This is a genomic window from Pseudoxanthomonas sp. LjRoot127, assembly GCF_964253495.1.
Classification (GTDB): domain Bacteria; phylum Pseudomonadota; class Gammaproteobacteria; order Xanthomonadales; family Xanthomonadaceae; genus Pseudoxanthomonas_A.
Genome location: NZ_CAXUQR020000001.1, coordinates 3650445 through 3761634 on the forward strand (window position 1 = coordinate 3650445; position 111190 = coordinate 3761634).

The 111190-nt window shown below is 67.0% G+C and carries 106 protein-coding genes, 3 tRNA genes and 1 pseudogene (2 of these 110 only partly in view); 39 read left to right on the plus strand and 71 right to left on the minus strand.

From position 1 onward, the window contains the following. From ACSQ19_RS17235 to ACSQ19_RS17255, 5 genes are all read left to right on the plus strand, one after another. Positions 1-579, plus strand: partial view of a copper resistance system multicopper oxidase gene (locus ACSQ19_RS17235; protein WP_435998708.1) — the final stretch only. 1218 nt of this gene lie to the left of the window's left edge; only the last 579 of its 1797 coding nucleotides appear in the window; the start codon falls outside the window, past its left edge; it ends in the stop codon at positions 577-579. Further along, positions 576-1475 carry a copper resistance protein B gene (locus tag ACSQ19_RS17240; RefSeq protein WP_435998710.1) on the plus strand — a complete coding sequence of 300 codons (900 nt, stop codon included), beginning with the start codon at positions 576-578 and terminating at the stop codon, positions 1473-1475. Before ACSQ19_RS17235 ends, ACSQ19_RS17240 begins: the two co-directional genes overlap by 4 nt. Before the next feature lie 11 nt (positions 1476-1486). Continuing rightward, positions 1487-1999 carry a DUF411 domain-containing protein gene (locus ACSQ19_RS17245; protein ID WP_435998712.1) on the plus strand — a complete coding sequence of 171 codons (513 nt, stop codon included), beginning with the start codon at positions 1487-1489 and terminating at the stop codon, positions 1997-1999. Positions 2000-2087: 88 nt separating this feature from the next. After that, a complete protein-coding gene (locus tag ACSQ19_RS17250; protein ID WP_296282250.1) occupies positions 2088-2483 on the plus strand; it encodes a heavy metal-responsive transcriptional regulator in 396 nt (131 codons plus the stop codon). Beyond that, a complete protein-coding gene (locus ACSQ19_RS17255) occupies positions 2480-4861 on the plus strand; it encodes a heavy metal translocating P-type ATPase (RefSeq protein ID WP_435998714.1) in 2382 nt (793 codons plus the stop codon). The genes ACSQ19_RS17250 and ACSQ19_RS17255 overlap by 4 nt, the downstream gene beginning before the upstream one ends. A 47-nt stretch (positions 4862-4908) precedes the next feature. Here the strand turns inward: ACSQ19_RS17255 and ACSQ19_RS17260 are convergent, their stop codons facing one another. The 19 genes from ACSQ19_RS17260 to ACSQ19_RS17350 are packed head-to-tail and all read right to left on the minus strand — an operon-like array spanning position 4909 to position 21724. Continuing rightward, positions 4909-5349: an excinuclease ATPase subunit gene (locus tag ACSQ19_RS17260; protein WP_435998716.1), complete on the minus strand. Its 441-nt coding sequence runs from the start codon at positions 5347-5349 to the stop codon at positions 4909-4911. A 52-nt stretch (positions 5350-5401) separates the two neighbouring features. Further along, the gene (locus ACSQ19_RS17265) at positions 5402-6643 is read right to left on the minus strand and encodes a beta-ketoacyl-ACP synthase (protein ID WP_435998718.1); all 1242 of its coding nucleotides are present in this window, start codon (positions 6641-6643) and stop codon (positions 5402-5404) included. After that, the gene (fabG, locus tag ACSQ19_RS17270) at positions 6640-7374 is read right to left on the minus strand and encodes a 3-oxoacyl-ACP reductase FabG (protein WP_296282256.1); all 735 of its coding nucleotides are present in this window, start codon (positions 7372-7374) and stop codon (positions 6640-6642) included. The genes ACSQ19_RS17265 and fabG overlap by 4 nt, the downstream gene beginning before the upstream one ends. Continuing rightward, on the minus strand, positions 7371-7826 hold the full coding sequence (locus ACSQ19_RS17275) for a hotdog family protein (RefSeq protein WP_299347017.1): 456 nt from the start codon (positions 7824-7826) through the stop codon (positions 7371-7373). The genes fabG and ACSQ19_RS17275 overlap by 4 nt, the downstream gene beginning before the upstream one ends. Next, positions 7826-9016, minus strand: coding sequence for a beta-ketoacyl-ACP synthase (locus ACSQ19_RS17280; protein ID WP_435998721.1), 1191 nt, complete (start codon positions 9014-9016; stop codon positions 7826-7828). Before ACSQ19_RS17280 ends, ACSQ19_RS17275 begins: the two co-directional genes overlap by 1 nt. Then, positions 9013-9561 (minus strand): DUF3261 domain-containing protein, encoded by a 549-nt coding sequence (locus ACSQ19_RS17285; protein ID WP_435998723.1) that lies wholly within the window; start codon positions 9559-9561, stop codon positions 9013-9015. The genes ACSQ19_RS17280 and ACSQ19_RS17285 overlap by 4 nt, the downstream gene beginning before the upstream one ends. Beyond that, positions 9549-10781, minus strand: coding sequence for an NAD(P)/FAD-dependent oxidoreductase (locus ACSQ19_RS17290; RefSeq protein ID WP_296282263.1), 1233 nt, complete (start codon positions 10779-10781; stop codon positions 9549-9551). Before ACSQ19_RS17290 ends, ACSQ19_RS17285 begins: the two co-directional genes overlap by 13 nt. Next, entirely contained in the window at positions 10778-13144 is a 2367-nt protein-coding gene (locus tag ACSQ19_RS17295; protein WP_435998725.1) for an MMPL family transporter, read from the minus strand. The genes ACSQ19_RS17290 and ACSQ19_RS17295 overlap by 4 nt, the downstream gene beginning before the upstream one ends. Continuing rightward, positions 13137-13763, minus strand: coding sequence for an outer membrane lipoprotein carrier protein LolA (locus tag ACSQ19_RS17300; RefSeq protein WP_435998727.1), 627 nt, complete (start codon positions 13761-13763; stop codon positions 13137-13139). The genes ACSQ19_RS17295 and ACSQ19_RS17300 overlap by 8 nt, the downstream gene beginning before the upstream one ends. Then, on the minus strand, positions 13760-14191 hold the full coding sequence (locus ACSQ19_RS17305; protein ID WP_299347053.1) for an acyl-CoA thioesterase: 432 nt from the start codon (positions 14189-14191) through the stop codon (positions 13760-13762). The genes ACSQ19_RS17300 and ACSQ19_RS17305 overlap by 4 nt, the downstream gene beginning before the upstream one ends. Next, on the minus strand, positions 14181-15722 hold the full coding sequence (locus ACSQ19_RS17310) for an HAL/PAL/TAL family ammonia-lyase (protein ID WP_299347007.1): 1542 nt from the start codon (positions 15720-15722) through the stop codon (positions 14181-14183). Before ACSQ19_RS17310 ends, ACSQ19_RS17305 begins: the two co-directional genes overlap by 11 nt. After that, positions 15715-16659 carry an LpxL/LpxP family acyltransferase gene (locus ACSQ19_RS17315; RefSeq protein WP_299347005.1) on the minus strand — a complete coding sequence of 315 codons (945 nt, stop codon included), beginning with the start codon at positions 16657-16659 and terminating at the stop codon, positions 15715-15717. The genes ACSQ19_RS17310 and ACSQ19_RS17315 overlap by 8 nt, the downstream gene beginning before the upstream one ends. Beyond that, positions 16656-17435: a glycosyltransferase family 2 protein gene (locus ACSQ19_RS17320; RefSeq protein WP_435998730.1), complete on the minus strand. Its 780-nt coding sequence runs from the start codon at positions 17433-17435 to the stop codon at positions 16656-16658. The genes ACSQ19_RS17315 and ACSQ19_RS17320 overlap by 4 nt, the downstream gene beginning before the upstream one ends. Then, complete coding sequence (locus ACSQ19_RS17325; RefSeq protein ID WP_435998732.1) at positions 17425-19110, minus strand: AMP-binding protein; 1686 nt, start codon at positions 19108-19110, stop codon at positions 17425-17427. The genes ACSQ19_RS17320 and ACSQ19_RS17325 overlap by 11 nt, the downstream gene beginning before the upstream one ends. Then, positions 19103-19654 (minus strand): hypothetical protein, encoded by a 552-nt coding sequence (locus ACSQ19_RS17330; protein ID WP_435998734.1) that lies wholly within the window; start codon positions 19652-19654, stop codon positions 19103-19105. The genes ACSQ19_RS17325 and ACSQ19_RS17330 overlap by 8 nt, the downstream gene beginning before the upstream one ends. A gap of 17 nt (positions 19655-19671) precedes the next feature. Then, complete coding sequence (locus ACSQ19_RS17335) at positions 19672-19926, minus strand: acyl carrier protein (protein ID WP_296282276.1); 255 nt, start codon at positions 19924-19926, stop codon at positions 19672-19674. 23 nt (positions 19927-19949) lie between these two features. Further along, positions 19950-20210 (minus strand): phosphopantetheine-binding protein, encoded by a 261-nt coding sequence (locus ACSQ19_RS17340; RefSeq protein ID WP_162337822.1) that lies wholly within the window; start codon positions 20208-20210, stop codon positions 19950-19952. Further along, complete coding sequence (locus ACSQ19_RS17345) at positions 20197-20994, minus strand: lysophospholipid acyltransferase family protein (protein WP_435998737.1); 798 nt, start codon at positions 20992-20994, stop codon at positions 20197-20199. Before ACSQ19_RS17345 ends, ACSQ19_RS17340 begins: the two co-directional genes overlap by 14 nt. Then, positions 20987-21724 (minus strand): beta-ketoacyl synthase chain length factor, encoded by a 738-nt coding sequence (locus tag ACSQ19_RS17350; RefSeq protein ID WP_435998739.1) that lies wholly within the window; start codon positions 21722-21724, stop codon positions 20987-20989. Before ACSQ19_RS17350 ends, ACSQ19_RS17345 begins: the two co-directional genes overlap by 8 nt. Before the next feature lie 137 nt (positions 21725-21861). Here ACSQ19_RS17350 and ACSQ19_RS17355 point away from each other — a divergent pair. The 3 genes from ACSQ19_RS17355 to ACSQ19_RS17365 all read left to right on the plus strand — a co-directional run bounded on the left by ACSQ19_RS17355 (position 21862) and on the right by ACSQ19_RS17365 (position 22460). Then, positions 21862-21937: transfer RNA gene (locus tag ACSQ19_RS17355), tRNA-Ala, on the plus strand. Positions 21938-21988: 51 nt separating this feature from the next. Then, positions 21989-22064: transfer RNA gene (locus tag ACSQ19_RS17360), tRNA-Glu, on the plus strand. Positions 22065-22232: 168 nt separating this feature from the next. Further along, on the plus strand, positions 22233-22460 hold the full coding sequence (locus tag ACSQ19_RS17365; RefSeq protein WP_435998741.1) for a hypothetical protein: 228 nt from the start codon (positions 22233-22235) through the stop codon (positions 22458-22460). Between the two features lie 23 nt (positions 22461-22483). Here the strand turns inward: ACSQ19_RS17365 and ACSQ19_RS17370 are convergent, their stop codons facing one another. Continuing rightward, positions 22484-22966, minus strand: coding sequence for a DUF1249 domain-containing protein (locus ACSQ19_RS17370; RefSeq protein ID WP_435998743.1), 483 nt, complete (start codon positions 22964-22966; stop codon positions 22484-22486). A 103-nt stretch (positions 22967-23069) separates the two neighbouring features. Further along, complete coding sequence (ppsR, locus tag ACSQ19_RS17375) at positions 23070-23891, minus strand: posphoenolpyruvate synthetase regulatory kinase/phosphorylase PpsR (protein WP_435998745.1); 822 nt, start codon at positions 23889-23891, stop codon at positions 23070-23072. 154 nt (positions 23892-24045) lie between these two features. Here ppsR and ppsA point away from each other — a divergent pair, with 154 nt between their 5' ends. Both ppsA and ACSQ19_RS17385 read left to right on the plus strand, forming a co-directional pair. Further along, the gene (gene ppsA, locus ACSQ19_RS17380; protein WP_435998747.1) at positions 24046-26418 is read left to right on the plus strand and encodes a phosphoenolpyruvate synthase; all 2373 of its coding nucleotides are present in this window, start codon (positions 24046-24048) and stop codon (positions 26416-26418) included. Between the two features lie 65 nt (positions 26419-26483). Beyond that, complete coding sequence (locus tag ACSQ19_RS17385) at positions 26484-27464, plus strand: mechanosensitive ion channel family protein (protein ID WP_435998749.1); 981 nt, start codon at positions 26484-26486, stop codon at positions 27462-27464. A 64-nt stretch (positions 27465-27528) separates the two neighbouring features. Here the strand turns inward: ACSQ19_RS17385 and orn are convergent, their stop codons facing one another. Beyond that, the gene (orn, locus tag ACSQ19_RS17390; protein ID WP_296282290.1) at positions 27529-28092 is read right to left on the minus strand and encodes an oligoribonuclease; all 564 of its coding nucleotides are present in this window, start codon (positions 28090-28092) and stop codon (positions 27529-27531) included. 100 nt (positions 28093-28192) lie between these two features. Here orn and ACSQ19_RS17395 point away from each other — a divergent pair, with 100 nt between their 5' ends. Further along, positions 28193-28657: a DUF2721 domain-containing protein gene (locus ACSQ19_RS17395; protein ID WP_296282292.1), complete on the plus strand. Its 465-nt coding sequence runs from the start codon at positions 28193-28195 to the stop codon at positions 28655-28657. Here ACSQ19_RS17395 and tadA read toward each other — a convergent pair. The 4 genes from tadA to folD all read right to left on the minus strand — a co-directional run bounded on the left by tadA (position 28654) and on the right by folD (position 33266). After that, positions 28654-29130, minus strand: coding sequence for a tRNA adenosine(34) deaminase TadA (gene tadA, locus ACSQ19_RS17400; RefSeq protein ID WP_299346987.1), 477 nt, complete (start codon positions 29128-29130; stop codon positions 28654-28656). The genes ACSQ19_RS17395 and tadA overlap by 4 nt on opposite strands. Then, a complete protein-coding gene (gene guaA / locus ACSQ19_RS17405) occupies positions 29130-30695 on the minus strand; it encodes a glutamine-hydrolyzing GMP synthase (RefSeq protein WP_435998753.1) in 1566 nt (521 codons plus the stop codon). The genes tadA and guaA overlap by 1 nt, the downstream gene beginning before the upstream one ends. 60 nt (positions 30696-30755) lie before the next feature. Continuing rightward, the gene (gene guaB / locus ACSQ19_RS17410; RefSeq protein ID WP_056878680.1) at positions 30756-32213 is read right to left on the minus strand and encodes an IMP dehydrogenase; all 1458 of its coding nucleotides are present in this window, start codon (positions 32211-32213) and stop codon (positions 30756-30758) included. Between the two features lie 195 nt (positions 32214-32408). Next, positions 32409-33266, minus strand: coding sequence for a bifunctional methylenetetrahydrofolate dehydrogenase/methenyltetrahydrofolate cyclohydrolase FolD (gene folD / locus ACSQ19_RS17415; RefSeq protein WP_435998755.1), 858 nt, complete (start codon positions 33264-33266; stop codon positions 32409-32411). Positions 33267-33416: 150 nt separating this feature from the next. On the opposite strand from folD, the gene ACSQ19_RS17420 reads away from it, so the two are divergent. Continuing rightward, positions 33417-33713, plus strand: a complete 297-nt coding sequence (locus tag ACSQ19_RS17420; protein WP_435998757.1) for a DUF1244 domain-containing protein — start codon at positions 33417-33419, stop codon at positions 33711-33713. Further along, positions 33706-34497, plus strand: a complete 792-nt coding sequence (locus ACSQ19_RS17425) for an alpha/beta hydrolase (protein WP_435998759.1) — start codon at positions 33706-33708, stop codon at positions 34495-34497. Before ACSQ19_RS17420 ends, ACSQ19_RS17425 begins: the two co-directional genes overlap by 8 nt. 9 nt (positions 34498-34506) lie before the next feature. Here ACSQ19_RS17425 and ACSQ19_RS17430 read toward each other — a convergent pair whose 3' ends face one another. The 4 genes from ACSQ19_RS17430 to ACSQ19_RS17445 form a co-directional block, all read right to left on the minus strand. Then, the gene (locus ACSQ19_RS17430; protein WP_435998761.1) at positions 34507-36348 is read right to left on the minus strand and encodes a monovalent cation:proton antiporter-2 (CPA2) family protein; all 1842 of its coding nucleotides are present in this window, start codon (positions 36346-36348) and stop codon (positions 34507-34509) included. Between the two features lie 40 nt (positions 36349-36388). Beyond that, positions 36389-37573 (minus strand): low temperature requirement protein A, encoded by a 1185-nt coding sequence (locus tag ACSQ19_RS17435; protein ID WP_435998763.1) that lies wholly within the window; start codon positions 37571-37573, stop codon positions 36389-36391. A 28-nt stretch (positions 37574-37601) separates the two neighbouring features. Beyond that, entirely contained in the window at positions 37602-37853 is a 252-nt protein-coding gene (locus ACSQ19_RS17440) for a hypothetical protein (protein WP_435998765.1), read from the minus strand. Between the two features lie 99 nt (positions 37854-37952). Further along, on the minus strand, positions 37953-38726 hold the full coding sequence (locus ACSQ19_RS17445; protein WP_299346974.1) for an SDR family oxidoreductase: 774 nt from the start codon (positions 38724-38726) through the stop codon (positions 37953-37955). A 220-nt stretch (positions 38727-38946) separates the two neighbouring features. On the opposite strand from ACSQ19_RS17445, the gene ACSQ19_RS17450 reads away from it, so the two are divergent. Continuing rightward, the gene (locus ACSQ19_RS17450; protein WP_435998767.1) at positions 38947-39789 is read left to right on the plus strand and encodes a helix-turn-helix transcriptional regulator; all 843 of its coding nucleotides are present in this window, start codon (positions 38947-38949) and stop codon (positions 39787-39789) included. Here the strand turns inward: ACSQ19_RS17450 and moeB are convergent, their stop codons facing one another. The 9 genes from moeB to ndk all read right to left on the minus strand — a co-directional run bounded on the left by moeB (position 39790) and on the right by ndk (position 48927). Further along, positions 39790-40944, minus strand: a complete 1155-nt coding sequence (gene moeB, locus ACSQ19_RS17455) for a molybdopterin-synthase adenylyltransferase MoeB (protein ID WP_435998769.1) — start codon at positions 40942-40944, stop codon at positions 39790-39792. Positions 40945-40962: 18 nt separating this feature from the next. Then, positions 40963-42180, minus strand: a complete 1218-nt coding sequence (locus tag ACSQ19_RS17460) for a molybdopterin molybdotransferase MoeA (protein WP_435998771.1) — start codon at positions 42178-42180, stop codon at positions 40963-40965. Continuing rightward, positions 42177-43577 carry a ribosome biogenesis GTPase Der gene (gene der / locus ACSQ19_RS17465; RefSeq protein WP_435998773.1) on the minus strand — a complete coding sequence of 467 codons (1401 nt, stop codon included), beginning with the start codon at positions 43575-43577 and terminating at the stop codon, positions 42177-42179. Before der ends, ACSQ19_RS17460 begins: the two co-directional genes overlap by 4 nt. A 183-nt stretch (positions 43578-43760) precedes the next feature. After that, entirely contained in the window at positions 43761-44945 is a 1185-nt protein-coding gene (gene bamB / locus ACSQ19_RS17470) for an outer membrane protein assembly factor BamB (RefSeq protein ID WP_435998775.1), read from the minus strand. Further along, positions 44945-45580 carry a YfgM family protein gene (locus ACSQ19_RS17475; protein WP_299346964.1) on the minus strand — a complete coding sequence of 212 codons (636 nt, stop codon included), beginning with the start codon at positions 45578-45580 and terminating at the stop codon, positions 44945-44947. The genes bamB and ACSQ19_RS17475 overlap by 1 nt, the downstream gene beginning before the upstream one ends. Positions 45581-45641: 61 nt before the next feature. After that, entirely contained in the window at positions 45642-46457 is an 816-nt protein-coding gene (locus tag ACSQ19_RS17480; protein WP_435998778.1) for a helix-turn-helix domain-containing protein, read from the minus strand. Further along, complete coding sequence (gene pilW / locus ACSQ19_RS17485; RefSeq protein ID WP_436001019.1) at positions 46457-47188, minus strand: type IV pilus biogenesis/stability protein PilW; 732 nt, start codon at positions 47186-47188, stop codon at positions 46457-46459. Before pilW ends, ACSQ19_RS17480 begins: the two co-directional genes overlap by 1 nt. 79 nt (positions 47189-47267) lie before the next feature. Next, positions 47268-48491 (minus strand): 23S rRNA (adenine(2503)-C(2))-methyltransferase RlmN, encoded by a 1224-nt coding sequence (gene rlmN / locus ACSQ19_RS17490; protein ID WP_296282322.1) that lies wholly within the window; start codon positions 48489-48491, stop codon positions 47268-47270. Positions 48492-48501: 10 nt separating this feature from the next. After that, positions 48502-48927, minus strand: a complete 426-nt coding sequence (gene ndk, locus ACSQ19_RS17495; protein WP_162337947.1) for a nucleoside-diphosphate kinase — start codon at positions 48925-48927, stop codon at positions 48502-48504. Positions 48928-49146: 219 nt separating this feature from the next. On the opposite strand from ndk, the gene ACSQ19_RS17500 reads away from it, so the two are divergent. The 3 genes from ACSQ19_RS17500 to ACSQ19_RS17510 are packed head-to-tail and all read left to right on the plus strand — an operon-like array spanning position 49147 to position 53406. Then, entirely contained in the window at positions 49147-49776 is a 630-nt protein-coding gene (locus ACSQ19_RS17500; RefSeq protein WP_296282326.1) for a TetR/AcrR family transcriptional regulator, read from the plus strand. Between the two features lie 25 nt (positions 49777-49801). Continuing rightward, on the plus strand, positions 49802-52174 hold the full coding sequence (locus ACSQ19_RS17505) for a 3-hydroxyacyl-CoA dehydrogenase/enoyl-CoA hydratase family protein (RefSeq protein ID WP_435998782.1): 2373 nt from the start codon (positions 49802-49804) through the stop codon (positions 52172-52174). Between the two features lie 26 nt (positions 52175-52200). After that, positions 52201-53406: an acetyl-CoA C-acyltransferase gene (locus tag ACSQ19_RS17510; RefSeq protein ID WP_435998784.1), complete on the plus strand. Its 1206-nt coding sequence runs from the start codon at positions 52201-52203 to the stop codon at positions 53404-53406. Between the two features lie 66 nt (positions 53407-53472). Here ACSQ19_RS17510 and ACSQ19_RS17515 read toward each other — a convergent pair whose 3' ends face one another. The 10 genes from ACSQ19_RS17515 to cmk form a co-directional block, all read right to left on the minus strand. Next, positions 53473-53817 carry a tRNA-binding protein gene (locus ACSQ19_RS17515; protein ID WP_435998786.1) on the minus strand — a complete coding sequence of 115 codons (345 nt, stop codon included), beginning with the start codon at positions 53815-53817 and terminating at the stop codon, positions 53473-53475. Next, on the minus strand, positions 53814-55109 hold the full coding sequence (locus ACSQ19_RS17520; protein WP_435998788.1) for an NAD(P)/FAD-dependent oxidoreductase: 1296 nt from the start codon (positions 55107-55109) through the stop codon (positions 53814-53816). Before ACSQ19_RS17520 ends, ACSQ19_RS17515 begins: the two co-directional genes overlap by 4 nt. A gap of 31 nt (positions 55110-55140) precedes the next feature. Then, positions 55141-56043 carry a UTP--glucose-1-phosphate uridylyltransferase GalU gene (gene galU, locus ACSQ19_RS17525; protein WP_296282334.1) on the minus strand — a complete coding sequence of 301 codons (903 nt, stop codon included), beginning with the start codon at positions 56041-56043 and terminating at the stop codon, positions 55141-55143. Further along, positions 56040-57953, minus strand: coding sequence for a polysaccharide biosynthesis protein (locus tag ACSQ19_RS17530; RefSeq protein ID WP_296282336.1), 1914 nt, complete (start codon positions 57951-57953; stop codon positions 56040-56042). Before ACSQ19_RS17530 ends, galU begins: the two co-directional genes overlap by 4 nt. Positions 57954-57971: 18 nt before the next feature. Further along, positions 57972-58943 (minus strand): lipopolysaccharide biosynthesis protein, encoded by a 972-nt coding sequence (locus ACSQ19_RS17535; protein ID WP_435998791.1) that lies wholly within the window; start codon positions 58941-58943, stop codon positions 57972-57974. Next, the gene (lapB, locus tag ACSQ19_RS17540) at positions 58943-60121 is read right to left on the minus strand and encodes a lipopolysaccharide assembly protein LapB (protein WP_296282339.1); all 1179 of its coding nucleotides are present in this window, start codon (positions 60119-60121) and stop codon (positions 58943-58945) included. Before lapB ends, ACSQ19_RS17535 begins: the two co-directional genes overlap by 1 nt. A 4-nt stretch (positions 60122-60125) precedes the next feature. After that, positions 60126-60413: a lipopolysaccharide assembly protein LapA domain-containing protein gene (locus ACSQ19_RS17545; RefSeq protein WP_435998794.1), complete on the minus strand. Its 288-nt coding sequence runs from the start codon at positions 60411-60413 to the stop codon at positions 60126-60128. Between the two features lie 71 nt (positions 60414-60484). Further along, positions 60485-60790, minus strand: a complete 306-nt coding sequence (locus ACSQ19_RS17550; RefSeq protein ID WP_296282341.1) for an integration host factor subunit beta — start codon at positions 60788-60790, stop codon at positions 60485-60487. A gap of 97 nt (positions 60791-60887) precedes the next feature. Continuing rightward, a complete protein-coding gene (rpsA, locus tag ACSQ19_RS17555; protein WP_192267958.1) occupies positions 60888-62579 on the minus strand; it encodes a 30S ribosomal protein S1 in 1692 nt (563 codons plus the stop codon). A 152-nt stretch (positions 62580-62731) separates the two neighbouring features. After that, positions 62732-63409 (minus strand): (d)CMP kinase, encoded by a 678-nt coding sequence (gene cmk / locus ACSQ19_RS17560; protein ID WP_435998797.1) that lies wholly within the window; start codon positions 63407-63409, stop codon positions 62732-62734. Between the two features lie 162 nt (positions 63410-63571). On the opposite strand from cmk, the gene ykgO reads away from it, so the two are divergent. The 8 genes from ykgO to ACSQ19_RS17600 all read left to right on the plus strand — a co-directional run bounded on the left by ykgO (position 63572) and on the right by ACSQ19_RS17600 (position 70339). After that, positions 63572-63697 (plus strand): type B 50S ribosomal protein L36, encoded by a 126-nt coding sequence (gene ykgO / locus ACSQ19_RS17565; protein ID WP_010342887.1) that lies wholly within the window; start codon positions 63572-63574, stop codon positions 63695-63697. Between the two features lie 108 nt (positions 63698-63805). Continuing rightward, positions 63806-64132: a hypothetical protein gene (locus tag ACSQ19_RS17570; RefSeq protein WP_296282347.1), complete on the plus strand. Its 327-nt coding sequence runs from the start codon at positions 63806-63808 to the stop codon at positions 64130-64132. A 26-nt stretch (positions 64133-64158) separates the two neighbouring features. Then, a complete protein-coding gene (locus ACSQ19_RS17575) occupies positions 64159-65190 on the plus strand; it encodes an agmatine deiminase family protein (protein WP_435998805.1) in 1032 nt (343 codons plus the stop codon). Positions 65191-65315: 125 nt separating this feature from the next. Further along, positions 65316-66281, plus strand: a complete 966-nt coding sequence (locus ACSQ19_RS17580) for an aldo/keto reductase (RefSeq protein WP_435998807.1) — start codon at positions 65316-65318, stop codon at positions 66279-66281. A gap of 4 nt (positions 66282-66285) precedes the next feature. Further along, positions 66286-67593, plus strand: coding sequence for an NTP/NDP exchange transporter (locus ACSQ19_RS17585; RefSeq protein WP_435998809.1), 1308 nt, complete (start codon positions 66286-66288; stop codon positions 67591-67593). A gap of 84 nt (positions 67594-67677) precedes the next feature. Then, positions 67678-68562 (plus strand): carbon-nitrogen hydrolase, encoded by an 885-nt coding sequence (locus ACSQ19_RS17590; RefSeq protein WP_435998811.1) that lies wholly within the window; start codon positions 67678-67680, stop codon positions 68560-68562. Between the two features lie 9 nt (positions 68563-68571). After that, positions 68572-69102, plus strand: coding sequence for an N-acetyltransferase family protein (locus ACSQ19_RS17595; RefSeq protein ID WP_435998813.1), 531 nt, complete (start codon positions 68572-68574; stop codon positions 69100-69102). Positions 69103-69106: 4 nt separating this feature from the next. Further along, the gene (locus ACSQ19_RS17600) at positions 69107-70339 is read left to right on the plus strand and encodes a TraB/GumN family protein (protein WP_435998815.1); all 1233 of its coding nucleotides are present in this window, start codon (positions 69107-69109) and stop codon (positions 70337-70339) included. Between the two features lie 387 nt (positions 70340-70726). On the opposite strand, the gene ACSQ19_RS17605 is transcribed toward ACSQ19_RS17600, so the two are convergent. The 4 genes and pseudogenes from ACSQ19_RS17605 to ACSQ19_RS17620 all read right to left on the minus strand — a co-directional run bounded on the left by ACSQ19_RS17605 (position 70727) and on the right by ACSQ19_RS17620 (position 79421). Continuing rightward, complete coding sequence (locus ACSQ19_RS17605; RefSeq protein WP_299346929.1) at positions 70727-70873, minus strand: hypothetical protein; 147 nt, start codon at positions 70871-70873, stop codon at positions 70727-70729. An 852-nt stretch (positions 70874-71725) separates the two neighbouring features. Then, positions 71726-74812, minus strand: a complete 3087-nt coding sequence (locus ACSQ19_RS17610) for an efflux RND transporter permease subunit (RefSeq protein ID WP_435998817.1) — start codon at positions 74810-74812, stop codon at positions 71726-71728. Between the two features lie 5 nt (positions 74813-74817). Next, a pseudogene (locus ACSQ19_RS17615) lies at positions 74818-78243 on the minus strand (efflux RND transporter permease subunit); the annotation flags it as partial. 35 nt (positions 78244-78278) lie between these two features. Next, positions 78279-79421 (minus strand): efflux RND transporter periplasmic adaptor subunit, encoded by a 1143-nt coding sequence (locus ACSQ19_RS17620; protein WP_435998820.1) that lies wholly within the window; start codon positions 79419-79421, stop codon positions 78279-78281. A 366-nt stretch (positions 79422-79787) separates the two neighbouring features. Between ACSQ19_RS17620 and ACSQ19_RS17625 the strand changes: the two genes are divergently transcribed. Then, the gene (locus ACSQ19_RS17625; protein ID WP_436001021.1) at positions 79788-80174 is read left to right on the plus strand and encodes a c-type cytochrome; all 387 of its coding nucleotides are present in this window, start codon (positions 79788-79790) and stop codon (positions 80172-80174) included. A gap of 7 nt (positions 80175-80181) precedes the next feature. After that, on the plus strand, positions 80182-80637 hold the full coding sequence (locus tag ACSQ19_RS17630) for a c-type cytochrome (protein ID WP_296282367.1): 456 nt from the start codon (positions 80182-80184) through the stop codon (positions 80635-80637). Between the two features lie 160 nt (positions 80638-80797). On the opposite strand, the gene ACSQ19_RS17635 is transcribed toward ACSQ19_RS17630, so the two are convergent. Then, positions 80798-82408 (minus strand): hypothetical protein, encoded by a 1611-nt coding sequence (locus ACSQ19_RS17635; RefSeq protein ID WP_435998822.1) that lies wholly within the window; start codon positions 82406-82408, stop codon positions 80798-80800. 15 nt (positions 82409-82423) lie between these two features. Further along, positions 82424-83020, minus strand: coding sequence for an NfuA family Fe-S biogenesis protein (locus tag ACSQ19_RS17640; protein ID WP_435998824.1), 597 nt, complete (start codon positions 83018-83020; stop codon positions 82424-82426). A gap of 91 nt (positions 83021-83111) precedes the next feature. Here ACSQ19_RS17640 and ACSQ19_RS17645 point away from each other — a divergent pair, with 91 nt between their 5' ends. Together ACSQ19_RS17645 and ACSQ19_RS17650 are read left to right on the plus strand one after the other, a co-directional pair. Then, positions 83112-83459 carry a 4a-hydroxytetrahydrobiopterin dehydratase gene (locus ACSQ19_RS17645; RefSeq protein ID WP_435998826.1) on the plus strand — a complete coding sequence of 116 codons (348 nt, stop codon included), beginning with the start codon at positions 83112-83114 and terminating at the stop codon, positions 83457-83459. After that, positions 83459-83872, plus strand: a complete 414-nt coding sequence (locus tag ACSQ19_RS17650; RefSeq protein WP_435998828.1) for an energy transducer TonB — start codon at positions 83459-83461, stop codon at positions 83870-83872. Before ACSQ19_RS17645 ends, ACSQ19_RS17650 begins: the two co-directional genes overlap by 1 nt. Before the next feature lies 1 nt (position 83873). On the opposite strand, the gene ACSQ19_RS17655 is transcribed toward ACSQ19_RS17650, so the two are convergent. Then, the gene (locus ACSQ19_RS17655; RefSeq protein WP_435998830.1) at positions 83874-84872 is read right to left on the minus strand and encodes an RluA family pseudouridine synthase; all 999 of its coding nucleotides are present in this window, start codon (positions 84870-84872) and stop codon (positions 83874-83876) included. Positions 84873-85257: 385 nt separating this feature from the next. Here ACSQ19_RS17655 and ACSQ19_RS17660 point away from each other — a divergent pair, with 385 nt between their 5' ends. Both ACSQ19_RS17660 and ACSQ19_RS17665 read left to right on the plus strand, forming a co-directional pair. Continuing rightward, positions 85258-88434, plus strand: a complete 3177-nt coding sequence (locus tag ACSQ19_RS17660; protein ID WP_435998832.1) for an Rne/Rng family ribonuclease — start codon at positions 85258-85260, stop codon at positions 88432-88434. Between the two features lie 140 nt (positions 88435-88574). Next, positions 88575-89327 (plus strand): hypothetical protein, encoded by a 753-nt coding sequence (locus tag ACSQ19_RS17665; RefSeq protein WP_435998834.1) that lies wholly within the window; start codon positions 88575-88577, stop codon positions 89325-89327. 217 nt (positions 89328-89544) lie between these two features. Here the strand turns inward: ACSQ19_RS17665 and ACSQ19_RS17670 are convergent, their stop codons facing one another. Continuing rightward, complete coding sequence (locus ACSQ19_RS17670) at positions 89545-90192, minus strand: response regulator (protein ID WP_299346909.1); 648 nt, start codon at positions 90190-90192, stop codon at positions 89545-89547. Between the two features lie 157 nt (positions 90193-90349). Here ACSQ19_RS17670 and ACSQ19_RS17675 point away from each other — a divergent pair, with 157 nt between their 5' ends. From ACSQ19_RS17675 to ACSQ19_RS17685, 3 genes are all read left to right on the plus strand, one after another. Next, on the plus strand, positions 90350-91228 hold the full coding sequence (locus tag ACSQ19_RS17675; protein WP_435998836.1) for a M28 family metallopeptidase: 879 nt from the start codon (positions 90350-90352) through the stop codon (positions 91226-91228). Between the two features lie 428 nt (positions 91229-91656). Beyond that, on the plus strand, positions 91657-91875 hold the full coding sequence (locus ACSQ19_RS17680; RefSeq protein ID WP_299346905.1) for a hypothetical protein: 219 nt from the start codon (positions 91657-91659) through the stop codon (positions 91873-91875). Between the two features lie 96 nt (positions 91876-91971). Further along, positions 91972-92790 carry an isocitrate lyase/PEP mutase family protein gene (locus ACSQ19_RS17685; RefSeq protein WP_435998838.1) on the plus strand — a complete coding sequence of 273 codons (819 nt, stop codon included), beginning with the start codon at positions 91972-91974 and terminating at the stop codon, positions 92788-92790. Positions 92791-93183: 393 nt separating this feature from the next. Here the strand turns inward: ACSQ19_RS17685 and ggpS are convergent, their stop codons facing one another. The 10 genes from ggpS to ACSQ19_RS17735 form a co-directional block, all read right to left on the minus strand. Beyond that, complete coding sequence (gene ggpS, locus ACSQ19_RS17690; protein WP_435998840.1) at positions 93184-95481, minus strand: glucosylglycerol-phosphate synthase; 2298 nt, start codon at positions 95479-95481, stop codon at positions 93184-93186. A gap of 388 nt (positions 95482-95869) precedes the next feature. After that, positions 95870-97039: a serine hydrolase domain-containing protein gene (locus ACSQ19_RS17695; protein WP_435998842.1), complete on the minus strand. Its 1170-nt coding sequence runs from the start codon at positions 97037-97039 to the stop codon at positions 95870-95872. Between the two features lie 605 nt (positions 97040-97644). Further along, on the minus strand, positions 97645-97809 hold the full coding sequence (locus ACSQ19_RS17700; RefSeq protein WP_435998844.1) for a hypothetical protein: 165 nt from the start codon (positions 97807-97809) through the stop codon (positions 97645-97647). A 20-nt stretch (positions 97810-97829) separates the two neighbouring features. Further along, positions 97830-98099 (minus strand): hypothetical protein, encoded by a 270-nt coding sequence (locus ACSQ19_RS17705; protein ID WP_435998846.1) that lies wholly within the window; start codon positions 98097-98099, stop codon positions 97830-97832. A 50-nt stretch (positions 98100-98149) separates the two neighbouring features. Next, a complete protein-coding gene (locus ACSQ19_RS17710; RefSeq protein ID WP_435998848.1) occupies positions 98150-98428 on the minus strand; it encodes a hypothetical protein in 279 nt (92 codons plus the stop codon). Positions 98429-98563: 135 nt separating this feature from the next. Then, a complete protein-coding gene (locus ACSQ19_RS17715) occupies positions 98564-98881 on the minus strand; it encodes a hypothetical protein (protein WP_435998850.1) in 318 nt (105 codons plus the stop codon). A 64-nt stretch (positions 98882-98945) separates the two neighbouring features. Further along, positions 98946-99734, minus strand: a complete 789-nt coding sequence (locus tag ACSQ19_RS17720; protein ID WP_435998852.1) for a DUF5694 domain-containing protein — start codon at positions 99732-99734, stop codon at positions 98946-98948. Positions 99735-99756: 22 nt separating this feature from the next. Continuing rightward, positions 99757-100053: a hypothetical protein gene (locus tag ACSQ19_RS17725; protein ID WP_435998854.1), complete on the minus strand. Its 297-nt coding sequence runs from the start codon at positions 100051-100053 to the stop codon at positions 99757-99759. Positions 100054-100096: 43 nt separating this feature from the next. Then, positions 100097-100186 (minus strand) — tRNA-Ser (locus ACSQ19_RS17730). Positions 100187-100300: 114 nt separating this feature from the next. Beyond that, positions 100301-101308 (minus strand): LysR family transcriptional regulator, encoded by a 1008-nt coding sequence (locus ACSQ19_RS17735; RefSeq protein ID WP_296283004.1) that lies wholly within the window; start codon positions 101306-101308, stop codon positions 100301-100303. A gap of 117 nt (positions 101309-101425) precedes the next feature. Here ACSQ19_RS17735 and ACSQ19_RS17740 point away from each other — a divergent pair, with 117 nt between their 5' ends. Both ACSQ19_RS17740 and ACSQ19_RS17745 read left to right on the plus strand, forming a co-directional pair. After that, positions 101426-102004, plus strand: a complete 579-nt coding sequence (locus ACSQ19_RS17740) for an FMN-dependent NADH-azoreductase (RefSeq protein ID WP_435998856.1) — start codon at positions 101426-101428, stop codon at positions 102002-102004. 61 nt (positions 102005-102065) lie between these two features. After that, positions 102066-102800: a DNA alkylation repair protein gene (locus ACSQ19_RS17745; protein ID WP_435998858.1), complete on the plus strand. Its 735-nt coding sequence runs from the start codon at positions 102066-102068 to the stop codon at positions 102798-102800. Between the two features lie 193 nt (positions 102801-102993). Here the strand turns inward: ACSQ19_RS17745 and serS are convergent, their stop codons facing one another. Beyond that, positions 102994-104274, minus strand: a complete 1281-nt coding sequence (gene serS / locus ACSQ19_RS17750; protein WP_435998860.1) for a serine--tRNA ligase — start codon at positions 104272-104274, stop codon at positions 102994-102996. Between the two features lie 111 nt (positions 104275-104385). On the opposite strand from serS, the gene ACSQ19_RS17755 reads away from it, so the two are divergent. Both ACSQ19_RS17755 and ACSQ19_RS17760 read left to right on the plus strand, forming a co-directional pair. Next, positions 104386-105033, plus strand: a complete 648-nt coding sequence (locus ACSQ19_RS17755) for an energy transducer TonB (RefSeq protein WP_435998863.1) — start codon at positions 104386-104388, stop codon at positions 105031-105033. 561 nt (positions 105034-105594) lie between these two features. Further along, positions 105595-106158, plus strand: a complete 564-nt coding sequence (locus ACSQ19_RS17760) for an energy transducer TonB (RefSeq protein ID WP_435998865.1) — start codon at positions 105595-105597, stop codon at positions 106156-106158. A gap of 203 nt (positions 106159-106361) precedes the next feature. Here the strand turns inward: ACSQ19_RS17760 and aroA are convergent, their stop codons facing one another. The 3 genes from aroA to serC form a co-directional block, all read right to left on the minus strand. Continuing rightward, positions 106362-107672, minus strand: coding sequence for a 3-phosphoshikimate 1-carboxyvinyltransferase (aroA, locus tag ACSQ19_RS17765; RefSeq protein ID WP_435998867.1), 1311 nt, complete (start codon positions 107670-107672; stop codon positions 106362-106364). Between the two features lie 45 nt (positions 107673-107717). Further along, positions 107718-108869 carry a prephenate dehydratase gene (gene pheA, locus ACSQ19_RS17770; protein ID WP_296282991.1) on the minus strand — a complete coding sequence of 384 codons (1152 nt, stop codon included), beginning with the start codon at positions 108867-108869 and terminating at the stop codon, positions 107718-107720. A 113-nt stretch (positions 108870-108982) separates the two neighbouring features. After that, the gene (gene serC / locus ACSQ19_RS17775; protein WP_435998870.1) at positions 108983-110068 is read right to left on the minus strand and encodes a phosphoserine transaminase; all 1086 of its coding nucleotides are present in this window, start codon (positions 110066-110068) and stop codon (positions 108983-108985) included. 199 nt (positions 110069-110267) lie between these two features. Here serC and msrP point away from each other — a divergent pair, with 199 nt between their 5' ends. Then, positions 110268-111190: the 5' portion of a protein-methionine-sulfoxide reductase catalytic subunit MsrP gene (msrP, locus tag ACSQ19_RS17780; RefSeq protein ID WP_296282989.1), read on the plus strand. 46 nt of this gene lie beyond the right edge of the window; 923 of the gene's 969 nt are visible here — the first part of the coding sequence; its start codon is at positions 110268-110270; the stop codon falls past the right edge of the window.

Consider the following 111190-nt stretch of genomic DNA (forward strand, 5'->3'; position numbering starts at 1 on the left):
TGCGGCGCGAACATGGGCGCGATGGATCATGGCGCACACGGCGCGGCGGCAAATGCGCCAAACCATCCGCCCAGCGAATCCGGCAACCCGCTGGTCGACATGCAGTCGTCCGCCAGCGAACCGAAGCTCGACGATCCCGGCATCGGCCTGCGCGACAACGGCCGCCAGGTACTGACCTATGGCGCGATGCGCAGCCTGTTCGACGATCCCGATGGGCGCGAGCCGGGCCGCACCGTCGAACTCCACCTGACCGGACACATGGAGAAATTCGCCTGGTCGTTCGACGGCATTCCGTTCGCCAGCGCCGACCCGCTGCGGCTGAAGTACGGTGAGCGCATGCGCATCGTGCTGGTCAACGACACGATGATGCAGCACCCGATCCACCTGCACGGCGTCTGGAGCGATCTGGAGGACGCAGAGAGCGGCTTCCAGCTGCGCAAGCACACCATTGACATGCCACCGGGCACGCGACGCAGTTACCGCGTCCGCGCCGATGCGCTCGGTCGGTGGGCGTTCCACTGCCACCTGCTGTACCACATGGAAGCCGGCATGATGCGGGAAGTGAGGATCGAAGCATGAAGACCTCCTTCCCCGCCCCACTCCGTCTCGCCTGCGTCGCTGCCCTGTTGGCGGGCACCGGCGTGCCGGCGTTCGCGCAGCACCACGACCATGCGCAGCACGCGCCTCCGGCCAGCGAGCCGGCGGTGGAGCAGGATGAGCATGCGCGACACAGCGCGCATGACCACGCCGCGATGTCGGCACCGCGCGCGCCCGTGCCACCTGTCACCGCCGAGGACCTGAAGGCTGCATTCCCCGACATCGACCACCACGCGATGGGGCATGCGCCGGCCTTCAACAGCAAGGTGACCTTCAACCGGCTGGAGGTATGGGATGCCGACGAAGGCACCGGCCAGGCCTGGGAAGGCAGCGCCTGGTTCGGCACCGATACCGATCGCCTGTGGCTGCGCAGCGAAGGCGAACGTGTCGGCGGCCATACCGAAAGTGCCGACCTGGAAGTGCTGTACGGACGCAGTGTGTCGCCCTGGTGGGACGTGGTGGCCGGCGTGAAGCAGGACTTCAAGCCCGGCGATGCGCGTACGTGGGCGGCCGTCGGCGTGCAGGGCATCGCGCCCTACCGGTTCGAAGTGTCGGCGACGGCGTATGTAGGCGAAGGCGGCCAGGTCGCTGCGAACGTCGAAGCCGAGTACACGCTGCGCATCACCAACAGGCTGATTCTGCAGCCCCTGGTCGAGGTGGACGTCGCCGCGCGCGACGACATCGAATACGGTATCGCCAGCGGCTTCACCGGCATCGAAACGGGCCTGCGCCTGCGCTACGAAGTCACCCGCCGTTTCGCGCCGTACGTCGGTGTGGTGCATGAACGCGCGCTCGGCGACACCGCCGATCTCAAGCGTTCGGCCGGCGAATCCACCCGTGACACGCGCGTCGTGGCGGGCATCCGGGTCTGGTTCTGATGGAGCACACCATGACACAACGCACTCCCCTGCCCCGCGCCATCGCCTTGTGCCTGCTCGCCTTCCTAGCCACCGCCTGTTCGCAGGCGGTGACGACCGGAAGCGCGCATGCCGCGCCGCCCCGAAAGGCCGCAGCGGCGACCACGTCGAAAATCATCGTCCACCGCGACGCGTACTGCGGCTGTTGCCACCTGTGGGTCGAGCACCTGCGCAAGGAAGGCTTCACTGTCGACGATCGCGTCGAAGAAGCCATGAGCCCGGTGAAGGAGCGCCTCGGCATCCTCCCCGAGCATGCGTCTTGCCACACGGCCGAAATCGAAGGCTACGTCGTCGAAGGCCACGTGCCGGCCTCGGACATCCGACGCCTGCTGCGCGTAAGGCCAGCCATCCGTGGCCTGGTCCTGCCGGGCATGCCGCTCGGCTCGCCCGGCATGGAAGTGGACGTTGCCGACGTGTCTCCGTACACCGTGCTCGCGCTGGGCAAGGACGGAAGCACGAAGCCGTACACCGAACACAGGCCCTGATCCTGCCGCCGGCACGGATGCCGGCCCCACGCTTGACTCTGGAGCCTACTCCAGGGTGCAGACTGCAGGCACTTCAAGGAGTTCCCGCATGAACATCGGCCAATTGTCCCGACGCACGGGCGTCCCCATCGACACCGTGCGCTACTACGAGAGGCAGCACTTGCTGCCGCCCCCGACCCGCACCGCCAGCGGTTACCGGCATTACGAAGCCGACGACGTGCTGCGGCTCACCTTCATCCGTCGCGCGAAGACGCTGGGCTTCACGCTCGAAGAGATCCGCGACCTGCTCGCACTCAGTCGTGTCGACGACGGCGACATGGCCGCGATCCGCGCGGCGGCGGCCAGCAAACTCATCGATGTCGAGCAGCGCATCGCCGAGCTGACGCGCGTACGCGATGGCCTGCAGACGCTGGTGCGTGCCTGCCCGGGGCACGGCGCGCTGGACCAGTGCCCGATCCTGTCGGCGCTCGGGGGCGAGGCATGAACCCTTCGCCGCACCACCACGACGCACATCACGCGCCCGCAACCAAGCCTGCCTGCTGTGCAGGCCACCACGCTCATGCGAAGGACGCGTCGGGCACCGTCGATCCGGTCTGCGGCATGCAGGTCGATCCGGCAACCACGCCGCATCAGGCGGAGCACGCGGGCAACGCTTACCACTTCTGTTCCGCCGGTTGCCGTGCGAAGTTCCTCGCCGACCCAATGCGCTATCTCAACCCCGTGGGTCCCGCACCTGCCGCAGTCGCACCACCGGGCACGCAGTACACCTGCCCCATGCATCCGGAGATCGTTCGCGACATCCCCGGCACCTGTCCGCTGTGCGGCATGGCGCTGGAACCGATGCTGCCTTCGCTGGACGACGGAGAGAACCCCGAGCTGACCGATTTCCGCCAACGCTTCTGGTGGACGCTGCCCTTCAGCGCAGCGACCCTGCTGCTCGCGATGGGAGGCATGTACCTCTCCGTGATCCCACCCTCCGTGCGCACATGGCTGGAGTTCGCTTTCAGCACCCCGGTCGTGCTCTGGGCCGCGTGGCCGTTCTTCCAGCGCTGGGCACAGTCGATCCGGCACCGCAGTCCGAACATGTGGACGCTGATTGGCACCGGCGTGGCTGCGGCTTACGGATATAGCGTCGTCGCCGTGTTTGCACCACAAGTGTTTCCGCCCTCGTTCCGCGAGCATGGCCATGTCGGCGTCTACTTCGAAGCCGCGGCGGTGATCGTGTCGCTCACCTTGCTGGGCCAGCTGCTGGAGTTGAAGGCACGTTCGCAAACCTCGGCCGCCATCCGGGCGTTGCTGGGCCTGGCGCCGAAAACCGCGCGGCGACTGCGCGACGACGGCACCGACGAGGACATCGAGCTGACCCATATCCACGTGGGCGATCGCCTGCGTGTACGCCCCGGCGAAAAAGTCCCTGTCGATGGCGTAGTGACCGACGGGCGCAGCCACATCGACGAATCCATGCTCACCGGCGAACCCATGCCGGTGGAACGTAGCCCGGGCGACCGGGTGATCGGCGCCACCCTCAATGGCGCGGGCAGCCTGGTGATCCGCGCGGAGAAGATCGGCAGCGACAGCGTACTGGCGCAGATCGTGCAGCTGGTCGCCCAGGCGCAGCGCAGTCGTGCGCCGCTGCAGAAGCTGGCCGACCGCGTATCGTTCTGGTTCGTGCTGGCGGTGCTCGGCGCGGCGCTCGCGACCCTGATGGGCTGGGGATTCTTCGGCCCGGAACCGTCGTGGACGCATGGCGTGCTCAATGCCGTCTCCGTCCTGATCATCGCGTGCCCCTGCGCGCTGGGCCTGGCGACGCCGATGTCGGTCATGGTCGCCAGCGGCCGCGCGGCGCAGGCCGGCGTGCTGTTCCGCGATGCGGAAGCGATCGAGACGTTGCGCAAGGTCGACACGCTGATCGTGGACAAGACCGGTACGCTGACGGAGGGACGGCCCGCGTTCAAGGCGGTGGACGCGCGGGCCCCGTTCGACGAGGAGACGGTCCTGCGCTTGGCCGCCAGCCTGGATGCGGGCAGTGAGCATCCGCTCGCACAGGCGGTCGTGCAGGAAGCAAGAAAGCGCGGCCTGGTGCTTTCCCCTGCGCAGGACTTCGAATCCAGCAGCGGTATCGGCGTGCGCGGGGTCGTCGAGGGGCATCGCCTCGCCTTCGGCAATGCGGGGTTGATGCAGGAGGAAGGCGTGCCGATCCAGCCATTGCAGGCCGATGCCGAGGGCATGCGCGAGCAAGGGGGCAGCGTGATGTTCCTGTCGGTAGATGGCGCGCCCGCCGGCAGCATTGCTGTCGCGGACCCCATCAAGGACAGCACGCCGGAAGCCTTGCGGGCACTGCGCGAACGTGGGCTGCGCATCGTCATGGCCACCGGCGACAGCGAACGAACGGCACGTGCCGTTGCGGCCAGACTGGGCATCGACGAGGTCCATGGGGATGTGCGCCCCGCCGACAAGGCAGCGTTGGTGGCACGCCTCAAACAGGAAGGCAGACACGTCGCGATGGCCGGCGACGGCATCAACGATGCGCCAGCCCTCGCCGCCGCCGATGTCGGCATCGCGATGGGAACCGGCACCGACGTGGCCATGTCGAGCGCCCAGGTCACGCTGGTGAAGGGCGACCTGCGTGGGATCGGCCGCGCGAAAGCACTCTCCGAAGCGGCCGTGCGCAACATGCGACAGAACCTGGCGTTCGCCTTCGCTTACAACGCCCTGGGCGTGCCAGTGGCGGCGGGCGTGCTGGGGCTGTTCGGCGGACCGATGCTCTCGCCGATGCTCGCCGCACTGGCGATGAGCCTCAGCTCGGCCTCGGTGGTAGGCAATGCACTACGCCTGCGACGCGCGCGCCTGCCCGGCGACTGAAGGACATGCGGCCGCCCCGGGGCGGCCGCCGCGGAGCTCGAGGTCGCTTACTTGACCTTGGCGTAGGTCGCCTTGAACGCGACGCCGCTCATGATGCCGCCCGCATGGCACTCATAGTTCGTGGCGCTGCGGAACTCGTTCTTCTTGAAATAGCTGACGATGTCGATGACCGCGTTGGCGCCACGGTCCTTCGCACCCTCCTGCAGGGCCTTCAGCGCAGACAATGCGACCCAACGACAGGATTCGGCATCGGACTTGCCCACGCCATTGGTCTTCCTGTTGGTCACGTCCTCACCGAAGCGCGATACCACGGTCGGGGTCTTCTGGCCCGCGAGATAGAAACGCACGCTGCCGTCGATGCCGGCGGCCTTGGCTTCGGGCGAGTCCACCAGCTCCTGCAAGGGCAGTTCGAGGCGGGTGTCGGCCGCGCTCGCGTGCGGGGCCAGTACGGCGAGCGTCAGCAGGCTTGTGGTCAGAAGTCGTTTCATGGTGCTACTCCTTTCAGGGATACGAACGGCGATGAAGGGGGTGTGTCGGGCTTCAGCCCTTCCAGCGTTTGAAGATCAGCGACGTGTTGATGCCGCCGAACGCGAAGTTGTTGTTCATCACGTAATCGGTCTGCAGTTCGCGGCCCTCGCCCGTGATGTAGTCCAGCGCGGCGCAGCGCGGGTCGCGTTCCTCCAGGTTGAGCGTGGGGGCGAACCAGCCCTCCCGCATCATCTGGAGCGTGATCCACGATTCGTACGCGCCGCAGGCGCCCAGCGTGTGGCCGACATAGCTCTTCAGCGAACTGATGGGCATGCGGTTGCCGAACACGGCTGCCGTGGCCGCGGTTTCCGCGATGTCGCCGTGGTCGGTGGCGGTGCCGTGCGCATTGACATAGCCGATCGCTTCCGGCGACAGGCCTGCGTCTTCCAGCGCCAGGCGCATCGCCTGCGCCATCGTGTCCGCACTGGGCTGGGTGACGTGCTGGCCATCGCTGTTGGTGCCGTAGCCGACGATCTCCGCCAGGATCTCGGCGCCACGCGCCTGCGCATGCGTCAGGTCCTCCAGCACGAGGGTGCACGCGCCCTCGCCCAGGACCAGGCCATCGCGGTTGGCATCGAAGGGACGCGGCGTCAGCTCGGGCTGGTGGTTGCGCACGCTGGTGGCGAACAGCGTGTCGAACACCGCCGCGGCGGTCGCATCCAGCTGCTCGGCACCGCCGGCGATCATCGCGACCTGCTTGCCGCTGCGGACCGCCTCGTAAGCGCACCCGACGCCCTGACTGCCGGATGTACATGCGCTGGACGTGGTGTACACGCGCCCGGTGAGACCGAAGAACACGCCGATGTTCACCGGCGCGGTATGGCTCATCATCTTCAGGTACGTGGTCGCGTTGATGCCTTCGGTGGTGTACTCGTTGAGCATGCGGCCGAAGTCGCCAACGGCCTCGTGGCTGCCGGCGGACGAGCCATACGACACGCCCATCCGGCCGCTCTTCAGCACGGGATCACCCAGCAGTCCGGCCTGCTCGAGGGCGAGTTCGGTGGCGCGCACGGACATCAGCGCGACCCGCCCCATGCTGCGCGTGGTCTTGCGGTTGTAATGCGCGGGCAGGTCGAAGGCTTCGGCTGGCGCGGCCAACCGGGTGTTCAGGCCCTCGTACTTCGCCCAGTCATCCATGTGGCGCACGGCGTTGCGGCATTCGCGCAGGCGAAGGTGCACGCTGGGCCAGTCGTGTCCCAGGGGACTGATGGTGCCCGCGCCAGTGACCACCACGCGTCGATCATTCCGACTCATCCGACCAGTCCTCCGTTGACCGAAATCACCTGCCGGGTGACGTACGACGCCTCTGGCGACATCAGGAACGCCACGACGGCCGCCACTTCCCCGGGCGTGCCGACACGCTTCATCGGGATCATCTTCAGCGCCTCGTCGACCACCTCGCCACTGACCATCTCCGTGTCGATCAGGCCCGGGGCGACGCAGTTCACGGTGATCGCGCGACTGGCCAGTTCCAGCGCCAGCGCCTTGGTGGCGCCGATGATGCCGGCCTTCGCCGCGCTGTAGTTCACCTGTCCCCGGTTGCCCACCAGGCCGGACACCGACGAGAGCGTGACGATGCGGCCCGGCTTGCGCCGCCGCACCATCGGCATGACCAGCGGGTTGAGCACGTTGTAGAACCCGTCGAGGTTCGTCCGCAGCACCGCGTCCCAGTCATCGGCGCTCATCGCCGGGAACGCGGTGTCGCGGGCGATGCCGGCGTTGCAGACCACGCCGTGGTACGCCCCGTGCGCGGTGACGTCGGCCTCCAGTGCCTGCGCGGCCGCGGTGCGGTCGGCCACATCGAAGGCCAGGACGCGCGACGCACGTCCCAGCGCACGAACCTGGCCGGCGACGCCCTCCGCTTCTTCCACACGGCTGCGGCAATGCACGACGATATCGAAACCGTCCTGCGCAAGCCGCAACGCGATGGCCTTGCCGATCCCCCGGCTCCCCCCGGTGACCAGGATCGTGTTGTCTGCACTCATTCCTGCGTACTCTCCAGATAAGCCATCGCGTCCGGTGGTTCGAACACCGACACGTTGGCGGTCGCCAGTTCCTCGCCGTCCCCCAGGATGCGGCAGCGGAACATGCCCAGCCCATTGTCGCCCAGCAACTCGCGGGTCGCCTCCACCTGCAGCACGCTGCCGGCGCGGAACCACGAGGTCCGGCTCTCGTAACGGCGCGTGCCCAGCAGGAACCCGATCGACGGTTCACGCCCCGAGGCCCGCGCGTGGCAGCCGGCCCAGGCGGCGATGGTCTGGGCCATGTATTCGATGCCCACCCAGGCGGGCACGCCCTCCGCATGGCTGAACGGCCCCTCGTCGGGCACCCGCAGTTCGACCACCACGGTGTCCTCGTCCCAGTCCACCAATCGATCGACCATGCGCATCGTGCCGCGATGCGGCACCACGCGCGCGATGTCGTACAGCTCGCGCATCATCCTGCTCCGAATACCAGTACGGCGTTGCTGCCACCGAACGCGAACGACTGGCTCAGCACATGGCGCAGCGGCCCGTTGGCGGTGGCGCCGGGTGCCACGAACGCCAGCGGCGGAAGGTCGCCGTCGACGACGCCATCCCACCAGTGCGGTGGCAGCCGATGGCGGGGATTGTCGGTCATCGCCAGCCAGCACAGGCCGGCTTCGATCGCGCCCGCGGCACCGAGCGTATGCCCGGTCAACGGCTTGGTGGAACTCGCCGGTACCTCGCCGCCGAGCGCCGCCGTCACTGCTCGGCTTTCCATCGCGTCGTTCTGCGGCGTGGCGGTTCCGTGCAGGTTGACGTAATCGATCTGCGACGGCGACAGCTGCGCGCGCGCCAGCGCCTGGCCGATGGCGGTGACGGCACCGATGCCCTGCGGCTCGGGCGCCGAGATGTGGTGTGCGTCGGCGGTCTCGCCCCACCCCGCTAGGCGGACGGGGCCTTCCGCACGCGTCATCAGGAACAGTGCCGCCCCTTCGCCGATGTTGATCCCATGGCGGTTCGCCGAGAATGGGTTGCAGCGCTCGGCCGACACGGACTCCAGCGCCATGAAGCCGCGCACGGTGAACTCGCACAGGGAATCCGACCCCCCTGTGATCACCGCATCGACCAGTCCGCTGCGCAGCAGGCGGGCCGCCGATGCCATGGCCTTCGCGCTGGAAGAGCATGCCGTGGAAATCGTCCAGGCGGGACCGCGGGCGCCCGATTCGGCGGCGAGGAAGCGCGACGGCGCGCCGATCTCCTGCTGCACGTAATGGAAGCCGTCGGGCCATTGCCGGTGATGCTGCCAGTGCGTCATCGCCCGTTCGGCCTCGCCGATGCCGGAGGTACTGGTGCCGACCACGATGGCGACCCGCGCGGGGCCGTGCCGGTCGATGGCCCGCTGCACGGCGTCCTCGATCTGGAGGTAGGCCGCACGCAGCAAGGCATTGTTGCGGCCGTGCAACGGGAGCGGATGATGCGCGAGCGACGGCAGGCCGCCCTCGACCGTCCCCAGTGCGAGGCATCGCCCGGGCATGAACGTGTCGTCGAGCATCACGCCACCCGGCGCGTCATCGCGGAACAGCGCCTCGCGCACGGCCTCCGTCCCGTCGCCGAGCGCACAGACGATGCCGAGCTCGTTCAGGAAGATCGCACCGCCCCTCATGGATCCAGCGCTCCGCCGGCCACGGATTCGATCGTCAGTTCGTAGTCGTCGACGCCATTGCGTACGCGCAGCGTCGTGGCATCGACCTGCTCGCGCTGCAACCAGACCTGTCCGTTCCTGCGCAACTCACGGAACGCCCCTTGCTCGACCACCGTCCAGTCCGCTGGAAGTACGGCCCGGATCGCATCCGCCGGCCACAGGCTGAACTGCACATCGTCGAGCACCCGCTCGCCGCGCACGGCAGCGGGCAGCCACGCCGCGCGTTGCTCTACGAGCGCCGTGCCATCCCACTGCAGCCGCACGCCGGTCCGGCCCATGGCCTGTACCGCGAGCCGGACATCGGTGGCGTCGACTTCCAGCAGCGCATCCAGTTCGCGCACGTGCGGGCCGAAACGGAACACCAGGCGCTGTTGCACGGCCAGGTCGTGGCCCAGCGCCGCAGGCGCCAGTCGCAACGCGGGAAGTTCCACCGCGGGCTTTTGCGGACGCGTTGCGCATCCCGCCAGCAGCACGCCGGCGAGCAGCAGTGCGATCAACCGGTGCACAGCTGCTCCAGCACCTGCAGGCGGCGCTGCGTGTCGGCCACGTAGGGATTCTTCTTGTCCCAGGCATAGCCGGCGAGGATCGAACAGATCATGCGTCGGATGTCCGGCTGCGGATCCGGGTGGAAGATGATCTTCTGGAAACCACCCGCGTACCACGACTCGACGAAACGGCGGAAGGTCTGCACGCCGCCACGCAGCGGAATGGCGAACTCGGTCTCCCAGTCCACCGGTTCGCCGGCGTAGTGGCGGCGCAGGCATTCGCTGGCGAGTTGCGCCGACTTGAACGCGATGGTCACGCCCGAGGAAAACACCGGATCGAGGAACTCGCCCGCATTGCCCAGCAGCGCATAACCCGGTCCCCACAGCGAGGCGACGTTGGCGGAGTAGCCGGTGATCTGGCGTACCGGCAGCACCGCCCATTCGGCGTTCTTCAGCAACCGCGTCAGGTTGGGGTCTTCGCCGACGATGGCCTGCAGGCGCTCCAGGTCGGTGCCCGCGTAGCGATCGAGGAACGCGGTTTCCGCCACCACGCCGAGCGAGCAGCAGCCATTCGAGAACGGGATGGTCCAGTACCAGACGTCGACGTGTTCCGGATGCGTGGTGATCAGGATCTTGTTGCGATCGAAGCCCGCGCCGGGGGGGATGTGGTCGCGCACGTGGGTGAAGATGGCGCCGCGTACCGGGAAGTTCGACGGCGACTCGAGCTTCAGCAGGCGCGGCAGCAGTCGGCCGAAGCCGCTGGCGTCGAGCATGAAGTCGGCTTCGATCACGTACTCCTCGCCGTCCGGCGAGCGCACGGTGACGCGCGGAGCATGACCGGGCTCGGCGGACAGCACCTCGTGGCGGTAGCGCACCTCGGCCCCCATGCGCTCGGCGCCCTTTGCCAGGACATGGTCGAAGTCGGCACGCTGCACCTGGTACGTGGTCCCCCAGCCCTCCGAGAACTTGTCGCGGAAATCGAACTCGGTGGTGCGCTCCCCGCGCACGAAAGCGGCGCCGTTCTTGTACTGGAAGCCCGCCTCCACCACGTCCTGCAGGAGTCCGGCGGCCTGGATGTATTCCATGCTCTGCGGGAGGAGGCTCTCGCCGATGGAAAAGCGCGGGAACTGTTCGCGCTCGATGATGAGGACCTTGCGACCTTGCTGCCGCAGCAGGGCGGCCGCCACCGAGCCGGCGGGGCCTGCGCCGATGATCAGGATGTCGGTGCGTTCCGTTTTCATTCCACGTCGTGTCCAGGCAAGGGAGAAACATCCGGCGCAGGCCGGAACAGGGTCGACAGCAGCCAGACCAGGCCGATGCCGAACAGCAGGGTCAGGCCGAACGCGCGCAAGGCAGGCGTCGCCGACAGCCCCAGCAGGCCGAACGACAGCCAGGTACTGGCCGCCCCCACGCATACCGCGAGCCACGCGCTGGCATCGCCACGGTGCTCGACCAGGAAGATGCCGTAGTCGATCCCCATGCCGAGCAAGAGCATCAGCGCCAGCACGTTGAACAACTGCAACGGCTGGCCCAGCCAGCCCAGCAATGCCACGGTCAGCACGCCCGCCAGCACCGTCGGCGTGATCACACGCCAGGCCTGTCCGCGATAGCGTACGGCCAGCACCACGAACACCACTGCCACGCCCGCCAGCAGCAGCCAGGACATCATGTGGCGGTAGTGCGTGAGGAGGCGTGAAATGTCGGCCGTGCGATCGACCCAGCGCACACCCTCGAGACCGACCGCCTGCGCCGCGAACGTTGCGAGGGCGTCCGGCCGCGACAGGTCGTTGACCATCACCACCGACGCCATGCCCTCGCCCACCTGCCCGAGCCAGAGATGGCGTACCGGCAGCGATGCCGGCGATGCGAGGAAGGCATCGATGTCCATCGCCCCCGGGGCGAATCCGCCGCGCGCCACCGACTCTCCGGTAACCGCGGACAAGCGCGCCAGTACGTCGCGCTCGATACGCGACGTCAGCGCAGCATCTTCGTCCTGTTGGCGCTTCGAGGGCAGCCAATCGCTCAGTGCGCGGTGACCACCGACCTTCCCTTTCGCCTCCGCTTCACGAAGGCGCGCCACCAGGCGTTCCTCGCGTTGCAGCACCTGTTCGGCATCGCGCCCCTGCACGAGGAAGAACTGCGCCGGGCTGGGCATGCCCAGCAGGTGACCGACGTCGCGCTGCTGCGTGATCAGCGCCGGTGGCGACGACTGCAGGCCGCGAAGGTCGTCCTTGCCCTGTACGCGCATCAGGCCGGGCACCGCGATGGCCAGGACGACGACGGCGAGCGCGACACCGCCACGACGACCGGACAGGCGCGGCCATCGCACCAGCGTACCGCCCAGCCAACGCGAGAAGCCGGTCGTGCGGACCTGCCCACCATCCAGCCACGGGAAGAAGAAGATCACCGTCAGGAAGGCCGACGCCAGGCCGACCACGGAGAACAGCGCCATCTGCCGCAGGCCGGGGAACGGTGCCAACCCCAGCGCCAGATACGCCATGGCGCTGGTCAGCAGTGCCAGCCACAGGCCGGGCAGCAGATGGCGCAGCAGCGACCAGCGTCGCTCGCTGGCCACGCCCTGACGCGATGCGAACCAGTGGATGCCGTAGTCCTCCGCCACGCCAACGAGGCTTGCGCCGAAGATCAGCGTCAGCAGGTGCACCTTTCCGAAGACCAGCACGGTGACCGTCATCGCGACCGCGCAGCCGACCAGCAGCGACATCGCCACCAGCAACAGGGGACGCAGCGAGCGGAACGCCAGCCACACCAGCAGCAGCACGGCCGCCAGCGAGCCCCAGCCGATGGTATTGACCTCGCGGCGGGCCTGCACCGCGGCCGATTCGGCATGCAGGGGCACCCCGGCCTTCAGCACGCGGATGCCGGGCGCCGCCGCCATCGCGGCGCCGGTCGCCGCGTCGAGCAGATCCTGCAGATGGCGTTCGCCGTCCAGCCTGAAGGCCGAGGTGCGCAACGTGTACTGCAGCACCGCCCAGTGGCGGTTCTCGGCCTGCAGCAGTCCGTCACCGTCCACTGCCATCCCCGACGCGGCCGCCTGCGCCTGCCACCACTGCGGCCACAGTCCGAGTGGATCGCTGCGCCACTCGGTCAGGCGCGGCGCCCCCATGGGACCGTACAGCGACGCCAGTGCGGACTCGGCCAAGGCTTCGGGCGTCGCCTGCGCCAGCGTGTCCCGCTGGGATGCAGTCAGCAAGCGATCGCGATGCGGTGCCAGCACGTCGCGCGCCTGGGCGAACCAGTCTTCCGGCGACCCAGCCGACGCCAGCATCGCCTGCGCCGCCGGGCGTGCAAGCGACGCCTCGAACGCCGCCCGTGCCTTCAGCGCGTCCTCCACCTCCGTGGCGCCCAGCATGACCACCACGTCGCGCGCACTGTTCTCCGCGATGCGTCGGGTCGCATCGGACACCGTCGGGTCGCCGGCCTCCTGGGGCAGCAGCGCCAGCACGTCGCTGTCGATGCGCGGCGACTGCCAGAACCGCCATTGGTGCCACGCCACGGCAGCCAGGACCACCAACCACGCCACGGCAAGCCAGCGCCAGCCGCGCAACGGTCGCACCCTCGTCACCGCGGGCACAGGATCACTCAAACCGGGCCGCCTCGTCGCGCGACAGGGTCGCGGGCGATTCGCTCATGCCGCTGAAGCGCAGGCGCGTGAGGTCGCCGTTGGCCTCGCGCAGCTCCACCTCACGCACATAGCGGTCGCCCGACAGGCGCACCGAGTTGAAGGCCTGCGCCACCTGCCGCGAACGTGGCACCAGCGTCATCTTCCAGCCACGCGCCGCAGGCTCCGCCTTCACCTCGAAGGTCGACGTCAGCGCCTTCATGTCGCCGCTCATCAGCGCGAACATCATCGCGTTGACACTGCGAAGCCCGGGTTGTTGCCGGCCATCGACTTCCAACCGGCGGCTGCCGTCTCGCTGGCGGCTGAGGATGCGATCCTGCGTGATGACGATTTCGGACGGGAACGGCGCCGTCGTCGACCACACCACGCCCTTGTCGCGCACCAGCAGGAAACGACCATTCGAGCGCAGCGGATTCCTGAAGCCGGCCACCTGCTTTTCCTGGCTGAACTCGCCCCGCAACAGCGGCACCTGCGCCACCTGGGAACGCACCTCCGCCAACGGATCGGCGGACGCCGGGTTGACGATTCCACCCGCCATGAGGGCAAGCGCGAAAGCGGAAACGAGACCGCGGATCTTGTTCATGGCGCAGCGACTCCCAACCGTTCCCACAGGACAGGCGGGCACTGATAGCGCATCTCGCCTGAAGCGGCGTCGACCGCCACCTGGATCGTGTGCGCGCGCGTCAGCACCTCGCCACTTCCGGCGTCGCGAATCTCGTAGTCCATCCTCAAGCGGTTCTCCCACTCGCTGATGCGGGCCGTCACGAGCAGGGCCTGCGCGTACCGCAGCGGGCGGATGTACTTCACGCGCGTATCGACGATCGGCCACATGTAGCCGGATGCATGCATCTGCGGGTAGTCGTAGTCGAACCGCTGCAGCAACGCGCAACGGGCGATTTCAAGGTACTTGAAGTAGTGGCCGTGCCAGACCACCTGCATGGCATCGCAATCGTGGAAGGCCGGGCTGAGCGGGATCTCGATCGCCAGGTCGGCGCGAAGGTCAGGCGGCATAGACATCCCAGCGTTCCTCCCGGATGTCGACCAGCAGCTGGCGCAGTTCGCCATCCAGTGCGCGATCCTCCTCGACCAGCGCGATGCGCGCCTGCAGGTCGGCGTACATCGTCGCCGGGCCTTCGCCCAGCGTGGATTGCAGCCCGACGCGCTCGCGCAGCGCCAGTGCCTGGCGTGCGGCGATCAGCATGCCGGCGACCACCTGCTCGGTCAGCTCGATCACGCGCAGACAATCGCGCGCGGCGATCGTGCCCATGCTGACCTTGTCCTGGTTGTGGCATTCGGTGGAACGCGAGAAGACCGAGGCCGGCATCGTCAGCTTCAAGGCCTCGGCGGTCCACGCCGACACGCTGATCTGCAACGCCTTCAGGCCGTGGTTGATCGCCGCGCGCGGCCCCGTCGCGCCGGACAGGTTCGCCGGCAGGCCGTGGTTGTAGCGCGCATCCACGATCAGGGCCAGCTGCCGGTCCAGCAAGTCGGCGACATTGGCCACGGTGTTCTTCAGCGAATCCATCGCGAACGCGATGTGTCCGCCATAGAAGTGGCCTCCGTGCAGGATCTGCTCGCGCTCGGGGTCGATCAGCGGATTGTCGTTGGCGCTGTTGAGTTCGGTCTCGATCAGCTGGCGCAGGAACGGCAATGCGTCTTCCAGCACGCCGATCACGTGCGGCGCGCAACGCAACGAGTAACGGTCCTGCAGGCGCTGCTCATTGCGGGGCGGCCGGTCGCTGTGCAGGTCTTCGCGCAACCGCTGCGCCACGCGCGACTGGCCGGGATGCGGCTTCGCGGCGAACAGCACGGCGTCGAAATGGTGCGCGTTGCCGTCGGCGGCCAGCACGTTGAACGCGGTCAACCGCGTCGCCAGGCGCGACAGGTATTCGGCGCGATGGAACGCCAGGCAGGCAAGCGCGGTCATCACGGCGGTCCCGTTCATGATCGCCAGTCCCTCCTTGGGACGCAGCGTCAGCGGCGCCATGCCGATCTCGGCGAGCGCGTCGCGTGCCGGACGCTGGCGCCCGCCGTGCATGACGTCGCGCTCGCCGCACAGCACGGCGGCCACGTACGACAGCGGCGTCAGGTCGCCGCTCGCACCGACCGATCCTTCCGCGGGAATCAGGGGCAGCACGTCGTGGCGCAGCAGCTTCGCCAACCCTTCCAGCAGCGGCACGCTGACACCTGACATGCCCCGCACCAGCGACGCCAGCCGCGCCGCCAGCACCGCACGTGTCTCGGTTTCGTCCAGGAAGCGGCCGAGGCCGCACCCATGGTAGGTGTACAGGTGGTGCGGCAGTTCCGCGACCAGTGCCGGCGGAATGTTCACCGTGCAGGAATCGCCATACCCGGTGGTGACGCCATAGATGACGCCCTCCTCCTCCAGCAGTCGACTGAGGAAGTCGGCGCCACGCGCGATGCGCGCCCGGAAGGCGGGATCTGCGGACAGCACCGGCGGCACGCGGCGCTGCGCCAGGGCGACGACGTCCTCGATGCGCAGCGGAGCGTCGCCGAAGACCGGCGCCACGGAGTCATTCATTGCGGGGCTCATGCGGTACCTGATCCCAGAAGGGGTAGAAGTTGAACCAGTCGTAGGGCGACAGGTGGACCTGCTGTTCCAGCCACCGCGCGAACTGTGCAGCGTAGCCGGCCAGGGCGGCATCGCGCGAGCCGCGCGGCAACGCGATGCGTTCGGCGAACGCGTCCATGCGCACCCGGTAGCCGTCGCCTTCATGCGTGCACGCCATGGTGAACACCGGGCACTTCAGCGCGGCACCCAGCACGTAGGCTCCGATCGGGAACGGGGCTTCATGGCCCAGGAAGGAGGCCGTCACCGTACGCCCGCCGCGCAGCGGGACACGATCGCCGGCGATGGCGACGAACTCGCCCCGCGCCACGCGCTCGGATAACCTCACCGCATCGGCGGGCCCCAGGTCCGTGACCTGGAGCAGTTCAACGCGCGTGGTCTCGTCCAGGCGACGCATCATGCGGTTGAAGCGCTCGGCGTGCGCCGTGTGCACCAGCGCCGTCAGGCGAAGGCCGGGAACCTGCTCGGCCATCACCTGGCAGAGCTCCAGGCATCCCAGGTGCCCGGTGACGATCAGCCCGCCCTCCCCCGACCTGACCCGCGCCAGCACGCCCTCCCGCTGCATGCGGACGCGTCCGATCGGGTAGCGGTGGCCCAGCGCGAGGATCTTGTCGAGCATCGTCTCGGCGAACATCGCGAAGTGGTGCAGGCTCTGCCACACGCCCGGCCGCGACGGCGGCACGCCCGAATGTGCATGCAGGCGCCGCAGGTACTGCAGCGACGCACGCCGCGCGGTGCCATTGAGCAGCCAATGCACGAGGACCACCGGATAGACGCACAAGCGGAAGGGCCAGCGCCCCAGCCAGCGATGCACCGCGCAGAGCAGCAGGATCCCGCGTACGGAGGTGGATTCGCCGATGTCGGCCCAGTGCTCGCTGCGCCGGCTCATGGCGACGCCACCGACCTGCGGCCGCGCAGCAGGCGCGGCAACCGCCGCACCATGCCGAAGAACAGCCGCGCATGCATGCGGCTGATGCGCACGTTGTCGCGCCATACGTCGAAGTGCGACACGCCATCGAGCGGATAGGTCACGCGCGTCGGCAGGTTGTGCACGCGGATGCCGCGCCAGAACAGGCGCACCAGCACCTCTACGTCGAAGTCCATGCGCCGCCCGATGGTCTCCTCGTCCATCAGTTTCAGCACCGGAGGCAGCGGATAGACTCGGAAGCCGCACATCGAATCGCGGATCGCGAAGGACACGGTATTGATCCACACCCATACGTGGGTGAGGTAGCGGCCGTAGAGCCGGCCCTTCGGCACGCTCTCGTCGTAGACCGGCACGCCACAGATTACGTCGCCCGGATGCGCCTGCGCCAGCGCGAGGAAGCGCGGAATGTCGGCGGGGTCGTGCTGGCCATCGGCATCGATCTGCAGCACATGGGTGTGCCCATGGCGGCTCGCGTCGCGGAACCCCGCCAGCACGGCGCCTCCCTTGCCCTGGTTCACCGGCAGCCGGAGCAGGCGCACCTGCGGCGCATGCAGCGCGGCCAGACGGTCGAGCTCGAGGGCGCACGCCGGGCCCGAGCCGTCATCCACCAGAAGGCAGGCGTTGCCGGTGTGTAGCACGCCCGCCACCATCGTGGCGATGGCGTGCTCGTGGTCGAACACCGGGATCACGACCAGCGGGCGGAAGGCGAGCGGCGGCGCCACGGATTCACCCCTCATGGACGAACACCACGCGACCACTGGCATGCGGACCCTGCACGGAGGTGTAGCGGAACACGAGCGTGGCGCGATCCGCCTGCCATTCCAGGTCGAGGTGGATCAGGTCGCCGGGACGCGCCACGCGCTGGAACTTCAGCGCTTCCATGCGAAGGAAGCACGGGGGAATCGCGAAGACCTCGCGCGCCAGCTGTACCGCCCAGTCGAGTTGCGCGACCCCCGGCAGGACTGCGGCCTGGTTGAAATGGCCGTCGAAGACGGCGAGCGACGCGTCCAGCGACATGTCGGCGCGTGCGCGCGCCGACTCGCGGAGCGTCCAGCATGCGGCCGGGCGCTCGGGGCGGAACAGGGCGGTCAGTGCCGCCTCGGTGACCTTGCCTTGCGCGTTGGTCGGCAACGCCGTCGCGAAGCGCCAGCGCCGCGGCCGGGTCACCGCATCCTGCATCTCCGCCAGGTGCCGCGACAACGACTGCGACAGCGCACGCCGGGCCATCGCGTCTTGCGGCACCGGCACGCCGTCGGCCATCGCGACGACGGCCGCCAGCGCGCTGCGCGCGCCACCGAGCAGCAGCACGCGCGCCTCCCTGACCGCCGGGTGCGCCTGGATCCGGCGCTCCAGCGCATCCAGCGAGACGCGACGCTCTTCCACCTTCACGATACGGTCTGCCCGGCCCAGCAGACGGAATCCGCCCGCACCATCGGCTTCCGCGCGGTCCTGGCTGCGCCACCACGCGTCGCCGGCCAGGTGCGGCGAATGCACTTCGAGCACGCCTTCCTGCAAACGCCAGTCGACGCCGGGTAACGGCGTCCAGACCGGAACTTCCGTCTCCCAGCGGCGCCAGGCGATGCCGCCGGTCTCGCTGCTGCCCAGGATCTCGGTGGGCGGCACGCCCAGCAGCCGGGCCACATCGTGCGCAGCATCGGCGGGCAACGCGCCCCCTGACGAGAACACCGCGCGCAGCCGCCCATGCAGCGATGCCCATGACAGCTGCGCCGGCAAGCGCTTGAGGTGCGCCGGACTGGCGACCAGCACCGCGTCCTGGCCGTCCATCGCGGCCAGCAGATCTTCGGGAAAGAACGCACGCGGCACGATGGCGCGGCCCGCGGCCAGCGGCCACAACACCCGGAACAGAAGGCCGTAGATATGCTGGTGCGACACGGTGCCATGCACCGCCACGCCGTCCAGGCCGCGCCCGAGCGCGGCTTCCAGCGCGTGCACCTCGGCGTCGAGTTGCCGCAGGCGCTTCTCGATGGCGACCGGCTCGCCCGTGCTTCCGGAGGTGAAGACGACGAGACGCGTGGCGTCCGCGTCCAGCGGTCGCGCCACGCAGGGGGTGTCCGGCAGATCATCCGGCGACGCGGCATCGCTCTCGAGCCAGTCGCCCGCGAAACCGTCCACGTGCGCGCGCAGGCGGGCCTGGGTGCCTGCCAGCGCGTCGCCCGGCAACACCACGGTCTTGCCCGCATGCCACGCGCCATACAGGGCGGCGGCGAAGCGCGAGGCGTCATCGAAGTGCAGCGCCCAACTCGACCCCGGCAGACGGTGGAACGTCGCCTGCCAGCGCAGCGCCTCGTGCTGGAACACCGCATGGTCCGCCGACTCGCTTCCCGCCGCGATGAACGCCCGTCCCGGCAACGGGCGCAGCGCGACCTCGCCCAACGAGCGCCACTCAGTCATGGCGATGTCCTGCCTTCACCCGCTGGCGCACCAGCCACTCGCCGCCGAACAACAGGCCGATCAGTCCGTAGGCGATCAATCCGTTGTAGAGCGCCCACGTCCGGTCAGACGTCCACAGCGCCGTGACCAGCGCGAGTGCGCCATTGAGCACGAAGAAGCCGCACCACACCTGAGTGACGCGGCGCGTGTAGGCCACGCCGGCGGGCGGGAGGTCGGGCTCGGTCAGCCGCGCGATGCGCTCCACCGCCGACGGCGGAAACGCCAGGCTGCTCGCGAACACGATCAGCATCACCGCATTGATCAGGGCCGGATAGAGCTTGAGCGGCAACGCCTGGTTGAACACGGTGGCCAGGGCCGCAAGCAGTGCGGCGCCCGCGGCCGCCACCAGCCAGACCGCCTGGCGCGTCGCGATGGCGCGCAGCACCGCGAGGGCTAGCAGCAGGACCGCCAGCCAGCGCGGCTCGAAGCGACCCATCGCCCAATAGACCACTAGGGGGTAAGCCACCGACAACGCCACGAAGATGGCCGCGCCTATCCGGGACACGGGCACGCGGCCTGCGCTCAGGCGGCTTGGTCGCGGATCAGGCCGTACAGCACGTCCACGATGTCCTGCACCGTGCGCACCGACTTGAAGGCATCCGGCTGCAGGCTGCGGCCCAGCAGCGGCTTCAGCTGCACGATCAGGTCCACCGCATCGATGCTGTCGATGTCGAGGTCGTCGTAGAGCCGGGCGTCGGGCGTGATGCGCGCGGGCTCGATCTCGAAGCTGTCATGCAGGATCGTCACGATCCGGTCGAAAAGTTCGTTCTTGGTCATCTTGCCAGTCCTGCCGTCCCTGCTCAGGCCTTGCCTTGCGAGGCGACGAAGTCCGCCAGGGCACGCACGCTGGCGAAATGCCGGCGGGTTTCCTGCGAATCGGCGGAGAGCGCCACGCCGTAGCGCTTCTGCAGCGCAAGGCCCAGTTCGAGCGCGTCGATCGAATCCAGTCCCAGCCCCTCCACGAACAGCGGGGCGCCGGTATCGATGTCGTCGGGGGTGATGTCCTCCAGCGACAGCGATGAAATGATCAATTCCTTGATCTCGTGCTCAAGTGCCTGCACGCGATGGATCTCCCGCAAAGTAGTTGGCCAGATGTTCCGTGAGCCGCCGGGCTGCCAGCGCCTCTCCCCCCGCCGCTGGATCCGCCCCCTCCATTCCGTTCAGGAACGGGGCGATCGGCAGGTCTTCCTGAACATCGATCACCATGTGGAATCGCACCGGCGGCACACGATACCACTTCTCCCCTTTCCCCAGCGTCAGCGGCGAGCACGTGATCCGCACCGGCGTGATGTCCAGCGCGCCGCGCACCGCGATGTTCGCGGCACCGCGCTGCAGCTTCAACGGCTGCCCCGGCGTGGTCCGGGTTCCTTCCGGGAAGATCACCAGCGCGCCACCGGCGCGGACCGCGGCAATGCAGTCTTCCACCAGCCCTGCGCCGTCGTCGTTGGCGACGTAGCCTGCGGCACGCACGGGGCCGCGCATGAACGGATTGCGCGCCACCGCCGACTTCACCACGCAATCCGCATTGGGAAGCAGCGACACCAGCAGGACGACGTCGATCAGCGTCGGGTGGTTGGCAAGGACCAGCAGGCCCCTGCGCGCCAGCCGCTCGCGGCCCCGGATCTCGTACGTCATCAGCCCAAGGCGGCGCATCAGTTCGACATGGGCGGCGAAACTGCGCTGGACGATGCGCCGGGACCAGCGGCGGCGGCGCTCGGAGTCACGCACCAGCCAAAGCATCGGCGGCAGCACGAACACGCCCAGGAACAACCCGCCGACGCCGAACGCAAGGAAGCTCAGTCCGGTACCGAAGACGCGCCAGGCATGGTCGACGCGCTCACGCATCGCGCTGCCACCGCCATGTCATGCCGTCGGCCCGCCACTGCCATGCCGCCTCGCCTGACAGCAGGAAGCGCAGGACCTCCAGACCGTGCGGCAGGGTGGCGGCCGCGAGCTCCGATTCGCCCGCCTCGCCCTCCCACGCCAGCCGCAATGCAGGCGCCGAGCCGTCGGCAGGCGCGATACGCCAGCACCAGGCGAAACCGGCGTCCGGCTCGTCCGCGAAGCTGGCGTAGATCCCGGGCAGCGGCGCTTCGTACACCACCAGCAGCACCTCCGGCGCCCCATCCGCCAGCAATACCGCCGCCTCGACGCACGCGGCTTCTACCGTCGCCATGCCACCGGCCAGGGCGATGTAGTTGCCGCGCTCCCGTCGCAGGATCGAGTACAGCGCCGCGATGGCGTTGTGCACCGACAGGCCGAACGTGGTGGGCGACGGTGGTTGCTCAGTCGCCAGGGCTTCCAGCAGTTCCATCGAACGCGCCACGTCGCCGTGCCGCGACGCGAAGATGAGGGGCGTGCCGTTTTCTTCAGCGTGCTGGCACCAGAACGCCGTCTGGATCGCCATCCGCCCGAGCCGTTCGATGCGCCTTCGCTGCATCGCGGGCACCTCCGCCAGCGCAGGGGTCTCTTCGCCAACCGGCAGCCACGGGGCGGTGGCCCACGCACGCCATGCGTCGCGGTCCACCAGACCGGGCGCCCATGCGGACCATTCCTTCACTGAAAACGCGATCATCCGCCTTGCGATGCCTCTCGATGTCCGGTCGCTTATTTCAACCGCATGCACCTTCCACCGCCAGCCGTGAAATTTTTCGTAACGGATGCTTGCGCATCGGAAATTGCCTAGCTATCATTCCGCTCCTGCCAGCACGTGGGGCCATAGCTCAGCTGGGAGAGCGCCTGCATGGCATGCAGGAGGTCGGCGGTTCGATCCCGCCTGGCTCCACCAACTTCCGGACAATAGGCCGTCCGGAGTAAAATCTGGCGACAACTTTCGTGCGTCCCCATCGTCTAGAGGCCTAGGACATTACCCTTTCACGGTAGCGACCGGGGTTCGAATCCCCGTGGGGACGCCAATCTTTCAAGGCCCGGGAAACCGGGCCTTTCTTTTTGCCTTCGCCGAGCGCGCACGCGGCCTCGAAGACATCCACGCGAACATCACGAGGGCGCGCGTAAAAACCTCGGAAGGCCACCGGTCCTCCCACCGCGTAGCGCAGCAGTACCCACCCTCCCCGGCCGCCGCCATGACACACGACACCCTTGTAAACGAGCTGGTTTCCCACGTGCCGCTCCATCGGGACACGCGATGGAGTGCGGGATCGCTGGGACTGGACGAGGCGACGTTCGACGCCATCGCGCTTCGCCTGCTGGCACTGGAAGCGCGGGGTGCGGTCGACGTGACGAATCTTTCCCGCGACAACCGTCACGGCCTGAGCCGGCTCAACGCCATCCGCTTCGTTCGCGTGGCCTGAACCACCGGCAAGGCGATGCGACGTCAGGCGACGTCGCGCGCCGTCGTGACGGGTTGCAATGTCGCCACGCCATGCCCCTGCTCGCCCAGGTACTCGAGCCATTTGCCGAGGAAGGTATTCATGCGCATGCGGTGGCTGATGACTTCCGCCGGCGGGGGATACAGGCCGATGACGTCCTGCCATCGCCGGCCGACATAACAGTGCGTCGCCTCGGCCTGGTGCGCGTCGCGATACAGTCGGACGAACGCGGACGGGTCCGGTTCGCCGGTCAGCGGGTCGCAGATGTCGTAGGTCAGGCGCAACTCGACCGTGTACCGATGGGTCTCGATGACATCCAGACGTACGTCGAGCCCATCGCCGATACGGGAGACGTACGTACCGACCGCCAGGTGCTCCGGCGCGAACAGGCGCGTCAGCCGTGCGTGGTTTTCCGCGTAGAGCGCCATCAGCCAGCCGAAGCGGCCAAGCCGGGGAATGCGGGCGTTACGTGCGAGTGCCTGGGACATGGTCCGATCCTACACGCGGTTGCGCGCCGGCGGCAGCATTGACGCCTCGCCGGGTGCGGCCTAAGTTAAGGGTTCCCGGGACCACCGCCGGGCCCGGCCTTCCTCAGTACATGTCGCGCTGCAGGCCCAGCGTGGAAAGCACCTTGCTGGAAATCTCCTCGATCGACTTGTTGGTGGTGCTGAGCGTGGGCAGCCGTTCCACCTGGAACATCGCCTCGGCCGCGGCCACCTCGCGCTTGCAGGTTTCCATCTTCGCGTAGCTGGAGTTGGGGCGGCGCTCCTGCCGGATCTGGTGCAGGCGATCAGGATCGATGGTCAACGCGAACAGCTTGCGCCGATAGGGGCGCAGTCGCGCCGGCAGCCTGTCGGTCTCGAGATCGCCATCGGTCAAGGGATAGTTCGCTGCGCGGATGCCGTAATGCAGGGCCAGGTAGACGCAGGTGGGCGTCTTGCCCGCACGCGATACGGCCACCAGGATCACGTCGGCCTCGTCGTAGTTCACCGCCATGCCGTCGTCGTGGGTCAGCGCGAAATTCATCGCATTGATTCGCCGGTGGTAGGTCTCGAAATCCACAAGGCCATGCGCCTGCCCCACGCGCGACTGGCGCTGCTGGCCGAGTTCGCGCTCCAGCGGCTCGATGAAGGGGGCGAACACGTCGAGCATCAGTGCGCCGCTTTCGGCGACCAGTGCGCTCAGCGCCGGATCCACGCACGAATTGATGACGATGGGCCGGCTGCCCAGCTTTTCGCCCATGCGGCGAATGCGATCGGCGGCATCGCGCGCTTTTTCCTCGTCATCGACGAAGGAGAGCCGGTCCGTCTGGAAGCGCATGCCGGCGAACTGGGTCAGCAGGCTGTGGCCGATCGTCTCGGCGGTGATACCGGTGCCATCGGAGACATAGAACACCGGGCGCAGCTCAGACATGCCCTTCCCCTTCCCGCTTCACCATGGAAACCCCCGTCAGATCAAGCTTGTCTGCAATTGGTATGCACTGCATCATATCGCCTCTTTCCCCATGGACACGGCACCCCACGCCGATGGTCATCGGCATGGCGCGGCCTGCTTCGGAGCATTGCGCTTGAACGAGAAAATCCTGTGGTTGCACGAGCTGCGCCTGGCCGACCTGGCCCGCGTAGGTGGCAAGAATTCGTCACTGGGCGAAATGATCGGCCACCTGGCCAACCTGGGGGTGTCGGTCCCCGGAGGCTATGCGACCACCGCGGAGGCGTTCAAGGCCTTCATCGCGCACAACGACCTGTCCAAGCGCATCTTCGACAAGCTGGCCACGCTCGATGTCGAGGATGTCGCGGCTTTGACGGCCGCCGGCAAAGAGATCCGCGGCTGGGTCATCGACGCGCCGCTGCAGCCCGACCTGGATGCCGACATCCGAGCTGCCTACGCGAAGCTGTCCTCCGAAAACGGCGGCGGCGACATCGCCGTGGCCGTGCGCTCGTCGGCTACCGCCGAGGACCTGCCCGACGCGTCGTTCGCCGGCCAGCAGGAAACCTTCCTCAACGTCACCGGCGCCGACGATGTCGTGCACAAGGTGAAGGAAGTCTTCGCCAGCCTCTACAACGACCGCGCCATCGCCTACCGCGTGCACCACGGCTTCAAGCACGAGGACGTGTTCCTGTCGGCCGGCGTGCAGCTGATGGTGCGCTCCGGCGTCGGCGCCTCGGGCGTCCTGTTCACGCTGGACACCGAATCCGGTTTCCGCGACGTGGTGTTCGTGACCTCCAGCTTCGGCCTGGGAGAGATGGTCGTGCAGGGCGCGGTGAACCCGGATGAGTTCTACGTCTACAAGCCCACGCTGAAACAGGGCAAGCCGGCCATCCTGCGCCGCTCGCTCGGCAGCAAGGCGCTGCGCATGGTGTATTCGGACGTACCCGGCGAACGCGTCCGCACGGAAGACACGCCGGCAAACCTGCGTGCCACCTTCTCCATCACCGATGAGGATGTGCACGAACTGTCGAAGCAGGCCCTGGTCATCGAGCAGCATTACGGCCGCCCGATGGACATCGAGTGGGCGAAGGACGGCGTCACCGGCAAGCTCTTCATCGTGCAGGCGCGCCCGGAAACGGTGAAATCGCGTGCCAAGGCCACGCAGATCGAGCGCTACGCGCTGGAGACGCGCGGCGAAGTGATCGCCGAGGGACGCGCCATCGGCCAGAAGATCGGCAGCGGCGTCGCCCGCGTGGTGCGCTCGCTGGACGACATGGCCCGCGTGCAGCCGGGTGACGTGCTGGTGGCGGACATGACCGACCCCGACTGGGAGCCGGTGATGAAGCGCGCCAGCGCCATCGTCACCAACCGCGGCGGCCGCACCTGCCATGCGGCGATCATCGCCCGCGAGCTCGGCGTGCCGGCCGTGGTCGGGACAGGCAACGCACTGGACCTGATCGACGACGGCGTCGAGGTCACGGTGAGCTGCGCGGAAGGCGACACCGGCTTCATCTACGCCGGCAACCTTCCCTTCGAGCGCACCACGACCGATCTGGCGGCGATGCCCGAAGCGCCGTTGAAGATCATGATGAACGTGGCCAACCCGGAGCGCGCGTTCGATTTCGGCCAGTTGCCGAATGCGGGCATCGGCCTGGCACGACTTGAAATGATCATCGCCAGCCACATCGGCGTGCATCCGCTCGCCTTGCTGGAGTACGACCGCCAGGACCTCGACGTCCGCAAGAAGATCGACGCCAAAACCGCCGGCTACGCCGATCCGGTCAGCTTCTACGTGGATCGCCTGGCCGAGGGCATCGCGACCATCACCGCATCGGTCGCGCCGCATCCGGTGATCGTGCGCCTGTCGGACTTCAAGTCCAACGAGTACGCCAATCTGATCGGCGGCAGCCGCTACGAGCCGCATGAAGAAAACCCGATGATCGGCTTCCGCGGCGCCAGCCGTTACGTCGATCCGTCGTTCGAACCGGCGTTCGCGCTGGAATGCCAGGCCGTGCGCCGCGTGCGCGACGACATGGGCCTGGACAACCTGTGGGTCATGATTCCGTTCGTGCGCACGTTGGAGGAAGGCCGCAAGGTCATCGACGTGCTCGCGAAGCACGGTCTGCGCCAGGGCGAGAACGGACTCAAGATCATCATGATGTGCGAGGTGCCGTCGAACGCGCTGCTCGCCGAGGAATTCCTCGACATCTTCGACGGCTTCTCGATCGGGTCGAACGACCTGACCCAGCTGACACTCGGACTGGATCGCGATTCCAGCATCGTCGCCAACCTGTTCGACGAGCGGAATCCGGCGGTCAAGAAGATGCTCTCGATGGCGATCAAGGCCGCACGCAGCAAGGGCAAGTACGTCGGCATCTGCGGCCAGGGCCCCAGCGACCATCCCGATCTCGCCGAGTGGCTGATGGCTGAAGGCATCGAATCGGTATCGCTGAATCCCGACACAGTCGTCGACACCTGGCTGCGCCTGGCGAAGACCAAGGCGGGCTGACCGCCCGCGCGACCGTCTTCACGCGAACGCGGTTACCATCGTCCGGTAGACACAGCACGCCCCTGATGGGGCGTGCTGCATTTCAGGAGTCCTGCATGTCCGCATCCCCCGCCTCGTCCCCGGCCCTCCCCGCCATTCCCACCCAACCCGACGTCCTGCTCAAGGAGCTGCGCGGCATCGACTGGCTCCAGCTCCTGGAGACCTGGGGCCTGAAGCTGCTGGCCGCGGCCGTCATCTTCCTGATCGGCATGTGGCTGGCCAAACGCCTGAGCGCGGGCCTCGAGCGCGTGCTGGGCCGCACGCATGCGGACGCGACGCTGGGAGGCTTCCTGCGCCGCGCAAGCTACGCGGCCATGATGGTGCTGGTCATCATCACCGCGCTCACCTCGCTGGGCGTCAACCCGACCTCGATGCTCGCGGTGCTCGGTGCCGCCGGCCTGGCGGTGGGCTTGGCATTGAAGGATTCGCTGTCGAACATCGCCTCCGGCGTGATGCTGATCGTGCTGCGCCCTTTCCGCGATGGCGACTTCGTGCAAGCCGGCGGGTTGGAAGGCATCGTCGAGGAGGTGCGCATCTTCCAGACCCGCATGCGCACGCTCGACAACCGCCTGATCGTGCTTCCGAACAGCCTGATCACCACCGCGCCGATCATCAACTTCACCGCCAAGCCACATCGCCGCATCGACATCCCGGTGGGCGTCGGCTATGACGACGATCTCAAGCAGGCCAAGTCCATCCTGCTGAAGATCGCACAGGACCATCCGCTCGTGCTGGATGAGCCGGCGCCCAGCGTGATCGTCAGCAAGCTGAGCGAGAGCAGCGTCGACCTGATCCTGCTGGCGTGGACGAAGACCAAGGATTTCGGCGAGACCAAGAGCGACCTCACCGAGGCCGTACGCACCGAGATCATCGGCCAAGGGCTCAACATCCCCTATCCGCAACGCGACCTGCACGTCTACCACCATAACGGCGATGGTGCGCCGCTGGGCGATATCGTCACCAAGGGCGTGGCCGACGACGGCGACGTGGCGAAACCGGCCACGTAGCGTACGACCTGCGCACGACGCGCGGTGATGGTTCCAGAGCGGCGTGCGCATGGCGCACACCAGGTCACTCGCCGGCGAGCGCCGCCATGTGCTTGCGGTAGTGGCGCAGTTCCTCGATGGAATCGCGCACGTCGCTAAGTGCCGTATGGCTGGCCTGCTTGCGCACCCCTTCCAGCACCTGCGGCGCCCAGCGTCGCGCCAGCTCCTTCAGCGTACTGACGTCCAGGTTGCGGTAGTGGAAGTACTTCTCCAGCCTCGGCATCAGCCGATGCAGGAAGCGGCGGTCCTGGCAGATCGAGTTGCCGCACATCGGCGAAGCGCCCGCCGGCAGCCACTCGGCCAGGAAGGCCACCGTCTGCGCTTCGGCCTGCCCCAGCGACACGTCGCTTTCCACCACGCGCTTCCACAGCCCCGACCGGCCATGCTGGTTCCGGTTCCAGTCGTCCATCGCCTCCAGCACGGAGACCGGATGCGCGATCGCGAACTCGGGGCCCTCCGCCAGCACGTTCAACTTCGAATCGGTCACCACGGTGGCGATTTCCAGGATGGAATCGCGATCGGTATCCAACCCTGTCATCTCCAGGTCGATCCAGATCAGGCGGTCATTGTTCGCGTTGTTCGAGGCCATGCGGGAATCCGTGACGGAGAGAAAGCCCGGGAATCCTCACCGGGGATGCGGCAACACCGCTTCATGTCATCATAACGCAGACCACCCCGGCGACCGGCCCATGAATCCCTCCACCGACCATGCCGTGCTCACCGCGATGCTCGCACCGGCATTCTTCCTGACCGCAACGGCATCGCTGCTGCTGTCGGCGAACAACCGCCTGGCGCGCATCATCGACCGGGCACGCACCCTGTTGCGCGAGTTGGCCGACGCGGAGGATGAAGCCGACCGCACGCTACTCGAGAAGCGCATCGGACTGCAGCGCCTGCGCAGCCTGATCATCCTGCGCGCGGGCCAGCTGCTCTATGGCGCGATCAGCTGCTTCGTCGGCACCAGCCTGGCCGTTGCCGTGGATACGTTCACTGGCCATCGGCTCGGCTCGCTGCCTACGTGGCTGGCCGCCCTTGGCGTGGTGGCCATGCTGGCGGCGAGCCTGCTGCTCGCACGCGAGTCGACGCTGGCGGTCACGGCCATCAACGAAGAGATGGACCACCGCAAGGTGAAACGGAAGTTCCCGACACCCTAGACGAGCGGTCGCCCGCGCTTGGCGCGGAAGTAGTTGGTCAGGCGGCGCCCTGCCTCATCGCCCAGTACACCGCCCCGGAGCTCGATGCGGTGGTTGTGCCGCGGATCGGCGATCAGGTCGAACACGCTGCCGCAAGCGCCGGTCTTCGGGTCGCTGGCGCCGTAGACCACGCGCGCGACCCGGGCGTGCACGAGCGCCATGGCGCACATCGCGCACGGCTCCAGGGTCACGTAGAGCGTGCTGTCTATCAGACGGTGATTGCCTGTCGCCTTGCCCGCTTCACGCATCGCCACGATTTCGGCATGCGCCGTCGGATCGTGGTCGAGGATGTTGCGGTTCCAGCCTTCGCCCAACACCTCGCCGTCGGCACCCACCAGCACGGCGCCGACCGGAATTTCATCGAACTCGCGCTCGGCACGGTCCGCCAGGGCGAACGCGTGCCGCATCCAGTGCTCGTCGTCGTGACCGGCCATCACTCCCACTCGATGGTGGCCGGCGGCTTGCCCGAGATGTCGTAGACCACGCGCGAGACGCCACGCAGCTCATTGATGATGCGGTTGGAGACGGTGCCGAGGAAATCGTACGGCAGGTGCGCCCAATGCGCGGTCATGAAATCGATCGTCTCGACCGCGCGCAGCGCGATCACCCACTCGTACGCACGCGCATCGCCGACGACGCCCACCGACTTCACCGGCAGGAATACGGCGAACGCCTGCGAGGTCTTGTCATACAGATCGGCCTTGCGTAGTTCGTCGATGAAGATCGCATCGGCCTTGGCCAGCAGTTCGGCGTACTCGGGCTTCACTTCGCCCAGGATGCGCACACCCAGGCCGGGGCCCGGGAACGGATGACGATAGACCATCGTGCGCGGCAGGCCGAGCTCGACGCCGAGGCGGCGTACTTCGTCCTTGAACAGCTCGCGCAGCGGTTCGACCAGGCCCAGCTTCATGTGCTCGGGCAGGCCGCCGACGTTGTGGTGGCTCTTGATGACGTGCGCCTTGCCGGTCTTGCTGCCGGCCGACTCGATCACGTCCGGATAGATCGTGCCCTGCGCCAGCCACTTGGCATTCTTCAGCTTGTTCGACTCTTCTTCGAAGATCTCGACGAACAGGTTGCCGATGATCTTGCGCTTGGCTTCCGGGTCGGCGACGCCTTCCAGCGCGCTGAAATAGCGGTCGGCCGCGTTGACGCGCACGACTTTGACGCCCATGTGCTCGGCGAACATCGCCATCACCTGGTCGCCCTCCTGCCAGCGCAGCAGGCCGGTATCGACGAACACGCAGGTCAGCTGGTCGCCGATCGCCTTGTGCAGCAGCGCGGCCACGACCGACGAATCCACGCCACCGGACAGGCCGAGGATCACCTCGTCAGAGCCGACCTGCTCGCGCACGCGGGCGATCTGGTCGTCGATGATGTTCGCGGCCGTCCAAAGCGTCTTGCAGTCGCAGATCTCGGCGACGAAGCGGCGCAGCAGCGTCTGGCCCTGCTTGGTGTGCGTCACTTCCGGATGGAACTGCACGCCGTACCAGCGCTTTTCTTCCAACGCCATCGCCGCGACCGGAATGCGGTCGGTGGTGGCGGTGATCGTCCAGCCCGGCGGCGCCTTGGCGACGTGGTCGCCATGGCTCATCCACACGTCGATGCGCGGCGCACCCTGGTGGTCGCTCAGGCCACCCAGCAACGCGTCGTGCGCGACCAGTTGCACCTCGGCGTGACCGAACTCGCGTGCGTCCGCGGCTTCCGTCGAGCCGCCCAGCTGCGCGGCCAGGGTCTGCATGCCATAGCAGATGCCGAGGATCGGCAGGCCGCTGTCGAACACCTGCTGCGGCGCCGCGGGTGCGCCGTGCTGCGTGGTCGACTCCGGCCCACCCGACAGGATGATGCCCTTGGCGCCGAACTTCGCGATTTCGTCCGGATCGTGGTCCCACGCCCAGATTTCGCAATAGACGCCGATCTCGCGGATGCGGCGGGCGATCAGCTGCGTGTACTGCGCGCCGAAATCGAGGATGAGGATCTTGTCGGTGTGGATATTCGTCATGGTGTCCTGCGGCTATAAACGAAGAAGGGAAACGCTGGCGTCTCCCTTCTCTGGCAACGATCAGCCCATCCGGTAGTTCGGTGGCTCTTTGGTGATCTGCACGTCGTGCACGTGGCTCTCGCGCTGGCCGGCGCCCGTGATGACCACGAACTTCGGCTTGCTGCGCATGTCCTCGATGGTCGCGCAGCCCACGTAGCCCATCGTGGCGCGCAGGCCGCCGACGAGCTGGTGGATGATGCCGCCGACCGAACCACGGTACGGCACGCGACCTTCGATGCCTTCCGGCACGAGCTTGTCGGCGTCGCTGGCGTCCTGGAAGTAGCGGTCCTTGGACCCCTTTTCCATCGCACCCAGGCTGCCCATGCCGCGGTAGCTCTTGTAGCTGCGGCCCTGGAACAGCTCGACTTCGCCCGGCGCCTCTTCGGTGCCCGCGAACAGGCCACCGATCATCACTGTCGACGCACCGGCGGCGATCGCCTTGCCGATGTCGCCCGAGTAGCGGATGCCGCCGTCGGCGATCAGCGGAATGCGGTCCTGCAATGCTTCGGCGACCATGTCGATCGCGGTGATCTGCGGCACGCCCACGCCGGCCACCATGCGGGTGGTGCAGATCGAACCCGGGCCCACGCCGACCTTCACCGCGTCCGCGCCGGCGTCCATCAATGCGAGCGCAGCGTCACCGGTGACGATGTTGCCGCCGATGACCTGCAGCTGCGGGAAGCGCTTCTTGACCCAGCTGACGCGATCCAGCACGCCCTGCGAATGACCGTGCGCGGTATCGACGATGATGACGTCCACGCCGGCGGCCACCAGCGCTTCGATGCGCTGGTCGGTATCGCCGCCGACACCCACCGCGGCACCGACGACCAGGCGGCTGGCGCTGTCCTTGGCGGCATTGGGGTTGTCGGTCTTCTTCTGGATGTCCTTGACGGTGATCAGCCCGCGCAGGTCGAAGGCGTCATTGACCACCAGCACCTTCTCGATGCGGTGCTTGTGCAGCAACTGCAGCACTTCGCCGTCGCTGGCGCCTTCGCGCACGGTGATCAGGCGATCCTTCTTGGTCATGATGTGGCGGACCGGATCGTCGAGCTTCGTTTCGAAGCGCATGTCGCGGCTGGTGACGATGCCGACCAACTGGCCGCCGTCCACCACCGGCACGCCGGAGATGTTGCGGGCACGGGTGAGCTTGAGCACTTCGGCGATGGTGGTTTCAGGTCCGACGGTGAAGGGCTCCTTGATGACGCCGGCTTCGAATTTCTTGACCTTGGCCACTTCGGCGGCCTGCTGCTCGACGGTCAGGTTCTTGTGCAGGATGCCGATGCCGCCCAGCTGGGCCATGGCGATGGCCAGGCGGGCCTCGGTGACCGTATCCATGGCGGCCGAGACGATCGGCAGCTTCAGCCGCAGGTCGCGCGTCAGGCGCGTCTCCAGACTGACATCCTTGGGCAGGACGGTGGAATGGGCGGGGACGAGGGAGACGTCGTCGTACGTCAGTGCTTCAGCCTGGATGCGCAGCATCGGCGGGCCCGGATAGTTGGGGAAGCGCGGCATTATACCCTGATCGGCGGGGCTTCCGGCTGCCGCCAAAGCCGGAACAATGCTTTCCCGCACACATCATCCGGGCACCTGTGGGAGCGACGTAAGTCGCGATGGGGGAGTCCGGGCACTTCATCGCGACTTGCGTCGCTCCCACGACCAGCAAAAAGTGGCGGCTCAGAGGCCCGCTTCGGCTGCTTCCAGCGTGTTCTGCATGAGCGTGGCGACGGTCATCGGCCCCACCCCACCCGGGACGGGGGTGATCCAGCTGGCGCGCTCAAAGGCCGCATCGAATCCCACGTCGCCGACCAGTCGGCCGTCATCCAGCCGGTTGATGCCGACGTCGATAACGACCGCGCCCGGCTTGACCCATTCGCCAGGGACCAGCCCCGGCTTGCCGGCCGCCACGACCAGGATGTCGGCATCGCCGACCCGGGCCTGCAGCACGTCGCGGGGGGTGAACTTGTGGCAACTGGTCACGGTGCAGCCGGCGATCAGCAGTTCCAGCGCCATCGGGCGGCCCACGTGGTTGCTGACGCCGACGATCGTCGCGTTGCGGCCGCGGACCGGCTGGTCGGTGTAGCCAAGCAAGGTGGTGATGCCGCGTGGCGTGCACGGGCGCAGACCGAACTGGCGCAGCGCCAGGTGGCCCACATTGGCCGGATGGAACCCGTCCACGTCCTTGTGCGGGTCGATGCGCTCGATCAGGCGGGTCGCGTCCGGAATGCCCGGCAGCGGCAGCTGGATGAGGATGCCGTGGATCTTGGCGTCGGCATTCAACTGGTCGATCAAGGCCAACAGTTGCGCTTCGGACGTGCCGGCCGCCAGGTCGTAGTCGAACGCCTCGATGCCGACCTTCTCGGCCGCGCGGCGCTTGTTGCGCACGTACACGGTCGAGGCCGGGTCGCCACCCACCAGCACCACGGCCAGGCCAGGCCGCGTCAAGCCGCCCGCGACGCGCGCGTCCACCCGGACCTTGAGTTCGTCCAGCAGGTTCTCGGCGATGCGGCGGCCGTCCAGGATTCGGGCAGTCATGGGAACGTGGGGTGTAGAGTCGGCGCGTATTGTCCCCGATTCCGGCATGGGTGTCTGTGCAAACCGCGCGATGCGCGCACCGGATGCCGTTTCGAACACCGGTTTCGCGACCGACATCGCGCCCACCTGCCCGTTCTGGATCAACCACCGATGACCGATACCACCGCCCTGGAAGCCGCCGCGTTCCGTCGCCTCCTCCAGCACCTCAACGAGGACCGCACCGATGTACAGAACATCGACCTGATGATCCTCGCGGGTTTCTGCCGCAATTGCCTCGCGGACTGGTACCGCGAGGCCGCCAACGCCGCAGGCGTGGCGATGGACAAGGAGCAAGCCCGCGAACATGTATATGGCATGCCCTTCGCCGACTGGAAGGCGCGCCACCAGCGCGAGGCGACGCCCGAGCAACTGGCCGCGTTCAAGGCCGCGCAGGAGCGGCATGGGTAGGCCGCAGCGGATGCTGGCCTGGGCCACCGCCGCCCTCCTCGCCACCTACATCGCGCTGTGTGCCCTGCTCTACCTGCAGCAGCGGCGACTGATCTATTACCCGCAGTTCACCCGGGTGGACGCCGCACAGACGGATTTCGCCCTGCCACGGCGCGGCGTGACGTTGCGCGGCTGGGTCGTGAATCCCGGTCAACGCGACGCCGTGCTGTACTTCGGCGGCAACGCGGAATCCGTGGACACCAACCGCGATGCATTCACCCGTGCGTTGCCCGCGCACACGGTCTACCTGGTGGCGTATCGGGGCTATGGCGCCAGTGACGGTGAACCGACGGAGGCCGATCTGCTCGCCGACGCGCTCGCCCTGCACGATGAGGTCGCCAGACGGCATCCCGCAGGGGAGATCGATGTAATCGGACGGAGCCTCGGCAGTGGCGTGGCCAGCTACGTTGCGTCCGAACGCAAGGTGCCGGCGCTGGTACTCGTGACGCCGTTCGACAGCCTGGCCGCCGTCGCACAGGCGCATTACCCGATGTTTCCCATACGGTTGCTGCTCAAGGATCGCTACGACTCGCGCGCGCGCCTTCCCCATCATCAGGGAATGCTGCTGGTCCTACGGGCAGGCCGCGACGCGGTCGTACCACCTCCGCATACCGATCGACTGCTCGATGTCTTTCCGGGGCGCGCTGACGTGGTCGACTTCCCCGCCGCCGGCCATGACGATCTGTCGCTGGACCCGGCCTACGAGGCGGCGCTCACGACCTTCCTGGAACCCCGCACCCACTGAGCGGGCCGGCTATTCCTCTTCTTCCTCGCCGATGATTTCGGCGGCTTCCTCGTTGAGGGCCTTCGCTTCACGCTTGGGCTTGGTGAACGGCGTCGGTGTGGGTTTGGTGTGCTTCGCATTGCCATACAGCGCCGGGATGCCGGATCGCAGGTCGCCACCGGCGATCTCGAGCTCCAGGCGCTCGGCGTCGCGCCGACGGATCTCCAGGGCAATGGCATCGGCATCCTCGCGTGCGATGCCGACGCTCATCAGCGCCGCCTTGCCGAACTCCACCGCGGACTCGAACGTTTCGCGGATCTGGTAGTCGACGCCTGCGCCGATCAGCGCCAGCGAATGCTCGCGGTCGAACGAGCGCACCAGCACGTGGGCCTGCGGGAACTCGTGCTTGACCAGTTCCACGATGCGGCTCGCGGCGTCCTTGTCGTCGATGCAGATGGCGATGGACTGCGCCGTCTGCGCACCGCAGGCACGCAGCACGTCGAGCCGCGTACCGTCGCCGTAGTAGATCTTGAAGCCGAACTCCTCGGCGCTGCGGATCATCTCGATGTCGGTATCGATGATGGTCACGTCCACGTCGCGTGCCAGCAGCGACTGGCTCATCACCTGGCCGAAGCGCCCGAAGCCGATGATCAGCACGCTGCCGCTCAGGCCCTTGGCCTCTTCGATCCCCTCCATCGACGGGGCATCGGGATGAGTGAAGCGGCGCAGCAGCAGCACGAACAAGGGCGTGAGCGCCATCGAAAGCACGACGATGGCGGTCAGGTTCGCATTGACGGTGGCATCGATGATCCCGGCCGAGGCCGCGGCGGCGAACAGCACGAACGCGAACTCGCCGCCCTGCGCCATCAGCACAGCGCGATCCAGCGCTTCAGCGTGCGGACTGCGCGTCATCCGCGCCACGACATAGATGCAGGCCGCCTTGACCACCATCATCGCCAGCACCGCGCCGACGATCAGCGGCCAGTTGCTCGCCACCACGCCGAGGTCCAGCGCCATGCCGACGCCCAGGAAGAACAGGCCCAGCAGGATGCCGCGGAAGGGCTCGATATCGGCTTCGATCTGGTGGCGGAACGTCGATTCGGACAACAGAACGCCGGCGAGGAAGGCACCCATCGCCATCGACAGGCCACCCAACTGCATCAGCAGCGCGGCGCCCAGCACGACCAGCAGCGCGGCTGCGGTCATCACCTCGCGGGCCTTGGCGGCGGCGAGGATGCGGAAGAACGGATTCAGCAGCCAGATGCCGGCGGCGATCAGACCGCCGAGCGACGCAGCCGCGATGCCGATCGACACCCAGCGGGAACCCTCCTCCGGCTGCGCCACCTGCGGCGACATGAAGGCGACCAGCACCAGCAGCGGCACGATCAGCAGGTCCTCGAACAGCAGTATCGAGACGACCTTCTGCCCATTCGGCAGCGCGACATCCCCGCGCTCGGCGAGCAACTGCATCACCACCGCCGTGGAGGTCAGCACGAAGCCCATGCCGCCGATGAAGGACACCGGCAGCGAATATCCGAAGACCAGGCCCACCCCCGTCAGCGACAGCGTGCATACCGCGATCTGCAGTGCTCCCAGGCCGAAGATCTGCTTGCGCAGGCTCCACAGGTGGCTCGGCCGCATTTCCAGGCCGATCACGAACAGGAACATCACCACGCCGAGTTCGGCGACGTGCAGGATGGATTGGGGGTCGGAGAACCACTTCAGGCCGAACGGGCCGATCGCCAGCCCGGCGGCCAGGTAACCGAGCACCGAGCCGAGGCCCAGTCGCCGGAAGATAGGCACCGCGACGACGGCGGCACCCAGCAGGGCGACGACACTGACCAGCTGGCTTGCACCGGATTCTGCGCTCATCCGGGGAGTCTACCGGAGGACTCCCGGCCCGCGTCTTCCGTCAGGAATCCGAACGCCGCGTCGCCGCGGCGTCCTGCCGCCGGTGGTAGGCCACCCACATCGTCGCCAGCACCATCACCGCCGTGGTGAGTGCGCCTGCGGTCAGCAGGTTGAGGCGCGGCAGCAGCGGCCACAGCGCCAGCAATGCTCCCATCCCGAGGGCCTGCGGCCACGGAAAGCGTCCGTGGACGACGCGCGAGAACCACGCATTGGCCAGCAGGTACACCAGCGGACCGGCAGCCACGACGGCGGCGTACCCGGCCTTCACCGGCTCCAGCGGATGCGCCACCACCAGGTCATCCGCCACTGCGCACACGATGACGCCGGCGATCAGCACCACATGGACGTAGTGGAAGTAGGCACCCAGCCGGCCCGGGTCGTCCGAATGCTCGATCACGTGTACGGCGTCGCCGCTTGAGGTGTCGAAGTACATCCACCACATGGCGACGCAACCGATGAACGACACCAGGAATGCGATCCACACCGCCAGTCCGGGATGGGCCGCATGGCCGAAAGATGCGCCCGTCGCCAGTACCGATTCGCCCAGCGCGATGATGACGAACAACTGGCAGCGTTCCGCCAGATGGCCGCCATCGATGGTCCAGTCCGACGTCTGCGAGCGTCCGAGACCCGGTACCGGAAAACCCGCCATCGGCGAGAGGTACTCGCAGCCCACCGCCAGCAACCACAGCATCAGGCGAGAAGACCCCTCGTTCACACCACCGGCGATCCACAGCGCGGCGGACACCAGCAACCAGCACAGCATGCGCAGGAAATTGGGGGTCAACGCATGCCCAGGATCCAGGCTGTACAGCACGGACAGGGTGCGCCCCACCTGGATGGCGGCAAAACTGCAGGCGAACAGCAGCCCCCGCTCGCCAAACGCGTCCGGGATGGCGGCGGACACCAGCAGGGCCAGCGCCATCAGCACCATCAGCATGGTGCGGATGACCAGATGCTCGGGATTGAACCAGTTGGTGACCCACGCGGTGTACTGCCACCCCAACCAGACCGCGAACCACAGCGTCGCCGTCTGCAGGACGCCGGGCCCCGACAGGTGCTTCAGCAGGTAGTGGGACAGCTGGGTGATGGCGAACACATAGACCAGGTCGAAGAACAGTTCAACGTTGGCCACGCGTGCGGGTTGCCCGGGCGTGCGGAGCAACGGATGCTGCGAGGTGCTCAAGCAGTCGACTCCCGGCAGGGGGGAAGATTCAGTGCTTCGTGGCCTTCCACGACAGCCACGCTCCCGTCGCCACCGGAACCGCGTAGATCAAGGCCTGGATGGGCAGCTCTTCCTGCAGCGAATAGCCGTGCGACATGCCGGTGCGCAGGTTCCACAGGACGGCGACGAGCCAGCCGACGCTGAAGACCGCCGCGACGGAGCGTCGCTTGGCCGGCTTTGCCAGCCACATCGCGATACCCACCAGCAGCAGACCGGCGAGGATGAAGATCAGGGTGCGCATCGATAAGGTCCTGTGCGGTGGCCGAGGGCCCGCTCCTACGTCAACGGAGGGGCGGACCCTCGGCATGGGCGGGCGGTAAGGGACCACCCGCCGCAGGGGTCACTTGGTGGTGTACCCGCCATTGATGAGCAGCGTCTGGCCCGTGATCCACCAGCCGTCGCTGACCAGGTGGCGGATGAAGGGCACGACATCCTCGATGTCGGTCAGGCCGGTCTTGCTGAAGGGCGACAGCGCGGCCGCCGACTTGTGGTACGCGACGGCGTCGGCGCCCTCTGCCGGATAGAAGAACGAGGTGTCCATCGGACCAGGGCCGATCGCAGTCACCGAGATGCCGCGCGCGCCGAACTCCTTCGCTGCCGCACGCGTGAAGTGCTCGACCGGTGCCTTCGTGCCCGCGTAGGAGGAATAGAACGGTGTGAACGCTCCGAGCAACGACGTCACCAGGGTGACCACCTTGCCGTTGTCGTTGACATGTCTGCCAGCCTCTTTCAGGAAGAAGAACGCCGCTTTTGCGTTGACCGCCGACATTGCGTCGTACTCGGCTTCCGAGATGTCGGTGATCGGCTTCTTCAATACCTTGCCGACCGTATTGATGGCGATATCCGGCCTGCCCACCATCGCGATGGCGTCGGCGAACAGGCGCTCGACGCCGCCCGCCGTGGTCAGATCGCCCTGGATCGCGACGGCGCGGGCGCCGGCATCGCGGACCGCGGCGATGGTCCTCTCGGCGTCGGCATGGGTCGCGTCGCTGTTGTAGTGGATCGCAACGGCGGCAGCGCCTTGCTGCGCGAGGTCACGGGCGATCAGGCCGCCGAGATTCTTGGCGCCTCCGGCGATCAGGGCGACCTTGCCCCGGATGGAATGATCAGTCATGGAAATGCTCCTGGCTTGGGACGGACCTTCGCGGCGATGCCCATCGACAGGGTGGGCAAGAGCGGCGAGGCGCGCCTAAGATGAGGTGAACGCATTCCGGCGGGCTTTCACGATGTCCCCTGCGCTATCAAATTCTCCGGCCTCGACTCACATTAATGACGCGCACGATGCCCACGCGACCGCCACTGATCCAGAACCCGGCCAGACGCCGCAGTACCGCGTGCTGGCGCAAGCGCACTGGCCGGGCGTGGAAGTGCTGCTGTGCAAGGAAGACATACGCCAACGCACGCTCTGGTCCATCGATGAGCCGCGTCACACCGTCATCGTCCATCTCGGCGGAACCATGCGCGAACTCGATACCGAGATCGAAGGAGTCGGCGCCACCCACATGCCTCCCTCGCCGGGCGACATCTGGCTGGTGCCTGCCGGAAAGCGCTATGCCAGCCAGGCATCCGGCCAGATCATCACGTACGCGGAGCTGCGCGTTTCGCCCACCGCCGAGGTGGACATGGGGACCGATCGCCGCGCCGCGATCGAGGGCCTGATGCCGCGACTCGGCCATCGCGATGAATTCCTGCACTACAGCGTCGCTCGCCTTGTACGGCTCAGCCAGCAGGGCGACGACCTGTCGGCGATGATGGCCGAGCGCCTGCAGCTGCTGCTGCGACAGCACCTCTACGACGCCTACCGGCTGCCGGCCACGCCGGTCACTTCGCCCGTCGTGCTGTCGCCGCACGTTGCACGGCGACTCAGCGACCACATCGAAACCGTCCTCGGTGAACGCATCGCACTGTCCACGCTCGCGGCGCTCGCCGGCATGAGCGTGCACCAGTTGCTCATCGCTTTCCGCCGCACGTTCGGCACCACGCCGGCGCAATACATCCTGGCGCAGCGGTTGCGCCGCGCACGCTGGTACCTGCTAAACCGGAACGATGACATCACCGCCATCGCCCTCGCGTGCGGCTTCGCCAGCCACAGCCACCTGAGCGCCGCGTTCAAGCGCGACGCGGGCATCACGCCCCGCCAGTTCCGCGATGGCCTGCGGATGCGCCCGCTGGACTGATCAGCTCGCCCGGCAGAATGCCGCGTAATCGATATAGCCGGGAAAGGGTCTCCCGGCGGCACACACGGGGCAGTCAGGATCGTGGCGCAGGCGGGTCTCGCGGAAGCGCATGGCCAGCGCATCGAAGTGCAGCAGCCGGCCCGCCAGCGTGTCACCGACCCCCAGCAGCAACTTGACCACTTCCGTGGCCTGCAGCAGGCCGATCACGCCGGGCAGCACGCCCAGCACGCCGGCTTCGGCGCAGTTCGGTGCGAATTCGGGCGATGGAGGCTCGGGGAACAGACAGCGATAGCAAGGTTGTTCGCCGCGATGGCGTCCCGCGTCGAACACGCTCACCTGGCCCTCGAAACGCTGCACGGCGCCATACACCAGCGGCTTGCCGAGCTTCACGCAGGCATCGTTGAGCAGGTAGCGGGCCGGGAAGTTGTCGGCGCCATCCAGCACGACGTCCACCCCTTCCAGCAGCCGTTCGACGTTGTCGGCGGTGACACGCTCCGCCACCGCGTCCACCTGCGTGCGCGGGTTGAGCGCCGCGAGCGTTGCCCGTGCCGAGGCGACCTTCGGCTCGCCGATGCGCGCCTCGGTGTGCAGGATCTGCCGCTGCAGGTTGCTGCGGTCGACCACATCATCGTCCGCGATCCGCAACTGCCCTACCCCGGCAGCCGCCAGGTAGAACGCGGCTGGCGAACCCAGACCGCCGGCACCGATCATCAGGACCCGCGACTTCTGCAGGCGTCGCTGGCCGGCGTCGCCGACCTCGGGCAGCAGCAGGTGCCGCGAATAGCGCTCGTTGAAATCACGCGCGTCCGCAGACATCGCAGGCACGACCATGGGACGATGCTCGTCCATCCAGCGCGACGTTCCGCCCGCGACGGAGGCCAGTCGGGTATAGCCCGCCGCTTCGAGTACGCGTGCCGTCTCCAGCGAACGGCCGCCTTTCTGGCAGATCAGCACGATGCTGGCAGCGCGGTCCGGAAGGTGCGCGGCGGGATCGCCTTCGAGTGCGGCTTTGGCGATGCCGCGCACGCCCTCGGCTTGCCCGCCGGCGCGCTCGTGCTCCTCGCGCACGTCGATGAACACACTGCCCTGCGCAAGCAGCGCGGCAACGTCCCGGGGATCGATTTCACGGATGGCCATGCGGCGATTATCGCGCAAGTCGCGGCGCGGTCGGCCTCAGCAGGCGATCACCTCGACGATGTCGCCGGCGCGATAGTCGCGCGCGCCTTCCGGCAGCACGATCAGGGCATTGCTGTCGGCCGCGCCCCGCAAGTGATGCGAGGCATCGGCCGCATTGGGCATGACCTGCAAGCGGCCATCCGCCGTGCTGGCCAGCCAACCGCGCAGGAACTCCAGGCGCTCGTGGGATTTCCGCCAGGGTGCTCCCAATACCGCTGTCCACTGCGTCCGGGGTTCGCGGCGACGCTGCATGCCGTCCAGCAGGCCGCGGCCGAGCGTCAGGAAGGTCGCCAGCACGGACACCGGATTTCCCGGCAGTGCCAGGAACAGCGCGCGATCCATTTCGCCGAACAAGACCGGCATGCCCGGCTTCATCCGCACCTTCCAGAAGTGGATGCGGCCATGCGCGGCAAGCAAGCCGGGGAGATGGTCCTTCTCGCCCGCGGACACGCCACCGCAGGTGATGACCACGTCGAACGCCGCCGCGGCATCGGCCAACAAGGTCTTCATGCGCTCCGGATCGTCAGGCAGCGACGGCCACGCGGTCGGCTCAAGACCTTCCGCCCGCAACAGCCCCATCAGCAGCTCGCGATTGCTGTTGTAGATCTGGCCGGGCGCCAACGCCAGGCCTGGCTCGACCAGTTCGTCGCCGGTGGTGAACACCGCAACGGTCGGGCGCTGGGCGACGGTGAGCGATGCGATGCCGAGGGCGGCGGCGAGCGACGCCCGCGCCGGCGTCAGCCATTGCCCGTGCTCGAGGACGCGTACGCCCGCAGGAACATCTTCGCCACTTGGACGGACGTCTGCGCCGCGGGCGATACCTGCCGGCACGCGGACAGCCCCACCTTCCTCGACGCAGTCTTCCTTGAGGGCGACCGTATCGACGCCCGCCGGCAACGGTGCGCCGGTGGTGATGCGGATGCATTCGCCGATGCCGACCACCAGGCTCTGCAGGCGACCCGCGAACTGTTCACCGATCAAGCGCAGCGACGTCGTGCCATCCCCGGCCAGACTGGCATGTGCGAACGCAAAGCCGTCCATGCGACTGTTGTCGAACGGGGGCAGCGCGATCGGCGAGATGATGTCTTCGGCCAGTATGCGGCCGCTGGCGCGCGTGACGGGTACGCGCTCGGCCTTCAGCATGCGGTTGGCGACGACGCTGCGGACGATCTCCGCAGCGGTGGCGAAATCGATGCGGGTCGGGTAGCCCGTCACTTGCCGCGCTTGACGTGCCGGATCAGGCGGCGCTTCTTGGCGATCTGCTTCTCGGTCAGCACGTTCTTCTTGCCTTCGTAGGGGTTCGCGCCCTCGCGGAAGACGAAACGCACGGGCGTGCCCACCAGTTTGAAGCGCTTGCGGAAGAAGTTCTCTAGGTAACGCTTGTACGACTCCGGCAGCACCTTCAGGCGCGTGCCGTGCACGATGAAGGTCGGCGGGTTCGCCCCGCCCGGATGCACATAGCGCAACTTGGAGACATGCCCGCGGATGCTGGGCGGCGGATTGGTCTCGTAGGCGATCTCGAGCGCCTTGTTGACTTCACTGGTGCCGAATTCCTTCGTGGCCGACGCATGCGCGCGATGGATGGCCTTGAACAGCTCGCGCAGCCCCGAACCGTGCAGCGCGGAGATGCGCACCACCTCGGCCCATTCCACGAATCCCAGCTTGCGGGCGAGCAACGCTTCGGCCTGTTCGCGCTGGTAGGCGGTCAGCCCGTCCCACTTGTTGATCGCCACCACCAGTGCGCGTCCGGCATCGAGCACCGCGCCGAGCACGCTGGCGTCCTGGTCGGTCACGCCTTCGGTCGCATCCAGCAGCAGTACGGCCACCTGGCATTGTTCGATGGCCTGCAGCGTCTTGACCACGCTGAACTTCTCGACCGCTTCTTCCACCTTGCCCTTGCGGCGCAGGCCCGCGGTATCGATGAGCCGGTACTGGCGACCGTCGCGCTCCATGTCCACGGCGATCGAATCGCGCGTGGTCCCCGGCACTTCGGAGGCGATCATGCGCTCCTCGCCCAGCAGCCGGTTCACCAGCGTGGACTTGCCGACGTTGGGACGGCCGACGAAGGCGATGCGCATGCGGTTCGGATCGTTGTCCAGGCCTGCCGTCGCGCCTTCCTCCGGCAGCCGCTGGTGCACCTCCTCCAGCAGGTCGTCGATACCCTGGCGGTGCGTGGCGGAAATGGTGATGACATCGGCGAAGCCGTAGCGCGCGAAGTCCGCGAGCGCGGTGGTCTCATTGATGCCATCGATCTTGTTGATGACCAGCAAGGTCGGACGGGCCGTCTTGCGAAGCCAGGCGAGGATCTCGTCGTCGAGCGCGGAAGCGCCTTCACGACCATCGACGATGAACAGGACCAGGTCGGCCTCTTCAGCCGCCGCACGCGCCTGTCGTGCCGTGGCGCCGGCCAGCCCCTCTTCTTCGCCGGCGATGCCGCCGGTATCGACGACCAGGAACGGGACGTCCTCGTCCAGGCGGCAGACGCCGTAATTGCGGTCGCGGGTCACGCCCGGCTGATCGTGCACCAGCGCGTCACGACTGCGCGTCAACGCATTGAACAGGGTGGATTTGCCAACGTTGGGACGGCCCACCAGGGCGACGAGGGGCAACATGCAGGGAGCAACCGTGAGGAATGAGGGGCGCCGGGCGCCCGGCATCGCGCGGAAGGCGCGACCGGTCCGGTCAGGCAAGGGGCGACCATGGTATCGGAATACGCCCCCCTCCGCGAAAAAGGGCCGCAATGCGGCCCTTTTCGTCTACGAGGGGGAGGTGGCGTGGCCACTCCCCCTGATGGATCACTTGAAGCCGAAGGCCGTCAGCCCGCCTTCCACGTCCTGGACCACCAGGATCCCGTCTGCGGCGACCGGCTTGCCTCGGATGGCCTTGCCGCCCACGCGCGCGCGCGCCGCCACTTCGCCGTTGTCCGTCTTCAGCCAGTGAAGATAACCGTCGTAATCGCCTACCACGGCGTAGTCGCCGTGCATCGTCGGGGCGGTGAGCGAGCGGCGTGCCAGCGTAGTGTTGGACCACAGGGCACTGCCGCTGTATTTGTCGAGCGCCCATACCGTTCCGGCAGGATCCGACACGAGGACGGCGCTGCTGGTCACCGCCAGCCCGCCGACGCCGCCGTTGTCGCGCGTCCAGAGCGGACGGCCGGAGGGCCCTTCGATCGCGACCGTTTCCTTCTTGTAGCTGGTCGCGTACAGCGTGGTGCCTTCGAGCACCGGCGCACCATCGACATCCGCCATGCGCTCAAGTTCGCTGCGCCCTTCCGGCGTGCCGACCGTCTGGGTCCACATCGACCGGCCATCGCTCGCCGAAAGCGCGGTGACCGTGCCGTCGTCGCCCGCCGTGAACACGATGCCAGGGCCGACGACCAACGGCGCATTGCCGCGCACGGTCAGGCTGGGAAGTTCGTTCGTCCAGAACCAGCGGCGTTCGCCCGTATCCGCCGCCAACGCCGTCACGCGCCCATCGTTGCTGCGGACGAACACCACGCCGTCGCCGACGACGGGCGCCGCGATGACTTCGTTCGGCACCTTGGCCTGCCACTTCTCGGCGCCCGTGGCCGCATCCAGTGCGATCACCTGGCCATCGAGGGTGCCCACGACGACCAGGCCGTTCCCCGCACCGGGCCCGCCGGACAGGCGCAGGTCGGACTTGTACTGCCATGCCTGCTTGCCGGACTGCAGGTCGAAGGCGCGTACGCCGCCCTCCACGGCGGCGGCATAGACGCGGCCACCATCGACCACGGGGGCCTGCTGCAGGCCAAGGCGTTTTTCGCCCTTGCCCACATTGGCGCTCCACAGTTTCGCGACCGTCACGGTGGGCGTCACGTCAACGAGTTCAGCCGGTTCGACCGGCTTCTCGCCTTCCTTGTCCTTGCCGGAGAACCAGCCCTTGACGGTGCTGCAGCCACCGAGTGCCGCAACGAGCGCGGCGGCGGCGGCCAGACGGACGACCGGGGAAATCGGGCGCATCATGCCGCACCCCCCGACTTCGGCGGCGTGCCGCCGGCGTCGATCAGCTTGAGTTCGACCAGCCTGCGCTGCGGAGAAACCGCATCCAGCGTCGTGAGCGCGCGGGTATAGGCCTCCTGCGCCTCTTTCACCTTGCCCGTCGCAAGCAGCGCATCGCCGCGCACTTCCAGACTCGAGGCATCGTCTGCCTTGGCGAGCAAGGTCAGTGCTTCATCATGTTTGCCGGCGTCGATCAGCAGCCGCGCCAGGCGCAGGTTGACCAACGGACGGAGCGCCTCATCGGGCGTCAGCGCGCGCAGGGTGGCGATGGCGGCATCGCGCTCACCCGCCTGGAGCTGCGCCTTCGCCAATTGAAGGCCGGCCGCGTCCGCATAAAGTTCGTCTGCCTTGACCAGCGCATCCACCGCGCCCGCCGCCTGCTTCAGATCTCCCTTGGCGAGACCTTCGACGGCCGTCTGGTAACCCTGGTAGGCCTGTTCCTGCTTGGCGGCCCGATCCTTCTGCCACCACTGCCAGCCCAGAATCACGCCGAGGCCGAGGACCACGCCGCCCAGCAGGCCGGCACCGTTGCTCCTCAGCCAGCTGCGGACACGTTCGCTTTGTTCGTGCTCGTCGAGCAGATCATCAATCGCCATGCGCTCTCTTGCCCCGTCTCATGCGGGGTCTCGGTCTAGGTTGGACAGACCCGCACGCGGGTCAGTCAACGACCGGCGCCAGGGAACCCTCAGAGGATACCGTAAAGCGTGCAACGTTCGCTCGCTGGTACGGCGCCAAGTCCACCGTACTCCCGGCTTGCTGAACCTCGACCGCCGTCGCGTCGCCCAGTTTTACGCGCCCGACTTCGCCCTGCGCATAACGACGCTCTTCGCCTGCACGCAGCAATGCGTGCTCGACCTTGCGACCGTCGGGTGCATTCACTTCCACCCAGCTGTCGCCCTTGAACGTCAAGGTCAACCACGACGGCGCAGCGCGCGGCACCGGAGTCAGGGACGCGACATAAGGCGCAGCGTGCGGCCGACTGGCGGGCGCAGAAACCTCTGCGCCTGCTTCACCGGAGCGGTTGGACGCCGGAACGACATCCAGCGAGGCCGTTGCCGCATCGGGGCCAGGCCCCGCGGTGGGTCGCAGCGCCATCCACACCGGGGTGGCGATCACCAGGGTCAGCACGACATAGACGGCACGCCGCTTGAAACTCTCGAACACGTACTGGACGCGGGGCGTATGCGAATGGCTGACCAGTTCGGCCGGCCTGGACACCACGGCGTCCGCCTGCTGCAGGAACGGCTCGACGTCCACCTTCAGAAGTCGGCCATAGCTGCGCAATTGCCCGCGCACGAACACCGCGCCACCGGACTGCTCCCACTGGCCGGCCTCGAGCGCCTGAAGCACCTTCACCGGCATCTTGAGCCGCGTACTGGCCTCCTGAACCGACAGGCCGGCCTGCTCGCGTGCCTGCTTCAACGCCTCGCCGCACCCCTGCGACGGAGACACATCCCCGACTACCGATTGCATCATGGCCCTGCATTTCCCCCAGAATTGACGTCCTGCGCGTCGGGGAACTCCGCCCGAATCCGCTGAACATATCGACTGGCAGCGGCCTTGTCGCCGAGTCTTTCTTCAATTTGTGATGCGAGTTTCAACACCGCCGGGCTGGCCGGGCCAGCCGCAAGCCTGCGCTCCACGAACGCGCGGGCCGACAGGTACTGCTGGCGACGGAACTCGAGCTCGGCCATGGCTTCCAGCGACACGGCGTTCGCGGAATCCATGGCCAGCGATTGACGCAGGTCGCGCGACGCGCGCTCCACTTGGCCCGCCTTCAGCGCGCAGCTTCCGGCGTTCGCCAGTGCGGCGGCCGGCGTCGCATAGCCGGGCGCCTGGACCGCACGATCGAACCAGACGAGCGACTCCGCCGCAAATCCGTTGGCGCACAGCCAAGTGCCATAGTTGTTCTGTGTCGACCCATCGCGGGGCGCCACGTCAGCCGCACGCCGATAGAGCTCCCCTGCACTCTGCAGGCGCCCCTGGCGATCCTCGCTCACGGCCAGGAGGGTAAGCGCATCCGCCGAACCCGGATCGAGCTTCAGCGCGGCGCGGGCTTCCTTCCCGGCAGCCTCGAACTCGCCTGCCTGCAACCGTTGCATCGAACGGGCAAGGATCGTGTGAACCGCTTGGCGGCGCTTGACCTCGGGACTGTCCCGAACCGCGTAGTCCTCTACCTCTTCCTGACCCGCCAACTGGCCCATCTTGCCTTTCGGGCGAACGAAGGTCAGGCGGCTGCAGGCGGTCGCCAGCAGGATGGGAATCAGCAGCAGGCAGAGCGCCTTATGCCGCATCGTCGATGCCCTGTTCCTGCAACTGGCGCCGGAACTCGGCTTGGCGGCGCGTGCGATCCATCACCTGCCCCTTCAGCTGACCGCAGGCGGCGTCGATGTCGTCGCCGCGCGTCCTGCGCACCATCGTCAGCACCTGCGCGTCGAGCAGCAGCTTCTGGAACGCACGGATGTCTTCTTCCGGCGCGCGCTCGTAGCGCGTTCCGGGGAATGGATTGAACGGGATGAGATTGACCTTGCCGGCGTCCTTCAACTGCGCGGCGTTGCTGAACTTGCGCATCAGCTGCGCGAGCTGGCGCGCGTGTTCGGGCTGGTCGTTCACGCCTTTCATCAGGGTGTATTCGAACGTCACCGAATCGCGCTTCTTGTTCGCACGCAGGTAGCGCACACAGGACGCCATCAGCTCGGCGATCGGGTACTTCCTATTGAGCGGCACCAGCTGTTCACGCAGCGCATCGTTGGGCGCATGCAGCGAGACGGCCAGCGAAACGTCGGTTTCGGTGGACAGACGATCGATCATAGGCACCAGGCCGGACGTCGAGAGCGTAACGCGCTTGCTCGCCAAGCCATAACCCAGGTCGTCGCGCATGATGTTCATCGCGCGCACGACGTTGTCGAAATTCAGCAGCGGCTCGCCCATCCCCATCATCACGACGTTGGTGAGGCGACGGTTCTGCGCAGGCACGTTGCCCAGATGCCGCGCCGTCACCCATACCTGGCCGATGATCTCGGCGGTGGTGAGGTTGCGGTTGAAGCCCTGCGTGGCCGTCGAGCAGAACGTACAGTTGAGGCCACAGCCCACCTGCGACGAAACGCACAGCGTGCCGCGGTTCTTGTCGGGGATATAGACGGTTTCGACGGCGTTCTTGCCATCCACGCCCATACCCAGCAGCCACTTGTGTGTGCCATCCGACGAGGGCTTGTCGAACACCACCTGCGGTACGACGACCTCGGCATGTTCCTGCAGTTTCGCGCGCAGGTTCTTGCCGAGATCGGTCATCTGATCGAAATCGGTGACGTACCGATGGTGGATCCATTTCATCACCTGGTGCGCGCGGAACTTCTGCTCGCCGAGCTTGCCGACGAAGAACTGTTCCAGTCCTTCGCGGTCAAGGTCCATCAGGTTCTGCTTCGCAGACACGGGCACGCCGATGGCCACGGACGGAGCGTCCGTGGCCAGTTTCAACTCGATCGGCGGCAGTTCGTGGCTGCTCATCGCATGTCGCTCAGCGCGAAAACACTTCAGTGGCGGCGAAGAAGTATGCGATCTCGATGTTGGCGTTCTCGACCGAGTCCGAACCGTGCGCGGCATTGGCGTCGATCGAATCGGCGAAGTCGGCGCGGATCGTGCCCGGCGCAGCGTCCTTCGGATTGGTCGCGCCGAGGATGTCGCGATGCTTCAGCACGGCGTTCTCGCCTTCCAGCACCTGGATGGCGACCGGCCCGGAGATCATGAATTCGACCAGCGCGTTGAAGAACGGACGCTCGCGGTGCACGGCGTAGAAGCCTTCCGCTTCACGACGCGACAGGTGCTTCATCTTCGAGGCGACGATCTTCAGGCCGTTCTTTTCGAAGCGGGCATAGATTTCGCCGATGACGTTCTTGGCGACTGCATCGGGCTTGACGATCGACAGGGTGCGCTCCAGCGCCATGGGGATTATCTCCGTTGGGCGGGCCACTGAAGACCCGAGGTTAACATGAAAAACCCGCGTCGAAACGCGGGCTTAGACCAGAAAGCGTAGCGAGATTCTAACGTATCCGGCCGCGGCTTGCAGCCGCCCGGGGAGGAATTGCTGCCGCGCAGCATGACAGCCCGGGGCGCCCCACCGACAATGAGTCAAACAAGCGTTTGATTCAGTCCCGGAGGCGTCATGGGCGGCACCACGCATTTTTCCACCAAGGAGCGGATCCTGGGCGCAGCGGAAGAGCTGTTCGCCCAGCACGGATTCGCAGGCACGTCCCTGCGGCAGGTCACCAGCCGCGCGGACGTCAATATCGCCGCGGTCAACTACCATTTCGGCAGCAAGGAGAACCTGGTCAATGAGGTCTTCCGCCGCCGCATGGACGACATGACCGCTGCGCGCCTGACGCTGCTGGAAAAAGCGCTCGTCGAGCACCCGGGTGCACTGGAGCCCATCCTGGCGGCGTTCGTCGAACCGGCCCTGGCCCTCGCCCAGGACCGCCACGGCGGCGGGGCCTTCGTGCGCGTGATCGCCCGCGCCTACGCCGAGAAGAACGATGGCCTGCGGAAGTTCCTTTCCGATCATTACGGCCACGTGTTGCGTGAATTCGGCAAGGCCATCGCCGCCTGCGTGCCGGGCCTGAGCAAGGAAGAGCTGTACTGGAGATTGGACTTCTTCTCCGGCGCCCTGACCTACGCCATGGCCGATTTCGGCCTGATCAAGCGCCCCACGGGCGTGACCGAGGCGGCGCATCGTGAACGCGCCGCCCGCGAACTCATCCGCTTCGCCGAGGCCGGCCTGCGCGCCGACCACACCTGACACCCCCGCAATCCGAGGAAATTCCATGTCCAACCCCCTGCTAGTTCGCAAGGCGGCCGTGCTGGGCGCCGGCGTGATGGGCGCCCAGATCGCCGCGCACCTGACCAATGCCGGCGTCGACACCGTGCTGTTCGACCTGCCCGCCAAGGACGGCCATCCCGACGGCATCGTGCAGAAAGCCATCGCCAACCTGGCCAAGCTCAGCCCCGCGCCTCTCGCCAGCAAGTCGCTGGCGGAAGCGATCACCCCTGCGAACTACGAGACCGGCCTGGAGCACCTCAAGGGCTGCGACCTGATCATCGAAGCGATCGCCGAACGCATGGACTGGAAGCAGGAGCTGTACAGGAAGATCGCGCCGTTCGTGGCCGACCACGCCGTCCTGGCCAGCAACACCTCGGGCCTGGGCATCAACAAGCTGGCGGAAGTCCTTCCCGAACAACTCCGCCATCGCTTCTGTGGCGTGCATTTCTTCAACCCGCCCCGCTACATGCACCTGGCCGAGCTGATTCCGGCGAAGTCCACCGACGCCTCGGTGCTGGAAGGCCTCGAGACCTTCCTCACCACCACCCTCGGCAAGGGCGTCGTGTACGCCAAGGACACCCCGAACTTCATCGGCAACCGCATTGGCGTGTTCTCGATCCTGGCCACCGCCCACCACACCGGTGAGTTCAAGCTGGGCTTCGACGAAGTGGACGCGGTTACCGGTCCGCTGATCGGCCGGCCGAAGTCGGCGACCTATCGCACCTCGGATGTCGTCGGACTGGACACCATGGCCCACGTCATCAAGACGATGGCCGACACCCTGCCGGACGATCCGTGGCACGCCTACTTCAAGTCCCCGAAGTGGCTCGAGGCCCTGATCGCCAAGGGCGCGCTGGGCCAGAAGACCGGTGCCGGCATCTTCCGCAAGGTCGGCAAGGACATCGTGGTCCTCGACCTGGAGAAGCAGGACTACCGCGCGTCCGACCGCACCGCAGCGCCGGAGGTGGTCGAGATCCTGAAGATCAAGAACCCGGCCGAGAAGTTCGCGAAGCTGCGCGAGAGCCAGCACCCGCAGGCGCAGTTCCTTTGGGCGGTGTTCCGGGACCTGTTCCACTACAGCGCCTACCACCTCGCCGACATTGCCGAGACTGCGCGCGACGTCGACCTGGCCATCCGATGGGGCTACGGCTGGTCGCTGGGGCCGTTCGAGACCTGGCAGGCCGCCGGTTGGAAACAGATTGCCCAGTGGATCGCCGACGACATCGTGGCCGGCAAGGCCATGAGCAGCGCCCCGCTGCCGAACTGGGTGTTCGACGGCCGCGAGGGCGTGCATGCCCCCGAAGGCAGCTACAGCCCCGCGAAGAATGCCAAGCTCCCGCGCTCCGCCCTGCCGGTGTACCAGCGCCAACGTTTCCCGGATCCGCTGCTGGGCGAGGTGTTCCCGCAGGGCGAGACCGTCTTCGAGAATGACGGTGTCCGCCTGTGGACCGACGGCGACGGCATCGGCGTGATCAGCTTCAAGACCAAGATGCACACCGTGTCCGACGCGGTGCTGGCCGGTGTGCAGGAATCGGTCGCGATCGCCGAGCGTCGCTTCAAGGGCCTGGTGATCTGGCAGCCGAAGGAGCCCTTCTCCGCCGGCGCCGATCTGGACGGTGCGCTGGGCGCGCTGCAGGCCGGCAAGATCGCCGAGTTCGAAGCGATGGTGGCCAACTTCCAGGCCACCAGCCAGGCCATCAAGTACTCGCTGGTGCCGGTCGTGGCCGCCGTGCGTGGTCTCGCCCTGGGCGGTGGCTGCGAGTTCCAGATGCACAGTGCGCGCACCGTGGCGCACCTCGAAAGCTATATCGGCCTGGTCGAAGCGGGCGTGGGTCTGCTGCCCGCCGGCGGTGGCCTGAAGGAACTCGCCGTACGGGCGTCGCAAGCCGCCGGTCCGGGCGGCGACGTCTTCGCCGAATTGAAGAAGACCTTCGAAACCATCGCAATGGCCAAGGTCTCCGCCTCCGCCGTCGAGGCCAAGGAACTGGGCCTGATGCGCGCGGGCGACAAGGTCGCCTTCAATGCCTACGAGCTGCTCCACATCGCCAAGCAGGAAGCGCTGGCGCTGGCCGAGACCGGCTACCGCCCGCCCCTGCCCGCCCGCCGCATCCAGGTGGCCGGCGACGTCGGCATCGCCACCTTCAAGATGATGCTGGTGAACATGCTGGAAGGCCGCTTCATCAGCCCCTACGACTACGAGATCGCGGTTCGCATCGCCACCGTGCTGTGCGGCGGCGAAGTGGATCGCGGCGCTGTGGTCGACGAGGAGTGGCTGCTCACGCTGGAACGCAAGCACTTCGTCGAACTGGCCCAGCAGGAAAAGACACAGGCCCGCATCGCGCACATGCTGAAGACCGGCAAGCCGCTGCGTAACTGACCGACGACGACACAGGACACCGAGACATGAGCAAGCAAGTACAAGAAGCCTATATCGTCGCCGCCACCCGCACGCCGGTCGGCAAGGCGCCCAAGGGCGTGTTCCGCAACACCCGCCCGGACGACATGCTGGCGCACGTGCTGAAGTCGGTCGTGGCGCAGGCCCCGGGCATCGACGTCAATCGCATCGACGACGCGATCATCGGCTGCGCGATGCCGGAGGCCGAGCAAGGCATGAACGTGGCGCGCATCGGCCTGCTGTTGGCCGGCCTGCCGAACACGATCGCTGCGCAGACCATCAACCGCTTCTGCTCGTCCGGCCTGCAGGCCGTGGCGATGGCGGCGGACCAGATCCGGCTCGGCAACGCCGACCTGATGCTCGCCGGCGGTACCGAGAGCATGAGCATGGTGCCGATGATGGGCAACAAGATCGCCATGGCGCCCAGCGTGTTCGACAACGACCACGTGGCCATCGCCTACGGCATGGGCATCACCGCCGAGAAAGTGGCGGAAGAGTGGAAGATCTCGCGCGAAGACCAGGATGCGTTTGCCGTGGCTTCGCACCAGAAGGCCCTGGCAGCGCAGGCCGCGGGCGAGTTCCGGGACGAGATCAGCGCCTATGAAGTGATCTCGCGCCAGCCAGACCTCGCCGGCAACACGGTGCGCCTGAAGAAGCTGCTGGTCGAACAGGACGAGGGCCCGCGCGCCGATACGTCGCAGGAGGGCCTGGCGAAGCTGCGTACCGTGTTCCGCAACCCGCAGTTCGGCGGCACCGTCACCGCGGGCACGTCGTCGCAGATGAGCGACGGTGCAGCCGGCGTGCTGCTCGCCTCCGAGCAGGCGATCAAGGATTACGGTCTGACTCCGCTGGCACGCTTCGTCAGCTTCTCGGTCGCCGGCGTGCGCCCGGAAGTGATGGGCATCGGCCCGATTGCGGCGATTCCGAAAGCCCTGAAGCAGGCAGGCCTGACGAAGGACCAGTTGGACTGGATCGAACTCAACGAAGCCTTTGCCGCGCAGGCACTGGCCGTGATCCGTGACAGCGAACTGGATGCCTCGAAGATCAACCCGCTCGGCGGCGCGATCGCTCTGGGCCACCCGCTGGGTGCCACCGGCGCCATCCGCACCGCAACGATCGTGCACGGCATGCGTCGCCACCAGAAGAAGTACGGCATGGTCACCATGTGCATCGGTACGGGCATGGGTGCAGCAGGGATCTTCGAATCGCTGTAAGCCGCGTCTTCAAGGCAGAAATGGAAATGGCGCCGCAAGGCGCCATTTCATTGCCGTGAAGCACGCTCACGCCATTCGGGTTCCATCCGGCACCGGGCGCTCGATCGTCGTCACCACCACACCCTCGTCGGTCGGGAATCCCGTCAACAGGAATTCCGAGCAGAACGGCCCGATCTGCTTGGGCGGGAAATTGATGACACCGACGATCTGTCGTCCCGCGAGGTATTCTGGCGCATACAGACCCCTGATCTGCGCGCTGGTCTTCTTCACACCGTGGGGGCCGAAGTCGACCCATACCTTCCACGCGGGTTTGCGCGCTTCGGGAAACGGCTCGACCCGCAGCACGGTTCCCGCGCACAGGTGCACACGCATGAAGTCATCCCAGCCGATGACGTCTTCCGGCGCACTCATGCCTTTGTCCCCTTTTCACGGCGGGCCTTCCAGGCGTCCTTCGCCTCCGCCCACCAGTAACTCAGCTGGGCTCCCAGGAAGCCGGTGGGCTTCATGGCCGACACGAGTCCGTAGCCGGAGAACGAGCGCCAGCGCTCGTCGCCTTCCGCGATGGCAGCGGCAATAAGCTCGCCTGCGAGCGTGGTGGGCGCCACACCATGCCCCCCGAAGGCCTGCGCGACCCACAGACCGGGTTCCACCTGACCGATCTGCGGCATCTCGTGACGGGCGTAGCTCATCAGCCCCGACCACGCGTAGTCGACCTCGACGCCATCGAGCTGTGGGAACACCTTGAGCATGTCGCGGTACAGCAGGCGTTTCACCGCGTGGGGCGAACGGTCCAGGACCGAGATGCGGCCTCCCCACAACAGGCGCGAGTCCGGCAACGGCCGGTAGTAGTCGAATGCGAAACGGGTGTCGTAGACCGCGGCGCGAGTGCGCATCGCTTCGTCCATGCGCGCGCCCAACGGCGTGGTGACCATCACGTACGTGGCGATCGGCAGCACGCCGGCATCGACCCGACGATGCAGGCCCGCGAGATAACCACCGCATGCCAGCACGACATGCCGGGCCTCGACGCTGCCCGACGGCGTGGTGATGCGCCAACCCTCACCGGCGCGCTCAAGCGATGTCGCGGGCGACCGGGCGAAGATCGAGACGCCTTGCGCCGTCGCCACCCGTACGAGCCCGTTCGCGTACTTCAACGGATGGAAGTGGAACGCCTGCGGTTCGAACAGGGCATCGTGGTACCGATCCGTCAAAAGGTCGCGGCGTACCTGGTCACGATCCCGCCATTGCCAGTCACGTCCGAACGCCTGCGCCAGCAATGCCTGACGCTGCTTCAGTACATTCTGGTCGCGGAACCAGTTCGCCCAGATGATGCCGGCCTGCGTGTCGTCGCATTCGATCCCGTGGCGCACCATGCGTCTGCGAATCAGCTCCACCGCCCCGGTGGTGCCGGCGTAGAGCGCTTTCGCGCGTGCCTGGCCCAGGTCACGCACCAGTGAGGCTTCGCCACGGGAAAAGCCTGCGAACACAAAGCCGCCGTTGCGCCCGGACGCGCCAAAGGCCGGGGTGTCCGCTTCCAGCAACACGACATTCTCCGTGCCGCGCTCGGCAAGGCCCAGGGCCGTGTTGAGTCCTGCGAAGCCGGCCCCGATCACGCAGACCGAGGCCTCGGTGCGCGAACCCAACGTCGGCAACGGCGGGGGCGAGCCCGCGGTCGCCGCGTAGTAATTGCCGGCCGAAAGCACCTTGCCCGTCTCCCGACGCCCTTGAGTACGGTCAGCCCAGATCCCGAACGCCGAGCTCGTTCAATGCGCGCTGCATGGTGTCACGCGCCGCGTCGCTGAGCTTTTCGTGGTCGAGCGCATAACGGATGGTGGCTTCGATAAGGCCAATGTGCGTACCGCAATCGAATCGCGTGCCCTGGAAGCGGTACGCATGGACCGGCTTCTCGGCCAGCAGCGCGGCGATGGCGTCGGTCAGCTGTATTTCGCCACCCGCGCCGGGCGTCGTGCTCTCCAGCAGGGAGAAGATGCGCGCATCGAGCACATACCGGCCCACGACGGCCAGCGTACTGGGCGCGACATCGGGCTTGGGCTTCTCGACAATGGCGCTGATGCGCCCCTCCCGTCCCGAGAAGGCGTCGGTCGCCACGATGCCATAGCTGCCGGTCTGCTCCCGCGGCACGTCCTGCACCGCGATGACGCTGCTTCCGCTCGCCTCCGCGGCATCGGCCATCTGCTTGAGCGCGCCCGGGCCGCGATTCCAGATCAGATCGTCCGGCAACAGCACGGCGAAAGGCTCGTCGCCGATGATGGGCTTGGCACACAACACCGCATGCCCCAGTCCCAGCGCTTCGGCCTGCGTGACGAAGACGGCGCGGACGTGCGGGGGCAGCACGTTGCGCACCAGCTCCAGTTGCTCGGCCTTGCCTGCGCGCTCCAGCTTCTGCTCGAGTTCGTAGGCCTTGTCGAAGTAATCGGCGACCGCATGCTTGTAACGGTTCGTGACGAAGACCAGCGTGTCGCACCCGGCCTCGATCGCTTCGTCCACGGCGTACTGGATCAACGGCCGATCGATGATCGGCAGCATTTCCTTGGGCACGGTCTTGGTGGCGGGCAGGAAGCGGGTGCCGAGCCCCGCCACGGGGAACACGGCCTTTCGGATTCGGGCTCGGGTCATCGGGTCCTGCGCGCGTCGCGGCCTGGGAAGACCACGATATTAGCCGACGCTTCGTCCTGTTCGTTTGACAGCGGGGCGAACTCGGGCACGGCCACGCGCAGCACTTCACCCAGCTCGGCGGTGTCGTAGCGTGCATGCGCGGCGCGCAGGCGCTGTATCGCCAGATCGAGGAATTCAGGCGACACGTCGCGCGCCAGTGCCTTCATGATCTTCGAGTGGGAGGTGGGCTGGTAGCGCTCATCCGCGTGGAACAGCGTCTCGTGCAGCTTCTCGCCCGGACGCAGGCCGGTGTAGACGATGGCGATATCCCGTCCAGGCTGCTTGCCCGCCAGTCGGATCATCTGTTCGGCCAGCAGGCGAATCGGCACCGGATCGCCCATGTCCAGGGTATAGATGGATGCATGCGCCGCACCCGACGCCGCCTGCAGGATCAGCTGGCAGGCCTCCGGGATCGTCATGAAATAGCGCGTGACGTCGGGATCGGTCACGGTGACCGGCCCGCCCTTGCGGATCTGCTCGCGGAACAGGGGCACCACGCTGCCGGCGGAATCCAGCACGTTGCCGAAGCGGACGGTGACGTAGCGCGTGGTGGAACGCGCATCATCCAGCGCCTGGCAGGCCATCTCGGCCAGCCGCTTGGTGGCGCCGAGCACGTTGACCGGATCCACCGCCTTGTCAGTCGAGATCAGCACGAAGGTGCCCACTCCTGCCTCGCGGCAGGCGCGCGCCACGGTTTCCGTCGCCAGCACATTGTTGCCGATGGCTTCCCGCAGATGCCCTTCCAGCAAGGGCACTTGCTTGTAGGCTGCGGCATGGAAGACCGCATCGGGTTCCGCCACGCGCAAGGCGTGCGCGATGACCGCAGGATCTCCGCAGTTGCCGAGCACCGGCAACACTTCGAGATCGGGAAAAGCGCGCCGCAGATCGCCCTGGATGGTGATAAGCGCGAGTTCGTCGATCTCGACCAGCGCAATCCGCTGGGCACCGTGTCGGGCGCACTGGCGGCATAGCTCCGAACCGATGGAGCCACCGGCGCCGGTCACCATGACCGTCCGTCCCCCCAGCCAGCCCCGGATCAGCTTCCAGTCGGGCGTGACGGACTTGCGGCCCAGCAGGTCCTCGATCGCCACTTCCTTGAGGTCACCCGGCATGGACTGGCCTTCCAGGACATTCACCAGACGGGGCACCATGCGGAACGGCAAACCGGTGCTCTCGCAGATCGCGACGACGCGCTGCATGGACGGTGCATCCAGGGACGGCATGGCGATCACCAGCATCCGCGCCGCCGTTTCCCGCGCGACCGCCGCTGCATTCTCCAGGCCACCCAGTACCGGGATGCCGAGCAATTTGGAGCCATGGAGCCGCGCTGCATCATCCAGGAACGCCACCGGGTGGTAGACACCGGTCCGGCGGAGTTCGCGGACCAGCGCCTCGCCGGCCCGCCCCGCACCCAGGACCAGGACGCGCGAGGCGCTCTCGTTGCTGCGCTGGACCTGGCTGTCCTTCCAGGCGCGATAAGCAAGGCGGGGCAGACCGAGGAATCCCACGAGGGCAAAAGGATAGAAGCCCAGCACGGCGCGCGGCGTGGAGCCGAAACGGTTGTAGAAGAACAGGCCCAGCACCACGCCCAGGAATCCCAGCGCGCACGCCTTCACGATGTTCCAGAGGTCCGGCAGGCTGGCAAAACGCCACAGGCCCCGGTACAGCCCCATCCACCAGAAAACAGCACCCTGGGCCAGCAGGACGACCGCGATTTCGTTGGACCACAGGGGGAAGTCGGGGGCGTGCGCCAACATGGCGTAACGGAATCGATGCAGGACCTGCCAGCACAGCCACACCATGGCCAGGTCATGTGCCGCCACGAGGGCGCGCGGCATGAAGCCGCTCAGTCGGTCCCGCCAGGATTCCATCAGTTCCCTCTCCTGATACTAATCGCGCCATCCCCGGCGCAATGAAAACCAAAGTGCCCCGCCCAGCGCGTACAGCATGATGAAGGCGAGGACAGGCGCCGAAGTGACCGACCCTGACAGCGCATAGCTTAACAATAAGCTAACTCCACCGAACACCATGTAAACCGTGGTGACAGCCGTATGTCCATATCGCCGCGCCGCCTGTTGATACAGGTGCCCGACATGCGGTGTCCACCACCGCTCGCCGCGCAGCATGCGCCCCATCAGCGTGAAGCCTGCGTCGACGAGAAAGGCACACAGCGGCAGTAGCAGGAGGGGGGCGTTCACAGGGGGCAACGCGATGAGCGCCGCCGCGGCCAGCCCGGCCAATGCGTACCCCAGCGCACCGCTGCCCACATCCCCCAGAAAAATGCGGGCGCGGGGGAAGTTGAAAGGCAGGAAGCCCAGACAGCCCGCGAGCAGGGCCAGCGCCAGCCACCGCCATTCCCCCGCCAACAGGCCGGCGTACGCCACAGCGGCAATGGCGGCCTGACTCGTCGCCAGGCCATTGATGCCGTCCATGAAGTTCCAGACGTTGACCAGCGCCATCGCCGACCCGAACACGATCACCGCAGGAAGCCAATGGCCGGACTGCCACGCCACGCCAACCGCGAGCATCGCGGCCGCAATCGCCTGAACCGCCAGGCGCAACCAGGGCGACAGCGGACGATGGTCGTCCCACCACCCGATACCGGCCACGATCAGCAACCCCGGCAGGAAGCCGATCCACAACGCGCTCAGGGACGCCGACTGCCAGGCCAAGTAGACACCCGCGGCGAACACGACCAGCACGATCGCGATGCCACCCCCGCGAGGCGTGGCCACCGCATGGCTGCGACGCTCTCCCGGCTGGTCCATCAGGTTGCCACGCAGCGCATAACGGCGCGCCCACCACGTGGCGACGGCCGCACCCAGCGCGGGCAAGGCCAGCCAGACGAACAGGTCCCGCATCAGACCACCGCGTAATTCAACAAGGGCTTGACCGTGCCCCATTCCTTGCAGCTGGGGCATTGCCAGTGGTGGGTGCGGGCGCCGAACCCGCAGCGCGTGCAGCGATAGCTCGGATTGCGTACCAGCAACTGATCGGTGATGTGCTTCAGGTCGTGCAACGTGGCCGCGGGGTCTGCGCCCTCGGCCAGCGTCAGGTCGATCAGCGACGCCTCGCCGCGGACCGACGGCCGATCCTTCAGCTGGCGCGCCAGGTAGGCGCGCGCGGCGGCGACCCCCTCCTGGCGTTCGACGAGCTTCGTCAATGCGAGGACCGGCGCGATGCCACGGTAGTGCTCGCACATCTCCGAGAGGAAAGCGCGCGCGCCGGACAGGTCGCCTACCTGGTCGTAACTTTCCAGCAGGCTGGGCAGGACCTCCGGCAGGTAATCGGCATCATGGCGGGCGGCACGCTCGAACGCGCGGATGGCGGCTTCGGCATTGCCTGCATCGGTTTCGATACGCCCTTCGATGATGCCGGCACGCACGCTGCCCGCATCGGCCTGGTACGCGCGGGCGACCGCGGCCCGGGCATCGTCGATGTTGTTCGCCGTGCGATGCCGCTCGGCGAGTTCGCACTCGAACTGGGCGATCAGCTTTCCCATCGGTTCCGCAGTGACTTCCTCGTAGCGGCGCGCGTTGTCGATCGCCTTCTCCCAGTCGCGTTCTGCCTGGTAGATGCCGATCAGGTGCTTGAGCGCCTGCGGCGCGCGCTGGTCGATCCGGGCCAGGTCGGTGAAGACGGTTTCAGCACGATCCAGCAGGCCGGACCGCATGTAGTCCTCACCCAGGGCCAGCAACGCCTGGACGCGCTGCGCATCACTCAGGTCGGCACGCTGTACGAGTCCCTGGTGAAGGCGGATGGCGCGATCGACTTCGCCCCGCCTGCGGAACAGGTGCCCCAATGCGACCTGGGTCTCGAACGTTTCCTTGTCCAGCTCAGCGATGTGCAGGAACAGCTCGATCGCCTTGTCGGGCTGTTCGTTGAGCAGGTAATTGAGGCCACGGAAATAGGTGCTGGACAGGCGGCTGACCTGGGTGTCGCCATGCCGCTGGCCACCGCGTCGACCGATGATCCAGCCGCTGAGCGCGGCCAGCGGCAGGAAGAGGAAGAACCAGAACCATTCGGTGAGGAACGCCATGGGCTCAGGCACCGCCATCCGGGGGCAACGACGTTCCCGCTGCATTCGTCACGGGGGGCTGGGCGCGGGTCGCCTTCCTGAGCTTCGCGTACAGCGGCCATACCAGGGTGGCCAGCACGATGAGCCCGCCCACCACGACGCCGAGCAGGAGGGACAGCATGATGCCCACGCCGGACGACGTCTGGAATTCTGTGAACAGGAGTTTCAGCGTGATCGGCTGCGTATTGAGCACACCGATGATGAGTCCGTAGGCCAGGAACAACAGAGCGACGACCAGGCGGAACATATTCATCAGGCGACTCCTTGCAGGACGGCGCCTAGCTTAACGGAGTCGGCAGGCCACGACACGTGCCCGGCGACGTGCTACTCCCCCGCCTCTTCGATCGGGGTGACGTCGCTGACGCGTTCGCGCAGCTCCTTGCCCGGCTTGAAGTGGGGAACGTGCTTGGCCGGCAGCGCGACCGATTCGCCCGTCTTGGGGTTGCGGCCCATGCGCGGCGGACGATAGTGCAGCGAGAAGCTTCCGAAGCCGCGGATCTCGATGCGGTCGCCCTGCGACAGGGCGCCACCCATCATCTCCAGCAGTGCCTTGACGGCCAGATCCACATCCTCGGCCTTGAGGTGCGGCTGGCGTCGGCTGAGGATCTCGATGAGTTCGGATTTGGTCATCGCGTGCGGAATTCGGGCGGATGTGCCCGCGCCGGCCCGGGATTTCCGGGCCGGCGGGGAACGTTACTGCTGAGGGTCGTGCAACGGCGCGAGCCGCTTACTCGGACTTGCCACCGTCCAGCTGTGCACGCAGCAGCGCGCCCAGGCTGGTGGTACCGGTGGAGGCTTCGGCGGCCGACTTGTTGTACTCGGCCAGTGCTTCGGCCGTCTCGGCTTCGTCCTTCGCCTTGATCGACAGCTGCAGCGTGCGGCCCTTGCGGTCCATGCCGATGAACTTGGCTTCGACCTTGTCGCCGACCTTCAGGTGCTGGCTGGCGTCGTCCACGCGGTCGTAGCTGATGTCGCGCGCCATCACGTAGCCTTCGATGCCGTCGGCCAGCTCGACCGTGGCGCCCTTGGCGTCCACTTCCTTCACTGTACCTTCGACCTTCGAGCCCTTCGGATGCGCCGCCATGTACTGGCCGAACGGATCCTGCTCCAGCTGCTTCACGCCCAGGCTGATGCGCTCGCGCTCCGGGTCCACGGCCAGCACCACGGCTTCCAGCGTGTCGCCCTTCTTGAAGTTGCGCACGATGTCTTCGCCGGTAGTGTTCCAGCTGATGTCCGACAGGTGGATCAGGCCGTCGATGCCGCCGTCCAGGCCGATGAAGATGCCGAAGTCGGTGATCGACTTGATCTGGCCGGACACCTTGTCGTTCTTCTTGTGGGTGGCCGCGAAGGTCTCCCACGGGTTGGCAGCGACCTGCTTCATGCCCAGCGAGATGCGACGACGCTCTTCGTCCACGTCCAGCACCATCACCTCGACTTCGTCGCCGACCTGCACGACCTTGGACGGGTTGACGTTCTTGTTGGTCCAATCCATCTCGGACACGTGCACCAGGCCTTCGACGCCCGGCTCGATCTCGACGAACGCGCCGTAATCGGTGACGTTGGAGACCTTGCCGAACACGCGGCTGTTGGCCGGGTAACGACGCGCGATGTTGTCCCACGGATCCTCGCCCAGCTGCTTCAGGCCCAGCGAGACGCGATTGCGCTCACGGTCATACTTCAGCACGCGGACGTCCAGCTCCTGGCCGACTTCCACGACTTCGGACGGATGACGCACGCGCTTCCATGCCATGTCGGTGATGTGCAGCAGGCCATCGATGCCACCCAGGTCGACGAACGCGCCGTAGTCGGTGAGGTTCTTGACCACACCCTTCAGCACCACGCCTTCCTGCAGCTTGTCCATCAGCTGCTCGCGCTCTTCCGAATGCTCGCTCTCGACCACCGCACGGCGGGAGACGACCACATTGTTGCGCTTGCGATCCAGCTTGATGAGCTTGAACTCCAGCTCCTTGCCTTCCAGGTAGCCCGGGTCGCGCACGGGGCGCACGTCGACCAGCGAGCCCGGCAGGAACGCACGGACGTCCTTGATGTCGACGGTGAAACCACCCTTGACCTTGCCGCTGATGCGGCCGGTGATGGTTTCGTTCTTCTCCAGCGCCTGCTCCAGCTCGTCCCACACCATGGCGCGCTTGGCCTTCTCGCGCGAGAGGACGGTTTCGCCGAAACCGTTCTCGATCGAGTCGAGGGCCACCTTCACTTCGTCGCCCACGCCCACGTCGATTTCGCCGGCGTCGTTCCGGAACTGTTCGATCGGCACGATGCCTTCGGACTTCAGGCCGGCGTTGATCACCACGACGTCGTTGCGGACTTCCACGACGACGCCGGTGACGATGGCGCCCGGCTTCAGCTTGGCCAGTTGGGTCTGGCTCTGTTCAAACAGTTCGGCAAATGATTCGGTCATTGGAAAAAATACTCGGTTGATAAAACAGACCTGCGCACGGACGTGCACAAGGTCCACCCGTTGTCGGCCGGCGCGGGATTGCGTATGGCCGTGAGTGTTGTGGTTGGAAAAACGCGCCACGGATGCGGCGCGAGCCTTCTGCAGCGCGGGACCTAACCTGTGCGTGCAGGCACCAGGGCCAGCACGCGCTCGACGACCGCGTCGATGCCGAGGCCGGTGGTGTCGATGAGGACGGCGTCGTCGGCCGGCCTCAGGGGCGCCACCGTGCGCTGGGCGTCACGGGCGTCGCGGGCGAGGATCTCGCGAAGCAGACCGTCGATTGTGACGGAAACCCCTTTGTCTTTCAACTGCTTATACCGCCTTTCCGCCCGTTCGTCGGCACTGGCCGTCAGGAAGACCTTGTAGGGAGCATCCGGGAAGATCACCGTTCCCATGTCCCGGCCATCGGCGACCAGCCCCGGCATCTGCCGGAACGCCCGCTGCCGCTCCTTCAGGGCCGAGCGGACCTCGGGAATGGCGGCGATGGCGGACGCGAGGGCGCCCGTGGTTTCAAGACGAAGCTCGTCGGTGGCATCCAGATCGTCGACGATCACCCTCAATCCCTGCTCCGACTCCCGGAAGCTCACCCGGGTATCGAAGGCGCACCTGACCAGGGCCGCCGGATCCGAAATATCGAGGTCCGCCCAACTGGCCGCCACGCCGACGGCGCGATACAGCGCGCCCGAATCGAGATAGTGCCAGCCAAGCCGGGCCGCGGCGAGCCGGCTCACGGTACCCTTGCCGGCCCCGGAGGGACCATCGATGGTGAGGACGGGAGCGGTATCGGACATGGGAACTCCAGGCGGTTTCCGCTCATTATGGCGCCCCCTGGAACGCCCCGGAACGCTCGGCGCGCCGGCACCCTCCGCAACCGCTTGATAAGCCAGCGGAATTGCCGCTAGAATAGCGGGCTTCGCTTTACCCCATATTCTTTTACGCCGAGGTTTCAACTCATGAAGGTCCTGTCCTCCCTGAAGTCGGCGAAGGCCCGTCACCGCGACTGCAAGGTGGTCCGCCGCCGCGGCAAGGTCTTCGTGATCTGCAAGTCCAACCCCCGTTTCAAGGCGCGTCAGCGCTGAGAACGGCGCTGCCGGCTCCGGCCGGCAATGCACGGAAAGCCGCCTTCGGGCGGTTTTTTGTTACCTGCCTTTTGTTATAAAAGGCAGATCATCCAGGGGAGTTCCACCATGAGCCGTCGCGCCCTAGCACTTCCGTTGATCGCCATGCTCGGCCTCGCAGGCCCGGTGTCCGCCGATACACTGCTGATCGAACGCGCCCAGGAACAACCTGCCGCCGCGCCCGTGCGGGGGCAGTCGGCCGCCGACGTCGAAGCCCGCTTCGGCACGCCCCAGCAGAAGCTGGAACCCCGGGGCGGACAGAAGCGCCAGTGGCCTGTGATCCATCGCTGGGTCTATCCAGGTTTCACCGTTTACTTCGAGAAGAGCCGCGTCATCGACGTGGTGCTCAACAAGGCGTCCGCCGAAGAAGTCGGCCCCAAGCCTCCCATCCGCTGACCGGTGCCCGCGCGCCCTGCAACCCGATGACCGATGCCTATCGCTTTCCTGCGGAGTGGGAGCCCCAGTCCGCGATCCTGATCGCTTGGCCGCATGCCGAGACCGACTGGGCCGATCGCCTCGCCGACGTGGAGGAAACCTACGTCGCCCTGGTGGCCGCCGTCACCCGTTTCCAGCCCGTGCTGATCTGCGTCGCAGACGACGACCTGCAGACCTATGCCGAGGCCCGGCTGCGTTCCGCGCGCGTGGAGATGGCGAACGTGCGCTTCGTGCCGGCCGAGTACGACGATACCTGGCTGCGCGATTCCGGCCCCATCACGCTGCGGGACGGGGGCCGTTTCAAGCTGCTCGACTTCCGCTTCACCGGCTGGGGCGGGAAGTACGAAGCCCGTCGCGACGATCGCCTGGTCGGCGAGTTGTCCGGCATGCAGCTGTTTCACAACTATTTCGTCCAAAGTATTGATTTTGCTTTGGAAGGTGGCGCTATCGAAACGGATGGCGCAGGCACCCTGCTCACCACTTGGCAATGCCTGCACGAACGCCACCCTGCCGCGTCTCGGGATGAGCTGACCGCCAAGTTGACGGGCTGGTTGCGACAGGACCGCGTGCTATGGCTGGACCATGGCTATCTGGAGGGCGATGACACCGACGCCCACATCGATACCCTCGCCCGCTTCGCACCGGGCGATGCCATCGTCTACCAGGCGTGCGACGATGCCGGCGACGTGCATTTCGCCGAGCTGCAGGCCATGGCCACCGACATCGCCGCGCTGCGCACGGCGGATGGCCATGCCTATCGCACGTTCCCGCTTCCTTGGGCACAGCCCGTGATCGACGGTGGGCGTCGCCTGGCGGCGTCGTACGCGAACTATCTGATCATCAATGGCGCGGTGTTGATGCCGGCCTACGGCGACCCCGCCGACGATATCGCCGCCGAAGTCCTGGCGCAGGCGTATCCGGACCGTGAGATCGTGCAGGTGCCGTGCCGCGCGCTGATCTGGCAGAACGGCAGCCTGCACTGCATCACCATGCAGTTGCCTTCAGGACTGATCGGCTGACTGAGCGAAGGCGCCACGGTTCGTGGCACCGTGACATCAGTTGGGCGCAGATTGAACGCTTCGTTTACATCTCGCCTCACACGATCCCGGATAACCACCGTTTCCCCTTGAGCGAGGAGACGGCCGTGTATTCACGACGCAAGTTCCTGACAAGCACCGCGCTGGCCACGGCAGGCATGGGCCTGGCCGCCTGCCGCGATACGGCACAGGCCGGCGGCGTGAGCGGGGCCAAGCCGGCATCGGCCACGACGCCGACCGCACCAGCACCCCTGAACACCCGTGCCATCCCGTCGACCGGCGAGCGCATCCCCGTCATCGGCATGGGCACCTCCGGCAGCTTTGAAGTGGGCCAGAGCGCCGCGGAACTGGACCCGCTGCGCGAGGTACTGAAGCGGTTCTTCGCCGCCGGCGCCACCCTGATCGATACCGCGCCCACCTACAGCGTCGCCGAGGACGTAATGGGGGCGCTGCTGGCGGAGCAGAACCTGACCGGCAGGGCCTGGCTGGCCACCAAATTGTCCGGCGTGAGCGGGCGCGCGGCGGGTATCGCGCAGTTCCAGGACACGCTGCGTCGCCTGAAGACCGACAAGGTCGCGCTGCTGCAGGTCCACAACCTGGGCGACCTGAAGACGCAGATGGCCGTGGCGCGCGAGTTGAAGGCGCAGGGCAAGGTGAAGTACGTGGGCGTCACCCATTACGTCGAGCGCGCGCAGGACGAGCTTGCCAACGTCGTGCAGGCGGAGAAGCCGGACTTCCTCCAGATCAACTACTCGGTCATCAGCCGCGGTGCGGAGACGCGCGTGCTGCCGCTGGCGCAGGACTTGGGCGTCGCCGTCCTCATCAACCGCGCGTTCGAGGACGGAAAGCTGTTTGCGCAGGTGAAGGACAAGTCCGTCCCCGCGGCCCTGGTCGACGCAGGCATCGGCTCGTGGGCACAGGCGTTCCTGAAGTTCGCGCTCAGCCACCCTGCCGTGACGGCCGTCATTCCCGCCACCGGCAAACCGGACCGGCAAACCGACAACCTGAGGGCAGGCATGGGTCCCGACCTGACCGCGGCCCAGCGCGACGCCCTGATCGCTGCCGTGGCCTGAGCGCATGCCTTCGCCTCCCGCGCAAGGCATCTCCGCCTGGCTTGCCCGCGTCTTCAACGTCCGCGACCACGAAGCACCCGTGGTCGGCGCGGGGCTGGCGATGTTCTTCCTGCTGTTCGCCGGCTACTTCATGCTGCGGCCGATCCGCGAAACGATGGGCGTCGCGGGCGGCGTCGACAACCTGCAGTGGCTGTTCACCGGCACCTTCGTCGCCACCCTCGCGGTACTTCCGTTGTACGGGTGGATCGCATCGAAGGTTTCCCGCCGGCGCATCGTGCCGTGGGTATTCGGCATGGTCGTGGCCAGCCTGCTCGGCTATGGCGCGGCGATGCTGGCGCAGCCGGAGGACGTCTGGCTGGCGCGCACCTTCTACATCTGGGTGTCGGTCATCAACCTGCTGATGATCTCGCTGGCGTGGAGCGTGCTGGCCGACGTGATGGAAAGCCACGAAGCCAAGCGCCTGTTCGCCCTGATCGCCACCGGCGCGAGCCTGGGCGGCTTGGTGGGTCCGCTGATGACCACGCTGCTGGTGAAGCCGCTGGGACACGGCGGCCTGATGCTGCTGTCTGCGCTGCTGATCGGCGCCAGCGCCGCCACTGCGACCTGGCTGCACCGCTGGCGCGATCGCCACCCGTTGCCCGCAGGCATCAGTTCGGCGGAACACCGGCGCCAGCCGCTCGGTGGAAATCCCTTCGCCGGCGCGACCGCGGTGTTCCGCTCGCCCTACCTGGCGGGCATTGCACTGTTCGTGCTGTTGCTGGCGACCGTGACCACGTTCCTCTATTTCGAACAGGCCAAACTGGTCGCCGAGCGTTTCACCGACAAGGAGGAGCAGACCCAGGTCTTCGGCCTGATCGACACCGTCGTGCAGACGCTGGCCATTCTCAGCCAGTTGTTCATCACCGGGCGTGTTGCGCAGAAGCTGGGGGTCGGTGTGCTGCTGGTGGCCGTGCCCGTGGTAGTCGCGGCGGGTTTCCTGTGGCTGGCGCTGGCACCGGTGTTCGCGGTCTTCGTGGTGGTTATGGTGGTGCGGCGCGCGGGCGAATATGCCTTCGTGCGTCCCGGACGCGAGATGCTCTATACCGTCGTGCCCGCCGAGCAGAAATACAAGGCGAAGAACTTCATCGACACCGTCGTCTACCGCGGCGGCGATGCGCTGAGCGGCTGGGTGAAGCGCGCGCTGGACGTACTGGCCGACCATCCGGCCGCCGCGATGTTCATCGGTGCGGGTGTTGCCATGGCATGGGCGATCACCGGCGTGGCGCTTGGCCGTCGGCAGAAGCAACGGGAAGCGGCGGGCGGCACCCCCTGAGCGCGCGCGTTCACGCCCGGGACGCCTGCCGTCACGGTGGACGCGTTACCATGCGGCCTCCCCCGCATCCGCCCTGTCCTCACGATGAGCCGCACCACCCTGCCCGTTGCCCTGATCCAGGAAAAGAACCACGGCGATGCCGACGCCAACTTGGCGGTGATCGAGGCGCGCGTCGCCGAGGCAGCCCGGCGTGGTGCGCGGCTGGTCCTGCTGCAGGAACTGCATAACGGTGCGTACTTCTGCCAGCACGAATCGGTCCACGAATTCGACCTGGCCGAGCCGATTCCCGGCCCGAGCACCGAGCGCCTCGGCGCACTGGCGAAGCAGCACGGCGTGGTGCTGGTGTCTTCGCTGTTCGAACGCCGCGCCGCCGGTCTGTACCACAACACCGCCGTCGTTTACGAAAAGGACGGCAGCATCGCCGGCAAGTACCGCAAGATGCACATCCCGGACGATCCGGGTTTCTACGAGAAGTTCTACTTCACGCCGGGCGATATGGGTTTCACGCCGATCGACACGTCGGTCGGCCGCCTCGGCGTGCTGGTGTGCTGGGACCAGTGGTATCCGGAAGCCGCGCGCCTGATGGCGCTGGCCGGCGCCGACCTGTTGCTGTATCCCACCGCGATCGGTTGGGACCCGGACGACGAGCAGGCGGAGAAGGATCGCCAGCGCGACGCATGGGTGTTGAGCCACCGCGGCCATGCCGTCGCCAACGGCCTTCCGGTGCTGAGCTGCAACCGCGTCGGCCATGAGCCTTCTCCCATGGGTGCGTCCGGCATCCAGTTCTGGGGTAACAGCCACGTGCTCGGTCCGCAGGGCGAGTTCATTGCGGAAGCGGGGGCCGACGCGACCGTCCTCATGGCCGAGGTCGACCTGCAGCGCAGCGAACACGTGCGCCGCATCTGGCCGTTCCTGCGCGACCGCCGCATCGATGCGTACGGCGACCTGCTCAAGCGCTATATCGACTGAGGGCAGCACGTGCCGCTGATCGTCCGTGACGCCACGCCGGCCGACGTGCCGGCCATCACCGCCCTGTATGCGGAAGAAGTCCGCCATCACGTCAATACCTACGAGTACGACGTGCCCGACGCCGATGAAATGGCGCGCCGAATGCGGAGCGTGCTCGACGCCGGCTATCCGTACCTGGTGGCCGAGCTGGACGGAGAGTTCGTCGGTTACGCCTACGCCAGCAGCTATCGCGCCCGCACGGGCTATCGCAAGACCGTCGAGAACTCGGTCTACGTGGTCCCCGGCCGACAGGGCCAGGGCATCGGCGCTGCACTGATGCGGGCACTGATCCACGCCTGCGAGGCACGCGGTTATCGCCAGATGATCGCGGTGATCGGCGAACCCACCAATACCGCGTCCATCCGTTTGCACGAGAAATTCGGCTTCGTCCTGGTGGGTGTGTTCCGAGGCATCGCCTGGAAACACGACCGCTGGCTGGACACCGTGCAGATGCAACGCACCCTCGGCGATGGCACCGCCACGCCTCCGCAAGACGAATGACACGATGACCGAACCCCTTGCCGCCGTCGCCCCGCTGCACGGCCAGCCCCACGAGATCGTCGAACGCGACGGCGTGCACTACACCCTGCTGGGTACCGCCCACGTCTCGCGTGCCAGCGTAGACGCCGTGCGCGCGGCCGTCGCCAGCGGCGAGTACGACAGCGTGGCCGTGGAACTGGATCCGGGCCGCCTGCAGTCGCTCACCGATCCGGATACGCTCGCCAGGCTGGACCTGGTCAAGGTGATCCGCGAAGGCAAGACACACCTGTTCGCCGCCAACCTGGCGCTGGCCGCCTACCAGCGGCGCCTCGCCGAGCAGTTGGACGTCGAGCCCGGAGAAGAACTGAAGGCCGGCGCGCTGGATGCGCAGGCGCTCGGACTGCCGGTGCATCTGATCGACCGCGAGGTCGGACTGACCTTCAAGCGCGCCCTGCAGTCCCTGGGCTGGTGGCAGCGGACCAAGGTAGGTGCCGGCATCCTGGCCAGCATGTTCGGCGACGAGGAAGTCGGCGACGACGAAATCGAGAAGCTCAAGCAGGGCGACATGATGGAGTCCAGCTTCGGCGAATTCGCAGCGGAAAGCCCGCAGCTTTACCAGGCCATCATCGCCGAGCGCGATCAGTACATGGCGGCCGCCCTGCGCCAGGTGGCGACCAGCAAGCCGGCCGGCACCCCGTCACCCTACCGCGTGCTCGCGGTGGTCGGTGCGGGCCACCTGCCCGGCCTGACCCGGCATCTGCAGGAGGACACTGCGGATCCCGCCGAGACCCGCCGATCGCTGGAGATCGTGAAGGCCAAGTCGCGCTTCCCGTGGATGGAAGTGATGATCGGCGTATTCCTCGTGGGCGGCTTCGCCTGGGGTTTCTGGCAGGGCGGCGTCGACGTCGGCTCCGACCTGCTGCTGCAATGGGTGCTGGCCACCGGCGTGCTGGGTGCCATCGGCTGCGCGATCGCGGGCGGTCATCCGCTGAGCATCCTCGCCGCGTTCATTTCCTCTCCCCTGACCCCGCTGCATCCGGCGCTCGCCTCGGGCACGGTCAGCGCCTTCGTGGAAGCCACGCTGCGCAAGCCGACGTACGCGGACTTCATGGCGTTGCGCGACGATGTGCAGACGATGCGCGGCTGGTGGAAGAACCGCGTGGCCCGCGTGCTGCTGAACTTTTTCCTGACCAGCCTCGGGACGGCCATCGGCGTGTGGACGGGGGGACTCCGGATGCTGGGCAAGCTGGTCGGCTGATCGCAGCCTCAGGCAGAAAAAAGGGGGGGCAATGCCCGACTCTTGCGCATCATCCGACGCGCGGTCCCGCCATCTTCGCCGCGAAACACATCCCCCGGCAGATCCGCATCATGCGATCAACAGGATGCAATCGTCCGCTGGCTCGTTGTGGCCGTCAGGGCGCGTAATAAGCTTGAGAGCGAGAGAATTTCTGGTCCTCGCTCGGGAATGAGACAGTCAATACGCGTGTCAGACCGCGACCTACGTGTCCACGCCGAATCCCGCGGTGGGGCACGTGTCGCGTGCAACATGGATCGTTTCGCGCCAGGCACACCCAATGGCATGAGTGTTCCAACCAAAGACGCATGAAGCCGGATCAGGACTCCATGCGCCAATCAACAAGGACTCTTACAGTCCCCACAACTCACAAAACGCAGGTGCCGCGTCGCAGATCTTTTCGAGTATTTCACTGCGTTCCTCTGCCACCGCCGTACCGCTCATCACGCACAGCAGTACCGCGACAAAAGCCACATAACGGGTCTTGATCTTACGCATTCGATGTCCTTTTCGTTCTTGGCGACCGCCACCACAATCAGCGGCCCTAGCACTCTAATGATGCTCCACGAGTGAATCAAGCCATATGCCGCTCGCTCGAAGCCACTGCATTTGGGCGGCATGGCGATCGATCCGCCACCTACCCTCTTACGCTTGCTTGACCATCCTCGAGAACGCTAAACCTCTCGCGATCACTGGCGCCATCGGCGAATGGGCTTGGCCTCAGAGCGACATGATGGATTCCAGCTTCAGCGAATCCGCGACCGAAGTCCGCTGTGTTGCCAGGCCTTCATCGCCAAGCGCGACTACTACATGGCATCTGCGCTACGCCAAATCGCCACCAGCAACCGAACCAGCACCACGGCGATCTACCGCATGCTCGCGCTGTTCTGTGCGGACCGTCTTCCCTGCCTGACCCTTCACTTGAGGGAAGAGAATGACGCCCCCCGCTGAAACGATGCCGGCCTCAACCGGCTGTCACAATCGGCGCTGACTACCGGCGTACTCGGCGCGATTGGCGGTGCTTGCGTCCTCGGCATCTGCTTCCCGCTCATTTCGAGTCCGCTCACTCGCCTGCATCCGGCGCCTGTCTCGGTGCGGTAAGGGCCTTCGTGCAAGCGACGCTTAGCAAACCCACGTGACCTGGCTTCATGACGTTGCGCAACGGAGTGCGAACGATGCGTGGTTGGTGGAATCGCGTGCTGCGCGTGCCACTGAACTTCTTTGCGATCAGCTGGGCACGGCAATCGGCGGCCGCGGATGCTGGGCAAGTTGGACGACCGAGTCCTACTCCGCAGTCCGAGCCAAAAGAGAGAAGCCCGGCTTTGCCCGGCCTCTCTTATGCAATCAGCGTCAGTCTTCGTGCAGAAGGGGGTCGCTTGCCACCGCAGGCGGCACGCCTCCGCGGTCGCGGGCGCGCTTGATCGAACGGGCTGTCGCGCTCCGCAGGTCATCCAGAAGTGCGTAGATGGTCGGCAGGAACAGCAGGCTGACCACGGTGGAGAACGCCAGGCCACCGGCGATGGCGCGCGCCATCGGGTGGTAAGGTGGCATGCCGTCGGCCGTCTGCGTGTTCAGCGCGATCGGAATCATCGCCAGGATCGCGGTGCCCATGGTCATCATGATCGGGCGCAGGCGTTCGCGGCTGCCCTCTACCAGCGCATCCGTCCGCGCCACACCGCGTCGCCGGAGGTTGTTGATGTGCTCGATCATCACGATGCCGTTGTTCACCACCACGCCCATCAGCACCAGGATGCCGATCACTGCCATGATGTTCATCTCCGTTCCCGTCAACCAGAACAGCCAGTACACGCCGAAGATCGAGAACAGCACGCAGGACATGATGGCGACCGGGAACAGCAGCGACTCGAACACCGCCGCCATGATCACCAGCATCAACACCAGCGCGATCATGATGGCGGTCACCATCTGGTCCATGCCGTCGAAGTTGATGTTGAAGCCGGCGCCATTGAACGTGTAGCCATACCCCGGCGGGAACTCCATGCCGTCCAGCGTGGCTTCCACGGACTTGCGCGCGTCCTCCATCGAGACGTCCTTGGCCAGCCCCGCCTCGATCCGCAACATGGTCTGCCGGTTCAGGCGCTGGATGGACGTGGCAGCAGGGGTCACGTTGACGTCGACCATCGCCAGCAGGGGGACTTCCTGACCCGAGGCGCTGCGCACCATGAACGAGGACAGGTCCTCGATGCCGTAGTGATCCGATCCGGCGAAACGCACATTGACCGGGATTTCCACGTCGTCGCGGTGGAAATCGCGCAGCGAAGAGCCGCGCAATGCCATGCCGACGAACTGCGCCACCTGTTGTGCGCTGAAGCCGTAGGAGGCCGCACGCTCGCGATTCACCTGCACCGCCAGTTCGGAGTTGGCGTCGCCGACATCCACACGCACGTCGCGCAGCTTCGGATCGCGCGCGAGGATCGGCATGATGTCCTCGGCCAGCTCTTGCAGGGTTTGGCTGGAGTCGCCGATCAGGCTGAAGCGTATACCCTGGCCTTCGCTGCCCATGCCGCCCGGCCAGCCGATGCCGAGCTTGGCCCGTGCCGATTGCGGAAGACCCTTTCGGACTTCCTCTTCGATCTTCTTGCTGACCTCGCGGTCATCGATGTCCAGGTAGAGCCGCGTCTGCGCCCAGCCCTGCTCGGAATAGCGGCTGTACACCCGCTTGATGTGGAACGCCTTGCGATTGGCGTTGACGAAATCTTCGACGCGCTGAACTTCCTTGCCCATCTCCTCCTTCGAGTAGGATCCCTTCCACTGGTAGAAGATGTTGATCTCGTCCGGATCGTTCTCATCGCCACCGCCGGTGGTGTTCATCATCGGGAACACACTGATCGCCGAGATCAGCAGGATGCCCGCGACACTCCAGCCGCGGTTCACCAGCGTCCAGCGCAGGACGCGCGCATAGCGGTCCTGCAGGCGGCTGATCAGCGGCGACTTCACGGCAGGCGGCGTCTTCATCCGTGCCGACAGCATCGGGATCAGGCTCACCGCCACCAGCCACGAGGCAAGGAGCGATACCGAGATGGTGACCGCCAGCTGCGACAGGTAGATCGTGATGATGTTCTTCTCGCCGAACATCATTGGCAGGAACACCACGCAGTGGCACAGGGTGCCCGCCGACAGCGCGATGGCCACGTGGCGGGTGCCGATGATCGAAGCGACCTCGGGCTGGTTTGGGAACTTCTCACGCTCCTGGTAGATGCTCTCGACCACCACGACGGCGTTGTCGACCAGCATGCCGACCGCAAGCAGCAGGCCCATCATCGAGATGATGTTCAGGCTGATGCCGGTGAAGTACATGAAGCCCAGGGTCATGATGAAGCAGATCGGGATGGCCATGGACACCATCAGCGTCGACGGCCAGTGGCGCAGGAAGGCGTACAGCACGATCACCGACAGTACCAGGCCGATCGCCCCCGCTTCCGCCAGCGCCAGCAGCGAACTGGTCACCGCCTTGCCGGAATCCCAGGCGACCTCGATGTCGACCCCGTGCATCGCCGGGTCCTGACGCAGCGCCTCCACCTCCTTGCCCACCGTCCTCGACAGGTCCACGAGGTTCGCCGAACGTTCCTTGTAGATGTCCACACCCACGCTGGGCTTGCCTTCCATCTTGCGCACGTAGCTCATGCGCTGAGGTTGCAGGCTGACATCGGCGATATCGGACAGGCGCGTTCCGCGGCCATCGATAGGCAGGTCACGCAACGCCTGCAGTTCGAGCAGTTCGCCGCGCGGCTGCACGCGCAGGCGGCGGCCATCTTCGGTGATCTGACCGGCGGAAACGGAGAAGTTGGCCGCTTGCAACTTGCTGACCAGCTCGTTGAGCGCGACCCCGTGAGCACTGATGCGGTCCTTGTCCAGCGCGACCAGCACTTCCTGCCTTGCCACGCCCTCGACCTCGACGCGCGCCACGCCCGGCAACCGCTCCAGATGCTGCTTGATGCTGCGCTCCAGCATGTCGGCGCGGGCCGTCAGGTCTTCCTGGCTACTGAGGCGAAGGCTGATCGCCTCCTGGTCGCTGGTGCTCCAGCGCTGCACGTAATAGCGGCGGAAATCATCCGGCAACTCGTCCCGCACCGCATCGATGCGTTCGCGCGCCTCGGAGGCGGCCATCGCGATGTCCCTATCCCAATCACTGAATTCGACCTGGATCTGGCCGCCTTCAGCATTGGCGCGTGAGTTCATCGTCTTGATGCCCGGCATCGTGGCAATGGCTTCCTCCACGGGGCGCAGCAGATTGCGCTCGACCTCTTCCGGGGTCGATCCGGGATATGGCAACGAAACGAAGAAGAACGGAATGGTGGCTTCCGGTTCGGCCTCCAGCGGCAAACGGAACGAGGCGATAAGGCCGATCACCACCATCGACACGAACAGCATGATGGTGGTGACGGGACGGCGGATGGACAGCTCGGTGATGTTCATCCGGATCAACCCTTGACGCCGCCCAGCGGATCGTCTTCGTGCGCGATCATCTGTTCGGCCTGGGCAGCGACCAGTCGAGCGCGACGACCGCGTTCGGCGTAGAACTCATCCGGCTTGCGGTCCAGCAGGTCGTACACCACCGGGATCACCAGCAGCGTCAGCAGCGTGGACACCAGCAGGCCACCGATCACCGTGATCGCCATCGGCGAGCGCACCTCGGCACCCTGGCCGAAGGCGAGCGCCAGCGGCAGGAAGCCGAACACCGCGCACAGGGTGGTCATCATGATCGGGCGGAGGCGCGAGCGCGCACCCTCCACCAACGCGACACGCTTGGCCACGCCCTCTTCGCGCAGCTGGTTGACCTTGTCGATCAGGATGATGGCGTTCTTCACAACCAGGCCGACCAGCAGGATCAGGCCGATGAAGACCACCACCGACACCGGCGAACGGGACAGCAGCAGGGCTGCCACCGCGCCGACGAGTGCGAGCGGGATGGTGAACAGGATGACGAACGGATGCAGCAGCGATTCGAACTGCGACGCCATGACCAGGTAGACCAGGAAGATCGCCAGACCGAACGCGAACAGCAGCGACTTGATCGACTCGCCCAGCTCCTCGCCTTGCCCACCCATGCGCATGCCCACATCCGTGCCCAGCGGGTTCTCCGCCACCATGTTCCGCACTTCCGTGATGGCCTTGCCCAGGTCGATGTCGCGCAGGTTGGCCGACACAATGGCCACGCGACGCTGGTCGGCGCGGTGGATCTCGCTCGGACCGGTGGTGGCGATGACGTCGGCCACCGAGATCAGTTCCACCGGCTTGTTGCCGCTGGGGTTGACGATGAGGCGGCGGATATCGTCGACCGAGGCGCGCTCGGATTCCTGCACGCGCACCAGCACGTCGATCTTGCGGTCGCGGAAGCTGTAGCGCGTGGCGACATTGCCGCGCACCTTGTTGACCACGGCATCGGCGATCTGTCGCGTGGTCAGGCCCAACGCAGCCGCACGGTCCTGGTCGAACACGATCTGGATTTCCGGAAAGCCCTGCTCCACCGTCGATTTCACGTCGGCGTAGTGCGGGCTCTGCCGCAGCAGCTCGGCCAGGCGGTTGCCAGCAACACGGATCGATTCCAGGTTGTTGCCTTCGATCTCGATCTCGAGCGGGGCAGCCAGCGCAAACAGCTCCGGGCGGGCGAAGTCGACCTGGGCCTCCGGCCACTGCTTCATGGTCGCGCGCAGGCTTTCGATCAGACCCTGCTCGCGCGCGTTGTCGGTCATCACCACCGACAGCTTGCCGATGTTTTCGCCGCTTTCGGTGGGGCTGGCGTCCAGCCGCGTGCCGGTGCCCGACACGCCGTACAGCAGACGCACGCCATCCTCACCTGCGTGCGCACGCTGCACCTCGCGCACCAGGGCGTCGGTCTGCGCGAGCGGTGTGCCCGGCGGCAGCTTGGCGGTCATCTCGAAACGGTCCTGCGCCAGCTGCGGGATCAGGTCCACGCCCAGCAGCGGTAGTGCCGCCAGGGTCAGCGCGAACGCCAGCGCCGCGCCGCCCAGCACCGGGACTGGTCGCTTCAACGCAGCCGGCAGGATCCGCAGGTAACCCGCTTCGGCCCGGCCATACGGCGCCATCGCCAGGTCGCTTGCCTTGCGCATCACCGGTCCGATCACCGCAGCGAGGCCACGGAAGATCCGCACCACCAGCCACACCAGCGAGAAAAAACCATAACGGAACAGTGCACCGATGCCGCGCCCCGCGTAGGCCGCCGGCTTCTTCCAGCGGCTCTCGGGACGCCACGGCTCGCGCGGCGCCTCGGCCGGGAACTCCAGCGGCGGACGGCCCTTCAGCGCGCTCAGCATCGGGATCAGCGTCATCGACACCACCAGTGACACCGCGATGGCAATCGACACCGTCAGCGCCTGGTCGCGGAACAGCTGGCCGGCGATGCCTTCGACGAACACCAGCGGCAGGAAAACCGCGATCGTGGTCAGTGTCGATGCCACCACCGCCATGAACACTTCACGCGTGCCCTTGATCGCCGCTTCCAGAATGCCCATGCCCCGTTCGCGGGCCTTGGCGATGGACTCCAGCACGACGATAGAATCGTCGACGACCAGGCCCGTGGCCAATGCCAGGCCGCCCAGCGACATGACGTTCAGGCTCAGGCCCAGCTGGCCCATGAAGAAGAACGTGGCGATGATCGAGATCGGCAGCGACAGCGAGATGACGAAGGTGCTCCAGCCATCACGCAAGAACAGGAAGATGATCAGGATCGACAACAGGCCACCGATCACCGCATCGACCTTGACGTCCTTGATGGCGTGGCGGATGAAGACCGACTGGTCCTCCACGGCCGTCATCTCGATGTCCTTGGGCATCTCCTTGCGGATGATTTCCAGGCGCTGTTCCAGCGCATCGGCGGTCGACACGGTGTTGGCGTCGCCTTCCTTGTAGATCGCCAGCTCCACCGCCTCGTGGCCGGCGCTGCGGATCACCGCTTCGCGCTCCTTGTAACCCTGGCGCACGTCGGCCACATCCTTCAGGCGCACGCTGGGCGCGCCGCCGCTGGTGTCGCTGCGCAGCGCGGCGATCACATTCGGATCGCTGCTGCCCAGGATCGCCGTCATCAGTTGCTGGTTGGTGCCGGTCGAGCTACTGGACGAGGCACCCGCCGCGGTGGTCAACAACATTTCCCGCATCTGTTCGACCGTGGCGAACTGGTTGACAGTTCGCACAAGATAGCGCTGCGAACCCTCCTCCAGACGACCGCCGGAGAGGTTCACGTTTTCCTGCTGTAGGCGCTGGATCACGGCATCCAGTGACAGGCCCAACTGCGCCAGCTTGCGCTGGTCGATGTCGACCTGGATTTCGTCCTCCAGGCCACCGCCGACCTTGACGGCGGCGACGCCTGCAACGGGTTCGAGCTTGCGCTTGAGGTCCTCGTCGGCGTAACGACGCAGCTCCATCAGTCGGCGGATCGCGTCGGCGTCGTTGCCGGCCTCCTGCTTCGACGACAGCGCGAGGCGCATGATCGGCTGGGTGGACGGATTGAAACGCAGCAGCACCGGGGCCTTGGCCTCCAGCGGCAGTTGCAGCGTTTCCATCTTGTCGCGCACGTCCAGGCCGGCCTGCTGCATGTCGGTGCCCCATGCGAACTCGAGCACCACGTCGCTCTGCCCGGTGCGCGAGATCGACTTGAGCTTGCGCAGACCCTTGACGATGCCCAGGGCCTCTTCCGCCGGTTGCGAAATCAGCGTTTCCACTTCCGCCGGTGCCGCACCCTCATAGTCGGTGCGCACGGTCAGCGTCGGATAGCTCAGGTCCGGCAGCAGCTCGACCTTCAGGCTGGACAGCGATATCAGGCCGAACAGCACCAGGGTGAGCGTCATCATCGCGATGGTGACGCGGCGGCGCGTGGAGAACTCGATCAGGTCGAAGCCGCCGCCGGACGAAGGTCCGTGCGCACTCATTGCTTGCTCGCCTCTGCGGCCGGCGCCTTGGCCACCGTGGCGGCCTTCTTGTCCTGCCCGATCACCTGCACGGCGCTGCCTTCGCGCAACGCGGCCTTGCCCGCGATCACAACCTGATCGCCGGGCTTCAGCCCTTCGCGCACTTCGACCCAACCGGCATCGTTGTACCCCAGCTTCAGCACGGTGCGCTGGGCCTTGCTATTACGGACCACATACACGGCAGGCTCGCCACCGTCTTCCAGCAGCGCGGTGCGCGGCACCACCAACGCGTCGGCACGCTGGTCGTAGTTGATGTCGAGGCGACTGAACATGCCAGGCTGCAATTCGCCGTTGCCGGGGAACGAGGCCACCACGCGGAACGTACCTGTTCCGTTGTCGACCACGGGGGCGACGCGATCCACCGTGCCGGAGAACTGCTTGCCCGGCAAGGCATCCACCGCCAGCCCGACGGCCTGCCCGGGCTTGAGCTTGGCGATCTCGCGCTCGGGCACGTTCAAGGTGGCTTCCAGCCGCGAGGCGTCGACGATGCGGATGATCGGCGAGTTGATCTGCACGAAGTTGCCGGACTTGATGGAACGCGAGGCAACGACGCCGGAGATCGGCGCGGTGATCGTGGTGTAGGACAGTTCCAGCGACGCGGCGCGGTAAACGGCGCGCGCGTTCTCCAGGTCGTACTTGATCTGGTCCACGTCGTTGGCGCTGATCATCCGCTGTTCGACCAGCTGCTGGGCGCGCCTGTAGTTGTTCTCCAACTTGTGCATCTGCGCTGCGGCCTGGGCGACCTGCAGGCGCGGACGATCAGGGTCCAGCCGCACCAAGGCCTGGCCGGCGCGGACAACCTGCCCTTCCTCGACCAGCACGGCCAGCGCGACGCCGGATGTCTTGGCAACGACCTGGGACTCGCCCAGCGCTTCCAGCGTGGTGGTGCCGCTATAGCTGGCAGCCACCGCGCGCCGGGTGGCCTGAGCCACTTCGACCGGGACGGCCTCCGACTCCTTCTTTTCCTCTCCGTTCTTGGCCTGGGCCTCGGGCGTCGGGCCGTCCCCCTTGCAGGCGGACAGGACCAGCAGGCTGCACAGGACGGGAATCAGTGCCAGGCGCAGGTACGAACGGCCGGAATGGGGGCGGGGTCGGGACATGGAGGCGGTACCGTGGTGGTGTTGTGGTGGTGTTGTATCAAGGTATATCACCCCTGAACGACTTCCATGCGCCGAAGGTCATGGTGACTTGCGTCGGCGTTCGTGCCCGCGGCGATCGTGCTCGAGCCAGGATGCGATGGCGGGTTGCTTCGTCGGAGATGCGACATGCCGGACACCGGCGCGTCGTTGTGTCCCATCGCGTGGTGCTCGCGTGCGAAACGCCCGAGTACCGTACGCGCGCCGAGCAGGAGGGAACACGGCGCATCTTCGCGCCTGTGCGTGACATTCTGTCGCAGGCTATACTTGCGTTCAGCCAAGCGCTGCGGTGGTACGTGGCGCGCGCAACCTGAGAGTTTCACGAGAATGATGCGACTGCTGCCGCTCGCTGCTTGCCTTGCCTTGGCCGCCCTTCCGCTGGCCGCCCTGACCGCCCAACAGGAAACGCCGGTCGCTCCGCCGGTCGCCGAAGCCGCAGCGCCGGCCGCTGCGCCCAAGCCGCTGGTCGGCAACGCCGACACCGGCCGTACCCTGACCTACACCTGTCAGGGCTGCCACGGCATCGTCGGCTACAAGAACGCCTACCCGAGCTTCAAGGTGCCGAAGATCGGTGGGCAGTCGGCGGAGTACCTGTCCAATGCGCTGACCGAATACCGTACCGGCAACCGCAAGCACCCCACGATGCAGGCCCAGGCGCAGAGCTTCTCCGACCAGGACATCGCCGACATCGCCGCTTTCCTTTCCACCGTCAAGTAATCCCACCATGCCCAACGCCAAGCACGCCCAGCGTCTAGCCATCGTCCTGTTCGCGGCCCTCACCCTGGTGGCTTGCTCGAAGGAAAGCACCGAGGCTTCGGCCGAAAACCCGGGCCACGCCAGTGGCGAACACGGTTCCAGTTCGTCGGCAGGCCTGCCGAAGGGGCATATCGCCAAGGGCGAGGAACTGGCCAAGGCCAAGGGCAAGGCCACCGGGCAGAGCTGCATCGACTGCCACGGCGCGGACGGCAATGCGCCGATCGACGACACCTATCCCAAGCTGGGCGGCCAGTACGGCGACTACCTGGCGCATGCGCTGCAGGCGTACCGGGGCGGCGATCGCCAGCACGCCCTGATGTCGCCCCAGGCCGCCAACCTGAGCGACCAGGACATCTCCGACCTGGCGGCCTACTTCGGTTCGCGCCCCTCGCAGCTGCGCGATCTGCACGGCGTCCACGAGTAAGTCTTTCCCGCATCGGGTACGCGAGAACGGAGCCCTTGGGCTCCGTTTTCTTTTGTGGGGACGGCAGGTGTCCTCGGGGGCAAGGTCGCGCGCGACGACCCTTCCAAATGCTTCATCGCAACTGACCTCGCTTCCTGGGGCGACGCGCGCGTCGACCTGATCAGCTGTCCGTCGGGATCGGCGTGCGCTTGACCGGGATCTCCGGTGGCGGGCGGGCCTTGGGCGGCTCGGGGAACAGGCTGCCGAGGCCACAGCCTCCGCCCAGTTGCAGGACGGAGATCGAACACTTGAGCTTCATGTTGGTGCCCGGGATGGGAATGTCGACTTGGCGGACATTCCGCCGCACCCATTCGGCCAGCAGCGACTCGCTCGGCACCCAGTATTTGTCGAAGCTGGTCGGCTCGTAGTCGTAAGGCGGCCGCTGCAGCCACGTACCCGCCTCCGCCAGCCGTTCGCGGGTCCACTGATCGTTGCCGCCGCCGGGAGCGCCCCGCTCCGCCGCCGCGTCGCCCGCATTGCCGGGCACGCGCAGACTGCCATCGGCGTTGTAGAGGCCCGCGTTGCCGCGCCCATCCGCGACGCTGTCGCCCGCGACCTCGCGCCGCGCGTTGCCCCAGTCATCGGCGCGCGCCGGGGTGTCCCAGCCACCGGCCCGGGGGCTCGGCACGGGTCCGCGCGTACCCGACGCCGGGGCCGTCGTGCCCCGGGGCGCGGGAGATGCGTTGGCGTTGGCGTTGGCATTGGTGTTGGCGTTGGCGGCCGACGCCGGCGCTGGCCGGGGAACGGGCTCACCGATCTCCGCCTGGCGCACGCTGCGCTCGCGTGTCGCGAGGGCGCGCGGTGCAATATCCCGTGTCGGTACCGGCACGTTCCGCACCGCGGGAGCAGGCGCCGCCATTTCGCGTTCGCGGACTTCCGTTTCCCGCGTGGCGACAGCCGGCACGTCGACAGCTCGCATCGGCACCTCGCGGCGCACGACGGGCGCGGTGACGGGCACGGGAATGTCGCGCGTGGGCACGCCGATTTCCCGCATCGCCGGCGGTCGGATCTCCGGCTGCCGGGGCGTGGGCGGCGGCAAGACGAACGCGCGCGTGGGTTCGGCCACCTCGGTCACCTGCAGCGGCTGTTCCGCAATCTCCGGCAACGGCACCTCGCGCAGCGGTAAGGGCGGCATGTCCACCGCAACCTCCGGTGCATCAGCGTCCGAAGGCGGGGGCGTTTCGGTCGGCTGCGGCGGAGTCGAGGTCAGTGACGGCGCAGCGGCGGTAGACGCCGTCGCCGCTGCGGTCTGCTCGCTGGCGGTCTCGCCCGCCTGCACGGCACCGCCCACGTCATCCGGGCTGCCGTCGCCGACCATCTCCAGCCTCACGCGACTGCTGTCGCCGGCATCGGGCAGCGGTGGCGGAATCTGCACCAGCGCCACCCACAGCAGGAACAGGAAGAACATCAGGTGCAGCAGGCTGCTGCTGAAACCCGCGAGCCAGCGCATCCAGCGCTCTTCGCGCGGCGGCGGACCCCAGCCCTGATAGAACAGCGACCGTAACGCAGTCAGCCGGCTGGGCAGGAACGGTGGCGCGATCCGGGCGCGCGGCGCACGCAGCGCGACCGCATCGACGATGCCATCGGCCTTCTCGCGGGTGATGCGGCCCAGTCGCTCCGGCAAGGCACGCAACCACAGGCCCCAGCCAAACGGCAGGCCGGTCTGGCGCTCGACGATGGTGGCCGCCTTGCGCGGCAGCAGGTGTGCGATGACGTCGGTGGCGTTCGTCACCGGCGCAGGACCCCGTCAGGCCGCGTTGCCGCGCGGGATGTAGGGCGCGTCGCCCGTTTCATGGTCGGTGGCATCGCGCACGGCGGTGACGCCAGGTACGCGTGCCATCAACGTCTTCTCGATACCTTGCTTGAGCGTGACGTCCGCCATGCCACAGCCGTGGCAGCCGCCACCGAACCGCAGCCACACCACGCCATCGCCGCCGACTTCTTCGACCGCCACACGGCCCTTGTGCGACGCCAGTTGCGGATTGATCTCGTTGTCGACGACCCAGCGCACGCGCTCGACCAGCGACGCCGCGTCGCCGGGCGCTTCGCCCTTGATGCGCGGCGCCTTGATGGTCAGCTGGGTGCTGGCGCCTTTCAGCACGTAGTCGATGTCGGCGCCGTCAAGCCAATGCACGCTGGCGGCATCGACATACAAGGTGAACCCGTCGCAATCCACGGCCCATTCATCGCCGGCCAGGTCGTGCGGCTCGGCGAATTCCAGCCGCGCATCGGCCTGCGCGGTGCCCGGATGCACCGCACTCAGCCTGACGCCCAGGCCAGGCAAGGCTTCGCGTTCGATCAACTTGCGGAAGTGCGCCTGCGCGCTGTCGGAAATCTGGATCATGGCGCTATTCTAGCCCCCTGCCCGACGGGCATTCACATCCACAGGCCGGTCGTCGTGGTTCATTCAGACTGGTCCCAGCAGGAGCCGCGCCATGTCCGATCTCATCCCCCTGGCCCGCGCGCGCTGCGTGCCGCTGCGTGGCAGCGAGCATCGCCTGCCGCCTGCCCGCATCGCCGAGCTGCTGCCACAGATCCCTGGATGGGAGCTGGTCGAAGACGGCCACGCACTGCTGCGGACGTTCGCCTTCGAGGATTACTACGAGACGATGGCGTTCGTGAACGCCCTTGCCTTCGTCGCGCATGCCGAAGACCACCACCCCGATCTCGGCGTGCACTACAACCGCGCTGTCGTGCGCTACTCGACGCACGACGTCGGCGGCCTGAGCGAGAACGACTTCATCTGCGCCGCCAAGGCCGGCGCCCTGCTGGGAGAATCCTGATGCGACTTCGCCTCGTCCCGCCCGCCTTCACCATGCTCGCGGGCATCCTCGTGCTGTCGGCCTGCGCCAAGCAGCAGGAAGAATCCGCCGCGCCCTTGGTCGCGCCTACCGAACTGGCCGCCATCGACACGCCGCCCCCCGTCTACCCTGCCGATGCCGAGTGCGATGGTGCCGGTGGCACCACCGTGCTGCGGGTGACGGTCGAACAGGACGGCGTGCCGGCACGTGTCGCGCAGGTGCAGGGCAGCGGCAACGCCTCGCTCGACAAGGCGGCGCTCGACGCGGTGCAGACCTGGAAATTCCGCGCCGCCACGCGCAACGGCAAACCGGTCAGCCACACCATCAACGTCCCGGTGACGTTCCCGCCCGTGCTGGAGAAGCCGACCCGGTGCTTCGCGCAGGGCGCGGGCTGAATCAGCCCAGTCGTTCCAGCGCGTCCGCGAGATCCTCCGACAGCGGCGCGCTGAGCACGTACGGCGTCCTGCCGCCGTCCAGAGCGAACTGCAGCGACGCCGCGTGCAGGAACAGGCGTTTCAAGCCCACCTGCTCCCGCAGCCGCTTGTTCACGGCCGGATCGCCGTATTTGTCGTCGCCGGTCACGGGATGGCCGATGTGCTGCGCATGCACGCGGATCTGGTGGGTGCGGCCGGTATCGATGCGGACCTCGCAGTACGAATGCCCTCCACGACGCTCCAGCACGCGGAAGTGGCTCAGCGACGCCTTGCCATCGCGATGCACCTGCACGTGGCGCTCGCCACCCTGGCGCAGGCCGATGTGCAGCGGGGCATCGACGCTCATCACCCCGTCGGGCATGCGGCCGACCAGCAGCGTCAGGTAGCGCTTCTCGATCCCGCGCGTCCCGTCCTCGCTGTCCTCGCGCAGCAGCGCCTGCAGTTCAGACAGCGCCGAGCGCTTCTTGGCCATCACCAGCAGGCCGGAGGTGTCGCGGTCCAGCCGGTGCACCAGTTCCAGCGTCTGGTTCGGCCGCAGGGCGCGCATCGTCTCGATGGCGCCGTGGCTGATCCCGCTGCCGCCATGGCTGGCAACGCCGGTCGGCTTGTTGATGACCAGCAGCCGCTCGTCCTCGAACACGATGGCGGCCTCCATCCGCTTCAGGAAGCCTGAGGGAGGCGCGACCTTCTCTCCCACTTCCGTGAGACTGACGGGCGGGATACGCACCTCGTCCCCGCCCTCCAGCTTCCGCTCCGCCTTGGCCCGCCCCCCGTTCACCCGCACTTGGCCGCTCCGCACCAGCTTGTAGACCAGGCTGCGCGGGGCACCCTTCAGTTGCCCCAGCAGGAAGTTGTCCAGCCGCTGGCCGCCCCGGTCCGCCGGCACCGTGACCGTCCGCACCGTGCTCTTGGCGGCGGCGGCAGGCTTGGCGGTGGGGGGGCTGGGGTTGGAGCCATTCATTCTGTTACACTCGGAGGGCGAGATAAGGGTTTGATTTCGCAGGGAGTTGCAGTTGGGCCAGAAGCCCGTCTCCCCGCGATTCCGGCAAGTGCGCGGCCACCGCCCCAGGGGCGGCCATGTTAGCGGCTGATCGGCAGGCCCGGATACCGCCGGGTGCGTGACGGCACCTGATGCTGAACATGTCCCGCGTGGCGCCACCTCTTGGGGGAAGCTGCCGCCGGCCCCGCAACACCTATTAGAAAGAAAAGCGCTCCCGCGGCCTGCCGTGGTGTCGTAGCGCTGGAAACCCGATCCGCCCCGCTGCGCCTGCGCAAGGGGCGGTGCAACGTTCCAGAGGCGAAACCCCATGGCGTTCCGCGCGGTAGCAGCGCGCGAGGAACGCACAATGAAACGCATGTTGATCAATGCCACGCAGGCCGAAGAGCTGCGCGTGGCCATCGTCGACGGTCAGACCCTGTACGACATCGATATCGAACAGCCGTCGAAGGAACAGAAGAAGTCCAACATCTACAAGGGCCGCATCACCCGGCTCGAGCCCTCCCTGGAAGCCGCCTTCGTCGATTACGGCGCTGACCGCCATGGCTTCCTGCCGCTGAAGGAAATCTCCCGCGACTACTTCCAGGCCGGTGTCGACCACAACAAGGCCGGCATCCGCGAGCTGCTGAAGGAAGGCCAGGAAGTCGTCGTCCAGGTGGACAAGGACGAGCGCGGCAACAAGGGCGCCGCCCTGACCACGTTCATCTCCCTTGCCGGCCGCTACATGGTGCTGATGCCGAACTCGCCCACCGCCGGTGGCGTGTCGCGCCGCATCGAGGGCGACGACCGCGCCGAGCTGAAGAAGGCGATGGACGCGCTGGCCATTCCCGACGACATGGGCGTGATCATCCGCACCGCCGGCGTCGGCCGCGACGCCGAAGAGCTGCAGTGGGACCTGGACTACCTGCTCAGCGTGTGGAAGGCGATCGCCGAAGCCGCGCTGACCAAGCCGGCTCCGTTCCTGATCTACCAGGAAAGCCGCCTGATCGTGCGCGCCCTGCGCGACTACCTGCGCAGCGACGTGGGCGAGATCCTGGTCGACACCGACGAGCTGTACGAGACCGCGCGCGAGTTCATGCAGCAGGTCATGCCGCACAACCTGCGCAAGCTGAAGCCGTACAAGGACGACATCCCGCTGTTCAACCGCTTCCAGATCGAATCGCAGATCGAAGGCGCGTATGAGCGCAACGTCCGCCTGCCCTCCGGCGGCTCCATCGTGGTCGACCAGACCGAGGCGCTGACCGCCATCGACGTCAACTCGGCGCGCGCCACCAAGGGCGGCGACATCGAGGAAACCGCGTTCCACACCAACATGGAGGCGGCCGAGGAAGTGGCCCGCCAGCTGCGCCTGCGCGACCTGGGCGGCCTGGTGGTGATCGACTTCATCGACATGTCCAGCAACAAGCACCAGCGCGAAGTCGAGAACAAGCTGCAGAACGCACTGAAGTACGACCGCGCCCGCGTGCAGATCGGCCGCATCTCGCGCTTCGGCCTGCTTGAGATGAGCCGCCAGCGCCTGCGTCCGTCGCTGGGCGAATCCAGCCAGATCGTCTGCCCGCGCTGCGAAGGCCATGGCCGCATGCGCAGCGTCGAATCGCTGTCGCTGTCGATCATCCGCGTGGCCGAAGAGCATGCGATGAAGGACAACACGGGGCAGGTGCTGATCCAGGCCCCGCTCGAGATCGCCAACTTCCTGCTCAACGAGAAGCGCAGCGCGCTGCGCGAGATCGAGCAGCGCCACGATGCGCCCGTCATCATCGTGGCCGACGAGGCACTGCACACGCCGCACTACGAAGTCACCCGCATCCGCGAGAACGAACTGGGCGAAGAAAGCAGCAAGCCCAGCTACCACCGCGGCACCCAGCGCAAGCTGCCAGTGCATGCCCTGACCAAGGCGCAGCTCAACATCCCGGCTGCGCCAGCCGTCACCCACGTCAAGCACACGCAGCCGGCCCCGGTGCGTGAAGAGCGTGAGGCGCCGGCACCGGTGGCGCCCGCTCCTGCTCCGGTCGCGGCCCCCGTCGCCGTGGCCGCACCCGCAGCCGGCGGCGTGGTCGGCTTCTTCAAGCGCCTGTTCGGTGGCGGCGAAGCCGCGGCACCGGCCCCGCAGGCGCGTCCGCAGCAGGACAGCCGCCCGCGCAACGACCGCAATGGCAATGCCCGTCGCGAGAACCGCGACAACCGGGGCCAGCAGAACCAGGGCCGTGGCGGCAAGCAGGACAACAACCGCCGCGACGAGCGCGGCAAGGGCGACAAGGTGCAGGGCGGCAACGCCCCGCAGCAGAAGCCGCGCAACGAGCAACAGGGCCAGAAGCAGCAGAAGCCGCAAGGCGGCCAGCCGCAGAACGGCCAGGGCCCTGCACAGCAGCCGAAGGCACCCCGGCAGCCCCAGGGCCAGCAGGGAGGCAACAAGCCGCAGGGGCAGGAAGGCCAGCGCCCGCAGGCCCCGCGCACGCCGCAGCAGGATGCGCAGAAGCCGACCGGCACGACCCCTGTCGAGACGGTGACTGCCGCCGCGGCCGTGGCCGCCACGCCGGATATCGCGCGCTTCACCCCCCCGGCCGACGCGCCCGTGGCGACCCCGCTGCCCGACGCACCGGCAACCGAACTCGAGGCGACGCAGATCGCTGCCATCGAGGGCGATGCGGTCCCGTCCGCCGACGCAGGCGACACGGGCGAAGGTGGCCGTCGCCGCCGCGGCCGTCGTGGTGGCCGCCGCCGCCGTCGCGGCAATGGCGAAACCGGTGCCACCGGTGAAGAAGGCCTGTCGGTCGATGAGCTCGGTAGCGATGACGACACCCCGGTCGCGGACCGGTCGCAGCCGGAGTTCGATTTCGACGACGAAGAGCCGGCCGTCGCCGCACCGCGTGCACCGAAACCGAATGCGTCCGCACCCGTCGCCGCTGCCGCACCGGTCGTGGCGACTGCGGCCACTGCATCCGACGCCCAAGCGGACGTCGCCCCCGCTCCCGCGAGCGTGCCTGCACCGGTCGTGACCGAGGCGGTCGCAGCCGTCGAGGTCATCGACGCAGTGAAGGCAGAAGCCGCGCGCATCCAGCCCGAGGTGACCGCCACCGTGCAGCATGAGACCCCGGCCGCGGTCGCCATCGTCGAGACGGTGAAGGCCGAGATCGCCGCGGAACCGGCCCCCGTGGTCGTCGAGGCCGTCGCGACGGTAGCGCCGGTCGCCGCCGTCGAGACGGCGGACACGCAGGTGGAGACCCCGGCGATCGCCGCCGTGCGTAGCGAGCCCGTGCAGATCGATCTGGTCGATGCCGTGAACGAGGCCACCGTCGCCGATACCGAAGCAGCGGTGGTGCCCGCAGCACCGACGACGCCCCCGGTCGTGCCGAAGCCCATCAGCGCGCCGGCCACCGGCTCGCTGTTCTTCGTCGCCGATGCAGACACGCCGCCGTCGGTCACGCGCAGCCTGTTCGAACCGGTGGTCACACCGGCCAAGCCTGCCGACGGGATCGCCGCGGCCGACGGTCAGGACGATGACAGCACGGAAGAGCGCAGCGCCTGACGCGCCGCGTTTCCTGGCGTGAACACACACTGGCCGCGCAAGCGGCCAGTGTCGTTTCAGGGCGCCGGACACCAGCGGGTGGCAGTGACGCAATGATGCGAATACAGTCGTTCCATGTTCCCAGTGCATGGATGCCTGTCATGAAGCGACCCTCCCTGCCTGCACGCGCGGCGCGTGTCCTGGTCGCCGTCGCGGCGGCCACCCTCCTGTCCACGCCGCCGCTCCCGGCCGACGCCCAGCAGCGCAGCGTCGGGGGATGGACCGAGGGGCCCTACCAGATGAAGGGCACGGGCGGCGCGCAGTCGCTCCTGTTCGAGTGGACCTTCCTCGATGTGTACTGCATCGACATGCCCCCCATCCGACCGGCCCGGGATGTCGTGCACGGCACGTTGGGCGGCGGCGCGATCTCGTTCTACCGCCTGCGTTACGAGAACGATATGAGCGCCTACGTGGTCACCTCCACCTTGCCGAGAGACCGCAGTGCCGCCGACGAGTACCGCGGGCTGCTGCAGCGCGAATACAACAACTCGCGCGCCGTCACTGCGGTCGCGTCGGCCGACCGCTACCGCGTGGATACCGGCACATCCTCGTTCGGCCCCACGGTGCGGCTGCGGCTGCTGAATATCGGCGACGATGACCCGGACGCACCCTTCCCGGTTGCACGTCCCCTGTTGAACGCACCCGACGAACCGCTCCATTCGCTCTCCGTGCACCGCCTGTTCGTGCACGGCGGCAGCCGTTACGAGATCGCGGTGCTGGGTGTGCCCGCCGTAGGCGAAGCGCGCGCCGCGCTGGAGACACGCGCCACGCAGCTTGCCGACGCCATGGTGGACTCGCTGCAGACCTGCACCGCGGCGATGGAAGCAAGAACAGAGGCGCAGCCTGCGCGCTAGCGCCCATCCTCACGCACGCCTGGCATTCCATGCGTGCGCCGGAATGACGGCGTCGTGGTCGAATCGGTCAGTCCACCGCCGATCCGCGGACGCCAAGCCCCGTTGCTGCCTGCATGTCGTATCGCGGCTCGAACAGGCCATGGATTCCCTCCTGCGCGGGAGTGACCTCTGAGGACGACCCAAGGCGCGCCCGCTCCGTCCGCGCGTTGCCGGTCGCTCAGAGCGACCGTGTCGGGTCCATCAGGCCCCACTGAGCGGCCAAGCGCGCCAGGGCGATGTTGTCCTGCACGCCGGTCTTCTCGAACAGGCGCGTCTTGTGCGTGTTGACCGTCTTCGCGCTGAGGTTGAGCCGGCGCGCGATCTCTTCCTGGCGCATGCCCTGCGTGAGCAGCATGGCGACTTCCAGTTCGCGCGGCGATAGCGCATCGAATGGCGACGCGTCGCCGCCCACGGTGTGCAGCGCCAGGTTCTGCGCCACGTTGCTGCCCAGGTAGCGCTTGCCGCGGGCGACATCGCGCACGGCGCGGATCAGCTCGGTGGCGTCGCCGGCCTTGCCCAGGTAGCCGGATGCACCGGCTTCCAGCAGGCGCTTCGGCAGCGGGCCGTCTTCGAGCACCGACACGATGATGACCCGCACGCCGATATCGGCGCGCACGATGCGCTCGGTCACCTCCAGTCCGCTGTAGCCCGGCAGGTGCAGGTCGCACAGCACCACGTCGGGCTTCAGCTGGCGAACCAGCGGCAGGGCGGCCTCGCCGGTTTCCGCCTCGCCCACCACCTCGATGTCGGTCTCCGTACCGAGGATCAGGCGCATGCCGGTGCGCACCAGCGCGTGGTCGTCGATGAGGAAAACACGGATGGTCATGGAGACGGATGCCTTGGGGGATACGGGTGGAGCGTAGGGGTGGCGTCCATCGCCGCGCAATTAACATTGTATCGACGCACGCCGGCGGCGAGCGCCCCGGCCGGTCGAGACCGCCGCCGGCCTGCGGCATACTCGCGCTTTCCACCGGAATTCCGCCATGACCTCTCTGCGCCGCTGCGCCCGCCACGCCCTCCTGTTGTCCCTCCTCACCAGCGTGCCGGCCTGGGCCGACGACGTCTCCGGTCGCTGGCTGCAGCAAGTCGAAGCGGTCAGCGCGCGCAGCGACACTGCCGCACGCGGCGATGCCATCGGCCAGCGCCTGACGGCGCTCGGCATCGAATGGAAGCGTGAGGCGTTCGAGCAGGACGGACAGTCCGGGCAGAACCTGGTCGCCGACCTGGGCGGCCCCGGCAAGGCGCCGCTGCTGCTGATCGGCGCACACTACGACAAGGTCGACGTCGGCCACGGAGCCACGGACAACGCGTCCGGCGTCGCGGCCGTGCTGGAGCTGGCGCAGGCATTGAAAGCGAAGCCCCTGGCACACCACCGCGTGCAGGTCGTGTTCTGGGACCTGGAGGAGAAGGGCCTGCTCGGCTCGCGCGCGTGGGTCGCCACGCCGGGACGCGAGAAACCGGCCCTCTACGTCAACTTCGACGTATTCGGCTGGGGCGACACGCTGTGGATGATGCAGCCCGCCAGCGACAGTGGCGACAGCCTGCTGGTCGCCGCCCTGCGGGCATCCAGCAAGCACGAGAAACTCGGCTTCCAGCCCGGCGACAAGTACCCGCCCACCGACCACCTCGCCTTCCTCAAGGCGGGTTGGCCGGCGGTGTCGTTCTCGCTGGTCGGTGGCGAGGAGATCGACCCGATCCTGACGGTCTTCGGCGGCGGCAAGCCGGCGCAGATGCCGAAGGTGATGGAGGTGATCCACAGCGCCCGCGACACGGCCGCAGAACTGGACAGCGGTCGCGTGGACGATGCCCTGCGCGTCGTGGAACACGGGCTGCGCGCCTGGGATGCCGCTCCCGCACACTGAGCCTGCACCGCGCCGGACACACAAACGGGCCCTTTCGGGCCCGTTTGCATTGGGGGGCGAGAACACGCCTGGCTCTCCGGGCGGCGACGGTGTCGGACTCGCGGTCCACCGCCAGGCGCAGCTAAGGAACAGGGGGTGTCCGGTGCGCTGCGTTCGGTTCTCTCGTGGTGCCCTGGGTGTCAGCCTTGCGGCTCGGTAGCAGGGGGTCGCGGGAGGCAGAAGGGGTGGATCCGCCGGCCCGACCACTGCGCGCTATTTTACGGACGCGGATGCGAAGACCGCGTGCATGGCGTTCAGCCTGACTGCACAGTTTTCTCACGCCATTTCCACATGACTTAATCGCGTGGAACCGCCGTGCCCGCGTATGCGTCCGCATCACGCGTCGCGCCGTACGTTGCACCACAGGCAACGCATTCCGCATCCCCATGATGACGTTCGATCTCTTCCACGCTCCCGCCGACGATGGCTCGTACGAGCTGTCGATCAACGAATCCCCTCCCCTGCACTTCAGCAGCCCGGGCGCGGCCTTGGGCTATGCCGTCAAGCTGGCCAACCAGCGCCACCAGCAGGGGCTGGAGTACGCCATCAACATCGAAGGCGGCGACGGTCGCTGGCGCCTGTTCGAGGGCTGGCGTCTCTGCGCCTGATCCACGGGCACGCGACGGATATTGCTGTCCGCAAGCGGTGAGTCCTGAAGTGATGCGCGTGGCACTCTGTGCGCCCGCTTCTTCCGACGACCTGCCATGACGCATCTTTCCGCGGTCTCCCGCTTCCGCGATCTTCATTCGAGGGGTCTGCTACGCCTCGCCAACGCCTGGGACGCGGGAACGGCCCGTCTGATCGAACACCTGGGCGCGCCTGCCGTCGCCACCACCAGTGCGGGACTTGCTTGGGCACAAGGCTATCCAGACGGTGACTCACTGGACAGGGACGCGCTGCTGCACGCCGTCGCCGGCATCGCGCGCGCCATCCACGTGCCGCTGACCGTCGACATGGAAGGCGGTTACTCCGACGATCCCCCCGTGGTGGCGGATACCGTAGTCCGGGCCGTGCACGCGGGCGCGGCAGGCATCAATCTGGAAGACGGCGCACGCGACCCCGCGCTGCTCGCCACGAAGATCCGCGCCATCCGCGCGGCGTGCGTGCGCCATGGGCTGGATGTCTTCATCAACGCGCGCACCGACGTATATCTTCGCGGCCTGGTGGTAGAAGGCGCACGCCTCGAGGAAACCGTGGCGCGTGCCGATCTGTATCGCGATGCTGGCGCCGACGGCCTGTTCGCGCCGGGGCTGGTCGATGCGGACGCGATCCGCACGCTGGTCGCGCGCTGCGGCCTGCCGCTCAACCTGATGGTGCGCCCGCAGCTGCAGGACCTGGCCGCGTTGCAGGCGTGGGGCGTACGACGCATCAGCACGGGTTCGGCGCTGGCCGAATCGATGTACGGTCGCCTGGCGACGCAGGTCAGCGCGTTCCTGCACGAGGATGCGACGTCCCTGCCCGATCCGCAGGCGATGGGCTACGGTGCGGTCAACGGTTTGTTCGCTGCATCCGATCGCGGATGAGGGTAGGAATTTCCCTACAGCACGGCGGGGCTACACCCGACTGCGAAGGTGAGCGCCATCCACGACCATGGACGCGTCCCCGGCAGCACGCCCTGCGCAGGCCACGAATGGCCGCTCTGCAACGGAAACGGGCGCTGCCTTGAGCAAGCAGCACTGCCGGAGCCGGGGACTCCCCCTTTCAGACCCGACCGACCCGGTCGGGTTTTCTTTTGGCCGCGGCGCTCAGCGCGCCCACAGCTCCGGTACCTGGGCCAGGCCGAACAACACGAGCGCCGTGGCCGCGATCAGCAGCCACGCCATGCTCCTCACGACCATCATCCGCATCGCGGCGTCCCCCCTCCGTCTGTGAGGCGACTATCGCGGCCCACGGGGGACGCGTCAAACGTAAATACGTTACGCGGCGATCGCGGTGTGGGCTCCGGCCGTGGGCGTGTCGTCCGCGCCACGCGCAGCGGCGAGGAACTCGCGCCCCCAGCGCGACAGGTCGTGGTGCCGCACGATGTCGAACAGCCGACGCTGACGGTCCTCGCGCTCGCCCGGCGTCATTCCCAGCGCCTGCCGCAGCGTGCGCGCCAGATCGGCCGGGTCGTGCGGATTGGTCAGCACCGCACCCTTCAGCTCCGCGGCCGCGCCGGCGAACTCGGACAGCACCAGCACGCCATCGCCACCGTCCAGTCCCTGCACGGCGACGAACTCCTTCGCCACCAGGTTCAGGCCATCGCGCAACGGCGTGATCCACATGACGTCGGCGGCCGCGTAGTGCGCCACCACGTCGGCGAAGGGCAGCACGCGGGCAAAGAAGCGCACCGGCGTCCAGTCCAGCTGCGACAGCCGACCGTTGATGCGCCCCACCGCCTGTTCGATCTGCTGCTGCAGCGGGCGATAGATGGTCATCTCCTTCGCGGCGGGTACGCAGACCAGCACCAGCGTCACTTCGCCGCGCAGCTCGGGCGACTCGTCCAGCAGGCGTTCGAACGCCTGCAGCTTCTGCAGGATGCCCTTGGTGTAATCCAGCCGTTCGATCGACAGCACCAGCTTGCGCCGGCCGATCTCGTCGCGGATGCGCGCGATGTCCTCCGCCACCTGCTCCGTCTCGAGACAGGCCCGGATGCGCCCCACGTCGGTGCCGATCGGGTGCGCACCGATGCGCACCGTGCGTCCGTCGATACGCAACTCCGTGGCCATGTCCTCCACGCCGACCGCGCAGCCGAAGGTCATGAAGCGCGGCGCGCACGACGCGCGCCGCGTCACCTCGACCGGGAACGTGCTGCGCACCGCGTCGGTGAAGTTCTCGGCATGGCGCGGGATGTGGAAGCCCACGTAGTCGCAGGCCAGCAGGCTGCCGAGGATCTCGCGGCGCCACGGCAGGACCGCGAAGATGTCCGCCGAGGGAAACTGCGTGTGGTGGAAGAAGGCGATCTTCACGTCCGGCCGCAGTTCGCGCAGCACCGACGGCACCATCCACAGGTTGTAGTCGTGCAACCAGACGGTCGCACCCGGCGCGGCCTCGGCGGCGGCAGCCTCGGCGAAGCGGCGGTTGACGCGCTTGAATAGGTCCCAGTCGTCCTCGCTGAAACGCGCGCGCTCCCAGAAGCTGTTGATCACCGGCCAGAACGCCTCCTTCGAGAAGCGCTTGTAGAACACGTCCACCTCATGCTTGGTCAGCGGCACGTGGGTGGCGGTAAGGCCCGGATAGCGTTCGGCGTCCACCGGCGCGCGCGGCTCGATGGGGGGTGCCTTCGGATCGTCCACCGTCCACGCCACCCACGAACCGGGCTGGCCATCGCCGAAGAAACTCAACAGGCTCGGGATGATGCCGTTCGGCGAACTGTGCGGGCGGCGCACGCGCTGTCCATCGACGATGTGTTCCTCGTACGGCAGGCGGTGGTAGACCATCACCAGTTCCGCCTTGCCCGGGGGATGCAGCGTGGGCCGGTAGTCGTCCGCCTCCAGCAGCGCGAAGTGCGCCATCGCCTGCAGGATGCCGCCGCAGCCCGGCGCATCGGCATGCAGCACGTTGTCCATGTCGGCCGTGGCGGCGATCAGCGCCGGCTCGGATTCGCCCACGCACACGCCGGGGAAGCCCTCGCCATACATCGACAGGTCGTTGAGCGTGTCGCCGGCCACCAGCACGCGCGACGGGTCGAGTGCCAGCTCGTCCACCAGCGCGGTCAGCGTGCTGCCCTTGCGCGTGTCGCGCGGCAGGATGTCCAGGTAGCGGTCGGCCGAATACAGTACTTCGCAGCCCAGCGAGGCGGCGACGGTCTTCACTTCGGCCTGGATCGTGGAGAGCTGTTCGGGATGGCAGTAGTAGGAGCAGCGTCGCTCCTGCGGCACTTCCTGCCGCACCAGCATGGGAAAGCGGCGCATGGCCTCGGCCACCACATGCTCGCCCGGCCAGCGCGCTTCGATGGCCGACTGCAGCGGCTGGATCGGCTGCATGTCGGCGGTGCGCAGCACGGTCGCGCCGACGTCGCAGATCACGTAGTCCGGCGTGGGCAGACCGGGATCGGCCAACAGCGGCAGGATCGCTTCACGGCCGCGACCGGTGACCCACGCCAGCTTGACGTCCGGATGCGCGTCGACGAGGTGGTACAGGCGCTTGCGCGCCTCCGCGTCGCCGGCCAGGAAGGTGCCGTCGAGATCGGTGGCGAGAAGGACAGGTTGCGAAGGATGTTTCAACAGGGTCATGAGGTGCACTCCATGGTCGCGAGGGAAGCCGCGCACACGGCACGACGCGGATGCGTCACAGGACGCAGGCGGGGAATCACGCATCGGAGGGGCACCGCCAGGCGGGTGCGGAAAGAAGGTGTGTCGCGTGCGAGGCACGCTGCGCGCAGAAGCGCGGCAGATGCGCGTCCGTCCCCGGACATGGACGCGGACATCGACTGATGCGATGCAGCATTGTAGTCCGCATCGTCATCGCGCAGGTCAACGCGATGTTAAGAACGTTAAATGCATGCGTGAATATGCGTAATTTCCGGCGATTTCCTGCACATTCCACTATCGACGGCAGAGCACCGGCGTCGCGATCGAACGGCGATCCAACAGGGATCCGCGTCGAATTCACGTCGCCGCATCAGTCGATGAAGCCCTTGCCGGCGCCGTACTCCCATCTCCACGGCACGCCGGTGTCGCCCAGCACGAACGACACCAGCCGAGGAAATGCGCGCTCCGCGCGCACATCGTTGCCCAGGATCACGACGCAGCGCTTGCGCTGTTTCACGCACACCCAGGTATTGCCGGTGGAGTCGTTGTGCCCGCCCTTGTAGAAACCCGCGCCTTGCGGGCCGTCGAACACCACCACCCCCAGGCCCGCAGCGAGATCCTTGCGTCGCTGTGGGGCGGGCAGTTCGTCCTGCAATGTGGGGAATTGCGAGGCCGTGGTGATGGGCAATTGCGGCGACGTCATCGCGGCGAACGTATCCGCACGCAGGCCTTCTCCGTTTATGTAGGCCGCAGCGAAGTCCGCCATGTCCGTGATGGTGGTGTCCATCGACCCGGCCGCGCGCACGCGACCGCGCTCGTCGTGCGGCTCGACCGTGCCGTCTTCCATCCAGCCATCGGCCAGGTTGGCGGCGAAATCGGCACGCCACATCATGCTGGTGTTCGGCATGCCGAAGCGGTCGAACACGCGCCGCTGCATCTCCGCGCCCAGGTCCAGGCCCAGCCCGCGTTCGATCACGTATTGCAGCAGGATCAACCCTTCACCGGAGTAGGCATAGCGCGTGCCGGGGTCGAAGTGGATGCGCAGCTTGCCGTCGGGTTCGAGGAAGGCAAAGTTGGCGAAGCCGCTGCTGTGGGTCAGCAAGTGGCGTGCGGTGATGCCTTTCCATCGAGGGTCGCCGGCCAGGTCGGGCCAGGGTCCGTAACCGTCCTCGGCGGGATAGTCGGTCAGCGGCTGGTCGAAGTACTCGCCGATGGGGCGGTCCAGGTCCAGTCGGCCCTCCTCCACCAGCTGCATCACGGTGTAGGCGAACACTGCCTTGGTCAGCGACGCACCATACATGACGGTGTCCGCTTGCAGGGGATCGCCTTTCGCATTGCGCTTGCCGTAAGCGGCAACGTGGACCACCTTGCCCTCGTCGATGATCGCGATGGCCAGACCGTTGGCCTGCGCGGCCTTCATCGCCGCCGCAACTTCCGCGTCCAGGGCGACACGAGTGGGAATGGCAGGGGCAGCCGGACCAGCCGCCGGGGCGGCGAACGGCAGCAGGGCGAGCAGGCAGATTCCGATCAGTGAGCGCATGACCCCTCCTATGTGAGTTGAATCATACGGGCCATGGGGAACCGCTTGAGCGCCAGAGGTCATGGGCCGGCCGGGCGCCTCCTCTTGCCCCTCTACTCACACATAGGCGGTCGCGAGAGGCAAAAAGCCCCGCGCTTCTCTCACCAAGGGTCTCGCGAGGACCTGAAAGGGCCTCTCTTCTCTCACTAACGGTGTCGCGAGAACCTGAAAGGGCCTCTCTTCTCTCACTAACGGTGTTGCGAGGACCTGAAAGGCGCTCTCTTCTCTCACTAACGGTCTCGCGACAACCTGAAAGGCTCTCTCTTCTCTCACTAAGGGTGTTGCGAGGACCTGAAAGGCGCTCTCTTCTCTCATTGCGGCTCAAGCGGGACCAAAAAAGTACCGCTACTCCTCATCGAGGGTCTTGCAGGCGGAACAATGCAGGGAGAGCGTGGCAAGACGCGGGCTTGCGGTGGGAGATCGTCATTCCGGGGCGGAAGCTCAACGCGTTTTCGGTTGCCATTTCATCTCGCCAGGCTGTGGCGTTGCGTCGACTGGCGCGGCTCCCCGTGACGCAGGGGTCCCGCCCGCCAGCACGAAGTCCGCAATCTCGTCGGCATGACCGCCTAGAAGGCCACCGGCGTCATGCCACCGGGATTGTCGATGGCGTACCAGAGGGTGGAACCCGGCGTCGCCGTGTTGGCACGAGCGACCTTGCTGGATGTCCCGATGCAGCCGGACAGCATCGACGCGCAGACCAGCATGAAGAAAGGCAGTGCGATCCGCTTCATGGACGACCCCGGTGTCCCGATCAGCGGGATTCGGTGATCCGCAGGATCTTGCCGCTGGTGTTGATGGTGAAGACGATGGTCTTGCCGTCGCGGAAGTAGGTCCAGTTCTCGCCTTCACGAGCGCCGTACTGGTTTTCCAGCGGGGTGACCAGATCGGGCTTGCCGGCGATCTCGACAAGCCGACCGATGCCGTCGCCGCTGCTGACCACGCGGTTGCCGAAGGCGTAGGTATTGGCGAACGCCATACTGGCGGCGAACATGAGGGCAAGGAAGATGGCGGTCTTGCGCATGGGATTCTCCTCTCCGTTGGTAGGCCGAGTATAGGCCTGGACGCTCCGCGTTAAAGCGACAGCATCCGCATCAGCGCCAAGGCCGCCACGGCCGATGCCAGCCAGATCGCCACACGCTTGACGAGCGCACGGTTCAATCCCCCCTGCCCCGCGTCACGCGGCTGGTTGAAGCCGACCACCAGCACGTGCATCGGCAGCGCGACGACGAGCAGGAAGGCAAACACCCAGTTCAAGGTTTCGTCTCCCAGTCGCGGCCAGACCAGCGGCATCACGATGCCGGCGAAGAGGCCCGCAATGACGGCGGTGATGGGCGTGGGGGTGAGCTTCATGCGGGGCGGTGTCCGGCGGGTGGAAACCGCAGTCTAGCGGGCGGGTGTGGCGGGCGGGGCTAGCGGATGGTCGTAGGGTCAGCAGAACATGGGATAACAACGCGACGAATGGCGTCGGCATTGCTAAGGCGGCCGTTAAGCACTTCTGGATGGATCGCCATCCTTCTCAGCGCAAATCGCTTCTTCTTGCTTGGCCCGCGCCAGATCGGCTTCGATACCGATCACGCTATGCGTGAAGCTACCACGAGGACCGTTATCTCGTATAAGCGGATGATTAGTGGGCACATCCTCTGCCAAGAAGGCATAAACAAACGGCCCCAGGACAGGGACCATCAACACTAGAGCCAATGCAAATTTCTCCAAACGCGACCTAGAACTTTTCAGTAGACCGCGCAAGATCCAAAGACTGATCAACTCGGAGACCACGATCAGAATCAAGAATGGAGCGCTCATTGGGAAAGGCTACGCTAGGCGTTGTGCTTGAGTGTAGTGCATGGGCGATCGCGACAACTGACGTTCAAGAATCCGGGAGAAACGCTTCCGCTTCTTCCAACTCAACGCCCGGCGCCGACCGCAGGCAGGCCGCCAGTTGCGGCACGTGGCCCTGCCCGTAGAAAACCACGGCGCGATCACCCGGCTTCAGCGCCTGCAGCAGGCGGGCGCAGATGGCGAAGTTGCGCTTCGCCCAGGCGGCATTGAGCTCGACGCCGGGCTGTTGGTCACCGCCGCCGTAGCGCAGGAACTCTGCGTAGAAGCTCGCGGCCTCTTCGGTCGCGCGCGGGGTGTTCATCTCGCGCAGCACGCCGCCGATGCTGTGCGTCGCCTGAAGTGCGGTGATGCGCGCCGTGATGCCCTGGGCCTGTCCCATCAGCGCCTCGAGATCACCCGCCTTCCCGTTCGCCTGCGCCCACGCGCTCAGCGGTTCGAACGGGAAGTCGCCCGGAACATCCAACCCATGGACATTGGCCAGTCCCATCTGTTTGGCCAGTCGGAATCCCAGCTGCACGACTTCGTTGCTGGACGGCGGCAGCGTGCCGGCGAGATAGCGTGTGTACTGCTCGCGCGCAGCGTCGGCGGGCCACTCCACGCCGACGAAGGTCGGCTGGAATTTCGCCAGGCCATCGGTCACCGCCTGCAGCTCCGCCTGTCGCTGGGGCACTGTGACGTCCACCGCATCCACGTTGGCCTTGTCCTGGCCCGGATTGCTGAAATGGTAGGTGCCGACGATGACGACACGCGCCGGTGGATCGGCTGCCCAGGCCGCGCTGTGCAGCAGTAGCAACGCAAGCATGAGGAAAGGACGCATGGGATCTCCTCCGTTCAAAGGCTTAGATGAGCGTACGAAGGCAGACCAGCAGCAGCAAAAGCATGCCCGACAGCTGAGCGACGACAAAGGCCAGCACCGGGCCTCGGGCTGCGATCGAGAGTGTTCGCCATTTCCTGACGAGGCCAAACGCGAGGAAGTCGGAGCCGATCATGGACCTGCCGTCGGACAGATCCCTTACGGAGACGTCGTCCTGGAGCTTGTGGAACATCCAGGCGCGCAGCGGGAAGGACGCGACGATCAGGACGATCGCCACCCCCAGGATCGCCTGGCCGATTCCGGTTACGTCGACGCCGCGCATATGAATGTTCCTTGCCAACAGGAAGGTACAGCGCTTGCCGAGGTGGCGGAGAGAGTGGGATTCGAACCCACGGTAGGCTTACACCTACGGCAGTTTTCAAGACTGCTGCCTTAAACCGCTCGGCCATCTCTCCGTTGTCTGGAACTGCCCGCGACACCCGTCGCGGTGCATCGCCGCCCTACCCTGGCGGCGCGCCCCGCCCATTGCAGGCCGGGGCGCATTTTCGCACGAACCCCGCGGCCGTGGCCTACGAGGCTTTCTTCACCTTGCCGGCCTTGGTGTTGTCGATCGCCATGGCGATGGCCTTCTCCTTCGCCTCCGCGCAGGCGCCGCCGCAATCCAGCCGCGACGACTCGATCTGCTGCGGCAGGTGCTCGGCCAGGAAATCGATGAACACCCGCACCGCCGGCAACATGCCCCGGCGCGAAGCGAACACCGCGTGGCAGATGCCCTGCGGCAGGCTCCATTCCGGCAGCACCACCTCCAGCTCGCCCTTGCGCACCGCTTCCGCGCACACCGTCTCCGGCAGCAGGGTGATGCCGTAGCCGTCCTTCGCCATCGACTGCAGCAGCGGGAAGTCGAAGCCGGCCAGGCGCGGATTCAACTCGATGCGGCGTACCTCGCCATCCGGCCCGTGCAGCTCCCAGCGCTGGCGCGCCTCGTCCTCGCTGATGCTCAGCGTGACGTGCTCCGCCAGGTCTTCCGGCACCTTCGGGCGGCCGGCGCGGTTGAGGTACTTCGGGCTGGCGACCAGCAGTTCTTGGATCTGGCCGAAGCTGCGCATCACCAGGCTGCCGTCGTCGTCGAGCTTCGCGCGTACGCGCAGGGCCACGTCGTAGCCCTCGTTGATGATGTCGACACGGCGGTTGTTGACGTGCAGCTGCAGCCGCACCTTCGGGTACTTGTCGAGGAAGGCCGGCAGGATCTTCGGCAACTGCATCTGCGCCACCGCCACCGGCACGCTGACGCGCACCACGCCGCGCGGTTCGGCACTGAGGCGATCGACGACTTCGCGCGCCGCCTGCGCTTCGGCCAGCATGGTCTGTGCATGGCGATGCACGCTGGTACCGACGTCGGTCACCGCGAAACGGCGCGTCGAGCGCTGCAGCAGGCGCACGCCGAGATCGGCTTCCAGCTGGCTGATGCGCCGGCTGAGGCGGGACTTGGGAATGCCAAGCGCCCGCTCGGCGGCGGCGAAGCCACCGTGGTCCACCACCATGGCGAAGTAGTAGAGGTCGTTGAGGTCGTGCTGCATGACTATAATTCCGCCTTTAGAACAATCAGTGACGTTAGACCACGTTTATCCCAATAATGCAACGACCTACAGTGGTTCCCAAGGCGGCACCTGCCGCGTCCTGACCGGAGAACCACCATGAAACTATTGCACATCGACAGCAGCGCCCTGGCCGCGAACTCGGTCAGCCGGCAACTGACCGCCGCCATCGTAGCCCGTTGGCAGGACACCCTGCCCGACCTGGAGGTCACCTATCGCGACCTCGACGCCGACCCGCTGCCCCACCTGACCAATGCGGTACTGGGTGGGGGCGATGCCGCCACCGCACAAGCCGGCGAAGCGACCCTGAAGCAGTTCCTGGACGCCGACGTCATCGTACTGGGCGTGCCGCGCTACAACTTCGGTGTGCCGTCCACGCTGAAGGCCTGGATCGACCGCGTGGCCGTGGCCGGCCGCACCTTCAAATACACCGAGAACGGCCCCATTGGCCTGGCCGGTGGCAAGAAGGTGATCGTGGCCGAGGCCAGTGGTGGCGAGTACGCCGGCACCGCGATCGACTTCGTTGCGCCTTACCTGACGCAGGTGTTCAAGTTCCTGGGCATCACCGACGTGGAGTTCATCCGCGCCGAGCGCGTGGCTTATTCGCCCGAACACAAGGCGCAGGCCATTGAAGCGGCGCTGGCGAGCATTCCGGCGCCGCTGCGCCAGGCAGCCTGAGCCACCACAGGTCGCGGGACGGGGCCGGTATGCTGCCGGCATCCTTCCCGCCGACCTGCCGATGCCCGCCCGGAAAGCCACCCCGGAACAGATCGACGCCGCGCACGCCCTCGCCTTGCTGAAGGCCGCTGCCAGCCCGGTGCACCGCGCGGGGCTGGCCCGCTACGGGATTCCGGATACGCACGCGCTCGGCGTGCCGATGCGCGACATCCAGGCGCTCGGCAAGCGCATCGGCCGCCAGCCCGACCTGATGCAACCGCTTTGGGACAGCGGCATCTACGAGGCGCGCCTGCTGGTTGCCTTCATCGCCGATCCCGCGCAAGTCACTTCCGCCCAGATGGACCGTTGGTGCCGCCAGTTCGACAACTGGGCGGTCTGCGACACGCTGTGCCTGCACCTGTTCGATCGCAGCCCGCACGCGTGGGGGCGGATCGATGCGTGGGCCGGCAAGCGTGGCGAATTCGAGAAACGCGCGGCGTTCGCGCTGCTGGCCGGACTCGCGGTGCACGACCGCCACACCCCCGATGCGCCCTTCCTCGCCGGGCTGACCCACGTGTACGCCGCCGCGGGCGATGCGCGCAACTTCGTCAGCAAGGGCGTGAGCTGGGCGCTACGGGCCATCGGCCACCGCAACGCCGTGCTGCATGCGGAAGCGATCGCGGTGGCGACCCAGTTGGCGGCATCCGACGACGCGGCGCGACGCTGGGTGGGCAAAGATGCGCTGCGCGACCTGGGCCGCGCGGCCGTGCGCGCCAAGGTGGCGAAGGCGACGAAGGGGTGCCCCAAGAAGGCATGACGCTCCCCTCTCCCTGCGAAGCGGGGAGAGGGTGCCGAAGGCGGGTGAGGGGCGAACGGAGATGTGGGCCCTCCGCAGCCATCAACGCTCAAGGCGCGTCTGCCGTAGGAAAGCGGAGAGCTCGCGCTAAGAGCGCCCCTCATCCGCCCTCCGGGCACCTTCTCCCCGCTCGCGGGGAGAAGGCATCAACAGCTCAGGCGATGCGGTCTGCGCCACCCATGTACGGGCGCAGCACCTCGGGCACGGTGATCGACCCGTCGGCGTTCTGGTAGTTCTCCATTACCGCGATCAGCGCACGGCCCACGGCGGTGCCGGAACCGTTGAGCGTGTGCACGGGCTCGGGTTTGCCGGTGGCCGGGTTGCGCCAGCGCGCCTGCATGCGACGCGCCTGGAAGTCCTCGCAGTTGGAGCACGAGGAAATCTCGCGGTAGGTGTTCTGCGACGGCAGCCAGACTTCCAGGTCGAACGTCTTGGTAGCGCCGAAACCCATGTCGCCCGTGCACAGCAGCATGCGGCGGTACGGAAGGCCCAGTTTCTCCAGCACGGTTTCGGCGGCGCGGGTCATGCGCTCCTGCTCGTCGTAGCTCTCCGACGGGCGCGCGATGGAGACCAATTCCACCTTCTCGAACTGGTGCTGGCGGATCATGCCGCGCACGTCGCGGCCACCACTGCCGGCTTCGGAGCGGAAGCACATCGAATGCGCGGTCATGCGCAGCGGCAGGCGGGCGTCGTCGAGGATCTCATCGCGGACGATGTTGGTCAGCGGCACTTCGGAGGTGGGGATCAGGTAGCGCTTGTGCTCGCCCAGCTCGGTGGAGAACAGGTCTTCCTCGAACTTCGGCAACTGGCCGGTGCCGCGCATGGAGTCGGCGTTGACGATCACCGGCACGCTGGTCTCTTCGTAGCCGTGCTCGTTGGTGTGCAGGTCGAGCATGAACTGCGCGAGCGCGCGGTGCAGGCGCGCCAGCTGGCCGCGCAGCACGGTGAAGCGCGCGCCGGACAGCTTGGCGGCGGTGTCGGCGTCGAGCCAGCCGTGACGGGCGCCCAGCTCCACGTGGTCCTTCACGTCGAAGTCGAACGCGCGCGGGGTGCCCCAGCGGTGCTGTTCGACGTTGCCGGCCTCATCGCTGCCGAGCGGCACGCTGGCGTGCGGCAGGTTCGGGATACCGAGGGCGATGGCTTCGATCTCGGCGCGGATCTCGTCCAGCTTCACTTCCGAAGCCTTCAACTCGTCGCCGAATCCGGCCACTTCCGCCATCAGCGCGGCCACGTCCTCGCCCTTGGCCTTGGCCTGGCCGATGGCCTTGGAGCGGGTGTTGCGCAGATTCTGCAGTTCCTCGGTGCGCTTCTGAATCTGCTTGCGCGAGGCTTCCAGGTCGGCGATGCGGGACACGTCCAGGTCGAACCCGCGGCTCTCCTTGAGGCGCTGGGCGAGTTCGGCGGGCTGGGTGCGGAGCAGGACGGGATCGAGCATGGACACTACAGTCTGGCGTGGGAAGCCGGCATTATCGCCCATCTGCGACCGCCTGCCCGCGCGGTTAACCGCGGCTGTGCAAGAATCGGCGCGACTTTTCCGGTGACTCCCATGTCGGCCCAGCAACCGCACGATCCGCACTTTACCTTCCGCCTGCCCCGCACCGCCCTGCGCAATGCGGCGATCGCCTTCGGCGTCGGCCTGCTGCTGTTCCTGATCGTCTGGTGGGCCGGCCGGGACGACGGCTTCTATACGCCCGACCCCGCACTGCCGGGCAAGTCGCTGCCGATCGAAGCGCTGCCCGAGCCCCTCTCCACCGGCGCCGGCGCGAGCGGCATGGACGAACCCGCGCCCCGTCCCGCGGCCGAAGAGCGCCCGCAACTGGTGGAAGAAGCGCCGATGCCCGCGCCCGTCGCGGAAGCGCCACTGCCCGCCACGCCGGCCGACGCGGCGGCACCGACGGCCACGGTGCCGCTGGCCCCTGGCGACGTGCCGGTTCCGATTCCGGGCCAGACACCCGCCCCGGACTACCCCGCCTCGGCCATCCGTGCCGGAGACCAGGGCACGGTGATGGTGCGCGTCGAAGTGGGGGCGGACGGCGTACCGACCTCCGTCGAGATCGCCGAGCGCAGCGGCTCCCGCGATCTCGACCGCGCCGCACTCGCTGCGGTTCGGCAATGGCGCTTCCAGCCGGCGCAGCGCGACGGCCAGCCGGTGCCGGGCGCGGTGACGGTGCCGATCGATTTCAAGATGCGGTGACCGCATGGGCCAGGCACGATCGCTGAAACGTATCGCCGCCTGGTCGGCAATCCCGTTGATCGTCCTCTTCGCGTGCGCATCGCCTTGGTCAACGCGCAGCCCGTCGGTCGAAGACCCGTTGGGCGACGAGCCCGGCCAGACCTGGGTGAAGGGTCGTGGCTACTCCCATGCCGTGCGACTGATGGACTCCGGTCGCTGCGCTATGCAGGTGCGGTGCGATGTCTGCGCGGAACCGATACAGTCGGGCACGTGACACGGCAGAACCACGCGTTCGTACTGCGTCATGCATCGGGTTCGATCGCGATGGCTGTGCCCATTAGCGTGATGGGATGCGACGCACTGGCGACACGCGGCGAACAGAATGGTCGTGTGCCCGGGAGCATCTACTTCAAGTCGCTGCGCGAATGCGCTTTGATGATTCGTACGCATTGCTGAACCGCCATTCCGCTAGCTGAACTTCGGCACGCTCGTTTCATCGCTGAATCACGCGTCGCAAACATCCGCAAGCAAAGACTCGGCACCGTTCCAACGCGGAACCCACAACGCGAAACGGAGGTTCACATGTCGACGTCCATCAACAACGAATACCGCGCGCCGGATCCCACCCTGGAAGAGACCCAGATGGAACCGCGCCGCAACGCATCCCCCGTGCTGCTGATGCTGCTCGCTTTCGCCGTCACCGCGGGTGGCCTGATCTGGTGGAGCCAATCGCGCGCCCCGGCGGAAGCGCCTGTCGCAACCGCACCGAGCGCGGTGATCGACCAGCCGGTGACCACGACACCCGCCACTGAGCGCGCAACCGGCAGCGCCGATCGCGATCGCGCCGATCGTGCGACCCGTGCCGCTGCGATCAGCCGCGATGCACGCCCACTCGCCAGTAACGCCCAGCCGAAGTACCCGGCCTCAATGTTGCGTGCCGGCGTCGGCGGGACGGTCGTGGTGCTGGCAGATGTCGATGCCAACGGCAACCCGGTGGACGTTCGTGTGGTCGAGCGCAGTGGTGAGCGTGAGCTCGATCGCGCCGCGCTGAGCGCCGTGAAGCAGTGGCGCTTCGAACCGGCCATGCGGAATGGCAAGGCCATCGCCACCAGCGTGAAGGTGCCGGTGGACTTCAAGCCTATCTAGGTTCTAGTCCAAACGAAGAGGGGGCGCCCCGCAGGCGCCCCCTTGTTGCCGTGCCCGTACGTGTAGGAGCGACGTAAATCGCGACCGGGATACATCAGTGTTGGTATTCATGGCAAGCGCGCTATGGGCGACTGGCGAATGATAGAACTCAGGCAATCATGTGCCGCGGTCGCGACTCACGTCGCTCCTACAGAAAGCAACGGTCATGCTTTCCGCAACGCGAACCCTGCGCCCGTCGCCAGGCCATCGTAGTCCGGGAACGAGGTCGCCACGTTCGCCACATCGCCGACGCGCACTTTGCCCTTCGCCAGCTGGCCGGCGATCGAGAACGCCATCGCGATGCGGTGATCGCCGTGACTATCGACCACGCCGCCCTGCAGCGGCCCAGGAAAGATCGTCGCGCCGTCCGGCGTCTCGTCCACGCGCAGGCCGAGCGCACGCAGGCCATTGGCCATGGCCGCCAGGCGGTCTGATTCCTTCACCCGCAATTCCGCCGCCCCGCTCACCACGGTCGGTCCCTCCGCTGCGGCCGCCGCGACGAACAGCGCCGGGAACTCATCGATCATGTCGGGCACCAGCGCCTCCGGCACCTCGATGCCCTGCAATGTCGCATGGCGGACGACCAGGTCCGCCACCGGCTCGCCGCCGTGTTCGCTGGCGTTCTCTTCGGTGATGTCCGCGCCCATCAGCCGCAGTGCCTGTAGCAGGCCGGTGCGGCGCGGGTTCAGTCCGACCGCGCGCAGGCGCAGTTCCGAACCGGGAATGATGCTGGCCGCGACCAGGAAGAACGCCGCCGACGAGAAATCGGCCGGCACGGCGATGTCGGTCGCCTTCAGGCGCTGCCCGCCGCCCAGGCGAGCGAAGCCGGGGGAGAAGTCGATGTCGACGCCGAACGCCTTCAGCATGCGCTCGGTGTAGTCGCGCGTGGGGTGCGGCTCGCGCACCACGGTCTCGCCTTCTGCGTACAGGCCAGCCAGCAGCACAGCCGATTTCACCTGCGCGCTGGCGACTTCCAGCGTGTAGTCGATGCCGGCAAGGGCTTGTCCGCCATGGATGCGCAACGGTGGCAGGCCGCCCTCTTCGGTATCGATGCGCGCACCCATCGTGGACAGCGGACCGGTGACGCGGCGCATGGGACGCTTGGACAGCGATTCGTCACCAATGATCACGCTGTCGAACGGTTGCGCGGCCAGCAGGCCGGCCAGCAGGCGCATGCCGGTGCCGGCATTGCCGCAGTCGAGCGCACCGTCGGCCGCCTTCAGGCCATCCACGCCGACGCCATGCACGATACGGCGCGATGGCGAGGGCGTTTCCATCCGCACGCCGAGGCGCGAAAAGATCGCGGCGGTCGCGCGGGTGTCCTCGCCTTCCAGGAAGCCGTCGATCGTCGACGTGCCGTCGGCGAGCGCGGCGAACATCACCGCGCGGTGCGATACCGACTTGTCGCCGGGAATATCCAGGGTGCCGCGCAGCGCGCGGCCTGTGGAGGCGATCCAGTCTTGCTTGCTGCTCATCAGGTCTCTCGGTTCATCGGCCCATCCGCGGGCCCGGGCAACGTATCAGGGCACCGCGACGGGGTACGACCCCAGCACCTTGATCTGCGCCGAATGCTGTTTCAGTTCCGCCAGTGCCTGCTTCATCGCCTCGTCGTCGATGTGGCCGGCCAGATCGATGAAGAAGCCGTACTCCCACTTGGCGTGGTGCGACGGCCGCGACTCGATCCGGTTCATGCTGATGCCGTGGCGGGCGAACGGGCTGAGCACGTCGAACAGCGCGCCGGGCTTGTCGTGGATGAAGACCAGCACCGAGGTGCGGTCGTGGCCCGACGGCGGGAAGATGCTGCGGCCGATCACAAGGAAGCGCGTCGTGTTGTCCTTGTCGTCCTGGATCGGGCTCATGACGACCTTCTTCAGGCCGTAGACGTGCGCCGCGCTCTCGCCCCCGATGGCCGCGGCATCGTCGTTGCCACGCGCGCGGCGGGCGCCTTCGGCGTTGCTCGACACCGGCACTTTCTCCACCTTCGGCAGGTTGGCGCGCAGCCAGCCCGCGGTCTGCGCGAACGACTGCGGATGCGCGTAGATGCGCTCGATGTCGTCGATGCGACCGGTGCGCGACATCAGGAACTGGTGCACGCGCAGCTCGACTTCGCCGCAGATCTTCAGGTCCGAGGTCAGGAACATGTCCAGCGTGATCTGGATGGTGCCCTGCCCCGAGTTCTCGACCGGCACTACGCCGAAATCGGCGTTGCCGCTGGCCACTTCCTGGAAGACCTCTTCGATGCTGGCCAGCGGAAGACCATGCGCCGAGCGGCCGAAGTGCTTGAGCACCGCCTGCTGGCTGAAGGTGCCCTCCGGGCCGAGGTAACCGATCTTCAACGGCTCCTGCTGCGCCAGGCAGGCGGACATGATCTCGCGGAAGACATGCACCAGCACTTCGTCGCTGAGCGGGCCCTCGTTGCGGTCCACCACCATGCGCAGCACCTGGGCTTCGCGCTCCGGGCGGTAGTAGTCCACCGCAGCGGCCAGCTTTCCCTTGGCCTTGCCGACCTGGTGGGCGAAGACGGCGCGTTCGGCGATCAGGGACTGGATCTGGCGATCGATGCCATCGATCTTGGCGCGCACGTCGGACAGCGCCGGGGCGGGCGTCGCCTCGGTCTTCTTGCCCGCGGCGGGCTTGGCGATCTTCTTTGGCTTGCTGGGTTTGGATGCCATGTCGTTTTCCGTATTCCCGTCGCTTCCCTGTGGGAGCGACGTAAGTCGCGAAAGGTTATCGGTGAAGCTTCATCGCGACTGACGTCGCTCCCACATCGGGCAATGCAGGGACTTCATCCGTTACGTTGCTGGAAATCGCGCATGAAATCGACCAGCGCCTGCGCGCCTTCCACCGGCAGCGCGTTGTACAGCGAAGCGCGGATGCCACCGACCGCCTTGTGGCCCTTCAGGGCCAGCAGTCCGGCCGCCTTGGATTCGGCCACGAAGCGCGCGTTGAGGGTGTCGTCCGGCAGGAAGAAAGGGATGTTCATCCGCGAACGCACGGCTGGCACCACGTCGTTGCGGTAGAAGCCGGCGGACGCGTCGATGGCGTCGTAGACGAGCGACGATTTCACCGCATTGCGCCGCGCGAACTCGGCCACGCCGCCTTCGGCCAGCATCCACTTGAACACCAGGCCGGCGAGGTACCAGTTCCAGGTCGGCGGCGTGTTGAGCATGGAGTCGCGCGCGGCATGCGAGCGGTAGTCGAAGATGTCGGCGCGCGGCTGGCCGCTGCGCTCGAACAGGTCCTTGCGGATGATCACCACCGCCACGCCGACCGGGCCAAGGTTCTTCTGCGCGCCGGCATAGATCACGCCGTACTTCGACACGTCCAGCGGCTCCGACGCGATCGATGAGCTGAAATCGGCGAACAACGGCACCTCGCCCACGTCCGGGGTGTCGCGAAACTCGACGCCGTGGATCGTCTCGTTGGCGGTGATGTGCACGTAGGCGGCACCCGGTGTGAGCCTCCACGTGTCGCGCGGCGGGATGTCGTGGAAGCCACCGGCCTCGCCGTCGGCCGCGATGTTGACCGTGCAGTACGGCGCGGCCTGCTTGATGGCGGTCTTGCCCCAGTGGCCGGTCACCACATAGTCGACGACCTGGCCGGGCGCAGCGAAATTCAGCGCCAGCAGGGCCTGGTGGGTCGTGGCGCCACCCGACAGGAACAGCACCGCATAGTCGTCGGGGATGCCGACCAATCGGCGCAGGTCCGCTTCGGCCTCGGCCGCCACGGCGATGAAGTCCTGGCTGCGGTGGCTGATCTCCACGATGGACGCGCCAATGCCGTTCCAGTCGAGCATCTCGGCCTGGGCCTGCCGCAGGACCGATTCGGGCAGGGTGGCGGGACCGGCACTGAAGTTGAACGCGCGCGTCATGGGGCACCTGAACAGGAGGGTCCGTAGTATGCCGCAGCGCATCAGTTGCAGGGGCAACGAAGCGGACGCGCGGGCATGAATCCCGTACGCCGTGCATCCCGCGATCACCCGACTGCGTATAGGCTGCACGTGACCGGCCCGCGCGGGAATTTTCCGCCGCGACTGCCGTCCAACCGCCATCCCCTTGCCGGAGAAGTCCATGTCCCTGCGCGACGCCTTGCGGATCCGCGAGTCCGAGGTCACCGACGAAGCGATCTATCGGGATCGCCGCCGCCTGCTGCAGGCCTTTGCCGCCGCGCCCGCCCTTGCCCTGGCCGGCTGCGCGGAAGCCGAACCTCCCGCCCCCCCGAAGGTCGTGGTGACGCCCGAACAGGCGCGCTCCGGCTTCCGCACCACCGAAACGCTGACGCGTTACGAGGACGTCACCAGCTACAACAACTTCTACGAGTTCGGTACCGGCAAGGCCGACCCGTCCACGGCGCGCAAGACGCTCAAGACCTCGCCCTGGTCGGTGGCGGTGGGGGGCGAGTGCGCAAAGCCCGGCACGCTGTCGCTGGAGGACCTGGTGAAGGGGCTGGCCCCCGAGGAGCGCATCTACCGGCTGCGCTGCGTGGAGGGCTGGTCGATGGTGATCCCGTGGCTGGGCGTGCCGCTGGCCGATGTGCTGAAGAAGTTCGCGCCCACGTCGAAGGCAAAGTACGTGGCCTTCACCACCCTCGCCGACCGCGCCCAGATGCCGGGGGTCCGCTATCGTTCCATCAACTGGCCCTACCGCGAGGGCCTGCGCATCGACGAGGCGATGCACCCGCTCACCCTGCTGGCCACCGGCCTGTACGGCAAGCCGCTGCCGCAGCAGAACGGCGCGCCGTTGCGGCTGGTGGTGCCGTGGAAGTACGGCTTCAAGAGCATCAAGTCGATCGTCGAGATCAAGTTCGTCGAGCGCATGCCGGAGACGGCGTGGCACGATCTGCAGCCGTCGGAGTACGGGTTCTTCTCCAACGTCAATCCGAACGTCGACCATCCGCGCTGGAGCCAGAAGACCGAGCGCCGCATCGCCGGCACGCAGAGCAAGCTGTTCGCCGAACGCATCCCCACGCGCATGTTCAATGGTTACGGCGATCA

What these genes read in the sequence shown, in the direction of transcription:
- ACSQ19_RS17670 (WP_299346909.1), bottom strand. Translation starts at nt 90,192, where the DNA reads ATGACCATCCGTGTTTTCCTCATCGACGACCACGCGCTGGTGCGCACC.
- ACSQ19_RS17385 (WP_435998749.1), top strand. Translation starts at nt 26,484, where the DNA reads ATGGGGCGTGCTGCATTTCAGGAGTCCTGCATGTCCGCATCCCCCGCC.
- pilW (WP_436001019.1), bottom strand. Translation starts at nt 47,188, where the DNA reads ATGGGCCAGTTGGCGGGTCAGGAAGAGGTAGAGGACTACGCGGTTCGG.
- galU (WP_296282334.1), bottom strand. Translation starts at nt 56,043, where the DNA reads ATGACCCGAGCCCGAATCCGAAAGGCCGTGTTCCCCGTGGCGGGGCTC.
- ACSQ19_RS17695 (WP_435998842.1), bottom strand. Translation starts at nt 97,039, where the DNA reads ATGCGCTCACTGATCGGAATCTGCCTGCTCGCCCTGCTGCCGTTCGCC.
- ACSQ19_RS17535 (WP_435998791.1), bottom strand. Translation starts at nt 58,943, where the DNA reads ATGCGGGACCTGTTCGTCTGGCTGGCCTTGCCCGCGCTGGGTGCGGCC.
- ACSQ19_RS17720 (WP_435998852.1), bottom strand. Translation starts at nt 99,734, where the DNA reads ATGCGTCCTTTCCTCATGCTTGCGTTGCTACTGCTGCACAGCGCGGCC.
- ACSQ19_RS17440 (WP_435998765.1), bottom strand. Translation starts at nt 37,853, where the DNA reads ATGCGCACCCTGATCTTCATCCTCGCCGGTCTGCTGCTGGTGGGTATC.
- ACSQ19_RS17655 (WP_435998830.1), bottom strand. Translation starts at nt 84,872, where the DNA reads ATGAATGGCTCCAACCCCAGCCCCCCCACCGCCAAGCCTGCCGCCGCC.
- ACSQ19_RS17370 (WP_435998743.1), bottom strand. Translation starts at nt 22,966, where the DNA reads ATGTCCCAGGCACTCGCACGTAACGCCCGCATTCCCCGGCTTGGCCGC.
- ACSQ19_RS17755 (WP_435998863.1), top strand. Translation starts at nt 104,386, where the DNA reads ATGTCGGCCCAGCAACCGCACGATCCGCACTTTACCTTCCGCCTGCCC.
- ACSQ19_RS17630 (WP_296282367.1), top strand. Translation starts at nt 80,182, where the DNA reads ATGCCCAACGCCAAGCACGCCCAGCGTCTAGCCATCGTCCTGTTCGCG.
- ACSQ19_RS17675 (WP_435998836.1), top strand. Translation starts at nt 90,350, where the DNA reads ATGACCTCTCTGCGCCGCTGCGCCCGCCACGCCCTCCTGTTGTCCCTC.
- ACSQ19_RS17510 (WP_435998784.1), top strand. Translation starts at nt 52,201, where the DNA reads ATGAGCAAGCAAGTACAAGAAGCCTATATCGTCGCCGCCACCCGCACG.
- ACSQ19_RS17665 (WP_435998834.1), top strand. Translation starts at nt 88,575, where the DNA reads ATGAAGCGACCCTCCCTGCCTGCACGCGCGGCGCGTGTCCTGGTCGCC.
- ACSQ19_RS17255 (WP_435998714.1), top strand. Translation starts at nt 2,480, where the DNA reads ATGAACCCTTCGCCGCACCACCACGACGCACATCACGCGCCCGCAACC.
- serC (WP_435998870.1), bottom strand. Translation starts at nt 110,068, where the DNA reads ATGACGCGCGCGTTCAACTTCAGTGCCGGTCCCGCCACCCTGCCCGAA.
- ACSQ19_RS17640 (WP_435998824.1), bottom strand. Translation starts at nt 83,020, where the DNA reads ATGATCCAGATTTCCGACAGCGCGCAGGCGCACTTCCGCAAGTTGATC.
- ACSQ19_RS17305 (WP_299347053.1), bottom strand. Translation starts at nt 14,191, where the DNA reads ATGCCGCCTGACCTTCGCGCCGACCTGGCGATCGAGATCCCGCTCAGC.
- pheA (WP_296282991.1), bottom strand. Translation starts at nt 108,869, where the DNA reads ATGGCATCCAAACCCAGCAAGCCAAAGAAGATCGCCAAGCCCGCCGCG.
- ACSQ19_RS17365 (WP_435998741.1), top strand. Translation starts at nt 22,233, where the DNA reads ATGACACACGACACCCTTGTAAACGAGCTGGTTTCCCACGTGCCGCTC.
- ykgO (WP_010342887.1), top strand. Translation starts at nt 63,572, where the DNA reads ATGAAGGTCCTGTCCTCCCTGAAGTCGGCGAAGGCCCGTCACCGCGAC.
- ggpS (WP_435998840.1), bottom strand. Translation starts at nt 95,481, where the DNA reads ATGACCCTGTTGAAACATCCTTCGCAACCTGTCCTTCTCGCCACCGAT.
- bamB (WP_435998775.1), bottom strand. Translation starts at nt 44,945, where the DNA reads ATGCGCCCGATTTCCCCGGTCGTCCGTCTGGCCGCCGCCGCCGCGCTC.
- ppsR (WP_435998745.1), bottom strand. Translation starts at nt 23,891, where the DNA reads ATGTCTGAGCTGCGCCCGGTGTTCTATGTCTCCGATGGCACCGGTATC.
- ACSQ19_RS17650 (WP_435998828.1), top strand. Translation starts at nt 83,459, where the DNA reads ATGCGACTTCGCCTCGTCCCGCCCGCCTTCACCATGCTCGCGGGCATC.
- ACSQ19_RS17250 (WP_296282250.1), top strand. Translation starts at nt 2,088, where the DNA reads ATGAACATCGGCCAATTGTCCCGACGCACGGGCGTCCCCATCGACACC.
- ACSQ19_RS17725 (WP_435998854.1), bottom strand. Translation starts at nt 100,053, where the DNA reads ATGCGCGGCGTCGACGTAACCGGAATCGGCCAGGCGATCCTGGGGGTG.
- ACSQ19_RS17705 (WP_435998846.1), bottom strand. Translation starts at nt 98,099, where the DNA reads ATGCGCAAGACCGCCATCTTCCTTGCCCTCATGTTCGCCGCCAGTATG.
- ACSQ19_RS17240 (WP_435998710.1), top strand. Translation starts at nt 576, where the DNA reads ATGAAGACCTCCTTCCCCGCCCCACTCCGTCTCGCCTGCGTCGCTGCC.
- ACSQ19_RS17245 (WP_435998712.1), top strand. Translation starts at nt 1,487, where the DNA reads ATGACACAACGCACTCCCCTGCCCCGCGCCATCGCCTTGTGCCTGCTC.
- tadA (WP_299346987.1), bottom strand. Translation starts at nt 29,130, where the DNA reads ATGGCCGGTCACGACGACGAGCACTGGATGCGGCACGCGTTCGCCCTG.
- ACSQ19_RS17325 (WP_435998732.1), bottom strand. Translation starts at nt 19,110, where the DNA reads ATGACTGAGTGGCGCTCGTTGGGCGAGGTCGCGCTGCGCCCGTTGCCG.
- ACSQ19_RS17760 (WP_435998865.1), top strand. Translation starts at nt 105,595, where the DNA reads ATGTCGACGTCCATCAACAACGAATACCGCGCGCCGGATCCCACCCTG.
- orn (WP_296282290.1), bottom strand. Translation starts at nt 28,092, where the DNA reads ATGGCCTCGAACAACGCGAACAATGACCGCCTGATCTGGATCGACCTG.
- ACSQ19_RS17420 (WP_435998757.1), top strand. Translation starts at nt 33,417, where the DNA reads ATGACCGATACCACCGCCCTGGAAGCCGCCGCGTTCCGTCGCCTCCTC.
- rlmN (WP_296282322.1), bottom strand. Translation starts at nt 48,491, where the DNA reads ATGAGCAGCCACGAACTGCCGCCGATCGAGTTGAAACTGGCCACGGAC.
- ACSQ19_RS17500 (WP_296282326.1), top strand. Translation starts at nt 49,147, where the DNA reads ATGGGCGGCACCACGCATTTTTCCACCAAGGAGCGGATCCTGGGCGCA.
- ACSQ19_RS17605 (WP_299346929.1), bottom strand. Translation starts at nt 70,873, where the DNA reads ATGCGTAAGATCAAGACCCGTTATGTGGCTTTTGTCGCGGTACTGCTG.
- ACSQ19_RS17300 (WP_435998727.1), bottom strand. Translation starts at nt 13,763, where the DNA reads ATGAACAAGATCCGCGGTCTCGTTTCCGCTTTCGCGCTTGCCCTCATG.
- ACSQ19_RS17575 (WP_435998805.1), top strand. Translation starts at nt 64,159, where the DNA reads ATGACCGATGCCTATCGCTTTCCTGCGGAGTGGGAGCCCCAGTCCGCG.
- ACSQ19_RS17660 (WP_435998832.1), top strand. Translation starts at nt 85,258, where the DNA reads ATGAAACGCATGTTGATCAATGCCACGCAGGCCGAAGAGCTGCGCGTG.
- ACSQ19_RS17310 (WP_299347007.1), bottom strand. Translation starts at nt 15,722, where the DNA reads ATGAATGACTCCGTGGCGCCGGTCTTCGGCGACGCTCCGCTGCGCATC.
- ACSQ19_RS17685 (WP_435998838.1), top strand. Translation starts at nt 91,972, where the DNA reads ATGACGCATCTTTCCGCGGTCTCCCGCTTCCGCGATCTTCATTCGAGG.
- ACSQ19_RS17620 (WP_435998820.1), bottom strand. Translation starts at nt 79,421, where the DNA reads ATGTCCCGACCCCGCCCCCATTCCGGCCGTTCGTACCTGCGCCTGGCA.
- ACSQ19_RS17700 (WP_435998844.1), bottom strand. Translation starts at nt 97,809, where the DNA reads ATGAAGCGGATCGCACTGCCTTTCTTCATGCTGGTCTGCGCGTCGATG.
- ACSQ19_RS17740 (WP_435998856.1), top strand. Translation starts at nt 101,426, where the DNA reads ATGAAACTATTGCACATCGACAGCAGCGCCCTGGCCGCGAACTCGGTC.
- ACSQ19_RS17745 (WP_435998858.1), top strand. Translation starts at nt 102,066, where the DNA reads ATGCCCGCCCGGAAAGCCACCCCGGAACAGATCGACGCCGCGCACGCC.
- ACSQ19_RS17350 (WP_435998739.1), bottom strand. Translation starts at nt 21,724, where the DNA reads ATGATCGCGTTTTCAGTGAAGGAATGGTCCGCATGGGCGCCCGGTCTG.
- ACSQ19_RS17265 (WP_435998718.1), bottom strand. Translation starts at nt 6,643, where the DNA reads ATGAGTCGGAATGATCGACGCGTGGTGGTCACTGGCGCGGGCACCATC.
- ACSQ19_RS17320 (WP_435998730.1), bottom strand. Translation starts at nt 17,435, where the DNA reads ATGAGGGGTGAATCCGTGGCGCCGCCGCTCGCCTTCCGCCCGCTGGTC.
- ACSQ19_RS17315 (WP_299347005.1), bottom strand. Translation starts at nt 16,659, where the DNA reads ATGAGCCGGCGCAGCGAGCACTGGGCCGACATCGGCGAATCCACCTCC.
- ACSQ19_RS17610 (WP_435998817.1), bottom strand. Translation starts at nt 74,812, where the DNA reads ATGAACATCACCGAGCTGTCCATCCGCCGTCCCGTCACCACCATCATG.
- ACSQ19_RS17625 (WP_436001021.1), top strand. Translation starts at nt 79,788, where the DNA reads ATGCGACTGCTGCCGCTCGCTGCTTGCCTTGCCTTGGCCGCCCTTCCG.
- ACSQ19_RS17585 (WP_435998809.1), top strand. Translation starts at nt 66,286, where the DNA reads ATGCCTTCGCCTCCCGCGCAAGGCATCTCCGCCTGGCTTGCCCGCGTC.
- rpsA (WP_192267958.1), bottom strand. Translation starts at nt 62,579, where the DNA reads ATGACCGAATCATTTGCCGAACTGTTTGAACAGAGCCAGACCCAACTG.
- ACSQ19_RS17680 (WP_299346905.1), top strand. Translation starts at nt 91,657, where the DNA reads ATGACGTTCGATCTCTTCCACGCTCCCGCCGACGATGGCTCGTACGAG.
- guaB (WP_056878680.1), bottom strand. Translation starts at nt 32,213, where the DNA reads ATGCTGCGCATCCAGGCTGAAGCACTGACGTACGACGACGTCTCCCTC.
- ACSQ19_RS17545 (WP_435998794.1), bottom strand. Translation starts at nt 60,413, where the DNA reads ATGAATATGTTCCGCCTGGTCGTCGCTCTGTTGTTCCTGGCCTACGGA.
- serS (WP_435998860.1), bottom strand. Translation starts at nt 104,274, where the DNA reads ATGCTCGATCCCGTCCTGCTCCGCACCCAGCCCGCCGAACTCGCCCAG.
- ACSQ19_RS17430 (WP_435998761.1), bottom strand. Translation starts at nt 36,348, where the DNA reads ATGAGCGCAGAATCCGGTGCAAGCCAGCTGGTCAGTGTCGTCGCCCTG.
- ACSQ19_RS17290 (WP_296282263.1), bottom strand. Translation starts at nt 10,781, where the DNA reads ATGAAAACGGAACGCACCGACATCCTGATCATCGGCGCAGGCCCCGCC.
- ACSQ19_RS17600 (WP_435998815.1), top strand. Translation starts at nt 69,107, where the DNA reads ATGACCGAACCCCTTGCCGCCGTCGCCCCGCTGCACGGCCAGCCCCAC.
- der (WP_435998773.1), bottom strand. Translation starts at nt 43,577, where the DNA reads ATGTTGCCCCTCGTCGCCCTGGTGGGCCGTCCCAACGTTGGCAAATCC.
- ACSQ19_RS17425 (WP_435998759.1), top strand. Translation starts at nt 33,706, where the DNA reads ATGGGTAGGCCGCAGCGGATGCTGGCCTGGGCCACCGCCGCCCTCCTC.
- ACSQ19_RS17515 (WP_435998786.1), bottom strand. Translation starts at nt 53,817, where the DNA reads ATGAGTGCGCCGGAAGACGTCATCGGCTGGGATGACTTCATGCGTGTG.
- ACSQ19_RS17395 (WP_296282292.1), top strand. Translation starts at nt 28,193, where the DNA reads ATGAATCCCTCCACCGACCATGCCGTGCTCACCGCGATGCTCGCACCG.
- ACSQ19_RS17505 (WP_435998782.1), top strand. Translation starts at nt 49,802, where the DNA reads ATGTCCAACCCCCTGCTAGTTCGCAAGGCGGCCGTGCTGGGCGCCGGC.
- ACSQ19_RS17260 (WP_435998716.1), bottom strand. Translation starts at nt 5,349, where the DNA reads ATGAAACGACTTCTGACCACAAGCCTGCTGACGCTCGCCGTACTGGCC.
- ACSQ19_RS17645 (WP_435998826.1), top strand. Translation starts at nt 83,112, where the DNA reads ATGTCCGATCTCATCCCCCTGGCCCGCGCGCGCTGCGTGCCGCTGCGT.
- ACSQ19_RS17335 (WP_296282276.1), bottom strand. Translation starts at nt 19,926, where the DNA reads ATGACCAAGAACGAACTTTTCGACCGGATCGTGACGATCCTGCATGAC.
- ACSQ19_RS17550 (WP_296282341.1), bottom strand. Translation starts at nt 60,790, where the DNA reads ATGACCAAATCCGAACTCATCGAGATCCTCAGCCGACGCCAGCCGCAC.
- ACSQ19_RS17590 (WP_435998811.1), top strand. Translation starts at nt 67,678, where the DNA reads ATGAGCCGCACCACCCTGCCCGTTGCCCTGATCCAGGAAAAGAACCAC.
- ACSQ19_RS17275 (WP_299347017.1), bottom strand. Translation starts at nt 7,826, where the DNA reads ATGCGCGAGCTGTACGACATCGCGCGCGTGGTGCCGCATCGCGGCACG.
- aroA (WP_435998867.1), bottom strand. Translation starts at nt 107,672, where the DNA reads ATGAGCAGCAAGCAAGACTGGATCGCCTCCACAGGCCGCGCGCTGCGC.
- fabG (WP_296282256.1), bottom strand. Translation starts at nt 7,374, where the DNA reads ATGAGTGCAGACAACACGATCCTGGTCACCGGGGGGAGCCGGGGGATC.
- ACSQ19_RS17475 (WP_299346964.1), bottom strand. Translation starts at nt 45,580, where the DNA reads ATGGCGATTGATGATCTGCTCGACGAGCACGAACAAAGCGAACGTGTC.
- lapB (WP_296282339.1), bottom strand. Translation starts at nt 60,121, where the DNA reads ATGGCGTTCCTCACCGAATGGTTCTGGTTCTTCCTCTTCCTGCCGCTG.
- ACSQ19_RS17530 (WP_296282336.1), bottom strand. Translation starts at nt 57,953, where the DNA reads ATGGAATCCTGGCGGGACCGACTGAGCGGCTTCATGCCGCGCGCCCTC.
- ACSQ19_RS17345 (WP_435998737.1), bottom strand. Translation starts at nt 20,994, where the DNA reads ATGCGTGAGCGCGTCGACCATGCCTGGCGCGTCTTCGGTACCGGACTG.
- ACSQ19_RS17480 (WP_435998778.1), bottom strand. Translation starts at nt 46,457, where the DNA reads ATGCAATCGGTAGTCGGGGATGTGTCTCCGTCGCAGGGGTGCGGCGAG.
- ACSQ19_RS17280 (WP_435998721.1), bottom strand. Translation starts at nt 9,016, where the DNA reads ATGAGGGGCGGTGCGATCTTCCTGAACGAGCTCGGCATCGTCTGTGCG.
- folD (WP_435998755.1), bottom strand. Translation starts at nt 33,266, where the DNA reads ATGACTGCCCGAATCCTGGACGGCCGCCGCATCGCCGAGAACCTGCTG.
- guaA (WP_435998753.1), bottom strand. Translation starts at nt 30,695, where the DNA reads ATGACGAATATCCACACCGACAAGATCCTCATCCTCGATTTCGGCGCG.
- ACSQ19_RS17570 (WP_296282347.1), top strand. Translation starts at nt 63,806, where the DNA reads ATGAGCCGTCGCGCCCTAGCACTTCCGTTGATCGCCATGCTCGGCCTC.
- ACSQ19_RS17735 (WP_296283004.1), bottom strand. Translation starts at nt 101,308, where the DNA reads ATGCAGCACGACCTCAACGACCTCTACTACTTCGCCATGGTGGTGGAC.
- ndk (WP_162337947.1), bottom strand. Translation starts at nt 48,927, where the DNA reads ATGGCGCTGGAGCGCACCCTGTCGATCGTCAAGCCCGATGCAGTCGCC.
- ACSQ19_RS17710 (WP_435998848.1), bottom strand. Translation starts at nt 98,428, where the DNA reads ATGAAGCTCACCCCCACGCCCATCACCGCCGTCATTGCGGGCCTCTTC.
- cmk (WP_435998797.1), bottom strand. Translation starts at nt 63,409, where the DNA reads ATGTCCGATACCGCTCCCGTCCTCACCATCGATGGTCCCTCCGGGGCC.
- ACSQ19_RS17715 (WP_435998850.1), bottom strand. Translation starts at nt 98,881, where the DNA reads ATGAGCGCTCCATTCTTGATTCTGATCGTGGTCTCCGAGTTGATCAGT.
- ACSQ19_RS17445 (WP_299346974.1), bottom strand. Translation starts at nt 38,726, where the DNA reads ATGACTGATCATTCCATCCGGGGCAAGGTCGCCCTGATCGCCGGAGGC.